This is a genomic window from Bifidobacterium santillanense, assembly GCF_018555385.1.
Taxonomy (GTDB): Bacteria; Actinomycetota; Actinomycetes; order Actinomycetales; family Bifidobacteriaceae; genus Bifidobacterium; species Bifidobacterium santillanense.
Window position 1 is genome coordinate 1 of sequence record NZ_JAFEJS010000013.1, and the last position, 81,149, is coordinate 81,149.

Annotated in this window: 78 protein-coding genes and 5 tRNA genes; 10 read left to right on the top strand and 73 right to left on the bottom strand. The window is 66.2% G+C overall.

What is annotated here, in order from left to right:
• Positions 1-207: 207 nt before the first annotated feature.
• The 3 genes from JS528_RS09915 to JS528_RS09925 all read right to left on the bottom strand — a co-directional run bounded on the left by JS528_RS09915 (position 208) and on the right by JS528_RS09925 (position 3,460).
• Positions 208-296, bottom strand: a tRNA-Ser gene (locus tag JS528_RS09915).
• A gap of 125 nt (positions 297-421) precedes the next feature.
• The gene (locus tag JS528_RS09920; protein ID WP_214358901.1) at positions 422-1,222 is read right to left on the bottom strand and encodes a transglutaminase family protein; all 801 of its coding nucleotides are present in this window, start codon (positions 1,220-1,222) and stop codon (positions 422-424) included.
• A 57-nt stretch (positions 1,223-1,279) separates the two neighbouring features.
• The gene (locus tag JS528_RS09925; RefSeq protein WP_214358902.1) at positions 1,280-3,460 is read right to left on the bottom strand and encodes a circularly permuted type 2 ATP-grasp protein; all 2,181 of its coding nucleotides are present in this window, start codon (positions 3,458-3,460) and stop codon (positions 1,280-1,282) included.
• Between the two features lie 258 nt (positions 3,461-3,718).
• On the opposite strand from JS528_RS09925, the gene truA reads away from it, so the two are divergent.
• On the top strand, positions 3,719-4,648 hold the full coding sequence (gene truA / locus JS528_RS09930) for a tRNA pseudouridine(38-40) synthase TruA (RefSeq protein ID WP_214358903.1): 930 nt from the start codon (positions 3,719-3,721) through the stop codon (positions 4,646-4,648).
• 141 nt (positions 4,649-4,789) lie between these two features.
• Here the strand turns inward: truA and rplQ are convergent, their stop codons facing one another.
• From rplQ to JS528_RS10080, 30 genes are all read right to left on the bottom strand, one after another.
• Positions 4,790-5,266: a 50S ribosomal protein L17 gene (rplQ, locus tag JS528_RS09935; protein ID WP_214358904.1), complete on the bottom strand. Its 477-nt coding sequence runs from the start codon at positions 5,264-5,266 to the stop codon at positions 4,790-4,792.
• Between the two features lie 92 nt (positions 5,267-5,358).
• A complete protein-coding gene (locus JS528_RS09940) occupies positions 5,359-6,357 on the bottom strand; it encodes a DNA-directed RNA polymerase subunit alpha (protein ID WP_043164471.1) in 999 nt (332 codons plus the stop codon).
• A gap of 79 nt (positions 6,358-6,436) precedes the next feature.
• Entirely contained in the window at positions 6,437-6,835 is a 399-nt protein-coding gene (rpsK, locus tag JS528_RS09945) for a 30S ribosomal protein S11 (RefSeq protein WP_043164473.1), read from the bottom strand.
• A gap of 90 nt (positions 6,836-6,925) precedes the next feature.
• Positions 6,926-7,303: a 30S ribosomal protein S13 gene (rpsM, locus tag JS528_RS09950; RefSeq protein ID WP_107042202.1), complete on the bottom strand. Its 378-nt coding sequence runs from the start codon at positions 7,301-7,303 to the stop codon at positions 6,926-6,928.
• 144 nt (positions 7,304-7,447) lie between these two features.
• Positions 7,448-7,561 carry a 50S ribosomal protein L36 gene (gene rpmJ, locus JS528_RS09955; RefSeq protein ID WP_043164480.1) on the bottom strand — a complete coding sequence of 38 codons (114 nt, stop codon included), beginning with the start codon at positions 7,559-7,561 and terminating at the stop codon, positions 7,448-7,450.
• A gap of 21 nt (positions 7,562-7,582) precedes the next feature.
• Positions 7,583-7,801: a translation initiation factor IF-1 gene (infA, locus tag JS528_RS09960; protein ID WP_004268611.1), complete on the bottom strand. Its 219-nt coding sequence runs from the start codon at positions 7,799-7,801 to the stop codon at positions 7,583-7,585.
• 153 nt (positions 7,802-7,954) lie between these two features.
• Positions 7,955-8,521 carry an adenylate kinase gene (locus JS528_RS09965; RefSeq protein ID WP_214358905.1) on the bottom strand — a complete coding sequence of 189 codons (567 nt, stop codon included), beginning with the start codon at positions 8,519-8,521 and terminating at the stop codon, positions 7,955-7,957.
• Between the two features lie 8 nt (positions 8,522-8,529).
• Positions 8,530-9,867, bottom strand: coding sequence for a preprotein translocase subunit SecY (gene secY, locus JS528_RS09970; RefSeq protein WP_214358906.1), 1,338 nt, complete (start codon positions 9,865-9,867; stop codon positions 8,530-8,532).
• A 371-nt stretch (positions 9,868-10,238) separates the two neighbouring features.
• Complete coding sequence (gene rplO, locus JS528_RS09975) at positions 10,239-10,691, bottom strand: 50S ribosomal protein L15 (RefSeq protein ID WP_214358907.1); 453 nt, start codon at positions 10,689-10,691, stop codon at positions 10,239-10,241.
• Between the two features lie 2 nt (positions 10,692-10,693).
• Positions 10,694-10,879, bottom strand: coding sequence for a 50S ribosomal protein L30 (rpmD, locus tag JS528_RS09980; RefSeq protein ID WP_214358960.1), 186 nt, complete (start codon positions 10,877-10,879; stop codon positions 10,694-10,696).
• A gap of 2 nt (positions 10,880-10,881) precedes the next feature.
• Positions 10,882-11,628 carry a 30S ribosomal protein S5 gene (gene rpsE / locus JS528_RS09985; protein ID WP_214358908.1) on the bottom strand — a complete coding sequence of 249 codons (747 nt, stop codon included), beginning with the start codon at positions 11,626-11,628 and terminating at the stop codon, positions 10,882-10,884.
• Entirely contained in the window at positions 11,625-11,996 is a 372-nt protein-coding gene (gene rplR, locus JS528_RS09990; protein WP_214358909.1) for a 50S ribosomal protein L18, read from the bottom strand. The genes rpsE and rplR overlap by 4 nt, the downstream gene beginning before the upstream one ends.
• A gap of 1 nt (position 11,997) precedes the next feature.
• Positions 11,998-12,537, bottom strand: a complete 540-nt coding sequence (rplF, locus tag JS528_RS09995) for a 50S ribosomal protein L6 (protein WP_214358910.1) — start codon at positions 12,535-12,537, stop codon at positions 11,998-12,000.
• Positions 12,538-12,554: 17 nt separating this feature from the next.
• Positions 12,555-12,953, bottom strand: coding sequence for a 30S ribosomal protein S8 (gene rpsH / locus JS528_RS10000; RefSeq protein WP_169080628.1), 399 nt, complete (start codon positions 12,951-12,953; stop codon positions 12,555-12,557).
• A gap of 82 nt (positions 12,954-13,035) precedes the next feature.
• Positions 13,036-13,221, bottom strand: coding sequence for a type Z 30S ribosomal protein S14 (locus tag JS528_RS10005; RefSeq protein ID WP_003814530.1), 186 nt, complete (start codon positions 13,219-13,221; stop codon positions 13,036-13,038).
• Between the two features lies 1 nt (position 13,222).
• The gene (gene rplE / locus JS528_RS10010; RefSeq protein ID WP_214358911.1) at positions 13,223-13,798 is read right to left on the bottom strand and encodes a 50S ribosomal protein L5; all 576 of its coding nucleotides are present in this window, start codon (positions 13,796-13,798) and stop codon (positions 13,223-13,225) included.
• Positions 13,795-14,130 (bottom strand): 50S ribosomal protein L24, encoded by a 336-nt coding sequence (gene rplX / locus JS528_RS10015; RefSeq protein WP_214358912.1) that lies wholly within the window; start codon positions 14,128-14,130, stop codon positions 13,795-13,797. The genes rplE and rplX overlap by 4 nt, the downstream gene beginning before the upstream one ends.
• A gap of 2 nt (positions 14,131-14,132) precedes the next feature.
• Entirely contained in the window at positions 14,133-14,501 is a 369-nt protein-coding gene (rplN, locus tag JS528_RS10020; RefSeq protein WP_003827280.1) for a 50S ribosomal protein L14, read from the bottom strand.
• A 114-nt stretch (positions 14,502-14,615) separates the two neighbouring features.
• Positions 14,616-14,876: a 30S ribosomal protein S17 gene (gene rpsQ, locus JS528_RS10025; RefSeq protein WP_214358913.1), complete on the bottom strand. Its 261-nt coding sequence runs from the start codon at positions 14,874-14,876 to the stop codon at positions 14,616-14,618.
• 2 nt (positions 14,877-14,878) lie between these two features.
• A complete protein-coding gene (rpmC, locus tag JS528_RS10030) occupies positions 14,879-15,133 on the bottom strand; it encodes a 50S ribosomal protein L29 (RefSeq protein WP_214358914.1) in 255 nt (84 codons plus the stop codon).
• Position 15,134: 1 nt separating this feature from the next.
• A complete protein-coding gene (gene rplP, locus JS528_RS10035) occupies positions 15,135-15,554 on the bottom strand; it encodes a 50S ribosomal protein L16 (RefSeq protein ID WP_214358915.1) in 420 nt (139 codons plus the stop codon).
• A gap of 6 nt (positions 15,555-15,560) precedes the next feature.
• Positions 15,561-16,364 carry a 30S ribosomal protein S3 gene (gene rpsC, locus JS528_RS10040; protein ID WP_214358916.1) on the bottom strand — a complete coding sequence of 268 codons (804 nt, stop codon included), beginning with the start codon at positions 16,362-16,364 and terminating at the stop codon, positions 15,561-15,563.
• Between the two features lie 2 nt (positions 16,365-16,366).
• Positions 16,367-16,726 (bottom strand): 50S ribosomal protein L22, encoded by a 360-nt coding sequence (gene rplV, locus JS528_RS10045; protein ID WP_107043735.1) that lies wholly within the window; start codon positions 16,724-16,726, stop codon positions 16,367-16,369.
• Between the two features lie 15 nt (positions 16,727-16,741).
• Complete coding sequence (rpsS, locus tag JS528_RS10050; RefSeq protein ID WP_003814508.1) at positions 16,742-17,020, bottom strand: 30S ribosomal protein S19; 279 nt, start codon at positions 17,018-17,020, stop codon at positions 16,742-16,744.
• A gap of 15 nt (positions 17,021-17,035) precedes the next feature.
• The gene (rplB, locus tag JS528_RS10055) at positions 17,036-17,866 is read right to left on the bottom strand and encodes a 50S ribosomal protein L2 (RefSeq protein ID WP_214358917.1); all 831 of its coding nucleotides are present in this window, start codon (positions 17,864-17,866) and stop codon (positions 17,036-17,038) included.
• A gap of 36 nt (positions 17,867-17,902) precedes the next feature.
• Positions 17,903-18,199 (bottom strand): 50S ribosomal protein L23, encoded by a 297-nt coding sequence (rplW, locus tag JS528_RS10060; RefSeq protein ID WP_214358918.1) that lies wholly within the window; start codon positions 18,197-18,199, stop codon positions 17,903-17,905.
• Between the two features lie 5 nt (positions 18,200-18,204).
• The gene (rplD, locus tag JS528_RS10065; RefSeq protein ID WP_214358919.1) at positions 18,205-18,864 is read right to left on the bottom strand and encodes a 50S ribosomal protein L4; all 660 of its coding nucleotides are present in this window, start codon (positions 18,862-18,864) and stop codon (positions 18,205-18,207) included.
• 6 nt (positions 18,865-18,870) lie between these two features.
• Positions 18,871-19,521: a 50S ribosomal protein L3 gene (rplC, locus tag JS528_RS10070; RefSeq protein ID WP_214358920.1), complete on the bottom strand. Its 651-nt coding sequence runs from the start codon at positions 19,519-19,521 to the stop codon at positions 18,871-18,873.
• 17 nt (positions 19,522-19,538) lie between these two features.
• Positions 19,539-19,847 (bottom strand): 30S ribosomal protein S10, encoded by a 309-nt coding sequence (gene rpsJ, locus JS528_RS10075; protein ID WP_003827292.1) that lies wholly within the window; start codon positions 19,845-19,847, stop codon positions 19,539-19,541.
• Positions 19,848-20,113: 266 nt separating this feature from the next.
• The gene (locus JS528_RS10080; protein ID WP_240541451.1) at positions 20,114-21,679 is read right to left on the bottom strand and encodes an MDR family MFS transporter; all 1,566 of its coding nucleotides are present in this window, start codon (positions 21,677-21,679) and stop codon (positions 20,114-20,116) included.
• Positions 21,680-21,944: 265 nt separating this feature from the next.
• Between JS528_RS10080 and budA the strand changes: the two genes are divergently transcribed.
• The gene (gene budA / locus JS528_RS10085; protein ID WP_420838213.1) at positions 21,945-22,655 is read left to right on the top strand and encodes an acetolactate decarboxylase; all 711 of its coding nucleotides are present in this window, start codon (positions 21,945-21,947) and stop codon (positions 22,653-22,655) included.
• Between the two features lie 37 nt (positions 22,656-22,692).
• Here the strand turns inward: budA and JS528_RS10090 are convergent, their stop codons facing one another.
• On the bottom strand, positions 22,693-23,589 hold the full coding sequence (locus JS528_RS10090; RefSeq protein WP_240541452.1) for a YwiC-like family protein: 897 nt from the start codon (positions 23,587-23,589) through the stop codon (positions 22,693-22,695).
• Between the two features lie 134 nt (positions 23,590-23,723).
• Complete coding sequence (gene adhE, locus JS528_RS10095) at positions 23,724-26,456, bottom strand: bifunctional acetaldehyde-CoA/alcohol dehydrogenase (RefSeq protein WP_214358923.1); 2,733 nt, start codon at positions 26,454-26,456, stop codon at positions 23,724-23,726.
• Between the two features lie 464 nt (positions 26,457-26,920).
• Between adhE and JS528_RS10100 the strand changes: the two genes are divergently transcribed.
• Complete coding sequence (locus JS528_RS10100) at positions 26,921-28,051, top strand: ROK family transcriptional regulator (RefSeq protein WP_214358924.1); 1,131 nt, start codon at positions 26,921-26,923, stop codon at positions 28,049-28,051.
• Between the two features lie 158 nt (positions 28,052-28,209).
• Here the strand turns inward: JS528_RS10100 and JS528_RS10105 are convergent, their stop codons facing one another.
• Positions 28,210-28,611, bottom strand: coding sequence for a VOC family protein (locus JS528_RS10105; protein ID WP_214358925.1), 402 nt, complete (start codon positions 28,609-28,611; stop codon positions 28,210-28,212).
• A gap of 202 nt (positions 28,612-28,813) precedes the next feature.
• On the opposite strand from JS528_RS10105, the gene glgX reads away from it, so the two are divergent.
• A complete protein-coding gene (gene glgX, locus JS528_RS10110; RefSeq protein ID WP_214358926.1) occupies positions 28,814-31,480 on the top strand; it encodes a glycogen debranching protein GlgX in 2,667 nt (888 codons plus the stop codon).
• Positions 31,481-31,615: 135 nt separating this feature from the next.
• Here the strand turns inward: glgX and rpsI are convergent, their stop codons facing one another.
• The 6 genes from rpsI to JS528_RS10140 all read right to left on the bottom strand — a co-directional run bounded on the left by rpsI (position 31,616) and on the right by JS528_RS10140 (position 37,733).
• A complete protein-coding gene (rpsI, locus tag JS528_RS10115) occupies positions 31,616-32,107 on the bottom strand; it encodes a 30S ribosomal protein S9 (protein WP_214358927.1) in 492 nt (163 codons plus the stop codon).
• 20 nt (positions 32,108-32,127) lie between these two features.
• A complete protein-coding gene (rplM, locus tag JS528_RS10120) occupies positions 32,128-32,577 on the bottom strand; it encodes a 50S ribosomal protein L13 (protein ID WP_214358928.1) in 450 nt (149 codons plus the stop codon).
• A gap of 565 nt (positions 32,578-33,142) precedes the next feature.
• Positions 33,143-35,308, bottom strand: coding sequence for a 4-alpha-glucanotransferase (gene malQ, locus JS528_RS10125; protein ID WP_214358929.1), 2,166 nt, complete (start codon positions 35,306-35,308; stop codon positions 33,143-33,145).
• Between the two features lie 81 nt (positions 35,309-35,389).
• Positions 35,390-35,992 (bottom strand): AbrB family transcriptional regulator, encoded by a 603-nt coding sequence (locus JS528_RS10130; RefSeq protein ID WP_214358930.1) that lies wholly within the window; start codon positions 35,990-35,992, stop codon positions 35,390-35,392.
• 10 nt (positions 35,993-36,002) lie between these two features.
• Positions 36,003-36,644, bottom strand: coding sequence for an IMPACT family protein (locus tag JS528_RS10135; protein WP_214358931.1), 642 nt, complete (start codon positions 36,642-36,644; stop codon positions 36,003-36,005).
• 21 nt (positions 36,645-36,665) lie between these two features.
• Positions 36,666-37,733 (bottom strand): D-2-hydroxyacid dehydrogenase family protein, encoded by a 1,068-nt coding sequence (locus tag JS528_RS10140; protein ID WP_214358932.1) that lies wholly within the window; start codon positions 37,731-37,733, stop codon positions 36,666-36,668.
• Between the two features lie 396 nt (positions 37,734-38,129).
• Here JS528_RS10140 and JS528_RS10145 point away from each other — a divergent pair.
• Positions 38,130-38,216, top strand: a tRNA-Ser gene (locus tag JS528_RS10145).
• A 51-nt stretch (positions 38,217-38,267) separates the two neighbouring features.
• On the opposite strand, the gene JS528_RS10150 is transcribed toward JS528_RS10145, so the two are convergent.
• Entirely contained in the window at positions 38,268-39,215 is a 948-nt protein-coding gene (locus JS528_RS10150; RefSeq protein ID WP_214358933.1) for an EamA family transporter, read from the bottom strand.
• A gap of 103 nt (positions 39,216-39,318) precedes the next feature.
• On the opposite strand from JS528_RS10150, the gene dinB reads away from it, so the two are divergent.
• Positions 39,319-40,611, top strand: coding sequence for a DNA polymerase IV (dinB, locus tag JS528_RS10155; protein ID WP_214358934.1), 1,293 nt, complete (start codon positions 39,319-39,321; stop codon positions 40,609-40,611).
• 79 nt (positions 40,612-40,690) lie between these two features.
• Here the strand turns inward: dinB and dapC are convergent, their stop codons facing one another.
• The 13 genes from dapC to JS528_RS10220 form a co-directional block, all read right to left on the bottom strand.
• Entirely contained in the window at positions 40,691-41,872 is a 1,182-nt protein-coding gene (gene dapC / locus JS528_RS10160) for a succinyldiaminopimelate transaminase (RefSeq protein ID WP_214358935.1), read from the bottom strand.
• A 187-nt stretch (positions 41,873-42,059) separates the two neighbouring features.
• Entirely contained in the window at positions 42,060-42,383 is a 324-nt protein-coding gene (fdxA, locus tag JS528_RS10165; RefSeq protein ID WP_043164583.1) for a ferredoxin, read from the bottom strand.
• 234 nt (positions 42,384-42,617) lie between these two features.
• A complete protein-coding gene (locus tag JS528_RS10170; RefSeq protein ID WP_214358936.1) occupies positions 42,618-44,144 on the bottom strand; it encodes an amino acid permease in 1,527 nt (508 codons plus the stop codon).
• A gap of 158 nt (positions 44,145-44,302) precedes the next feature.
• Positions 44,303-45,559, bottom strand: coding sequence for a UDP-N-acetylmuramate dehydrogenase (locus tag JS528_RS10175; RefSeq protein ID WP_214358937.1), 1,257 nt, complete (start codon positions 45,557-45,559; stop codon positions 44,303-44,305).
• Positions 45,560-45,935: 376 nt separating this feature from the next.
• Entirely contained in the window at positions 45,936-46,103 is a 168-nt protein-coding gene (gene rpmG, locus JS528_RS10180; RefSeq protein WP_007053013.1) for a 50S ribosomal protein L33, read from the bottom strand.
• 56 nt (positions 46,104-46,159) lie between these two features.
• Positions 46,160-46,233 (bottom strand) — tRNA-Met (locus tag JS528_RS10185).
• A 4-nt stretch (positions 46,234-46,237) separates the two neighbouring features.
• Positions 46,238-46,309: transfer RNA gene (locus JS528_RS10190), tRNA-Thr, on the bottom strand.
• A 1-nt stretch (position 46,310) separates the two neighbouring features.
• A tRNA-Tyr gene (locus tag JS528_RS10195) sits at positions 46,311-46,392 on the bottom strand.
• A gap of 258 nt (positions 46,393-46,650) precedes the next feature.
• The gene (locus JS528_RS10200; RefSeq protein WP_214358938.1) at positions 46,651-50,961 is read right to left on the bottom strand and encodes a transglutaminaseTgpA domain-containing protein; all 4,311 of its coding nucleotides are present in this window, start codon (positions 50,959-50,961) and stop codon (positions 46,651-46,653) included.
• A 14-nt stretch (positions 50,962-50,975) separates the two neighbouring features.
• Positions 50,976-51,989: an AAA family ATPase gene (locus JS528_RS10205; RefSeq protein WP_214358939.1), complete on the bottom strand. Its 1,014-nt coding sequence runs from the start codon at positions 51,987-51,989 to the stop codon at positions 50,976-50,978.
• Positions 51,990-52,119: 130 nt separating this feature from the next.
• Positions 52,120-52,413 carry a co-chaperone GroES gene (groES, locus tag JS528_RS10210; protein WP_094666829.1) on the bottom strand — a complete coding sequence of 98 codons (294 nt, stop codon included), beginning with the start codon at positions 52,411-52,413 and terminating at the stop codon, positions 52,120-52,122.
• A 243-nt stretch (positions 52,414-52,656) separates the two neighbouring features.
• Entirely contained in the window at positions 52,657-54,138 is a 1,482-nt protein-coding gene (locus JS528_RS10215; RefSeq protein WP_214358940.1) for a hypothetical protein, read from the bottom strand.
• Between the two features lie 160 nt (positions 54,139-54,298).
• Positions 54,299-54,973, bottom strand: coding sequence for a GNAT family N-acetyltransferase (locus JS528_RS10220; protein WP_214358941.1), 675 nt, complete (start codon positions 54,971-54,973; stop codon positions 54,299-54,301).
• A 71-nt stretch (positions 54,974-55,044) separates the two neighbouring features.
• On the opposite strand from JS528_RS10220, the gene JS528_RS10225 reads away from it, so the two are divergent.
• The 3 genes from JS528_RS10225 to JS528_RS10235 all read left to right on the top strand — a co-directional run bounded on the left by JS528_RS10225 (position 55,045) and on the right by JS528_RS10235 (position 56,742).
• Positions 55,045-55,665 carry a 5-formyltetrahydrofolate cyclo-ligase gene (locus tag JS528_RS10225; protein WP_240541453.1) on the top strand — a complete coding sequence of 207 codons (621 nt, stop codon included), beginning with the start codon at positions 55,045-55,047 and terminating at the stop codon, positions 55,663-55,665.
• Positions 55,666-55,808: 143 nt separating this feature from the next.
• Positions 55,809-55,994: an FmdB family zinc ribbon protein gene (locus JS528_RS10230; protein WP_214358943.1), complete on the top strand. Its 186-nt coding sequence runs from the start codon at positions 55,809-55,811 to the stop codon at positions 55,992-55,994.
• 82 nt (positions 55,995-56,076) lie between these two features.
• Positions 56,077-56,742 carry an SAF domain-containing protein gene (locus tag JS528_RS10235; RefSeq protein WP_214358944.1) on the top strand — a complete coding sequence of 222 codons (666 nt, stop codon included), beginning with the start codon at positions 56,077-56,079 and terminating at the stop codon, positions 56,740-56,742.
• Between the two features lie 21 nt (positions 56,743-56,763).
• Here JS528_RS10235 and JS528_RS10240 read toward each other — a convergent pair whose 3' ends face one another.
• The 6 genes from JS528_RS10240 to JS528_RS10265 all read right to left on the bottom strand — a co-directional run bounded on the left by JS528_RS10240 (position 56,764) and on the right by JS528_RS10265 (position 64,678).
• Positions 56,764-56,964, bottom strand: a complete 201-nt coding sequence (locus JS528_RS10240; RefSeq protein WP_214358945.1) for a hypothetical protein — start codon at positions 56,962-56,964, stop codon at positions 56,764-56,766.
• The gene (locus tag JS528_RS10245) at positions 56,964-60,563 is read right to left on the bottom strand and encodes a helicase (RefSeq protein ID WP_214358946.1); all 3,600 of its coding nucleotides are present in this window, start codon (positions 60,561-60,563) and stop codon (positions 56,964-56,966) included. The genes JS528_RS10240 and JS528_RS10245 overlap by 1 nt, the downstream gene beginning before the upstream one ends.
• 7 nt (positions 60,564-60,570) lie before the next feature.
• Positions 60,571-62,037, bottom strand: coding sequence for an FHA domain-containing protein (locus JS528_RS10250; protein WP_338069786.1), 1,467 nt, complete (start codon positions 62,035-62,037; stop codon positions 60,571-60,573).
• A 208-nt stretch (positions 62,038-62,245) separates the two neighbouring features.
• A complete protein-coding gene (rplL, locus tag JS528_RS10255; RefSeq protein WP_214313971.1) occupies positions 62,246-62,626 on the bottom strand; it encodes a 50S ribosomal protein L7/L12 in 381 nt (126 codons plus the stop codon).
• Between the two features lie 124 nt (positions 62,627-62,750).
• Positions 62,751-63,272 (bottom strand): 50S ribosomal protein L10, encoded by a 522-nt coding sequence (gene rplJ, locus JS528_RS10260; protein WP_043164609.1) that lies wholly within the window; start codon positions 63,270-63,272, stop codon positions 62,751-62,753.
• Between the two features lie 485 nt (positions 63,273-63,757).
• Positions 63,758-64,678 carry a hypothetical protein gene (locus JS528_RS10265; protein ID WP_214358948.1) on the bottom strand — a complete coding sequence of 307 codons (921 nt, stop codon included), beginning with the start codon at positions 64,676-64,678 and terminating at the stop codon, positions 63,758-63,760.
• 294 nt (positions 64,679-64,972) lie between these two features.
• Here JS528_RS10265 and JS528_RS10270 point away from each other — a divergent pair, with 294 nt between their 5' ends.
• The gene (locus JS528_RS10270) at positions 64,973-66,367 is read left to right on the top strand and encodes an NCS2 family permease (RefSeq protein ID WP_214358949.1); all 1,395 of its coding nucleotides are present in this window, start codon (positions 64,973-64,975) and stop codon (positions 66,365-66,367) included.
• A 731-nt stretch (positions 66,368-67,098) separates the two neighbouring features.
• Here JS528_RS10270 and pstB read toward each other — a convergent pair.
• The 11 genes from pstB to JS528_RS10325 form a co-directional block, all read right to left on the bottom strand.
• Complete coding sequence (gene pstB / locus JS528_RS10275) at positions 67,099-67,878, bottom strand: phosphate ABC transporter ATP-binding protein PstB (RefSeq protein ID WP_214358950.1); 780 nt, start codon at positions 67,876-67,878, stop codon at positions 67,099-67,101.
• 51 nt (positions 67,879-67,929) lie between these two features.
• Positions 67,930-68,922 carry a phosphate ABC transporter permease PstA gene (pstA, locus tag JS528_RS10280; RefSeq protein WP_214358951.1) on the bottom strand — a complete coding sequence of 331 codons (993 nt, stop codon included), beginning with the start codon at positions 68,920-68,922 and terminating at the stop codon, positions 67,930-67,932.
• Positions 68,922-69,851 (bottom strand): phosphate ABC transporter permease subunit PstC, encoded by a 930-nt coding sequence (pstC, locus tag JS528_RS10285; protein ID WP_214358962.1) that lies wholly within the window; start codon positions 69,849-69,851, stop codon positions 68,922-68,924. Before pstC ends, pstA begins: the two co-directional genes overlap by 1 nt.
• Positions 69,852-70,026: 175 nt before the next feature.
• Positions 70,027-71,160, bottom strand: coding sequence for a phosphate ABC transporter substrate-binding protein PstS (locus JS528_RS10290; RefSeq protein WP_214358952.1), 1,134 nt, complete (start codon positions 71,158-71,160; stop codon positions 70,027-70,029).
• Positions 71,161-71,452: 292 nt separating this feature from the next.
• Positions 71,453-72,163: a response regulator transcription factor gene (locus tag JS528_RS10295; protein WP_214358953.1), complete on the bottom strand. Its 711-nt coding sequence runs from the start codon at positions 72,161-72,163 to the stop codon at positions 71,453-71,455.
• 232 nt (positions 72,164-72,395) lie between these two features.
• Positions 72,396-73,694, bottom strand: coding sequence for a sensor histidine kinase (locus JS528_RS10300; RefSeq protein WP_214358954.1), 1,299 nt, complete (start codon positions 73,692-73,694; stop codon positions 72,396-72,398).
• A gap of 177 nt (positions 73,695-73,871) precedes the next feature.
• Positions 73,872-74,582: a 5'-methylthioadenosine/S-adenosylhomocysteine nucleosidase gene (gene mtnN / locus JS528_RS10305; RefSeq protein ID WP_214358955.1), complete on the bottom strand. Its 711-nt coding sequence runs from the start codon at positions 74,580-74,582 to the stop codon at positions 73,872-73,874.
• A gap of 361 nt (positions 74,583-74,943) precedes the next feature.
• A complete protein-coding gene (locus JS528_RS10310; RefSeq protein ID WP_214358956.1) occupies positions 74,944-76,263 on the bottom strand; it encodes an MFS transporter in 1,320 nt (439 codons plus the stop codon).
• A 273-nt stretch (positions 76,264-76,536) separates the two neighbouring features.
• Positions 76,537-77,730: a 3-deoxy-7-phosphoheptulonate synthase gene (locus tag JS528_RS10315; RefSeq protein WP_214358957.1), complete on the bottom strand. Its 1,194-nt coding sequence runs from the start codon at positions 77,728-77,730 to the stop codon at positions 76,537-76,539.
• 212 nt (positions 77,731-77,942) lie between these two features.
• The gene (locus tag JS528_RS10320) at positions 77,943-79,073 is read right to left on the bottom strand and encodes a 3-deoxy-7-phosphoheptulonate synthase (protein WP_214358958.1); all 1,131 of its coding nucleotides are present in this window, start codon (positions 79,071-79,073) and stop codon (positions 77,943-77,945) included.
• A gap of 305 nt (positions 79,074-79,378) precedes the next feature.
• The gene (locus tag JS528_RS10325) at positions 79,379-80,713 is read right to left on the bottom strand and encodes a C1 family peptidase (RefSeq protein WP_214358959.1); all 1,335 of its coding nucleotides are present in this window, start codon (positions 80,711-80,713) and stop codon (positions 79,379-79,381) included.
• Positions 80,714-81,149: the final 436 nt, after the last annotated feature.

Below are 81,149 nucleotides of genomic sequence, written 5' to 3' on the forward strand. Positions count from 1 at the left end.
CATGCACGAGACGTTCGGCATCCCCATGAGATACGGCACCGGCATCGACTGGAACGACTTCCACACCCGCGTCGAATGGCCATCAAACGACTAAACCCTCAGACACACATTTTGGCCTATAACCCCCATCAAACGACTAAACCCTCAGACACACATTTTGGCCTATAACCCCAAAAGGGGTTCCAGTCAGCTGACTGGAACCCCTGATGGCGGATGAAGCGAGATTCGAACTCGCGGAGGGGGTTGCCCTCACACGCTTTCGAGGCGTGCTCCTTAGACCGCTCGGACATTCATCCATGCGCTGCGTGAAAACGCAACCTGTTCATTATAAGCCTATGTTCGCCGCGTGCAAGTCGGGCGCGTCGCGGGAGGGCAAGCTCCGGCGTCGGCCGCCGACGAGGGCCCGTCGCGGGGGTCTCCCCTACAGCGCCTGCTCGTGGACGGAGGCGTTGACCCACTGGTGCTGTTCGACGTTGTATCCGGAGAAGATGCCGATGTCGAGCATGCAGTCGCGGTAGTCGCGCCCGTGGGCGATGGTGATGTAGTTGTCGTCGACCATGCGGTTGTGCGTGGGATCGAGACCGATCCAGCGGTGCCCCTGATAGATCTCCACCCACGCGTGCGTGGCGCCTTCCCCGCCCAGAAGGCCGGCGATGTAGCGGGCGATCAGACCGCAGTGGCGGCACACCGACAGCATCACGTGCGCGTAGTCCTGGCACACGCCCTTGCGCTGGGCGAGCGCCTGCTCGGCGGTGGTGCGGATGGTGGTGGAGCCCGGCGTGTAGACGAACGCCTTGTACACCTCGTCCATGATCTCGCGCGCCTTGTCGATCGGCGTGGCGTCCTCGGGCAGCCTGTCGAGGCGCCGACGGCAGATGTCGGTCAGCGCCTCCACGGCCGGCCCCGGGATCGTCAGGGCCGAATCGAAGCGGTACAGCGGCTTGTAGATCTCCGTCTTGATGTGTTCGTTGTCGACGAACGCGATGCCGGTGACCTTGTAGTTGAACACATCGTGCGGCTCGGGGATGAAACCGGTCTTCACCACCGAATCGAAGGAGTCGATGGTGGTCTCCAGCTCGACGTCCGGCTCGATGTCGATCTCGACGTCGACGACCTGCTGACGCGGGCCGGTGGCCGGGATGCACCGCAGCTGGAAACGGTGGTCGGTGACGGGCGAGCTGAAGCTGAGCTTCATCTCGTAGTCAAACACCAGTTTTTTCATGAATCAGGCTCCGTAAGATGTGACTTAAACCTCATTCCACCTTACCAGCTTGACCAGTCACGGCCGGCGGGCGTCCATGTTCATCGCGCTGAACGATCCCGGGTCCTTGCGGTCGCCGGTGATCGAACGTCTGCCGAAGTCGTCGAGGAACTCCTGCAGACGTGCCGTCAACTCCGGGTAGCCGCGCTGCGGCAGCTGGCCCAGCAGCCAGCCGATGCCCTCGGCGAAGCACTGCGGCAGCGGCATGCCGTCCAGCGCGTGCGAATAGGAGCTGAGCTTCCTGAACGGCGCATCCATCTCCTCGACGGGCATGCCGAATCTGGTGTACAGGTCGAGGCGCTCGATGTACTTGCCGATGAAGATGAACGCCTTGAGCGTCATGTCCGTGGCGGAGTTCTCGATGCCGCCCCAGAAGGCGAGCATGTCGTCGGCGATGTCGCGCTGGGCGTAGATGTCGGACGAATCGGCGGACGCCTCGGCGGCGCTGGTGATGTTCGTCACCGCCAGCTCGACGTACTGCAGCAGACGCGACGACAGCTCCGGGCGCAGGACCACCGCGTTGTTGAACGCGGAGACGATGGCGGAGCGCACCGAATCGGGGTTGGTGCTGTCGTAGAGGAATGAGTGGATGAACGTGTCGAAGTCCTCGAAGTCCTCCGGCAGGTCGAGCGCGCGGGCGAACGGGCGGAAGGCGTCCGGGTTGTCGTCCATCACGCGGTCGTAGAACGGGTAGAACTGGACCAGCGTGGTGAACGCGCGCTCGGTGTAGCGGCCCAGCCAGTACAGGTTGTCGGCCTTGGAGGCGGTGACCAGCTGCAGCGAGTGCTTGCGCGCGTGCGGCATGAGGTTGACCGACTCGATCTCCTCGCCGTGGTTCGGGATCACCCGGTCCTTGGGCGCGAGCACCCACGTGTCCTTGAAGCCGCCGCCCTGGGAGGAGTTGACGATCATCTGGCCGGGCACCGACGAGTAGCGGGTCAGGCCCGAATACCACACGTGCGTGTTCTGGCCGGTGACGACGAAGGCGCGCAGGTCGGCCTTGCGCGGGCTGCGTTCGCCGGTGTCGGGGTCGACCACGTCGATGTCGCGGAACTGGATGATCTCCTGCGCGATGAAGCGGCGGGGATCGGTCTTGATGCGGTCGGCGAGCTCCTCGCGCTTGTCCCTGTCGAGGTCGCGGCCGAACACCACGCCGTAGCCGCCGGCCTCGGCCACATCCTTGATGACGAGCTCGTCCATGCGGCTCAGGACCTCCTTGCGGTCCTGTTCGAACATCGGCATGTAGGTGGGCGCGTTATGCAGGATCGGCTCCTCGCCCAGATAGTACTTGATCATCTGGGGTACGAAGTAGTAGATCGCCTTGTCGTCGGCGGCGCCGTTGCCCGGCGCGTTGACGATGGCCACGTTGCCGGCGCGGTACGCGGACAGCAGTCCGGGCACGCCGATCACGGAGTCGGGGTTGAAGGCGAACGGATCGAGGTAGTCGTCGGCGAGACGGCGGTAGACGACGCCCACGCGATGGCGGTTGCCGGCGTAGTCGAGGAAGAACAGCTTGTTCTCGACGACCTCGAGGTCCTCCGGGAAGGCGAGCGTCGCACCGGTCTTCTCGGCGAGGTACGCGTGTTCGAAGAACGCGGAGTTGTAGCGTCCCGGAGTCAGCACCACGGCGATGCCCTCGGTGGAGACGAAGTCCATGGCCTTGCGCAGCAGACGCGGATAGTCGCGGTTGTCGCGCACGCGCACCTCGCGGAACAGTCGCGGGTTGGTGCGGCGCTCGATGTCGCGGGCGAACAGCGGGTAGCTGGCGCCGGACGGGATGCGCAGGTTGTCCTCGAGCACCCACCAGCGTCCGTCCTCGCCCTGGACGAGATCCTCGCCGGCGATGTGCGCGAACACGCCGGCCGGGGGCGTGACGCCGTTGACCTGCGGATAGTAGCCGGCGGACGTGTAGACGAACTCCTCGGGCACGACGCCGTCATGGATGATGTTCTTCTCCGAGTAGATGTCCTTCAGATAGGCGTTCAGCGCGTTGACGCGCTGCTTCAGTCCGGCCTCGAGACGATCGAACTCGTCGGACTCGATGATGCGCGGGATCGGATCGTAGGGAAACAGCCGATCGTGGTATTCGCCGTTCTTGTACACGCCGAAGCGCACGCCGTTGCGGCTCAGTTCGCGGTTGATGCCCTCACGCCGCTCCACCAATTCCGCCGCCAGTCTTTGCGCCGCCGATTCGATCATCGCGTCACTTCCTTGATGTATCCACCCGCGCCCGGCCCGCCTGGCCGGCACGGCCCGGGACGTTGCGTTCCGGGATGCCTACACGTCAATACGTCGTATAAACGTATGCGGGACCCGTTTCGGCAAATGCGCGGGAATGTTACGAACGCGTCACCGCCGCCGCGTGTCGGTTTCGTGCGGTCGCGGCCGACGGCACGGCGCGAGGGTAGTACCGGCCCCACGCCGCGTGATCGCCCTGCCCGTATACTCTCGATGGCTATGACGGCTATGACACGACTACGTATCGACCTGGCATACGACGGCGGCGCCTTCTACGGCTGGGCGACGCAACCCGATATCCGCACCGTGCAGGGCACCATCGAGGCGGCGCTGCACAGGCTGCTGCGCGTGGACGAGCACGATCCGGACGAGCCGCTGCGCCTCGTCGTCGCCGGGCGGACCGACACGGGCGTCCATGCCAGCCATCAGGTCTGTCACCTCGACGTGACGGCGTCGACGTTGGAACGCGCCGTCGGGCATATGCGGGTGCCGGCGGTCACCGCGCTCGAGCATCGTCTGCAGCGACTGCTGCCGACGGACATCACCATCCACCGCGTATCGGTCGCGCCGGATGGCTTCGACGCCCGATTCTCCGCGCTGGAGCGCACGTACGTCTACCGGATCGCGGACCGGTCGAGCGAGGTCGACCCGAGGCTGCGCGGCTGCGTGCTGCACATCGACGATACGCTCGATCTCGACGCGATGAACCGGGCGGCGGCGATGACGCTCGGTCTGCACGACTTCGGCTCGTTCGCGACGCCGAATCCGGGAGGCACGACGATCCGCGAGGTCAAGCGCGCATTCTGGACGCGTGTGCCCGCACGGCCGTTGACGCCCACCGGCGGCGCCGACGCCCCGGACTCCGGCTACGTCACGCCGACGTTGGAGTCCGGTCTCGTCTGCTTCACGATCGTGGCCGACGCGTTCGCGCGCAACATGGTGCGCTCGCTCGTCAATGCGTGCGTCGCGGTCGGCATCGGCAAGCGGGATCTCGACTGGTTCGCCGGGAAGATGGCCGTGCCGAAGCGCGAGGGCTCGACCGGGCCGATCGCCCCTCAGGGGCTCACGCTCGAGCACGTCGCCTATCCGCCGGACGGTGAGCTCGCCGCGCGCGCCGAGGCGATCCGCGCCGTGCGCACCCTGCCGTGAGGCGCCCGTAGGCCGGCCGCACCACGGGAGCAACGGCGCGGGGCATACGCGCATACGCGCATACGAAAAGGACCGAAATCCGTATGACGCGGATTTCGGTCCTTTTTCAGCGCGTTGTCGGCTGTGAAGTCAGCGAGTGACTCACTCGGCCTGCTCGGCGGCGGTCTCCTCGGCCGGAGCCTCGGTGGCCGGAGCCTCCTCGACCGGAGCCTCGACCTTGGTCGCGGCCTCGGCTTCCTTCACGACGGCCTTCTTGGCCACCGGCTCGGTGACGAGCTCGATGATGGCGGCCGGAGCGGAATCGCCCTTGCGCGGGGCGATCTTCACGATGCGGGTGTAGCCACCCTCACGCTGCTCCATCTGCTCGGCGATCTGGGTGAACAGCACGTGCACGACGGACTTGTTGCGGATGACGCGCATCACGCGACGGCGGGAGTGCAGATCACCGCGCTTGGCGAAGGTGATCAGGCGCTCGGCCAGCGGACGAAGGCGCTTGGCCTTCGGCAGCGTGGTGACGATGCGGCCGTTCTGGAACAGGCTGGTGGCCATGTTCGCGAGCATCAGACGCTCGTGCGCCGGGCTGGAGGCCAGACGCGGGCCCTTCTTGGGTGTGGGCATAGTAACTCCTTTTGCTAGGGCCGGTTCAGGTGGGCAGAGGCCCGAACGTCCGAACCGGTCCTGCGGTTGGTCGAACTGCGGCTAACGGGTTCTCACTCGTCTTCAGGCGAGAAGAAGGTGCCGCCTTCGAGATTGTTGGTGTCGAAGCCACCGAGCGGGGAAGCCTTGAGAGACATGCCCAGAGACTGGAGCTTCTCCTTGACCTCGTCAATGGACTTCATACCGAAATTGCGGATATCGAGCAGATCCTGCTCAGTGTGGGAGACCAGCTCGCCGATGGTGTGGATGCCCTCGCGCTTGAGGCAGTTGTAGCTGCGCTGCGTGAGGTTCAGGTCCTCGATCGGCACGGCGAGTTCGGGGTTGGACTCCTCCACCACGGGGGCGGGGCCGACCTCGACGCCTTCGGCCTGGGTGTTGAGCTCACGGCACAGGCCGAAGAGCTCCACCAGGGTGGAACCGGCGGAAGCCACCGCGTCGCGCGGGGAGATGGCCGGCTTGGTCTCCACGTCCAGGATGAGCTTGTCGAAGTCGGTGCGCTGTTCGACGCGCGTCGCCTCGACCTTGTAGCTCACCTTGAGCACAGGGGAATAGATGGAATCGACCGGGATGCGGCCGATCTCATCGGTGTCCTGCTTGTTCATCGCCGCCGGCACGTAGCCACGGCCGCGCTCGACGGTGAACTCGATCTCGAGTTCGCCGTCCTCGGCGAGGGTGGCGATGTGCATGTCCGGATTGGCGATGGTCACGCCGGCGGGCGGGGTGATGTCACCAGCGGTGACCTCGCCCTTACCGCTCTTGCGCAGGTACATCACGACAGGTTCGTCGTACTCGCTGGTGAGCACGATGCCCTTGACGTTGAGCAGAATCTCGGTGACGTCCTCCTGGACGCCCGGCAGAGTGGTGAACTCATGCAGGGCACCGGAGATACGCACCGACGTCACAGCGGCACCCGGGATCGAGCTCAGCAGGGTTCGACGCAGCGAGTTGCCAAGCGTGTAGCCGAAGCCCGGTTCGAGCGGCTCGATGGTGAAGCGAGAACGCTGAGGGGTCAGCGATTCCTCGGTAAGAGTCGGACGCTGTGCAATAAGCACTGTGGTATCCTTTCAGCTTCTGACCGGTGGTGCACTCACCGGGCCATAAGCGGGTTGGATGAATATTGTCTAGTAGTGCTCAGACGCGACGACGCTTCGGGGGACGAACGCCGTTATGCGCTTGCGGGGTGACGTCGGTGATGGAACCGACTTCGAGGCCGGCGGACTGCAGGGAGCGGATGGCGGTCTCACGACCGGAACCCGGGCCCTTCACGAAAACGTCAACCTTCTTCAGGCCGTGCTCCATCGCCTTGCGAGCGGCGGACTCGGCGGCCATGCCAGCGGCGTACGGCGTGGACTTACGGGAGCCCTTGAAACCGACATCGCCACCGGAGGCCCAGGACACCACGGCGCCGGACGGATCGGTGATCGAGATGATCGTGTTGTTGAAAGTGGACTTGATGTGAGCCTGGCCGACCGGGATCGACTTGCGATCACGACGACGGGGCTTACGAGCGGCTTGCTTAGGCGCTGCCATTGACCCTCGTTTCCTTGTAACGAACTTATTGTTGTGAAATGGTGATTCGGGCGATGGGTGCGACCCCGTGGCCCGAATCGGAGCCACCTACTACTTGGTGGCCTTCTTCTTTCCGGCGACCGTGCGCTTCGGGCCCTTGCGGGTACGGGCGTTGGTCTTGGTGCGCTGACCGCGCACGGGAAGTCCCTTACGGTGACGCAGGCCTTGGTAGCAGTTGATCTGAATCTTGCGACGGATGTCCGCGTCGATTTCACGGCGCAGGTCGCCCTCGATCTTGTAGTTGGCCTCGAGGTAGTCACGCAGCGTGATCAGCTGCTCGTCGGTAAGATCCTTGACGCGGATGTCCGGGTTGATACCGGTCGCGGCAAGCGTTTCCTTGGCACGAGTGCGACCCACACCGAAAATGTAGGTGAGGGCGATCTCGATGCGCTTCTCATTGGGGATGTCGACTCCGGCAAGACGTGCCATTGCGATTCCTTCTTGTTGACGTAGGTCTTGCACCCACTCGTCCGGTTCCCCGGCACGGGCCTACGTACCCGTGGTTCAGCGTCGTTCCCTTGCGGGAAGCGCTGTGAATGAGTGCCTGATGATATGCCGCTGGAGAATCTTCTCTCAGCCCTGACGCTGCTTGTGGCGCGGGTTGGAGCAGATCACCATGACGCGGCCGTGACGACGGATCACGCGGCAGTTCTCGCAGATCCTCTTCACACTAGGGCTGACCTTCATGGTTTTCCTTTGCTTGTACCTTTACTTGTAGCGGTACGTAATACGACCGCGGTTGAGATCGTACGGGCTCATTTCGAGCACCACGCGATCCTGGGGAAGGATGCGGATGTAGTTCTTCCGCATCTTGCCGGAGATGGTGGCGAGCACGATGTGCTTGTTCTCGAGTTCAACGCGGAACATCGCGTTCGGCAGCGCTTCGACAACCCTACCTTCGACTTCAATCACACCGTCTTTTGCCATTACTCCCGCTTCCACTCCTCGGTTGCATTACATGTGTGTATCCGAAGACACACCAAGTTACTAGGATACACAAGAACCGGACGTACGACGCATTGGCGTGTCGTACGTCCGGTTCCCGAAAGCGACGTGCTAGCGGCCCATCCGCCTTATGGCTCAGCGGGCGTCCAGCGCGGCCACGATGTTGGCCTGGATCGCGTCGATGTCGCCGACGCCGTCGATGGCGACCAGCTGGCCGCGGGACTTGTAGGTGTCCAGCAGCGGGGCGGTCTCCTTGGCGTAGGTGTCCAGACGCTTGGCGATGGCCTCCGGCGTGTCGTCGGTGCGGCCCTGCTCGACGGCGCGCTTGGCGATGCGCTCCATCAGCACGTCGTGGTCGGCGTCGAGGGCCACCACGGCGTCGAGCGGGGTGCCGAGCTCCTCGAGCATGGCGTCGAGCGCCTCGACCTGGGAGGCGTTGCGCGGGTAGCCGTCGAGGATCCAGCCGTTCTTGGCGTCCGCCTGGCCAAGACGGTCCTTGACGATGGAGTTGGTGAGCTCGTCCGGGACCAGCTCGCCCTTGTCCGTGTAGGCGATGACCTTGAGACCGAGCTCGGTCTTGCCCTTGATGTTGGCGCGGAAGATGTCGCCGGTGGAGATCGCCGGGATGCCGTAGTGCTCGGCGAGCAGCGCGGCCTGGGTGCCCTTGCCCACTCCCTGCGGGCCCATGATGAGAAGACGCATGTTATGTCTCACTTTCCTTCGACGTGGTCGGTGTTTTCAAACAGGAATCCGGCGTACTGGAACTGCTCGGTCTGGGCCTTGGCCTGACGCAGGGTGTCGAGGCCGACGCCCGCGATGATCAGGATCGTGGTGCCGCCGAACGGCAGCTGGGTGTTGAGGCCGAGAGCCATGATCAGGACGGTCGGGATGAGGGCCACGAACAGCAGGTAGACGGCGCCCACGGTGTTCAGGCGGTTCATGACGTAGCTCAGGTAGCGGCTGGTGGCGTTGCCCGCGCGGATGCCCGGGATGAAGCCGCCGTACTGCTTCATGTTGTCCGCGGTCTCATCCGGGTTGAACGTGATCTCGGTGTAGAAGAAGCAGAAGAACACGATCATCAGCGCGTACAGCGCGATGTACCAGATGCTGGTGGTGTTCGCCAGGTTGGAGTTGATCCACTTGACCCAGCTCTGGTCGGACTTGCCGAACTGCGCGATCAGGGTCGGGATGGCCAGAATGGAGGACGCGAAGATCGGCGGGATGACGCCGGACATGTTGATCTTCAGCGGCAGGTAGGTGGAGGAGCCGCCGTACATCTTGCGGCCGATCATGCGGCGGGTGTACTGCACCGGGATGCGGCGCTGGCACAGCTCGACGAAGTCGACGAAGATGAGGATGACGACGAGGACGGAGACGACGATGGCGAACTTGCCCCAGTCGCCGTCGGTGCCGTTGGTGCCCCAGCCGATCTCCCACAGCTGCGGCAGGAAGCCGGAGCAGATGGACATGAAGATCAGGACGGACATGCCCTGGCCGATGCCCTTGTCGGTGATGAGCTCGGCCATCCACATGATCAGGCCGGTGCCGCCGGTCATGATCAGGACCATGACGACGAGGTTCCACACGGAGCCGTCGGGGATGACCTGGGAGCAGGCGTAGTTGAACAGCGCGCCGGAGCGGGCGGTCACCAGGATGGTGGTGGACTGCAGCACCGCGAGGCCGATGGTCAGGTAACGGGTGTACTGGGTGAGCTTGGCCTCACCGGACTGGCCCTCCTTGTGCAGGGCCTCGAAGCGCGGGATGACCACGCGCAGGAGCTGGACGACGATGGATGCCGTGATGTACGGCATCACGCCCAGCGCGAAGATGGACAGCTGCAGCATGGCGCCGCCGGAGAAGAGGTTCACCAGTCCGATGAAGTTCTCCTGGCTGCCCTGCAGGGTCGCCACACACTTTTGCACGACGGTGTAGTCCACGCCCGGGGTGGGGATGAACGAACCGATGCGGTAGATAATGATGATGAACAGAACGAAGAGGATTTTCTTCCTCAGTTCCTTCGTCTTCAAGGCCTGGATTAACGTCCTCACCTGAAATCCTCCCATACCGCGCCCCATGGCGCGTACACACATACAAGCACGTTTTGAACGCTAGCGCACCAGCATAGCCTACCGTGCCTACTAAGCACCAGCCTCCGTCCCGCACTCCCCCATATCCTGAGACGGGGAACGACGCGGTTCCCCCGATCGCGGCGTCCGGAAACGGTGCGGACGACGGTTCCGCGTCGTCCGTCGGCGTCGATGCCGATGCGGCGTGCCGGCCCGAGCCGGCGGATGAACGAATCGATCGCGTGATCGCGCGGCCGTACGGGCCGCGTGGCCGGACATGAGATGACCCCCTTGCCCGGAATCAGGCAAGGGGGTCATTGCTCACATCAGATGTTCCGTGGAACCGAAGTCAATCAGTCCTCGGACACGCTGCCGCCGGCGGCCTCGATCTTGGCCTTGGCGGAAGCGGAGGCCTTCACGCCCTTGAGCGTGAACTTGGCGGTGGTCTCGCCATCGCCGAGGACCTTCACCGGCTGGTTGGCGCGCACGGCGCCCTTAGCCACGAGGTCGGCCACGGTCACCTCGCCGCCCTCCGGGAAGATCTCGGCGAGCTTGGCGATGTTGATGACCTGGAACTCCGTCTTGAACGGGTTCTTGAAGCCACGGAGCTTCGGGAGGCGCATGTACAGCGGCAGCTGGCCACCCTCGAAGCCCGGACGCACGTGCGTGCGCTTGGTCTGGCCCTTGAAGCCGCGACCAGAGGTCTTACCCTTGGAGCCTTCACCACGACCGACACGGATGCGGTCCTTCTTGGCGCCCGGGGCAGGCTTCAGATTGTGCATCTGCAGGATTTCGTTGTCTGCCATAATCAGTCGACCTCCTCGACAGTGACCAGGTGACGCAGAACGTTCACCATGCCACGCACGGCCGGGGTGTCCTCACGGACGACCGTCTGACCGATCTTGCGCAGGCCCAGGGTCTGGGCGGTCGCGCGCTGGTTCGGCTTACGGTTCACGAGACCGTGATGCAGCGTAATCTTCAGGTTCTTGGCCATACTCACTCACCGTCCTTCGCTTCGGCGGCCTTGGCGGCCTGAGCCTCCTCGCGAGCCTTGCGGGCCTCGGCGATGCCGAGAGCGCGGGCACGGAGCAGGGCGTCCGGGGCGACTTCCTCGAGGGACAGGCCACGGCGGGCGGCGATCTCCTCCGGCTCCTCAAGCTGCTTGAGGGCGTCGACGGTCGCACGCACCATGTTGATCGCGGTCGGCGAGCCCATGGACTTGGTCAGCACGTCGGTGATGCCGGCGCACTCCATGACGGCGCGGACCGGGCCACCGGCGATAACGCCGGTACCGGGGGCGGCCGGGCGCAGCAGGACGGTGCCCGCGGCGTCGTGACCGATCACCGGGTGGACGACGGTGCCACGCACGCGCGGCACGCTGAACATGTGCTTCTTGGCGTCCAGCTGGCCCTTGGCGATGGCCGCCGGGACCTCACGGGACTTGCCGTAGCCGACACCCACGGTGCCGTTGCCGTCGCCGACCACCACGAGGGCGGCGAAGCTGAACGTACGGCCACCCTTGTGGGTCTTGGACACGCGGTTGATCGTCACGACGCGATCGAGGAGCTCATCGCCCTTGTTCTCTTCGCGACGGTTGCGACGCTCACCACGGCGGCCCTCGCCGCGACGGCTGCCACGACGGCCGCCACGACGATCGTCGTTGGCGTTGTTCTCTTCAGCCGGAGCAGCCTGAGTGTTCTGAGTCTCTTCAGCCACTTGGGTTTCCTTCATTTCTTCGCTCACAGTGCCAGACCTCCCTCACGGGCGCCCTCGGCGACGGCGGCGACACGACCGGTGTACTTGTTGCCACCGCGGTCGAACACGACGGCCTCGATACCAGCGGCCTTGGCCTTCTCGGCGATCAGCTCGCCGACCTTCTTGGCGGCCTCGACCTTGGTGCCCTCGAAACCGGCGAACTCGGCGGTCAGGGTCGAAGCGGACACGAGGGTCTTGCCCTGGGTGTCGTCGACGATCTGGGCGACCATGTGACGGTTGGAGCGGGTGACCACCAGACGCGGACGCTCGGCGGTACCGGTGATGTGCTTACGGATGCGGGCGTGGCGACGCAGACGCGCGACCTTCTTACCCTTGCCGAAAATCGTGACGGTCATATCACTTACCAGCCTTTCCAGCCTTGCGCAGAATATGCTCGTCGGCGTACTTCACACCCTTGCCCTTGTAGGGCTCCGGGGCGCGCAGCTTGCGGATGTTCGCGGCGACCTGGCCAACCTGCTGCTTGTCGGTGCCCTCGACGACCACGTGGGTCGGGTCGGTCACCTTGAGGGTGATGCCCTCCGGCGGGTTGACGGTGATGGTGTGGGAGTAGCCGAGGAAGAACTCGATGCCCTGGCCCTTGGCGACGGCGCGGTAACCGGTGCCGACGATCTCAAGGGTCTTGGAGTAGCCATCGTGCACACCCTTGACCATGCCGGCCATGATGGAGCGGGCCAGACCGTGCTTGGCACGGGTCGGGCGCAGGTCGTCAGCGGCGGTAACGATGATCTCGTTGCCCTCGACGGCAGCGGTGATGCCCTCCGGCAGGACGTAGGAGTCGGAACCCTTGGCGCCCTTGGCCGCAAAGTTCTGACCGTCGATAGTGACCTCAACGCCAGCGGGGATGGCGATGGGGAGCTTACCAATATGCGATGCCATGTGTCAGCTCTCCTTTCTCACCACACGTAGGCGACGATCTCGCCGCCGATGCCTCGATCGAGGCATTCCTTCTGGGTCAGCAGTCCCGACGAGGTCGAGATGATGGCGATGCCGAGGCCGCCGAGCGGCATCGGCAGGGAGTCGGACTTGGCGTAGCGACGCAGGCCCGGCTTGGAGATGCGCTTGATGCCCTGGATGGAGCGTTCGCCGTTGGGGCCGTACTTGAGGGTGACCTCGAGGGTCTGACCGACCTTGGCCTCCTTCGCGGTGAAGTCCTTGATAAAGCCTTCGCGCTTGAGGATCTCGGCGATGTTCGCCTTGAACTTCGAGTACGGCATGTCCACGGTCTCGTGCTTCGCCGCGCTCGCATTACGCAGACGCGTAAGCATGTCTGCGATCGGATCTGTCATTGTCATGTGGGCTAGTGCCCTTTCTCGCCGTGGTTTCCGCCGCCCGCTCCCCGAGGGAGCTAAGGCCGCGGACCTTCAGCGTCGATGTTTACCAACTGGACTTCGTAACGCCGGGGAGCTCGCCGCGGTGGGCCTTCTCGCGAAGGCAGATGCGGCACAGGCCGAACTTACGGTAGACGGAGTGGGGACGGCCGCAGACCTGGCAACGCGTGTAGGCACGCACCTTGAACTTCGGCTTGCCGGCCGCCTTGTTCTTAAGAGCGGTTTTTGCCATATCAGTTCTCCTTGAAGGGGAAGCCGAGGTGCTTGAGCAGCGCGTAGGCTTCCTTGTCGTCCTTGGTGCTGGTCACCACGGTGATGTCCATACCGCGCTGGTGATCGATGGAATCGGGATCGATCTCGTGGAACATGGACTGCTCGGTGAGGCCGAAGTTGTAGTTGCCCTGACCATCGAACTGGTGGCCGTTGATACCGCGGAAGTCGCGGATACGCGGCAGAGCCAGCGTCAGCAGACGATCGAGGAACTCCCACATGCGATCGCCACGCAGGGTGACGTACGCACCGATGGCCTGGCCCTCACGCAGGTGGAACTGCGCGACGGACTTCTTGGCCTTCGTGATCTTCGGCTTCTGGCCGGTGATCAGGGTGAGGTCCTTGACGGCGCCTTCGATGAGCTTGGAGTCACGCGCGGCGGCGCCGACGCCCATGGAGACGACGACCTTCTGCACGCGAGCGACCTGCATCGGGTTGGAGTACTTGAACTCCTTCTCGAGCTCGGGGATGATCTGCTCGTTGTACTGCACCTTCAAGCGCGGGGTGGCCGGCGCTTCGACGGTAGTGGTGTCGGTCATGCCAGCTCCTTTCCGGACTTCTTGGCGACGCGCACGCGCACGGTCTTGACCTTGCCGTCACGCGCCTCTTCCTTCACGACGATGCCCACGCGGGTCGGCTGCTTGGTCTCCGGGTCGATGACCATCACGTTGGAGCGATGGATCGGAGCCTCGGTGGAGACGATGCCGGACTGCTGGCCCTGCTGGGTCGCGCGAACGTGCTTCTTGACGATCTGAACGCCTTCGACGATCAGGCGGTCGTTGGGCAGCACGCGCTTGACGGTGCCTTCCTTGCCGCGGTCCTTACCGCGGATGACCTTCACCTGGTCGCCAGCCTTGATCTTGGCTGCCATTGTCAGATCACCTCCGGGGCGAGGGACACGATGCGCATGAAGCGCTTGTCGCGCAGCTCACGAGCGATCGGTCCGAAAATACGAGTGCCCTTCGGTTCACGGCCGGAGCCGAGAATGACGGCGGCGTTCTCGTCGAACTTGATGTAGGAGCCGTCCGCACGGCGGTGCTCCTTGACGGTACGGACGACGACGGCCTTGACCACGTCGCCCTTCTTGACCGATCCGCCAGGGATCGCGTCCTTGACCGAGGCGACGATGACGTCGCCCAGGCCGGCATAGCGTCGCTTCGAACCACCGAGCACGCGGATGGCAAGGAGTTCCTTGGCACCCGTGTTGTCGGCGACATGAAGCCGCGTTTCCTGCTGAATCATTGATTCTCCTTAGCCGAGCTGGTTCTCCCCGCACACCGGGCGCGGTAGAGGAATAAGCACAGAATACCTATTCATACCGCGCCCGGTGGACGGCGAGCCTTGCCGAACTTGTTTTTACTTGGCGCGCTCGATGATGGATTCGAGACGCCAACGCTTGGTCTTGCTCAGAGGACGAGTCTCCATGATACTCACGAGGTCGCCAATTTTCGCCTCGTTGTGTTCATCATGGGCCTTGACCTTCTTGGTGGTGCGGACGACCTTGCCGTACAGCGGGTGGGTCGAACGCTTCTCGAGCTCGACGGTGATCGTCTTGTCCATCGCATCGGACACGACGTAACCGCGACGAACCTTGCGGAAGTTACGCTCTTCAGCCATGATCACTTCTCCTTAGCGGTTTCAGTGGCGGCCGGCTCGGCGGTGATGCCGAGCTGACGCTCGCGCAGCACGGTGTACATGCGGGCGATGTCGCGCTTGACGGCCTTGAGGCGGGCGGTGTTCTCGAGCTGACCGGTCGCGTGCTGGAAGCGCAGGTTGAACAGCTCTTCCTTGGACTTCTTCAGGAAGCCCTCGATCTCCGCGTTGGTCTTCTCATTGAGGTTCTTGATGGAGTACTCTTCGGTTCCGACTGCCATATCAGATGTCACCGCCTTCACGAGCAATCACACGGCACTTCATGGGGAGCTTATCGATGGCGCGGCGAAGAGCCTCGCGAGCGACATCCTCGGACACACCGCCGATCTCGAACATGACGCGACCGGGGTGGATGTTGGCGATCCAGAACTCAGGCGTACCCTTACCGGAACCCATTCGGGCGCCGAGGGCGTGCTTGGTCAGCGGGCGATCCGGGAAGATCGTGATCCACACGCGGCCACCACGCTTGATGTAGCGGGTCATGGCGATACGCGCGGCCTCGATCTGGCGGTTGGTCACGTAGGCCGGGGCCAGCGCCTGGATGCCGAAATCACCGAAGTTGATCTCGTTGCCGCCCTTGGACATGCCAGAGCGGACAGGACGATGCTGCTTGCGGTACTTAGTCCTCTTTGGGATAAGCATTCTTGCTCACTCCTTCGTTTCCGTGGCGGCGGGAGCCTCGGCGGCCTCGGCCTTCGGGGCCTCGGACTGCTGACGGCCGGCACCGGCGTTGCGGTTGCCACGGCGCGGACGGCGATCGCCGCGACGGCCGGGGCGGTTGTTCTGCTGGGCCTGCTGCTCCTCGAACTCACGTTCGGTCATGTCGCCCTTGTAGATCCACACCTTGACGCCGATGCGGCCGTAGGTGGTCTTGGCCTCGAAGAAGCCGTAGTCGATCAGGGCGCGGAGGGTCTGCAGCGGGACGCGACCCTCGCGGTAGAACTCGGAACGGCTCATTTCCGCACCGCCGAGGCGGCCGGAGAGCTTGATGCGGATACCCTTGGCACCGGCGCGCATGGCGTCCTGCTGGGCCTTGCGCATGGCGCGACGGAAGGTGACGCGGTTGGTCAGCTGCTCGGCGATGCCCTGAGCGACGAGCTGGGCGTCCAGCGCGGCGTTCTTGACCTCGAAGATGTTGAGCTGGACCTGCTTGCCGGTCATCTTCTCGAGCTTGGCGCGGACCTTCTCGGCCTCGGCGCCGCGGCGACCGATCACGATGCCCGGACGGGCGGTGTGGATGTCGACGCGGACGCGGTCGCGGGTGCGCTCGATGACGATCTTGCTCACACCGGCGCGCTCGAGATCCTTGTTCATCTCCTTGCGGATCTTGTCGTCCTCAAGCACGAAGTCGGAGTAACGCTCGCCGGCCTTGTTGGAGTCGGAGAACCACTTGGAGCGGTGGTTCTCAGTGATGCCAAGACGGTAGCCAAACGGATTGATCTTCTGACCCATCTTTAGCGGGCTCCTTCCTTGTTGGCGACGACGACCGTGATGTGGCTCGTGCGCTTGTTGATGCGAGCGGCACGGCCCTGGGCGCGGGCGCGGAAACGCTTGAGCGTCACGCCTTCGTCCACGTAGGTCTCCTTGATGTACAGGTCGTTCTCGCGGAACGGCTCGCCGGCCTTATCGGCCTGGAAACGAGCGTTGGCGATCGCGCTCTCGAGGACCTTGCGAACCGGCAGGGACGCGTCCTGAGGGGCGAACTTCAGAATGGTGACGGCTTCGGTCGCCTGCTTGCCTCGGATGAGGTTGACCATGCGACGAGCCTTGCGCGGCGTCACGCGGACGTGACGAGCGATTGCTTTAGCTTCCATAAGTCATGCTCTCCTTTAGCGGCGGGCCTTCTTGTCGTCCTTCACGTGACCCTTGAAGGTCTTCGTGGGGGCGAACTCACCGAGCTTGTGGCCGACCATCGCCTCGGTGACGAACACCGGGACGTGCTTGCGACCATCGTGAACAGCGAACGTGTGGCCGATGAAATCGGGGGTGATCATCGAGCGACGGGACCACGTCTTGATGACGTTCTTGGTGCCCTTCTCGTTCTGCTCGTCGACCTTCTTCTGCAAGTGGGCGTCGACGAAGGGGCCCTTCTTGATGCTACGAGTCATCTCTTCGAATCTTCCTTACTTGCGGTTCTTGCCATTCGGACGGCGACGAACAATCATCTTGTTCGAAGCCTTCTTCGGACGACGGGTACGAACCTCGCCCTTGCCCCACGGGGAAACCGGCGGCTTGCCACCGCGGGTACGACCGCCGTGCGGGTGGTCGACCGGGTTCATGGACTCACCACGGGTGATCGGGCGCTTGCCCATCCAACGGGCGCGACCGGCCTTGCCGAGCTGCACGTTGGCGTGGTCCTCGTTGCCGACCTCGCCGACGGTGGCGCGGCAGCGCGCGTCGACGTTGCGGATCTCGCCGGACGGCATACGCAGCTGGGCGTAGGCGCCATCCTTGGCGACGAGCTGGACGGAGGCACCGGCGGAGCGGGCGATCTTGGCGCCGCCGAGCGGGCGGAGCTCGATCGCGTGCACGATGGTACCGGTCGGGATGTTCTTCAGCGGCAGGTTGTTGCCCGGCTTGATATCGGCCTGGGCGCCGGTCTCGATGAGATCGCCCTGCTTGATGCCCTTCGGGGCGATGATGTAGCGCTTCTCGCCGTCCGCGTAGTGCAGGAGGGCGATGTTGGCGGTACGGTTCGGGTCGTACTCAATGTGAGCGACCTTGGCGGGCACGCCGTCCTTGTCCCAACGACGGAAGTCGATGAGACGGTACTGGCGCTTGTGGCCGCCGCCGCGGTGGCGGGAGGTCATACGACCGTAGGAGTTGCGACCGCCGGTCTTGGACAGCTTGCGAACCAGCGACTTCTCAGGCGTGGAGCGCGTGATCTCGGAGAAGTCCGAGACGGACGCGTTGCGGCGGCCTGCGGTCGTCGGCTTATAAACGCGGATAGCCATAATGTAGTTCTTCCTTTAACTTTTCTCGGCTAGCCTTCAGTTACCGAAGATGTCGATCGTCTGGCCCTCGGCGACGGTCACGATCGCGCGCTTCTCGTTGACGCGGCGGCCGAAACCGGTGCGGGTGCGCTGCTTCTTGCCAGCGCGGTTGAGGGTGTTGACGTTCGTCACCTTGACATTGAAGATCTCTTCGATAGCCTGCTTGATCTGCACCTTGTTCGCGGACGGGGCCACCACGAAGGTGTACTGACCGCGATCGGAGTTGGCGTAGCTCTTCTCGGAGACGACGGGCTTAAGGATCACGTCGTGTGCCGGCTTGTGAATAGCGACCATGAAAATCAGGCCTCCTTCGGCTCGGTCTTCGCCGCGACGAAGGCCTCGAGGGCCTCCTTGGTGAAGACGACGTACTGCGCGGTGACCACGTCGTACGTGTTGAGCTGATCGACGAAAATCGGATGAACGGTCGGGATGTTGCGCACGGACAGCCACTCGTTCACGTTGTCGCGGGTGAACACGACGGTGGTGAACTTGTTGTTGGTGACCGGAGCCAGAGCGGCGACGGCGGCCTTGGTGGACGGGGTCTCACCGATGCCGAAGTCGACCACGGCGATGCGACCGGCGTTGGCGCGGTCGGACAGCACGTAGCGCAGAGCGGCGGCCTTCATCTTCTTGGGGGTGCGCTGGGCGTAGTTGCGCGGCTGCGGGCCGAACACGACGCCGCCGTGGTACCACTGCGGAGCGCGGGTGGAACCCTGGCGAGCACGACCGGTGCCCTTCTGCTTCCACGGCTTCTTGCCGCCGCCGGAAACGTTGGCGCGGGTCTTGGTGGCGTGGGTGCCCTGACGGGCGGCGGCCAGCTGGGCCACGACGACCTGGTGGATCAGCGGGACGTGGGCCTGCACGTCCTCGGCGGAGATGCCGAACAGCTCGGCCGGGGCCTCGACGGTGCCCGCGTTCTGGCCGGCGTTGTCAGTGACGTTCAGAGTAACGTTTGCCATGGTTTATCAGGCTCCCTTCACCGCAGAACGGACGAGAACGATGCCGCCCTTCGGGCCCGGGATGGCGCCCTTGATGGCGAGGATGCCGTTCTCGACATCAGCGGAGACGACGGTGAGGTTCTGCGCGGTGGCGGTCACATGACCCATGCGGCCGGCCATACGCTTGCCCTTGAGGATGCGGCTCGGAGTGGCGCACGCGCCGACGGAACCGGGGCGACGCTCGTTCTTGTGGGAGCCGTGGGAACGGCGGTAGGACTTGAAGCCCCAACGCTTGATGGTGCCAGCGAAGCCCTTGCCCTTGGTGGTGCCGGTCACATCGACCTCGGCGCCCTCGGCGAAGAGCTCGGCGGTCAGTTCCTGACCGACCGTGTACTCGGTGGCGTTGTCCTCGCGCACCTCGACGAGGTGACGACGGGGGGTGACACCGGCCTTGGCGAAGTGGCCGGCGAGCGGCTTGGTCACCTTGGTCGGGTCGATCTGGCCGTAGCCGATCTGGACCGCGGTGTAGCCGTCGGTCTCATCGGTCTTGATGGCCGTGACCACGTTGGTGGAAACGTCCACCAGCGTGACGGGCACGAAGAAACCGTTCTCGTCCCAGACCTGAGACATGCCGAGCTTCTTGCCCAGCAGAGCCTTGCAATCGTTCCTTTGCGACATAGTGGTTCCCTCCTCCCTTACAGCTTGATCTCGATGTTGACGTCCGCAGGCAGATCGATGTGCATCAGGGAATCCACGGCCTTCGGGGTCGGGTCCACGATGTCGATGAGACGCTTGTGCGTGCGCATCTCGAAGTGCTCGCGAGAATCCTTGTACTTATGAGGAGAACGGATAACACAGAAAACGTTCTTCTCGGTCGGCAGCGGAACGGGGCCAACAACAGTTGCGCCCGCGTTCGTCACCGTTTCGACGATCTTCTTCGCCGATTGGTCGATGACCTCGTGGTCATAGGACTTAAGCCTGATGCGGATTTTCTGTCCCGCCATTGCCGTCCGCCCTTTCTAGCGATTCGTGTACTGTTTACCAGCCTGCTTCTTAAGGGCACCGGCGCGCATGGCCTCCCTTGGACATACGTCCTCTGGCGGTCATCCGACATCAGTGCGCGGCCCACCGTGAACCACGTGGATGGTTCCGGCCCCGCGCTCGCTTTGTTATTTCCAATTTGCGAGCCCAAATCAGGCAACTTGTTTATCTAAACACTGAGGGCGGACTAAATTCCGCCCCCGCATCCCCCGGCGTGTCGCGTATCGCGCTACTTGCGCAGACGGGCGAGGGCGCGACGGGTGACGTCGTGGGCGGAGCCGGCGCCGTTGCCGCGCACGCCGCATGCCACGAGGAACACCATGATCAGGCACAGGGCGGCGGAGATGCGCAGCGCCCATTGGATGCCGAAGATGTTGGCGGCGATCAGGTCGACGCCGGAGGCGTGACGCACGGCGGTGAACGTCTCCATCAGGATGACGAGGATGGGGGCGCCCATCGCGCCGGCCACCTGACGGGCCGTGTTGGTCACGGCCGACCCGGCGGAGATCTCCTCCGGCTCGAGGCAGTTGAGCGACCAGGTGGTGATCGGCATCAGCAGCGATCCCATGCCGATCTGACGGACGAACTGGCAGATCGACACCCACCAGATCCACGTGTCCGAGGAGATCAGGCTCATGCCGATGGTGCCGACGGTGAGCACGATGGCGCCGAACAGTGCGACCGGGCGCGCGCCGAAGCGGTCGAGCGCCTTGCCTCCGAAGAGCTGCGAGATGCACTGGCCGATCGCGCCGGGCAGCATGATCAGGCCGCTCATCGTGGCGGAGAAGCCGCGGTCGTTCTGGATGTACAGCGGCATGATGACCAGAATCGAGCTGAACGCGAAGAACGCGAGCGATGCGGTGAGCGTGCCGACGGTGAACGAACGGTTCCTCAGCACCCCGAGGTCGAGCAGCGGAGGCTCGGGCGCCGCGCCGGCCGCGGACGTGGCCGTTCCGGCGACCGACTCCTTATATATATGCGCGCGATGCACCTGACGGACCACGAACCACACGATGCCGACCAGCCCCACAAGCATCGAGGCCCAGACCATCGGGTTGGAGAACGGGTAGTTCTCGATGTTGGTGAAGCCGAACATCAGTCCACCGAATCCGAGGATCGACAGCGCCACGGAGAAGAAATCGGCACGGGCGGTCGCATCGTGCTCGCCGAAGTTGTGCAGCCACAGGCAGGCGGCCACGAGCGAGACGGCGCCGATGACGGTCAGGGTCAGGAAGATGGAGCGCCATCCGTTGGCGTCGGTCTGCAGCCCTCCGAGCGTGGGGCCGATGGCCGGGGCGACGCTCATCGCGATGCCGACCATGCCCATCGCGGCGCCGCGGCGGGACAGCGGAAAGATGGAGAACACGGTGATCTGCAGCACCGGCCACATGACGCCCGTGCCGATCGCCTCGAGCACGCGCCCGAACAGCAGCATCAGGAACGAGGGGGCGAGCCATGCGCATACGGAGCCGAGCGTGAACACCGCCATCGAGACGATGACGATCTGGCGCGTGGAGAAGCGGCGTGTGAGGAACGCGGTGAGCGGGACCATCACGCCCATCACCAGCTGGAAGACGGAGGTGAGCCATTGTCCGGTGGTGACGTTGATGCCGAACTCGTCGACGATGGACGGCAGCGCGGCGCTCAGCTGCAGCTGCGTGAAGTTGCCGACGAACGTGATGAACGTGAGGATCGCCAGCGAGACGAACGCGGTGTGCGTGAGTTTGCCGTCGACGTACGACTCCTCGCGGGTGAGGGCCGTACCGAGATTCCGACGCTGTGCCGTTCCTGCCATGTGACGCATACTTCTTCCCGTGCCGGTCGAGGGCGACCACGCATCACGCCGCTGCGATGCCGTACCGCCCGAAAGCACGCGAATACGCTATACCCACCTCTGTCCAACACTCGATGCGCCCGTCGCGCCTGTTCGCTGTGAGGGAAGTCACGTCCGCGCCGCGGCCCGGAACCTTGCCCGAGGGCGGCGCCGCTCCTTATATTGTCGAATCGTGAGCGAACTGAAGGGCAAGGCGATCGAGCCGATCCACGAACACAAGGCGAACGTGCTCTACCAGCACGGCACGCTGGCGCTGCTGGTGCCGGGCCTGCTGGAGGGCACCACCACGATGGGCGAACTGCTCACCCACGGCGACACCGGCATCGGCACCGGCGAGGGACTCGACGGCGAGATCATCGTGCTCGACGGACACGCATGGAAGGTCGGCCGCACCGGAGTGGTCGAGGCGGTGCCCGACGATCTGACGCTGCCGTTCGCCAACATCCACCGCGCGGCGTTCCAATACCAGTGCGAGCGGCGCGACATCGGCCTCGAGGAGCTCAACCGACGCATCGTCGAGGCGAACGGGCGCGCGAACACGTTCTTCTCGGTCATCGTGCGCGGCACGTTCAGCTTCATCAAGACGCGCGCGGTCATCAAGCAGCAGGCCCCCTACCCCACGCTGGAGGAGGTGGCCGACCGTCAGGCGATCTTCCTCGGGCACGATGTAAGGGGCACGATGCTCGGCTACTTCTCGCCGGTGATGTTCCACGGCGCGGCGGTGGCGGGATTCCACGAGCACTTCCTCGCCGACGACCATTCGATCGGCGGGCACGTGCTCGACGCGGTGCTCGAGCGCGGCGAGATCCTCAGCCAAGTGTTCGACACGCTGGTCACGCATCTGCCGGTGGACAATCCCGACTACCGCAACCACGACTTCAGCCGCGACAACATCGCCGAGGCGATCACCAACGCGGAGGGCGATACGGCGAAATAGCCCGAGACGACCGGGACCGGATCGGACGGATCACGGATCACAGCGCGCCGAGCGTCAATCCCAGACTGCCGGCGAACGCGACGATGCTGGACACGCCCTCGACCGCGCCGGTCACGAGCGGACGGATCGCACGGAACCGTGCGAGCAACGGCAGGACGACGGCGCGGGCCAGCAGCAGCGCGGCCACGATGACGAGCCATGGTCCGGCGTGGGACGCCAGCGGGGAATCAAGGCCGAGGCCACGCCCCGGCCCGGACGCGATGACGGACCATGCGACGAACGCGGCGTGCCAGATCCACGATGCGGCGAGATAGGCGCGGTTGCCGCGTTCCCGGATCATCGTCTTGACGAAGAGGACCGAGCCGAACTGCGTGACGACGAAATAGAGGAACAGCGCCAATCCCACGACGGTCGGCTGCGGAATCGATGCCATGACGTTCGTGCCCCGGCCGGTGCCCGCGCCGAGCGTGCCGTAGGCGAACGTGAGCGACGGCATCAGGCTGGAGGCGACGACGGCCACGCCGTTCGACCACAGGGAGCGTTCGCGGCGTTTCCACGCGGCGACGAACGACGCCACGGCGAGGGCGGCGAACGCCGGCGCCCAGGCGAGCACGCCGGGGTGCAGGACGACGAACGGGACGCCCACGGCCGCCAGCGCGGCGCAGTAGACAAGCGCCGGCCCGCGGTAGCGACGCGCGAGGCCGGACTTGAGCCAGCGGGCGACGGAGAACTGCACGCAGTAGCACAGGATCCAGCACGCCAGCAGCCAGAACGCGGCGATGGTGGGTCTGCCGTATTCGGTGCCGGCGACGAGGCCGGCGAGGGCCGGCGCCGTGGCCATCACCCATGCGCCGGGTTGGTCGGGGACCCATCGGCGTATGGTGGATCTGACGGTGGCGCGCATGCCGCGCCTTCTGCTTCTGGTGTTGCTCATGGTCCCCCACCATACGGGAAGTCGGCGGGGATCGCGGTCATGGCGCGCTCCGGATACGGAAGGACCCCGGCTCCCACGTGGGAACCGGGGTCACACTCCCCTTGACTCAGCCTGACTCAGCGGGTCGGAGGATGTCAGACGCGCTCGGAGGCCTCCTCGGTGGCCTCGACGCCCTCGCGCTCGACGCGGATCTTGTGACCCTCCGCCTGGGAGACGCCGTAGTAGGCGGCGATGGCGATGTCCTTCATGTCCTCGATGAGCGGGATGCGCGGGTTGGCCGGGGTGCACTGGTCCTCGTAGGCGCGCATGCCGATCTGGTCGAGCACGCTCCAGAAGTAGTCTTCGTCCACGCCGCACTCCTGGAAGCTCTTGTTCATGCCGAGCTTGTTGTCGCGGTAGTCCTCGACGGCCTTCGCCAGGTTCTCGACGGCCTCGGCCGGGGTCTTGCCGGTGTCGATGCCGAGGTTGCGGGCGATGTCGCGGTAGCGCTCGTCGGCCACATACTTGTTGTACTTCGGCCAGCTGGTCGGCTCCTCGGGCACCTGGCCGTTGTAGCGGATCACGTACGGCAGCAGGATGGAGTTGGTGCGGCCGTGGGCGATGTGGCACAGGGCGCCGATGGTGTGGGCCATGCCGTGGCACATGCCCAGGAACGCGGAGCCGAAGGCCATGCCGGCCATCGTGGCGGCGTTGTGCATCTTCTCCTGGGCGACCGTCTTCTCCAGACCCGGCTCGCCGTTGACGGACTCGGCCAGGTTGTCCCAGATCAGCTTGGCCGCGTGCAGGGCCATGCCGTCGGTGAAGTCGTTCGCGTACACGGACACGTACGCCTCGAAGGAGTGGGTCAGGGCGTCGAAGCCGGCGTCGGAAGCCAGACGGCGCGGCTGGGTGCGGGCCAGGACCGGGTCGACGATCGCGACGGACGGGGTGAGCGCGTAGTCGGTGATCGGGTACTTGTAGCCGGTCTTGTGGTCGGTGATGACCGCGAACGGCGTGACCTCGGAACCGGTGCCGGAGGAGGTCGGGATGCACACGAGCTTGGCCTTCTTGCCCAGCGGCGGGATCTTGAAGGCGCGCTTGCGGATGTCGAAGAACTTCTCGCGCACGTCGCCGAAGGAGATCTCCGGGTGCTCGTAGAGCAGCCACATGATCTTGGCCGCATCCATCGGGGAGCCGCCGCCGACCGCGATGATCGTGTCGGGCTCGAACTCCTCGCGCATCATCTCGGCGCCCTTCTCGACGGTCTCGACCGAGGGCTCCGGCTCGACGTAGTCGATGATGCGGAAGGTGACGTTGTTGGCGCGGGCGCGCAGCTGGTCGATGATCTTGTCGACGATGCCGAGCTGCTCCATGACCTTGTCGCACACGATGACGGCCTTCTCGATGCCGAACATGTCGCGCAGGTACTTGACCGCGTTCGGCTCGAAGTACGTCTTCGGCGGGATCTTGAACCACTGCATGTTGTTGTTCCTCCGGGCGATGCGCTTGATGTTGAGCAGGTTCACGGCCTGCACGTTGCCGGACACCGAGTTGCCGCCGTAGGAGCCGCAGCCCAGGGTCAGCGACGGGGCGATGGCGTTGTAGATGTCGCCGATGCCGCCGAGGGAGGACGGCTGGTTCCAGATGATGCGGCAGGCGTGCATGCGCAGGCCGTACTCGCGCACCAGATCCTGGTTGTTGGTGTGGATGGCGGCGGTGTGGCCGGCACCCAGCTTGAGCATCTTCTCGCACATCTCGAAGGCCTCCTCCTTGCCGGAGGACTTGAGGATGGCCTGGACCGGAGCGAGCTTCTCGTGGGTCAGCGGCTCGTCGTCGGAGACCTCCTTGCACTCGGCGACGAGGATCGTCGCGTCGGACGGGATCTCGAAGCCGGCGGCCTTGGCGATGTACTGCGGGGACTTGCCCGGCACCACGGAGTTGAGCTTCGGCTTCTCGCCAGAGCCGGCGACGCAGCCGAACATGTACTGCTCGAGCTTGGCCTTCTCGTCGGCGTTCACGAAGTAGGCCTTGCGGCGCTTGAGCTCCTTGACCAGCGGGGCGTAGACGTCCTTGTCGGCGATGATGGCCTGCTCGGTGGCGCAGATCATGCCGTAGTCGAAGTGCTTGGAGAGCACGAGGTCGTTCGCGGCGCGCACGATGTCCACGTCCTTGTCGACGTAGGCCGGGGCGTTGCCGGCGCCGACGCCGAGGGCCGGCTTGCCGGAGGAGTACGCGGCCTTGACCATGCCCGGACCGCCGGTGGCGAGGATCGTGGCGATGCCGGGGTGCTTCATCAGGGCGCCGGTCGCCTCAATGGACGGGTGCTCGATCCACTGCACGCAGTTCTCGGGAGCGCCGGCCTCGATGGCGGCGTCGCGCACGATCCTCGCGGCTTCGACGGAGCACTTCTGGGCGCCCGGGTGGAAGCCGAAGATGATCGGGCAACGGGTCTTCAGGGCCAGCAGGGACTTGAAGATGGCGGTGGAGGTCGGGTTGGTGACCGGGGTGACGCCGGCGACCACGCCGACCGGCTCGGCGACCTCGTCGATGCCCATGACGTCGTCCTCGCGGATGATGCCGACGGTCTTCTGACCGGCCATGTAGTTGGTGACGTGCTCACAGGCGAAGATGTTCTTCGTGGCCTTGTCTTCGACCAGACCGCGGCCGGTCTCCTCGACGGCCATCTTCGCGAGCACGAGGTGCTTGTTCAGCGCGGCGACCGACGCCTTGGCGACGATGCGGTCGACCTGCTTCTGATCCAGCTTCTCGAACTCATCCAGAGCCTTGAGGCCCTTCTGCACCAGCGCGTCGACCTCGGCCTCGGCCGCGGCCTGCTTCTCCTCCGGGGTCGGCTTGGTGGGGGTCTCGGCCTGCGTTGCCTCTGCCATGAATCCTCCTTGATCGGTGTTCTGCAATGTTGGTTTCCGTTCCACCGCGCGGTCGTCAACTGCCGTTCCGATGCCCGCGTGTGGCCTAGGTCACAATATAACGAAGGGTTATGGCACGCGCATGCGCACAAAAGTGCCGGCGTTTCATGTGTGTTATCGAGTGATTTTTGTGCTTATTTGAGCTTTTTATCTTACAAAACATCACAAATAGCGTGTTTTTGGTGTCTTTTGTTCGCTTTTTACGCAAAAACACATCACCATGCACGACCGCCGGCGTCAAGTTATGTAAAAAGTCTTTTCAAAACGAGAACGGAACACTTGATTTCTGTAAACACTTTTCATTAAAGTCGTTATACGAATGACGTTTTACTCCTAAAAAATAGATACGTCATACAAATAATCCGCAATCCGCATCGGGATCTCCGATACACTGGCTCATGACATCGGACTCGATGGAGGTTCCCATGAAGGCAATGCCGCCGAAGGCGGTCAGGACGCACAACCGCATCATCCTGGCCCGCCACCTGTACCATCACCGCCGCTCCACCAAGCAGGACATCGAGCGCGCGCTCGGCATGAGCCTGCCCACCATCACGCAGAACCTGCGCGATCTCGAGGCCGAGGGCGTCGTGCGTCGGGGCCCCATGCGCGAGTCCACGGGAGGCCGCAAGGCGGTCTCCTACGAGATCGACCCCGATCAGCGCATCGCCATCGGCGTGGCCATGAACGCCAACGAGGTCCGGGTGCGGGCGGTGAACCTCTACGGCGAGGTGGTGGGGTCGATCAACCGCACCACGCAGTACCGCAACGCGAACGTCTACTATCAGCGCGTCGGAGCCATCGTCAACACGCTCATGACCGACATCGAACAACGATACGGACGCGTGCTGGGCGTGTCGTTCTGCGTGCGCGGCGTCGTCGCCCCCGACGGGCGGTCCATCGTGTTCGATGAGACGACGGGAGGCGCCGGAGCGACGCTGGAGACCATCGCCCAATCCGTGCATCGCCCGTGCATGCTGGTCCGCACCTGCGACGCCGCGGCGATGGCGGAGCTCTGGGCCGACCGGTCCATCGACGATGCGGTATGCGTCTATCTGGGGCGGCGCCCCGGCGGCGCGCTGATCGTGGGCGGACGGCTGCATCAGGGAGCGAACCGCTGCAACGGGGCGATCGAGCACATGACGCTCGTGCCGAACGGCAGACCCTGCCGATGCGGCGGACGGGGATGCATGGAGGCCTACTGCTCGCTCGAGACGCTGCCGGAGGACTACGAGAGCATCCCCGGATTCTTCAGCGTGCTCGAGCAGGGCGAGCGCCACCATCGCGAGCGGATGGACGAATGGCTGGACTACGTCGCGCAGGCGATCGCCAACGCGCGCACGGTGGTCGCCGGGGATGTGATCGTCGGAGGCGAGGCAGCGCTGTATCTCGAGGACGACGACATCGAGGACCTGAGACGACGGGTCGCCGCACGAAGCCCGTTCGGCGTCGAACGGTTCACCCTGCGTCGCAGCCTGTCCACGGAGGATCAGGACATTGTCGGAGCGGCATTGCTGCTCGTCGAACGGCATCTCGCCGAGCTGTTCGGGGAATGACCCGGCGGGAATGACCCGGCGGGAATGACCCGGCGGGACGTGGCACTCGACGGGCATGACGATGGGCGTTACGACGAAACGAGGCGGCCGGCACCGGAAAATGGTGTCGGCCGCCTCGTGGTTGCTCTGATTGCCTTGATGCCCCTATATCGATCGGATCACTTGACGATCTGGCAGAACTCGATGGTCTCGCGGTTCGGGCCGAAGACGTTGAAGTAGCGGATGCCCTTGTCCCAGAAGGTCGGGATGGAGGCGATCTCATCCTCGCGGGTCTCGAGACCCAGCTCCTTGGCGTTGGCCCAAGCGGCCTCGATGTCCGGGGTGTCGAACGCCCAGTGGTTGATGGCGCCGGCCTGCAGCGGGGCCTCCTCGCCCTCCCAGGTCTCGATGGTCAGGTGGCCGTAGCGCAGGAAGGCACAGCGGTTCTCGCCGTTCGGATAGACGCCGACGAGCTCGAAGCCGAGCACCTCGGTGTAGAACTTGATGGTCTCATCCAGATCCTTGGCGATCATGCCGGAGTGCTGGAGGTCGGTGGTGAATTCAGTCATCTTCTTGGCCATATGATTCTCCTTTGAATGTGATGGTGTTGACCGGCATGACAATATTAGCCCGTCATCCCCCTTGCGACAGGCGCACATGCCGGACACGCCGAGGAAAAATCGAAAAAATCGCACGGCCGACGGAAAATGACGGAAAATGCCGCGATCCGGTACCGCGGTGCGGCTCGGTACAGAGGTAACCCGACACGTCTACAATGAGTATATGAGAAATCCATCGCTGCATCGCTTCGCCACGCGCCCCGGCTTCTACTTCACCGAGGACGGGGGCGCCGATGTCATCGTCCGTTCCGAGACCGCCGATCAGGTGTGGCTGAGCGTCATCGAGTCGTTGGATGACCCCACCGCCTTCTATCAGGACGCGATCCGTCTGTTCGACACCCCGGGCGTCTCGTTCGTCGATCAGATCCACGAGTTCCCGGTCTGCATGCGTCTGCGCGAGGACCTGTACGTGCGCGAGACGCTGTTCCGCATGGAGGGGCCGAACTACGGCCTGTGGTACGTGCACCTGCCCAAGGCGTGGAGCGGCATGCGCTACGGATTCCGCGTCGACGGCGCGTGGGATCCGCGCCACGGCGTGCGATTCAATCCGTACAAGCTGCTGCTCGACCCGTACGCCAAGGGCATCGACGGGAAGATGGAGCTCTCCCCCGCGGCGTTCTCCTATGAATGCGAGATCAAGGACAACCGCGTCAACGGTTCGGCGTTCGGCGCGATGAGCACCGTCGACTCGCTCGGGCACATGCCGATCTCCGTGGCCATCGACGACCGCGACGAGCGCAAGCACGACGATGATCCCGAGCACCCGCACATCCCGTGGAGCAAGACCGTCATCTACGAGCTGCACGTCAAGGGATTCACCGCGCAGGCGCCGTGGCTGCCCGAGGAGCTGCGCGGCACCTACGCGGGCCTCGCCCACCCGACCACGCTGGCCTATCTGCAGGGGCTCGGCGTCACCTCGATCGAACTGCTGCCGATCCAGGCCAAGCAGAACGAGGTCTTCCTCCAGGAGCGCGGACGCGTCAACTACTGGGGGTACAACACGCTCGGCTTCTTCGCGCCGGAACCCTCGTACGCGACGAAGGCCGCGCAGGAGCAGGGCGCCGAGGCGGTGCGCGACGAGGTCATCCACATGGTGCGCGCGCTGCACGAGGCCGGCTTCGAGGTCATCATGGACGTCGTCTACAACCACTCGTGCGAAGGCGGCATCGAGGGACCGACCGTCTGCTGGCGCGGTCTCGACGCACTCTCCTACTATCGCCGCCAGAAGAACAACATCGGACGGCTGGAGGACACGACCGGCTGCGGCAACACGTTCGACTTCACGAACACGCACGTCGTGACCTTCGCGATCGACTCGCTGCGCTACTGGGCCAAGCGCATCGGCATAGACGGCTTCCGCTTCGACCTCGGCGTCTCGCTCGCACGCCTCAACGGCGAGTTCACGCAGCATCACCCGTTCCTGTACGCGCTGCGCGCCGACCTGCTGCTCGGCAATCTGAAGCTCATCATGGAGCCGTGGGACCTCGGCAACCTCGGCTGGCGCACCGGACAGTTCTCGCTGCCGTTCGCCGAGTGGAACGACCGGTTCCGCGACACCGCGCGCCAGTTCTGGCTCACCGACGTGGCGGGCGGCGGACGCATCGGCCGCATCGGCATGCAGGAGATGGCGACCCGCCTGTGCGGATCGGCCGACCTGTTCGCCACCGACCCGGGACGCGGCGCGGCGTCGTCGATCAACTTCGTCTCCTGCCACGACGGCTTCACGCTCACCGATCTGACGCGCTACCAGAACAAGCACAACGAGGCGAACGGCGAGAACAACAACGACGGATCGAACGTCAACAACTCCGCCAACTTCGGAGTGGAGGGACGCACCGACGACATGACGATCATCGCCCGGCGCGAGCGCGCCGCGATGAACATGCTCGGCACGCTGCTGCTGAGTCTGGGCACGCCGATGATGCTCGCCGGCGACGAATACGGCAATTCGCAGTCCGGCAACAACAACGCGTACTGCCAGGACAGCCCGATCAGCTACCTGAAATGGGATTGGCTGTACTCGTCGGAGAAGACCTGGCACATGCACCGTCTAGAGACGGTGTCGAAGCTGATCGCACTGCGCAAGTCGTTGGATCTGTACCACCAGGAGGGCTTCTTCACCCGGCTCACGCAGCTGGGTCTGCTCAAGCCGTCGAGCCGCATCCAGTGGTTCCTGCCGAACGGCACGACGCCGATGGAACGCGACTGGTTCGATCTGGGCCAGCGCAGCTTCGTGATGCAGCTGCTCGACGCGAGCGAGACCGACGTGCTCATCGTCATCAACGGCGTGCCCGAGGACAAGCAGTTCCGTCTGCCGGCGGACAACGCGTGGACGCCGGCCTGGTGCTCGGCGGAGAGCACCGGGCATCTGCCGGGGCATGGCCTGAAGGTGCGGGACATCCGTCTCGGCGGCCAGCAGTCGATCTGGACGCACAGCCTGCCGGAGGACAGCCCGATCCACGAGCTGGTCGAGCGGATGCAGTCCGAGCCGTCCACGAAGCGGACCCATGACCTCATCGACGCCTTCGACGCGGACATGCGCGCATTGGCCAAGGCGGAGGCCGAGGCTCAGGCGCGACAGCGTGCCGAGGCCGAGGCCGCGGCCGACACCGACGCACAGCGGAACGCGGATACCGAAGCCGCCACCGCGGACGGGGTCGAGGGCGTGGAGGATGAGCTGGATACCGATCCGGTCGTCCTTCCCCTGACGGACGACGAGAACGGTTCGGATGCCGATGCCGCCGCGCAGGAGTCCGCGCCCGAACCGCCGGATGAGAACGTGTGGACGTTCCCGGCGCTCAGCATCTCGCTGATGAAGCAGCTGAGCTGACAGCCGAGCTGAGTCGAGTCGACGCGTTCCGTGGGCGGTTCTCCCGAACCGGCCCACGGAACGCGGAAACCCCGCCACCGAACGAACGGTGACGGGGTTTCTCGTATCGCTGTCGCAGACGACAAGCGCGAAAAATCAACGCTTGGAGAACTGCGGGGCGCGACGGGCCTTGTGCAGACCGGCCTTCTTGCGCTCGACGACGCGGGAATCGCGGGTCAGCATGCCGGCCTTCTTCAGCGCGGCGCGGTTGGCGTCGCGGTCGATGGCGTTCAGGGCGCGGGCCACGCCGAGACGGATGGCGCCGGCCTGACCGGTGGTGCCGCCGCCGTCGACGAGGACGATAGCGTCGAACTTGCCCTCGAGCTTGAGGAGCACGATCGGGGAGTTGACCTCACGCTGCAGCAGCTTGGAGGGGAAGTACTCCTCCAAGGTGCGACCGTTGATGGTCCACTTGCCGGAGCCCGGAACCAGACGGACACGGGCGACGGCCTCCTTGCGACGACCGGTGCCGTAGCCCGGCTCGATCGCGGAGGTACCGGTGCCAGCGCCGGCGTTGGTCTCGGTGGTGTAGCTGGTGAGCTCCTCTTCGGTTTCCTGAACCGCGGAGTTGTTGGTGTTTTCAGCCATGTTCTCTATCTCCCTTCGGTTCACTTAGCCTGCTGAGAAACCTGCTGGATCTCGAAGACCTGCGGCTTCTGCGGGGTGTGCGGATGCTCGGCGCCGGCGAAGACGCGAAGACGGCCGAGCTGGACCTTGGCCAGACGGTTCTTCGGCAGCATGCCCTTGACGGCGGAGGTGATGATGCGCTCCGGCTTGTTGGCGAGGAGCTGGGCGTAGGTGTCGCGACGCAGACCACCGGGACGACCGGAGTGCGCGTAGAGTTCCTTGCCCATCTTGTTGCCGGTCAGAGCGATCTTGTCGGCGTTGATCACGATAACGTGGTTACCGGAATCGGCGTGCGGAGCGTAGGTCGGCTTGTTCTTGCCGCGCAGCAGGATGGCGACCTGGGAGGCGAGACGGCCGAGCACCACGTCGGTGGCGTCGACGATGTACCAGTCATGAGTCAGATCAGCTGGCTTCGGAGTGAAAGTCTTCACTGTTTCTACCTTTTCTATATTGTGTTCCGGGCTTCGGCTGCTCGGCGTGCGTGTAGGAGACGCGCTGTCCGAGAGGCCTCAGACCTCTTCATCCGTGGGCTCCCTGAAAGTCCTCGATGGCGAGTGGGAAAGCGCTTTGAAGGACCCCTTAGGGAAACACAACAATCCACTAGTATATCGCCGGGCCTGACATTGGGCGAGGCGTGTCGAGCCGCCCCACTTTCCCGTCCGATCCGGCAGTATCGGACGCACGGACCGGCCTCTTTCCCTCTTCCTCTCGTCCGATCCTATAGGATCGCGCGCAAACACGACCTCGCACCCGCGGGGAAACGTCCGATCCTACAGGATCGGATGAAAAGCGTTCCTCCAAAGCGCAGCAAACGTCCGACACTATAGGATCGGGCGCAAAATGTGCCCCGAAAGCACGGGAAACGTCCGATTCTATAGGATCGGGCGAATGGTCGGCCCTACGAACGCGAAAAAACGTCCGATCCTATAGGATCGAGCCTCTATAGGCTCACGGGATATAGGATCGGACGTTTCGAAGTGGCGGGCGGGACGGGCGTCAGCCGCGCATGATGTCGGCGATGCGCTGGACGGACTCGCGGGCGAACAGGCCCTCGACCGGGACCACGTTGCCGTCGGCGTCGGCCAGCGGGATGCGCCAGTTCGGGTACTCGTTGTTGGTGCCCGGCTGGTTCTGCGCGCGCTTCTCCCCCACCGCGTCGGTGATGGACGCGGCGAGCAGCTTGCACGGCGAACCCTTGAGCGCGCGGTACTGCGCCTCGATGATCGCCGCCTCGTTGGCCCTCACGTCCTCGGCAAGGCTGTCCTGAAGGTAGCCCTGCTCGATGAGCATGCGCAGCATCGCGTCCTGCTCGGCGCGTGCGGAGCGCTCGAACTCCTCCTTCGGACCGGTCAGCAGACCGAGGCGCTCGCGCAGCTCGACGTGCTCGAGCTCGAGATAGCCGGCCGCCGGCGGCAGATCGTGCGTGTTGACCGAGGCGAGCGCGTAGGGACGCCAATCGGACGGCGCGCGGAACGTGCCGTTGAACTGCTCGAACCATTCGACCGCGCAACCGAGCAGACCGTGCTTCTTGAGGGAGTCGGCCACGTAGCTCGGCACGACGCCCAGATCCTCGCCGACGACCACGCCGTCGGCACGGGACGCCTCGAGCGCGAGGATGCCGAGCATGATGTCGGAGTCGTAGTAGACGTACGCGCCGTCGACCGGCTTCTTGTCGGCCGGGACCCACCACAGGCGGAACAGGCCGAGGATGTGGTCGATGCGCACGACGCCGGCGTGGGCGAACATGTTGTGCACCAGGCTGCGGTAGGCGGCGAAGCCTGTGTTCTCCAGCACGATCGGGTTGAGCGGCGGCTGGCTCCAATCCTGACCCTGCTGGTTGAACATGTCCGGCGGGGCGCCGACGGTCGCCCCCTTGGCGAAGCTCTCCGGGTTCCACCACACCTCGGAGCCGAGCGGGTGGACGCCGACGGCCATGTCGGCCATGATGCCGATGCGCATGCCGCTCCTGCGGGCGCGGCCCTGGGCGCGGTCGAGCTGCTCGGAGGCGATCCACTCGAGCCAGCGGTAGAAGTTGAGGGTGTCGGGGAACTGGCGCTTGAGCGCCTCGACCTCGGCGGAGTCCTTGCCGAGACGCTGCTCCCAGTTGCTGGACTCGCGGCTGGGCGCGCCCCACTTGTCGTAGCACAGGCACCACGTGGCGTAGCCCTCGAGATAGTCGCCGCTCTCGCGCACGAAGTCGTCGAAGCGCTGCTGGCGCTCGGCGCTGCGGCCCACCTTGAAGATGATCCACAGGGCGTGCATCTTGGCGCGCCACATCGCGTCGCGGTCGATCAGCTGGGCGTCTCCGTTGAGCGGCTCGACGGAGGCGTGCAGCTGCTCGACCTGATCGAGGCTCTCCTTGCCGAGGAGCTTGTACTCCTCGATGGCCTCGGGGCGGATGTAGGTGAAGTTGACGAGACCACGGGAGATCGGCAGGTACGGCGACGGGGTGAGCGGGGAGACCGGCTCGGCGGCGTGCACCGGGTTGATGAGCATGAAGTCGCTGCCGGTGTGCTTCTTGGCGCCCACGAGCAGGTTGGACAGATCCTCGAAATCACCCACGCCCCACGAATCCGCGGAACGGATCGAGTAGAGCTGCGCCATCCAGCCCCACAGATGGCCGTTCTTCATCTCGTCGAGCAGCTCGACGCGCGCGGGGGCGCTGATCAGCGTGGCGTCCTGCTTGCGTCCGGCCACGGTGACGTGCAGCGTGTGGTAGCCGGCGGGCAGATCGGCCGGGATGATGATCGCGGCCGTGGTGATGAACTTGTCGTTGAGCACGTACGCCTTGGAGCCGTCGCCGGGGCCATACGTGACCTTGCCCTCGTAGCGCTGGCCGTTCTCCAGCGTGATGCGGGCGGAGGGAATGTCGAACACGCCGACGTTCACCGGCACGCGGGTCTCCTCGCCCACCGTGTGCAGCACGGTCGGCGCGACCAGACGGGTGCGACGGGCGTCACGGATGCGCTTGCTGGACTGCCTGATCGCCTCGTCGTTGGAGGCGTCCACGCCGAGGGCCGCGAGCACCGCCACGAGGACGTCGTCGTCGATCTCGTGATAGTCGTTGCTCATGCCGACATAGCTGGTGCCGATGCCCACGAGCTTGGCCAGCCTGATCAGGGGGCGCTCGAGGCGCTCTTCACTTTCCGTTCTCTCAGTCATGGTCACCAGTGTAGCGCCGGCGTGGAAAAAACGCCGTTACATCGGGGGGTGACGCGACACGTCGCCGAAGGCCGGCAAGCCCTACTGCCGACGGCGTTTGGCGACCGCGTGACGCACCTCGGCGGAGGGGTCGTCGGCGAGTTTGTCAAGCGTGGCGGCAGTGGTGTTCGGGTTGAGCGCGACCGCACGGCGCACCATCGAGGAGAGCACGGCCGGCGCCCCCTCCTCGATCTCGGTGCCGAGCGTGGCGAGGAAGTCGAGCGTGGCGGCGTCGACCTCGGGGTTCTGCGCGCCCTCGAGACGCATCTTCCACGACGTCTTCCTGTTGCGCAGTGCCGTGTCGCGCACCTCGGGCACCGGGTCCTTGGTCAGCCGCCCGACCAGCCAGTTCTTGTCGTCGGTGTTGGCGGCCACGGCCTGGCGCACGCTCGCCTCCGGATCGCGCGCGAGCTTGACCAGCACGTTCGGGAACGGCATCGTGCGCGCGAGGAACTCGCGGTCCTCGACCGGCGTGTTGGGATTGCCGCCGACGGCCTCGAGCAATGCGGTGGCGCGGGAGAACGCAGCCTGATCGGAGCGGTCCGGCAGCTCGCGGCGCGCGAACTCGGACAGTTCGGCGGCGTCGGTGGAGTGGCGCAGGTGCTCGTAGGTCACGGTCAGCGGTTCGAAAGCGGAGTCGGTCATGGAGTCCAGCTTAGTCGAGGGCGATGGCGCGGTTCACCACATCCATCGGTTCGGGGACGACGGTCGCGTTGAACGTCTCGGTGACGAGCGATTCGAATCGTCCGGCGTTGTCGACCGGCATCGCGGCGACGAGCGTGACGTCGGCGGCGTACGTCTCGTCGGACTGCTCGCCGTCGACCGCGGCGAGAATCTGCTGGAAGCGCTTGAGCTGCGGGTACTCGAGCGCGACGAGATAGCGACGGCACGGCACGATCGCGGCCTTGCGCGCGGCCTTGACGGCGATCGACGCGCCGGTCGAATACGCGCGGATGAGACCGCCCGAACCGAGCAGGATGCCGCCGAAGTATCGGGTGACGGCCACGACGCAGTCGGTCAGGTCGTTGGCGCGCAGCACGTCGAGGATCGGTTTGCCGGCGGTGCCGGACGGTTCGCCGTCGTCGCTCATGCGCTCCGCCACGCGCCCGTCGGCCCCGCCGGTGACGGCGGCGTAGGCGACGTGGCGCGACTTGGGGTGCCGTTCGCGGATCGACTCGACGAAGGCGAGCGCCTCGTCGAGCGTGTCGACGTGGGCCGCGTCGCCGATGAACTCGGACTTCTTCTCGACGAACGCGTCGTGCGCGGGGTCGTCTGCGGGATTGAGGATCGTCTGCATGGGCGTCGCTCCCGTCCCGGATCAGTCGCGCGATGCGCCGCGGACGGCGTCATGCTCGGAGACGACGACGTTCACCTCGCCGCCGGTGAGGAACGCGCGTACGTCCTCGACCATCTGCCGGGTCAGTTCGGCGAACGCGCCGTCGGTGCGCCAGGCGACGTGCGGGGTCAGGACGATGCCGGGGATCGCGCGCAGCGGATCGTCGGCGGGCAGCGGCTCGCGTTCGTACACGTCGAGCGCGGCGGGGATGTCACCCTTGGCCAGTCGCGCGGTGAGGGCGCCGGGCTCGATGACCTCGGCGCGGGCGGTGTTGACGAACATCGTGCCGGGCTTCAGGTGCGCGAGGTTGTCGGCGGTGATCAGTCCGCGCGTGGCACCGTCGATGAGCGGCATGTGCACGGAGACGACGTCCGCTCCGGCGATGAGCTCGTTCATGTCGTCGACCGGCTCGACGCCGAGCTCGACGAAGCGAGAGACGGGCGTATGGCCGCTGTTCCATGCGGCGACCCGCATGCCGAACGCCGTCGCGATGCGCGCGACGGTCGACCCGATGCCGCCCAGTCCGATGATCGCGAGCCTGCGGCCGGCGAGCTGGAGGCCGTCGGCGTACGGTCCGGACCATCCGCCGGACTTCATGCGGCGGTCGAGCTCGCCCGTATGGCGCAGGAGCTCGAACATCAGCGCGAACGTGTGCTCGGCCACGGCGGCGTCGCCGTAGTGCTCGGCGTTGCACACGCGCACGCCGAGCTCGCGGGCGAGCGCGAGGTCGATGTAGCTGGCGACGCCGGTGCCGGAGAAGACGATGCACCGCACGTGCCCGCCCTCGCCGCCGCGCACCCCGCCCGAGATGCGGCGCAGCAGGTCGTCGGAGATGTGGGGGCCGCCGTTGATCATCACGTCGGCGTCGGCCACCCGCTCGGCGATGAGGTCGGGGTCCTCGGTGAACTCCTCGTACAGGCGCACCCGGGCGACGTCGGCGAGCGCGGGCAGATGCGCCTTGAGCGGCGCGACCATCGAGGCGAACGACGCGGGCATGACGACCAGCGGCAGGTCGGCGCGGTCGGGTTGCGTTTCGAAGATTTCGGTCATGGCTTCACCTTAGCGCGTGTTCCCGGCGGCGAGGTTCCATACGCACGCGACTCGGCCGGCGCATTCCGGATCCTGCGACACGCCCGGGATCGTCTCATGCGCGGCAATCGTCCGACTCCACGCATGTGTGACATATCACGCGAAATCGTCAATTGTTTAGACGATCGCCACGCGACTGGCGGGGTGTCGCCAACCGCGTTGGGACTAGAATGGTTCGCGGAGACGGACGGACAATGGCGTACCTCCGGCTCCGCCTACATATCAACGGGTACGGGGCGGTGCCGGAGATCATTTTTCATGTATATCGCATCTATCGGCGGGTCATATCCCGATGATGGTGTATAGTTACATGCTGTTGTGCTTCGAGCTCATGGTTCATGCGCTCATGTGCGATGTGGAGTGATGCCTGAGTGGCCGAAAGGGGCACCCTGCTAAGGTGTTAGTCGCATTAGCGGCTCGGGGGTTCGAATCCCCCTCACTCCGCCGGTAAGGGATTCACGGTTCGCCGTGAATCCCTTTTTCGTTGTTTCCGCACTATCTGCCCGGGGCGGGCGCGGCGTCGCCGGAGAAGGTGATGATCACGGCGACGATGACCAACGCGACGCCGATCATCTCGCCGACGCCCGGAATCTCACCCAGCGTCAGTCCGACACCGATCGCGACGGCAGGGTTGATGGACTGCATCACGGAGAACGCCGCCGGGGTGACGCGGCGCATCGTCACCTGCTCGACGACGTACGGGAAGAACGAGGCGAGCAGGGAGACGACGAACAGCAGTCCGAGCAGCTTCAGCGGACCGCCGGGTTCCAGTGCCCACGTCGCGTCCGCCTTGGGATGGATCAGATGCGCGACCGCCGGCGCGCCGAGGAACAGCGACTGGACGGCCCATCCGATCGCGACGGCGACGCACAGATTGTCGAGCGAGTTGCCGCCGGCGGCGATGTGGCGGCCGGTCACGATGTACACGCCCCACATCGATCCGCCGATGAAGATCGCCGCGAGGCCGACGAGGAAGCTGCCGTCGCCATCCGGATTCGCCAGCGAGATGCCGGCGAGCAGGACGACGCCGACCGCCGCGACGGCGATGCCGATCCGCTCGCGCCAGCCGTGTCCGGAGATCACCGCGACCGACAGCGGGCCGATGAACTCGATGGCGACGGCGATGCCCATGTCCATGTTGCCGATCGCGACGTAGAACATCGTGTTCATGAGCACCAGCGAGACGCCGAGCAGCAGCACCCATCCCCAGCTCCGCGCGTCGCGCCGGAACAGCCGGCCCCGCTTGGCCGCCGACCACGGACGACGCCACAGGAGCAGCAGCACGGCCATGAACCCCACGCGGTACCACACGGCGTAGAGCGGGTCGAGCTGCGCGAATGCGAGCTTGGCGATCGCCGTCGCCGAATAGATGACGATCGACTCGCACACCACGATGACGACGACCGGCACACGGTTCAGCATCTCGACCACTGCTCTCTTCATGTCGTCCACGCTACACGCGCGGCGACGGCATCCCTAATCGCCGGCTTCCGCGCGATACGCGATCACCATGTGAACGCGCATACGGACAACTACAATCGAAGTCATGAGCACCGCACCGAGACTGGCCGCCGCCAAACGCGATTGGGGGCACGACGAGACCGGATGCACGGTGCTGCACATCGACATGGATGCGTTCTACGCCTCGCTCGAGGTGGCGCGACACCCGGAGCTCACAGGACGCCCGGTCATCATCGGCACCGGCCCCCGCTCGGTGGTGTCGGCGGCGAGCTACGAGGCACGCCGGTACGGCATCAATTCGGCGATGCCGTCGGCGCGCGCCCGCCAGCTGTGCCCGGACGGCGTGTTCCTGCCGGTGGACATGCGCTACTACCGCGAGATCTCGCACACGATCATGACCGAGGTGTTCCATGCTGTGACCGACCGGGTCGAGCAGGTGTCGGTCGACGAGGGGTACATGGACGTCTCCGGGGCGCTGCTGGCCTGGGAGCGGCCGACCGCGATCGGCGCGTGGATCCGAGAGCAGGTGGAACGCCGATTCCATGTGACCTGTTCGGTGGGCGTCGCGGCGAACAAGCTCGTCGCGAAGATGGCGTCGACGAACGCGAAGCCGAACGGCATGCTGCTGATCCCGGCCGCACGATCGGCCGAGTTCGTGCAGATGATGCCGTTGCGCGGCATCCCGGGGATCGGCCCGTCTCTGGAGCGACGGCTCAATGCGTGGGGCGTCGATTCGGTGGCCGATCTGGCCGCGATGAGTCCGGAGGCGCTGGAACGGGCGACCGGATCGCGCGCCGCCGCCCGCGGATTGTGGATGGCGTCGCGCGGGTTGGACGATCGCGTGGTGACGCCGGTGCGCGTGGAGAAGTCGATCGGCTCGGAGGAGACGCTGCTCGAGGACACCACGGATCAGCGCACGGTGCGTCGGCTGCTGCGCGAGGCCTGCGACGAGGTGGCGAGCTCGCTGCGGCGCAGGGGGTTCGTGGCGCGCACGGTCACGGTGAAGCTCAGATTCGCGGACCTGAGCTACCGGACGCGCTCCCATACGCTGGAACGGCCGACGGACGCCGCCGGCGTGCTGTACCCGGAGTGCGTGCGGCTGCTGCACGGCATGCTGGGGATGAACGGCGAGACAGCCGGACGCGACGACGTCTCCCCCGACGCTCCCCTGCCCAAGCTGATCCGGCTCGCGGGGATGAGCGCGAGCGGACTCGCGCCGGCCGAGGCGACGGCGGTGCAGCCGTCGCTGGACGACATGCTCGAGGAGACGGACAGCACGGATTCACGCACGGCGGGCGAGCGTCGGCGCAGGGCCGAAGCCGCGTTGGACGCGGTGCGCGAACGGTTCGGCAACAGGGCCGTGCGGTTCGGGGCGTAGCGGCCCCGGGGCTCTCCAGCCCGGTCCGCGGACGGCTCTCCCTTGCGCAGATGCCGACCCGACCGCGATCGGCCCGCGATCAGGCGGACAGCCGGGCGCAGGCGTCCTCGATCGCCTCGTCGGTGGCGGTGGCGGAGAAGCGCAGGTACGCGGGCGCGCCGTAGAATTCGCCGGGGCTGGGGATGACGCCGATCCGGGCGAGCTCGGCCATGTCGGCCCAGCAGTCGCCGGACTTGGCCCTGACCCATACGTAGAGCGCGCCGGACGGCATCGCGGCGTCGTAGCCGTACGCGCGCAGCGCCTCGACGAGGCGTCCCAGACGGGCGCGGTACCGCCCCCACTGCACGCGCACGGATTCGACGTCGCGCAGTCCCGCGGCCATCGCGGCCTGGACCGGCCCGGGGATGATCTGGCCGATCTGCTTGCGGTATTCGGCCATCTCGGTGACGAGGCGGTAGTCGCCGGCGATGAGCGCGGTGCGGTAGCCGGCCATGTTGCTCTGCTTGGAGAGCGAGTACAGGACGAGCACGCCGTCGGCGCTGCCCTCGCACACCTGCGGGTTGAGCGCGCAGGGCGTCGCGGACAGGCTGAACGCGTCGGCCGTCTCGCTTTCGTTCGTCTCCGAGACGGGGGCGACGGATTTGGAGGAGCGCCAGTCCATCAGCGCATAGCATTCGTCGGACAGCACCACCGCGCCGATGCGCCGGGCCGCGGCGACGATGCCGGCGAGCCAGTCGGCACCGAGCACGTCGCCGGTGGGGTTGCACGGCGAGTTGACCCAGACGGCCTTCACGCCCGGCACATCGCACCAGGAGTCCACGTCGGCGACGTCGTCGACCTTGAGGACGTCGGCCCCGGCCAGCTGGGTGCCGATCTCGTACGTCGGGTAGGAGACCTTCGGCTGGACGACCACGTCGCCGGGACCGAGGTGCAGCAGGGACGCCATCAGCGCGACGGCTTCCTTGGAGCCGACCGTGGGCACGGCGGCGGCGTTGACCGACTTCAGGTCCACGCCGCGCATATGGCGGAACCACCAGTCGATCGCGTCCTTCAGATCGGCGGTGCCGGCGGTGACGGGGTATCCGTGCGCGTTCGACGCGTCGGCGCCCGCGGCGAGCGCCGCCTGGACCGAGGCGGGGACCGGGTCGACGGGTGAGCCGACGGACAGGTCGATCATGCCGCCGTCGACGGCCTTGGCGGTCTGCTTGTATCCGGCGATGCGGGACCAGTCATACGGCGAGGAATACGCGTGGAAACCCATGGTCGGGCCTTTCTTCTTCTCTTCCGCGGTGCTCCGCGACGACCGCGGGGCGCGTCGGGAGGCGGATCGTCATGAACGTCTGTGAACAGGATAGACCGGATACGAAAAATCCTCCCCGCGAAGGGGAGGATTTCGATACGCGCGTCGGGCGCCGGTCGTCGGCGCGGACGGGTGCGGCAGCCCGGACTCAGTCCTGGTTCTGCGGGGGCAGGGCCGCGACCTGCTCGGGGTCCTTGCCGATCGGGCCGTGCGCGGAGGCGCCGCCGAAGTCGCCGACCTCGGCGAAGAAGTTGGCGGCCGCGTCCTTGTACCAAGCCCACTCGTCCGGCAGGTCATCCTCGTAGAAGATGGCCTCGGTGGGGCACACCGGCTCGCATGCGCCGCAGTCGACGCACTCGTTCGGGTTGATGTACAGCGAGCGGGAGCCCTCGTAGATGCAGTCGACCGGGCACTCGTCCACGCAGGCCTTGTCCTTGACGTCGACACAGGGCTGAGCGACAACGTATGGCATGGGATCCTCCTTAAATCAAGCTGATACAAGGATAGTCTCGCGGTCGGACCCGCCCTCGCAGCGACCGATCCTACCGGATCGGACGTCACGGCCGCTTCCGACGCCGCATTTGCGTCCGATCCTGTAGGAACAGACGCAAAACGGCCCTCCAAACCGCCTGTTGCGACGGATCCTATAGGATCGGACGCAACAGGACGGGACGGAGGGCCGAGGTCAGAGGCGAACGGACGCGACTCAGCCGTTGACGGCCTTATCGGTCTCGGCGGAGAGCTTCTCGGTCAGGTCGCCGGTGCCGAGACGGGCGTGGCGGTAGCCGTAGCCGAAGTAGAGCGCGAAGCCGACGACGAGCCAGACCACGAAGCGGATCCAGGTCAGGACGGTGAGGTTGAGCATCAGCCACAGGTTGGCCAAGCCGATGAGGATCGGGACCCACGGGTTGCCGGGCATCTTGAAGGCGCGCGGCAGGTCGGGGCGCTTGGCGCGCATGATCGGGATGGAGATCGCGACCAGCGTGAACGCGGACAGGGTGCCGATGTTGACCATGTCGGAGAGCACGCCGATGTCGAAGCAGGCGGCGACGAGCGCGACGACGATGCCGACGACGATCTGCAGGCCGGCCGGGGTGCCGTGCTTGCCGGTCTTGGACAGACCGCGGGGCAGCAGGCCGTCGCGGCTCATCGCGAAGACGATGCGGGTCAGGCCCAGCAGCAGGACCATGACCACGGTGGCCAGGCCCAGCACGATGCCGAAGCTGATGATCTTGGCGGCCCAGTTGGCGCCGACGAGCTCGAACGCGGTCGCCAGCGACGGGCTGTCCTGCTTGGCGAGGTCCTTGTAGGAGACCATGCCGGTGGTGACGATGGCGACGAGCATGTACATGACGATGATCAGGGCCATGCCCACGCCGATGCCGAGCGGCACGTTCTTGTGCGGGTTCTTGGTCTCCTCGGAGGCGGTGGCCACGACGTCGAAGCCGATGAACGCGAAGAACACGAGCGCCGCGCCGGACAGGATGCCGGGCACGCCGTAGACGGACGGCACCATGCCGGTGGCCCACTGCCACAGCGGCTGGCCCATCACTCCCGAGACGGCCGAGGAGCTCTGCACGGCCGAGGCCGGCTCGCTCGGCGGGATGAACGGGGTGAAGTTGGAGGCCTTGACGTAGAAGAAGCCGACGATCACGACGAAGAACACGATCGCGATCTTGAGCACGGTCATCGCGCCGTCGACGCGGGCGCCGATCTTGGTGCCGAACACGAGCAGCGTCGTGAAGAACGCGACGATGATGATCGGGGCGATGTCGAGGTTGAAGGAGCCGATGGCGATGTTCGTGTTGAAGCCCCAGCCCATAAGGCGCATGAAGTCGTTGAGGTAGACGCCCCAGTACTTGGAGATCACGGAACCGGCCATGAGCATCTCCAGGATGAGGTCCCAGCCGATGACCCACGCCATGATCTCGCCGACCGTGGTGTACGTGAAGGTGTAGGCGGAGCCCGCCACCGGGATCATCGAGGCGAACTCGGCGTAGCACATGACGGCGGCGCCGCACACGATGCCGGCGATGAGGAAGCTGATGATGACGGCCGGGCCCGCGTGGAACGCGGCGGCCTGCGCACCCACCGAGAAGATGCCGGCGCCGACTGCGACGGCGACGCCCATGATGGACAGATCCCACCAGGTGAGGTTGCGCTTGAGCGTGCGACCTTCCTCGCCGGTTTCGGCGATGGTCTGCTCGACGGATTTGGTTCGGAATAGTTGCATGTTGGTATGGCCTTCTGCTCTCCGGTTCTTGTTCAACGAGAGAGTATAGGCCGAATACCGCTCTTTCCGGAAGGCTATGTTACGCGAATGTGTCAAGCCTTCCGGATGCTGGGACGGGCGCCGCTTTTGTGAGCGTTCACGGCGCGTTCAGGCGGCGTTCACGGGCGCAGGTCGATGCCGACGCACACCGGCTCTGGCACAAGGGCCACGCCGAAGCGCTCCCTGACGCCGGCCTGCACCGCCTTGGCGAGCGCGACCAGATCGTCCGACGAGGCGTCGCCACGGTTGGTCAGGGCGAGCGTGTGCAGCGTGGACAGCGAGGCGCGCGCCGACGACGCGTCCCCGCCGTCGAGCGCGAAGCCCTTGTGGAATCCGGCATGGTCGATGAGCCAAGCGGCCGAGGTCTTGACGCCCGGCGTGCCGTCGGGCAGTTCGGCCGGGAACCGGGGGGCGTCCTCGGGCAGCGTCGCGGCCTGGTCGGCGGGAAGGATCGGGTTCATGAAGAACGAGCCGCAGCTGTGGCGGTTGTGGTCGGCCGCCGGCAGTCCGGCGTGGCCGGCGGGGGCCTTGGGAGCCGCCGCCCGCTCCTCCTCGATGCGGGCGAGACGCTTGAGGTCGGCGATGACGTTCTCCTCGCGCTTCGTGCCGATCATGGCCGTCTCCACGTAGCGCGTCGGATCCTCGAGCATGCCCTTGGACGCGCGCACGGCGAGCACGGCGTCACGGATCGCGGTCGTCGCCATGCGGTCGCCCACCTCGACGCCGAGTGCCTTGGCGAGCTGGCCGAAGCCGACCGTGCCGGTCGCCGAATGACGCAGCGCGAACGTGACCGACAGGACCACGTAGCGCGGCGTCGGGAAGAATCGCTCCGCCGGCGTGGCCGGGGCGACGTACATGCTCGACTTCAGCGCGGAGGAGCGGTAGCCGAACGCAAGGTCGGCGGGAGCCAGATCGCGCGTGGTCTTCGTCTCGCGGTCCCACACCTCGACCGATTCGACCGACGTCGCGACCTCCTGGCCATACGCGCCGATGTTCTGCACGACCGATGCGCCGACGGTGCCCGGAATGCCGGACAGACCCTCGACGCCCTCCAGCCCGAGCCCCACGGTGAACGCGACGAAATCGTCCCAGTTGGCGCCGGCCTCGGCGTTGACGTGGACGGTGCGGTCGTTGCCCTCGACGGGCGCGGCCTCGTCCGGCACGGTGATGCGGCGGCGCGCGTCGCGCACGACGACGCCCTCGAAGGGCTCGTCGGACACGAGCATGTTGGAGCCGCCGCCGATGACGCATAGGGGCAGGCCCTTCTCGTCGGCCTCCTCGACTGCCTCGATGACGCCGACGCGCGTGGTCGGCTCGAGGAACCGGGCGATGTGCCCGCCCACACCGATCGTGGTGATATCTGCAAAGCTGGTCATAACTGCCTATCGTACTGTCTACGTACCGGATTTGGGACAGTGCCGGACGCGGACGGGTGTCGTGACGCATATCTCGACACGCTCCGGGCCGCTCGGCCAAGTCCTACGGTCGCGACATGCGTCACGACACCCGTCCGCTCACTTGCGTACGAACACCCCCTACGCACCATCACAGCGCAACAGAGTGGGGAGTCGGCGTTCTCCGTTGAGGACCGTAGGACTTGGCCGAGCGGCCCGGAGCGTGTCCGCAATGGAGAACGCCGACTCCCCACGGCAACGTACGGAACCGCATCAAACCACGCGGACCGAAGCGAGTCCGGATATGCGAAAACCCGGCCTTGTGGGCCGGGTTTTCGCGAAAGCTCTCAGCGCGGGATCAACGGGTCTCGCGGTGCACGGTCTGCTTGCCGCAGCGCGGGCAGAACTTCTTCAGCTCGAGGCGATCGGGCGTGTTGCGACGGTTCTTCGTCGTGATGTAGTTACGCTCCTTGCACTCGGTGCATGCCAGCGTGATGCCGGGACGGATGTCGGCGGACTTAGCCATGGTTCATTCACCTCTGTAGTCTAAAACGAGCGCCCGTCGGCGGACGGGCGCATTTGTAGCGAGGAAGAGGCTCGAACTCTTGACCTTACGATTATGAGTCGTACGCTCTAGCCAGCTGAGCTACCCCGCCAGAGAGCCCCGAGTGAGAATTGGACTCACGACCTCTTCCTTACCAAGGAAGTGCTCTACCACTGAGCTATCGGGGCGTGGCGGATAGTGGATTCGAACCACTGAAGCACGAAGCGGCTGATTTACAGTCAGCTCCCTTTGACCGCTTGGGAAATCCGCCAGTCTGTTTCCGTTCGTGATCAGGCCGTTTGGCTTGACCCCGTCAGGCAACTCGAATATCATGGCACGCCTTTGCGTATCGCGCAAGTCGATGGCGACGCACAAGCCTCGAAACCGAAGGCGACAGACCTCATAATCGTTGGAATTCCAACGAAAAAAGTTTTTCATCCCAAACGGCTCCATCGGCGTGTCGCGGGGTCGGAAACGGGGTTTTCACCTCCCGAAACCGTCCTTGCGGAGGCCGGGGACGGCTCGGAAATCATCGTCCGCCGGCGTGTCGCGGAGCCCGGAACAGGCGCCGGAGCTCGTGCGGGAGTCGTCCGACGGGCTCGGGAACGCCTCCGAAGGCGGCGGCGGAGGCGTTGCGGAGCACCCGGGCGATGGCCTTCGGCGTGTCGGCGCCCGACTTCTTCCCCCCGGCGCCCGTTGCGGCCGCATAGGAGTCGACGATGCGCGCGGCGATCGCGGCGTCGGTGTCCGCGTCGGACCAGCGCACGCCACGCCGACGCCCCTCGCGTCTGATCTGCTCCCAGGCCAGACGCCACGCGCGGGCGCGCAGGCCGACGTCATCGGGGGCGGCGGCGGATGCCTGCGCCACGCCGATGCAGCGACGGCGACGCCACCAGCGCACGCCGCGGGGCGCGAACACGAGCAGCGCGACCAGCAGGAGTCCTCCGCCCGCGCAGACGACGGCGCGACCCCATACGGGCAGCGCGGCGAACCATGCGGCCGCCGCGCCCCATACGGAGGCGTCGGCCGCCGAGGAGCCGGCCTTGCCCGTCCTCGAGGATGTCTTGGTCTTCGCGTCGTCGGTCCTGGCGTCCGCGGCGTCGGAGGACGAATCGGACGACGAGGGGGAATCGGTCGTCTGGCCCTGCGCGGACTGCGTGTCGGTCGCGGAGGACGAGTCGGAGGACGAGGACGACGACGTCGAGGAGGAGGCCGTCTCGTCGCCGAGCGTGCCGTTCTCCTCGCTGGCGGGCGTCACGTCGAACGGCACCCAGCCGACGCCGTCGAGATACGCCTCGACCCAGGCGTGCAGCTGCCGGGACCTGACCGAACGGTAGCCGTCGGACGTCCTGTCGTCGTCGGCGCCGGCGTTGTAGCCGAGCACGATGCGGGTGGACACGCCCATCGCACGGGCGAGCACGGCCAGCGCGGAGGCGTAGTGCTGGCAGTAGCCGGCGTGGCCGGTGTCAGGATCGAGGAAGTCGTTGATGACCTCCATGTTGGAACGGCCGTCGCCGTCCGGCGCGTCGAACGAGTACGTGAACCCGTTGCCCTTGGACGTGAAGTAGTCGACGAGCCAGCGCATGACGCGCACCTGATCGTCGTATCCGGAGCCCTTGATGGGGACTCCGGCGGACTGCGCCTGCTTGATGACGGCCTTCACGTTGGCGGGCAGGGTCTTGGGCAGCGCGGTGTAGCGGGAGGCGTGGGCGCGGCGGTCCGACGCCTTGACGGCGCTGGTGATCCAGTCGAGCATCGAGTTCGCGCCGGCGTCCGACGACGAGGCACCCTGGAAGCCGGCCATGCCCATCGTCGACACCAGCGCGTTGCCGGCCATGCTGATCCAGGCGCTCACGCCGTCGATGCTGGTGTACGTGGAGCCGTCGGATCCCTTCCACTCGCGCCCGGCGGCAGAGGTCACGTCGACGAGCGGCATCGCGATGACCGCGGACGTGCCGTCGGACGAGAATCCGTACACGACGGCGTCCTTGCCGGCACCCAGCTGCTCGGTGACGGTGCTGTTGAAGGTGATCTCGCTGGGGACGGGGCCGGAAGCCGACGTCGATCCGCCGCCCAGGACCATCCCGTTGTCCTGGATGGCGGGGCTCGACGGATCGGACAGATCCATCCGGTACATGCTCACCTTGCCGAGCGCCCAACCGTCGGGGCCGGTCACCTCGCCGTCGGAGCCGACGGTGGCGTGGATGTAGACCGTGTCGTCGACGATCTGCCCCAACCCGGAGACGGCGAGCGCCTCGCGTTCCTTGAGCCATTGCTCGAGCTGCGTCTCGCTGACGCCGTTCTGCTGCTTCAGGTCGGCGATCGTGTTCTCGATGGCGGTGAGTTCGCTGAAGCCGGAGGACGAGGTGATCGGGTCGAGGTAGACGCCGGATGCGGTGTAGGAGGTGTCCTCCGAGGTGGAGCCGGAGCGGTTGTAGATGCTGCCGTCCCGATAGCTGAGCCAGTCGGAGCCGACGCCGTTCGCATCGGTGTAGATGCCGGGCATCGGCAGGAAGCGCGACTTGAGCGTCGCGATGCGCACCTTGGCGTACCCCATGTACTGCTCGAGCGTGTTCTGGTTGACGTTGGCGACGTCGTAGCCGTAGTAGCCGAGCATGCGCATGTATGCGGACAGCGGGTTGTCGATGCGCCGCTGTGATTCGGACAGCTCGTCGGACGCGTTGCGGCCGAGCTGGATGCCGGCGCCGTAGAGCCCGGCGTCGAGGGCGAGGCTCTTGTCGTACCCCCACGTGTCGCCGTCGAACTGGTCGAGCGTGGTCATGCGCAGGTACATGCGCCTGTAGGAGCGGTAGTCGAGCACGACGGTGTCGGAGCCGTTGGCGATGTTGCGTTTCAGGTCGATCATCGGGCTGACGGTGTTCGACGAGAACATGCCGCCGCCCTCGCCGATCGACAGGGGCACGTTGTAGGCGAGGGTCTCGGCGCTCGGCGTGCCGGCGACGGTGACGGCCGCGACGACGAGGGCCGCGACGAGGGCCGCCGGCGGCCTGAGACGGCGGGGTCTGACGGCCCAGACGCCCATCGGGAAGGCGACGGCGAGCGCGATGATCGCCCACCATGGCGCGGTGTGGCCGACGATCGAATAGTCGGCGGCGAGCGCGGCGACCGCGAGGATCGCCATGCCGGGGCCGGCGGCCCTCGCGATCAGCAGGCAGCGGATGACGATGGCCGCGGCCGCGACGACGAGGATGAGGAAGACGTCGCCGGTCACGGTGACCTTGAGCGGCGGCAGCTGAAGGTTGAGCGAGTCGAAGCCGCCGGTCACCGCGAATCTGACGATGTTCCATGCGCCGCCGCGCTGGTCCCTGGAGAACAACCAGCCGCCGGTGAGGTCGCGCAGACGCACGACGAGCAGGATCGCCGTGGCGAGCACGGTCAGGAGCGCGTAGGCGCCCACGCGGACGAGCGCGAGGCGGATGCGGGGCATCCGACGACCGGTTCCGCCCGTGGAGCCGCGCTCCGGGGACGTTCCACGCCGGACGAGGTCGCGCCACGGCACATTGGATTCGATCACGGCGACGCCCAGCAGCGCCGCCGCGAACCACATCCAGGCGCCGTTCGTCGAGACGAGACCGCCCAACCCCTTGAGCGCGACGCCGAACATGACGAGCAGCGACGCCGAGGAGACCGCGGCGGGCAGCATGACGGGCGACGCGGCGGCGACGCGGATCCGGGGCCGGGCCCGATCGGAGCGCGTCGACGTTCCGGAGCCCCGGTTCGGGACGGCGCCCGGCGCCGGCGCGCCACCCGCGGACGCCGACGTTCCGGGCGAGGCGACCGTCGTCCGGACGTACCGCTCCGGCGCCCGTCGCGTCGGCGTCAGCACGCGCAGGTGCCCGGACGCCGGAGAGGCCTCGAGGGCCCGCCGGAATCCCCGGGAGCCGCCGGCGTCGCACACCAGCACCGCGACGGGGCCGCTCCGCCCCCGCACGAATCGGCTCACAGCCGCCGCTCGGGCGGCATCGGAAGGCACGTCGCCGTCGGCCGCGGACGCGCCGTCGTCGCGCACGGCGGCGAGGAACCGGCGCGCGGACGACCCGCCCTCATGGAACGAGACGCCGTCGGTGACGACGACGCGCGGCCCCGCTTCCCCGTGCCCGACGGCGTCGAGGAACGGCAGGATCGTCGCGACCTGCCGGTCCATGCGCCCGCCGTCCGCTCCGTCGCCGCAGCGCGAGTTCAGCGCCAGCACGAGCACGGCACGCTCGTCCCGTCCCGTCTCGCGCGTCATCAGCGTGCCGCGTCGGGCGGTGTGCTTCCAGGAGATGAGTTTGATCGGGTCGCCGGGCGCGTAGCCACGCACGCTGCCCATCTGTTCGGCCTGCGCCGTACCGGCCACGCGTTTGCCCGCCGCGCGCGCCGCGTCGACGGACGCCCGGTCGTCGCCTTCGGGCAGCACCAGCGTCTCCCCGGGCCGATCCTCCACCCGGCTCGCCGCGAACAGGCCGAATGGCGATCGCCATCCGACGACCACGCCGTGGAGCCGGTACAGGCCGCGCCGATCCGGCGGATCGCCGACGATGCGATCCACGACCGCGCCGTGCTGGTCGAGACGTTCGTATTGCGGGGTCATGGTGCGTTCGGTGGCGGGGACGCCGCGGAACCACTGCAGCAGCAGGGTCGCGAACGATACGACGATCATGGCGGCGAGCGCGACGGTCGCGGCCATCAGCGTGCGCTCGTCGAGCAGCAGTCCCATGTAGCAGACGACGGCGCCGACCGCGACCAGCAGCAGGCATGGCAGGGTCGGTCGTATCAGCCCGCGTCTGCGGAAACGGACGGGTCCGCGACGCCGCGGCCGCGTGTTTCTCCATCGCATCGCCGACGCCCGCCCTAGGCCCGCGGCACGGGAACGGCGCGCACGACGTCGGCGACGATCGCGCGGGCCGCGGCCAGCGATTCGCCGCCGTATCCGGCGTCGTCGAGCACGAGACGGTGCGCGAACACGGGTACGGCGAGCTGCTGCACGTCCTCCGGCAGCACGTAGGAGCGTCCGTCGAACATCGCGCGGGCGCGGGCCATCGCGGCCAGATACAGGCTGGCGCGCGGCGAGGCGCCGTACCGTACGCCGTCACGGTCGCGCGTGGCCCGGGACAGGGCGACGATGTAGTCGGCCACCGGATCGGCGATGGTCACGCGGCGGGCGGCGGCGCGGATGCGCACGGCGGCGGCGGGATCGCACACCCGGCGCACACGGCCCAGCGGATGCGACCAGTCGTCGGCGGTGATCATGCGGGATTCGGATGCGGCGTCCGGGTAGCCGAAGCTCGTGCAGGCCATGAAGCGGTCGAGCTGGGCCTCCGGCAGCGGATACGTGCCCTCGAGCTCGATCGGGTTCTGCGTGGCGACGACGAAATACGGGTCGGGCAGGGTGTGCGAGACGCCGTCGACGCTGATCTGCCCCTCGCTCATCGCCTCGAGCATGGCGGACTGGGTCTTGGGGTTCGCGCGGTTGATCTCGTCGGCGATGACGATGTTGGCGAACAGCGGGCCTCGGTGGAAAACGAACCCGCCCTCGCCCTGGGACCAGATGTTCACGCCGGTCAGATCGCTGGGCAGCATGTCCGGGGTGAACTGGACGCGGTGCACCTCGCCGCCGATCGCCTGGGCGAGGGCGCGGGCGAGCGTGGTCTTGCCGACGCCGGGCACGTCCTCGAGCAGCAGGTGGCCGCCGGCGGCGAACGTGGTGACGGCGAGGTCGATGACCTCGCGCGAGCAGGACATCGCCCGTTCCAGTTCCTCGGCGATGAGGGCCGGAATCCTCGACGTCTCCCCGTCGGGCACGGCGGCGCCATCGACTCCCGCGGCCGTGACGGATTCGGGAATGGACTGGGATACGCTCGCCATGATGCCTCGCTTCGTCGGGTGTTGTTCAGGGCTCCCCTACGCGCACAGTCTAGCCGAACAAACCAAGAAACCCCGTACGCCCAAGGCGTACGGGGTTTCATCCGCGCGGATGCGGTCGTCCGGTCTCGTCTCAGCCGAGGATGGCGAGCACGTCGCGGGCGCCGATGATGAGGTAGTCCTCACCCTCGTAGTGCACCTCGGTGCCGCCGTACTTGGAGTACAGGACCTTGTCGCCGACCTTGACGTCCATCGGGATGCGCTCGCCCTTGTCGTCGCGACGGCCCGGGCCGACGGCCAGGACCTCGCCCTGCTGCGGCTTCTCCTTGGCGTTGTCCGGGATGTACAGACCGGACGCGGTCTGGGTCTCGGCCTCGGCCTGCTTGACGATGATCTTGTCTTCCAGCGGTGTGAGCTTGATCGACACTGTGGGTCACCTCGTATTTCTCGTAGTTCGATGTGTCCGCGCCAGGACTGCCCAAGAGGCTGACGATCACTTGCGCGATCCCAAGCACTGGTTCACATGGTAGCGCGCTTTTTAGCACTCTGCCAACTCGAGTGCTAACGCTGTGAGAGAAACGGGCCGCGGGACGTCGCCGGAGACGAGCGAGGGGAGCGCCCGCAGGCGGCTCCCCTCGTGCGATGTCATGCGAACGACGGCTCGGCGACCTCACGCGCCACGGCGGGCGAGGATCTCGGCGAGGTTGTTGCCCAGCGAATCGGAGGTGGCGGCGGGCACGGCGACCTTCGCCTGCTCCTCGGCCTCGTGGAAGGCCTCGACGTCGCTCATGCCGGCCTTCTGCACCGGACGGGATTCCTCCTCGGCGCGGGACGCCTCCTCCACGGCCTCGACGACGGACTCGTCGGCGACGTCCTCGGCGGTCTTGGCGGCGGACTCGGACGACTCGTCCTTGCCCGCGTGCGACGACGCCGGTTCGGTTTCGATCTTCGCCTCCTCGGCCAGCTCGCGTTCGCGCTGCGCGTCCACGGGCTCGGCCTTGGCGACCTGACGCATCGACTTGATCTCTCGGCTCTCCGGGGCCTTGGGCTCGTCGGCCTCGACGTTGCGGGCCTCGCCCAGCGAGAAGGAGATGAGGTCCTGCGAGGTGGCCATGTCGTAGGCGTCGAGCGCGCGGGCGGGGTGCACCTCGGCGAGCTCGGTGGTGTGGTCGGACGCGGCGTCGACCGGGGCGGAGGCCTCCGCCTTCGGCTTCGTCTGCGCGACGACCGGGGCGCCGGTCGCGCCGGAGACGGCCTGCTGCGGGGCGACCATGACGGGCGCGCCCGTGGACTGGGGCTGGTTCTGGACCGGCGCCTGAGCCTGCGGCGCGACCGCCGCATCGGCGGATGCGGACTGCTGCGCGGTCTGCTGGGCCGCGGCGGCTGCAGCCTGACGTGCGGCCTCGGCGGCGGCCTGGGCACGCGCCTGGGCCTCGGCCTGCGCCTGCGCGGCGGCCAGACGGGCCTGCGCCTCGGCGATCTTGCGGGCGCGTTCGGCGAGCGCCTTCTTCTGTTCGAGTTGTGCCTGACGCAGCGCCCTGCGGATCTCGATGCCGGTCATCTCGTCGGTGGGGGCGTTGTCCTCACCCGCGGCACGCGCCGGCGCAGCACCCGGACGCTGCTCGACCTGCGCCTTCCTGGCCTTCATGCGCGCGGCGCGGGACCGGCGTTCGCGGGCCTTCGCCTCGGCGACCTTGCGTTCCCACTCGCGGGCCTGACTTGCGGCGTGCGCGCCCAGCGCCAGCACGACGGCGGTCAGGGCGGCGGGGATCAATGCGTACAACGTGCTGAAATGCAGCGTGACGGCGAGCACCAGAACGACGACGGTGATCACCAGCAACGCCGCGACGATCATCTGGCGACGGCGGACGGCAGCATGGCGCAGGCGCCGCACCTCGGATATACGTTCCGGGGTGAGCGTGTTCGCGCGCCTCTCACTCGGCTGCATCTGTACCCCTTTCGCAAAGGCCGTCTCGTCGCTGAAGCGGGTCCCGCTGTGCTCGTCGACCAGATGCAGCGACGTGGAATACCGGTCCTCCCGGTGTTCCTCGACGTGCCGCATGCTGTTGGATGTGCGAATGGGCAGCCAGACCACGACTCCTATGAGTACGATGATCAGCACGATGACGGTGCTTAACTGCTCGTAACCCATATGCACATAGAATAGGAGACGGTCGTCACATTCACCGCATTGCCTCAGGGCGTGTCGAGACGCCTCGAGACCGCGGCGCGCATGGGATCGGCTTTTCTCCGGCGAGAGGGCTCACACCATCGAATTCTCACCAAATCCACCCAAGATGTCCGCTATGTGACTACCGTGCGACATCGAGCCGGGACCGGGCGATCAGGCGCGCGGTGAATCCCTCGCCCAGATCCTCCGCCAGCAGACAGAACGTCTCGTGCGAGCGCCATTGCCCGGCGACGTACATGTAGTTCGGACGCAGCCCCTCGTACCGGGCGCCGACCTTGCGCACGACTGCGAGGGAGCGGGCGTTGTCCGGCAGGATCGCGATCTCCAGACGGTGCAGCCGGGGCCCGGTGGGGTCGGCGAGCGCCCAGTCGGCGATCATGGCGAGCGCGGTGGGCGCGATGCCCCGGCCGGCGTGGTCGTGCGCAACCCAGTACCCGACGACACCGGTGCGCATCGCGCCGTAGTTGATCGCGCCGAGCGAGATCTGGCCGACGATGCTCATGTGCTGCTCGATCAGGAAGATGACGCCCGTGCCGCGCTGCTCGTTGCGCCGCTGCCCGGCGAGCCACTGGTTGAAGGTGATGCCGGGGCCGTGCATCGGGTCGCCGGACTCCCATGGACGGAGCCATTCGTCGTTGCTCCACCGCACGGCGTTCCAGGCGTCCTCGTCGTCCGGCTCCATCGTGCGCAGCGTGATCGGCACGGCGCCGACCGGCGCGGTGAGGATGATCGGCACGTGGATGGCGTTCGGGTCCGCCGGGGCGAAGACGTCGCGGAGCGTTTGGAAAACTGACACGCGTCCATTGTGCCACCGTCGGCGCGGACGTGCGGGGCGTTGCTTAACGCGGGACGCGTATGCTGTGCGGCATGATCGAAGAGACGACGACACCGACGAAACGGACGCTGCGCCACGAGGCGATCTCGCGGCGCAAGCAGGTCGACCCCGCCGAGCGCGCGCGGGCCGGGGCGAGGCTCGCCGGGCTGATGGACGGTCTGCCGCTGCCGGACGCGCGCGCGACGGTGGCCGCGTACGTGTCGATGGGGTCGGAGATCGAGACCCGGCCGCTGCTGGACGCGCTGCTCGCGGCCGGCTACCGCGTGCTCGTGCCGAGGCTCGGCGCGGGGCTCGACGTGGGGTGGGGCGAGCTCGACGCCACCGGACTGCTCAGGGACATGGACGATCCCGGCTCCCCCACGCACCATCGCCCCGACGAGCCGGAGGGCGAGACGCTGCCTCCCGAATCGCTCGCCCAGGCCGCGCTGATCCTGGTCCCGGCGCTGGCCGTGGACCGTTCCGGCACGCGGCTCGGCCGGGGAGGCGGCTGGTACGACCGCGCGCTCGCGCACCGCTCCCCCGCCTGCCCGGTGCTCGCGGTGTGCTGGGACTGGGAGGTGCTCGGCGCGGACGAGGATCCGTTGCCGCGCGAGACGCACGACCTGCCGGTCGACGGCGCGCTCACGCCGGGCGGGATCGTCCTCTTCGGCTGACCGGCCGCGGGACCGGCCGCTTCACACCCCGTGAAACCGCGGCCCCCGCGTGTCGGGCCGGCGATTAGGATATGTACGGTCGCGCGTTCGTACGAGAACGCTGCATGTCACGTATGTCATCAGGTTTCATCAGGAGGATCACGTTGCCTACCTATCATTACCGCTGCAAGAACTGCGGATACGATTTCACCGAGCACCAGTCGTTCGACGACGCCCCGATCACCGTGTGCCCCGAGTGCCACGAGGAGCAGGTGCGCAAGATCTTCTCCGCCGTGCCGATCGAGTTCAAGGGCAGCGGCTTCTACCGCACCGACTCCGGCAAGAAGTGAGTTTGTGAAGATTCGCGAGGGCTTCGTCCACATCGTCCGGGCGGGTTGACTTCAGGTCGATCCGACCCGGACGATGGCGTTTATGACGAAGAACACCACCCCACCCTGGGCGCGGGTCATGCGCCCCACTCTGTCCGGACGGCGCATCCGCGCGCGTCTGGTGCGGCTTGCCGCGGCGCTCATCGCCGGGCTGGCCGTGTTCGTCACGTTGTCCTCGATCGGCGCGATGACCGCCACCACGTCGGTGGTGGTGGCGTCCCGCGACATCGCACGGGGCAGCGTCATCCGCCGCAGGGACGTGACGATGGTCGAGGTGCCCGCCTCGGCCGCCACCGAGACGGCCCTGACCGCAATCGACGACGTGGTCGGTTCGGTCGCCCAGATCGACATCGGCGAGCATCAGCCGATGTATCCGTCGCTGACGCGCGATGCGCCGGTCATCCCGCCGGGACGCAGCGCGCTCGAGCTGAAGGTGTCGAACGACGTGTCCGACCTGCTGCCCGGCGACGTCATCTCGCTGGTATCCGCGGTGGGCTGCGCGCCCGCCGAGACGGCCGAGCATCTGGGCGAGGTCGGCGGCGAGGAGAAGGAGGGGCTGTGCACGCTGACGAATCAGGCGCTGGTGATGGGCCGCCCCGCGACCTCGGATTCCGGCGTCGTGACGATCGAGGTCGCGGTGGAGCCGGACGCGGCGCTGCGCGTGATGAACTCCGCCGACGTGGGCGCGGTCGTCGCCGTGCAGCAGTAGCGCCGCTCCCCCGCTTCTCTATTACTCCTTCTCGCTGAACACCGCCCAGTGCGGCGGCAGCTCGTTCAGGATGCGCTTGTCGTCGTCGGCCGCCCGCTGCCGGTCGGTCATCATGTCCGACGGCTCGAGCTTGACGCCGTCGGCGTCGAATCGTTCGGTGCCCTGCCGCACGACGCGCTTGTGCTTGCGCGGCGTGCGGCGCTGCGCGGAGTACTCGCCCATCACTTGATCTCCCGGTAGATCTCGCCCAGCTTGGCGACGATGCGGTCGACTTCCTTCTCCGGATTGACGAACGCGCCGACGCTCCACACGGTCGCGACCGACCAGCCGAGGGTCATCAGGTCCGCCGCAAGCATGCGGTGGCGCTCCCTCGTGGACTGGATGGACATGTACCCGGCGTCGTCGGTGAGGACCGCAAGCGCGAACGGCTTGTCCTTGAGGCCCACGACCATCGGGATCTTCAGTCCCTTGTCGAAGCCGTAGTCGATGGCGACCTTGAGCCCGCGCGAGCGGATGCGGTCGGCCAGATCGTTGAACAGGGTGTTGTTGCCGGAGGCGGTCTCCGCGGGACGCACGGTGTCGTCGTTGAGCTGCTCGGCCCACCTGAGCATGGTCTTGAGCAGCTGCGGTCCGGCCGAGTGGATGCGCTCGTCGAGCATCTCGTCGGAGGAGAACGAGGAGACGATGTCGAGGTTGCGGTCGGCGAGGGCGAGGGCGTCGAGCAGGAGGTTGCGCCCGCCCGGCTCCTCGATGGCGCCGAACTGCTGCAGCAGCTTGCCGTACGCGGTCTTCGCGTAGCACATCGAGAAGATCACGTCGGTGGCCTGGGCGCCGGCGACCTCGCGGATGCTCACGATGCGCACATGGCGCAGGAAGCTGCCCATCGACTTGTCCCTGCCGGCCAGCGCCTTGAGCTCGGCGCCGAGTCGGACGCGGAATCCGTCGGTCATCGTCACGACGGTGAGCATGTACCCGGCCGGGACGATCGTGAAGCTGGAGGCGCGTTCGGTGATCAGGCGCACGACCTCGTCGATCTCCGTCTGGCTGGACTCGACCAGGCCGCTGGCGAAGACCGGCGTGCCGCTGGCCTCGATCTTGTGGTAGGCGACGCGGCCGACCGATCCCTCGGTGGTGACGTCGTAGCGCACGGCGCCGTACCCCTCGGTCTCGAGGAACGCGGTGAGTCTCGGCGCGCGGCGGACCGGATGCGACTTGACCTCGACGCCCGGCAGCATGTCGATGAGCTGTTTGAGGCTCGGGCAGGTGACGGTGCCGCGGTGCGCGATCACGACGACCTGCTTGACGCGCACGAGTACGCTGAGCAGCTGGATCGCCGGGATGTGCGCGCAGGCGTCGACGATCGCGACGTCGGCGAGCTCGTGCGGCTGCGTGAGCGAGGCGAGCGTGTCCGGCGTGGCCATGAGGATCGGCTTGGCGGCCGCCAGGATCGCCGGATGGTCGCGGCGGATGTGGTCGAGCGTGACGTGGCCGCGGCCGGCGAGCTGCGTGTGCAGCAGGTTCGCCTCCTGCGTGCGCGCGAACAGCATGTCGCACAGCCTGCGCATCGACTCCTGGGCGACCATCGGGCCGACGGAGCGCACGTGCTCCACGTCCACCTGCTCGAAGCGCTCGGTGGCGTTGGCCAGCACGGAACCGTCCTGGTTCGAGATGATCGGCGAGGAGCGCACGATGTCCTCGAACACCGTGGTCCACCACGCCAGCTTGAGCTCGTCGCCGACGACGTTGCCCGGCACGTGGCGGTTGGTGAAGTCGGCGACCAGATCGTTGAGGCCCGCGGCCTGGAACTCGTTCTCGAGGCGGCAGCGCTCGGGCAGCGAGTCGAGGGCCTTGCGGTCGTCGAGCAGGGCCTTGAGGCGCTGTTCGACGTCGTTGAAGTCGCGCGTCTCCAGCTCGCCGCCGAGCGGCGTGGTGCTCAGCACGGCGTCGAGCGCGACCATGTCCTGCGACATGGTCTCCTGCGCGGCGATCATCTGGTCGAGCTTGGGCGGCAGCACCGGCCATCCGCCGTGCGGCACCAGCGAATGCCACTGCTCGGCCTGCTTCTTGACGACGACGAGCGCGGCGTGCATGTCCTCGACCTGGGCGCCGACGCGCAGCAGGGACTTGGCCTCGCGTGCGTGGCGGCGACGCTCCCAGAAGCCCATCGTCGTGCCTTCGGCCTTGCGGTCGGTCTTCGACTTGGTGGCCTCGATCATCGAGTCGACGTCGCGTTCGAAGATCTCCGGCTGGAACACGTCGAGCACGCGGCGCAGGTTCTTCAGGACGATGATCTGGCGGGCCCAGTCGCGCGCGGTGGCGGGCACCGGGAAACCGCAGGTCTGCACGGTGGAGGCGACGTGCTCACGCACGGCCGGCAGCACCTTCTGCAGCAGGTCCATGACGCGCTGGTAGGTGGTCACGGCGTCCTTCTCGCTGGTGATCGACGCCTTGTACCATGCGGTGTCGTTCGGGCCGATCGTGTACTCGCCGACCTCGCCGGCGCGTTCGAGCTTGCGGGTCCATTCGTCCAGATGGCCGCCGATCTGGCGCGCGGACGCCTCGGTCAGGCGCACGCGCGTGGCCGGATGCGTCGGGGCGATGGAGATCGCGGCGAGGTTCTGGATGGTCTGGTAGGCGGAGACGCCCCACTTGTCGCTCACGCCGTGCAGATCGCCCAGATAGCGGGTCAGACGGGAGCGCACGCCGACCAGTTCGTCGGCCAGCTGATCGAAGTGCTGGGTGGCGACGCCCTCCTGGAAGCCGACGGCGGTGATGAGCTGGCGGTCGATGTCCGCGTTCGCGTTCTCGTCGGCGATGTCGAGCAGCATGCCCTGCATCTCGTTGGCGCGGATCACCTGCGTGAAGCGGCGCTTCTGTTCGGCCACGCCCGGCACGTACAGCACGGAGCGGCCGTTCATCACGCATCGGGAGGCGATGGCCGCTGCCTGCTCGGCGGTGTCGCGGCCGAGCGCGCCGTCCACGCTGACCGAATGCCCGGAGGCGGCCAGCTGCGCGGCGTAGCGCACGGTGTTGTCGACGTCGCCGACCTCGTATTCGGTGTGCGGATCGGCGTCGAACGGGCTGTAGTCCGGGATCGAGGCGTTGCGCAGCGAGTTCGCGGCGTCCTCGTCGCCGGCGATCGCGTCGAGCAGCGTGTTGCCGCTGGGGCCGTCGCCGAGCTCGTCGATGATGTGCTGGGTCTCGGTGAGGATCTGCGCGGCGGGCTCCATGAAGCAGCCGAGGATGATGTGGCGTTCGATGGAGAAGTCGGCGATGCGCGCCTTGATCTGGTTGGTGATCGCGGCGAAGACGGCGGACGTCTCGGGCGTGCCGGAGGCGTAGTGGGAGCCGTCGAACAGGTAGTTCTCGTCCAGATCGACGCCGATCGAGTGCATGACGGAGACGAACGAGGCGTTGAGCGCGACGTTGCCGGTGAAGGTGATCGACGAATGGCCGGGGGTGGCGTCGGCCTCGGCGGAGACCGGGTAGAGCAGCACGGGCAGGGCGTTGCCCTTCCACGTGGCCACGCCCACGACGAGCGAGAGCTCGGCGACGCCGGACACGCGCTTCTTGGCGCTGCGGTCGTCGAGCACGCGGCCGAGGCGACGTTCGGCGGCGCGCAGCATGCCGTTGTCGCGGAAGAGCGATTCGAGCGTGACGTGCCCGGAGGCGAACAACTGCGCGATGCCGGAGGGATGCGCGTGGGTCAGATCGAGCTGCGCCGCGAGCTGGTTGATGTTCTCCAGCGGCGACGGCACCAGGGAGGCACGGTATCTGTCGTGCCATTCCTGCAGACGGTCAAGCGTCAGTTGCGTGCTCATCGTGCACTCACTTTCCTACCGCTTCACGGTAATCCTGGTAGCCCGCGTTGTGCGCGAGCGCCTCGTCGATGTCGTGGTTGCCCTGCGCGGCGAGCCAGGCGTACAGGTCGTCGTAGAGCGCGGGGTTCATCGCGAGGAACGGCAGCAGCTCGCGGTGACGGGCCATCTCGAACTGCCTGGTCATGTCGGTGGTGTGACGGGCGTCCTCGGAGGTGTATCCGTCGACCTCGATGATCTGCGGAGGACGCTCGAAGTCTCCGTTCGAGACCTTCTCGAACACGGAGCCGGGTTCCGGATCGAAGGCGGGGCCCGCGGCGCGGGCGGCGAGCGCCTGATCCACGACGGTCTCGACCGGCTGCGGCTGGTTCTGGGCCGGCTGGTTCTCCATCGGCACGGTGTTGTCCTGGACGGCGAAGGCCGAGACGACTCCGGTGGTCGTGGGCGCGACGGTCCGGGAGACGCGGACGTCGGCGCCGGCGCCGGCGATTCCGGCGGCCGGGGCGGCCTCGGCGTCCTCGGGTTCGGACGCATCGCCGGCATCGTCCGGCACGCCGTTCATCGCATCGGCGAAGAGGTCGCGCGGCGCGGGCTTCGCGTTCGGATCGTCCACGCGCAGCGGCATCGAATCGGGATGATGATCGTCGCCGGCGTTCCGGACGGGCTGTTCGACCGGCTGAACGGGCTGATGGATCGGGGCCGGCTCGAAGTCCTGCGGCGCGTCCTGCACGACGGGCCGCTCCTCGGGCGCGGTGTGCGCCTCGGCCACGGGCGCGGAGACGCCGGGCACCGCCAGCGAATCGGACGTCTCGGAGATCTCCGACTCCGCCTCCGCGGCGGCGCTCACGGGATCGACGGACGGGAAGTCCACCTCCACATGGAAATCGGACTGGGGCTCGTCGTCCGAGTCCGGCGACGGCTCGGTGCCGGCCAGGGACCTGACGGGCGCGGCCGAGGTCGCGTTGAAGACCGCGGTCGGCTCGCCGGCACGCAGGTCGAGGATGTCGTCGACGGACATGTCGGCGGCCTCCGGCTCCTGACGGACGGTGGTCGGCGACGAATAGTCGAACAGGTTCGGCACGTGGGGCGTAAACGGCTTGACCGCAGGCTCGGGCTGGTCGACGCGCATGAAGTCGATCGGCACATCGCCGAACTGCAGACGGATCGGGGAGGTCGGCAGAGGGAAGTCGCGGCCGGCGGGCAGACGCATGAGTTCGCCGTCCGAGTTGACCACGTAGGATCCGTTGGTGGAATTGAGATCGCGCAGCAGCGCATCGCCGTCCTCGGTGACGGTGAGCAGCGCATGGCGCTTCGACATCGATTTGGCGGAATCCTCGACCTCCAGTCGAGCGACGCCGTCGTCGGGCAGCGGACGCAACGGCTTGCGGCCGATTTCGAGGCTCTCGCCCGGACGCACGCCGACCTGGTTGCCGCCATTGACCTTCACCCGCCACTGGCTCGTCGTATGGTCACTCACCGTGTCGGCCTTCCTTTCCTTCGCATCCTCATGCCGAGAGCGTGTTCGCATCCACACACTATTGCTTATTCTGTCATGCCGCACCGGCATTTTCGGCATTTGCCGTATTATCCACCCACGAATTGACGAAACCCCGCACCGGCACGAAGCGGATGCGGGGTTTCACGCGCTAAGTTGAGCGATGATGTGCGGCCTCAGGCCGCGACAATCACTTGAGCTCGACGGTGGCGCCAGCCTCTTCCAGCTGGGACTTCGCCTTCTCGGCGTCTTCCTTCTTGGCCTTCTCGAGGATGGTGGTCGGAGCGCCGTCAACCATGCCCTTGGCATCGGCCAGGCCGGCGCCGGTGATGGCCTTGACAGCCTTGATGACCTGGATCTTCTTGTCGCCAACGGCGGAGAGGACGACGTCGAACTCGGTCTTCTCCTCTTCCTCGGCGGCAGCGGCCGGGGCGGCGGCAACGGCGACGGCGGCCGGAGCGGCAGCCTCGACGTCGAACTTCTCCTCGAAGGCCTTCACGAACTCGGAGAGCTCGACGAGGGTCATTTCACCGAAGGCTTCCAGCAGCTCATCCTGGGTGAACTTAGCCATAATGGCTTCCTTTCAATCATGGCGACGGGTTGGGGTTGAAGAGGTTGCCCGTCACCTAAAATTCTATTTCTTTTTCGGGTCCGACTGGACGATCACGCGGCGGCCGCTAGGGCCTGCCAGATGATCAGGCAGCCTTCTCCTGCTTCTCGCGCAGCGCATCGATCGTACGCACGGCCTTGGTCGGCAGGGCGTTGAACAGGTACGCGGCCTTGGACATCGTAGCCTTGATGTCGCCGGCGAACTCGGCGAGCAGCTGCGGGCGGGACTTGAGATCCGCCAGCTTGGTCGCACCTTCGGCGTCGTAGACGGTGCCGTCGGCGTAACCGCCCTTGATGACAAGGGCCTTGTTGGTCTTGGCGAAGTCACGGATGGTCTTCGCAGCCTCGATGAAGTCGCCCTTCACGAAGGTGATGGCGGTCGGGCCGGAAAGGATCTCGTCGAGACCCTCGATGCCCGCTTCCTTGGCGGCGATACGTGCCAGCGTGTTCTTTGCCACGGTGTAGGAAGTATCGCGGCCTAGCTTTTCGCGCAGATCACTGACCTGCGGAACGGTAAGCCCGCGGTACTCGGTGAGGTAGATCGCGTCAGCAGCACGGAACTGAGCCGTAAGCTGGGCAACCACCGCTTCCTTTTCGGGCCTCTTCATGGCGTTCCTTCCTAGATCGGCCGTTGATCCTTTTCGATCCGGCGCGCCATGCGGGCAATAAAAAAGCCCTGCACGCAGGCAGAGCAACATAAGGCCGTTTCCGGCTGCCCGTAACGGGCTTACATCTCTCAACCTGCGCTGGCTTGGCGAACCAAACTTCGGGAGCGCATGCGCGCCCCAACCAACGGTCTGTGGTTTACGAGTGGATAAGTTACGGTCCGGTGCGGACAAGGATGGGTCTCGGCGTGTCGCGCTTGTTGTCGCGGATGTTGTCGCGTACGCGACCGGGGCGGGGCCCGATGCGCATCGCCGGACACACTCAAGGCCGTTCGGCCAAGCCTACGGTCCGGCGATGCGCATCGGGCCCCGCCCCTCGGTTCGTCATTACGTCACTTTCGATTCCTCGCCGTCATGTGAACATGACCGGGATGGGGTCAGCTGTCGTCTCCCCTGCGGCCTACGCGGACAGCCCACCGGACTGTCCGTCATAAAGTCGCGGCGTATTGGGCGACAGAGGCGGCGACCTCCTTGAGGTAGTCGAGGGAGCGGCGCCAGTGGCCGGGGACCTCGATCGAGTGGTTCGCGTCCGGGTACTCGTGCACGTGCGGGGTCAGGGCGTTGGCGCGGGCGCGGTCGTAGAACGGGTCTGCGGTGCCGGCGCACACCAGCGGCGCGGGGCCCGGGTAGCGCGAGATGCGCCAGCGCTCCAGCTCGGCCTCGCCGCCCGCAAGCGCGGCGGCGTCGTCCCCGGCGACCGCCCTCGCGACGTCGACGGACGGGGCGTCGGACTCGGCCATGATGTCGTCGCCGACACGCGGGACCGGGATCACCCGGGCGGACGGATCGAAGTCGGCGTGGTGCAGCACCGGGGTCAGCAGCACGAACGGCAGACCGTAGCTCGTGGCGACGTGCGGATAGGTCATCGTCGTCAACGACTTGCCGATCAGCAGCAGTCGGGGCGCACGGGGCGGCAGGACGTCCGATCCTACGGAACCGGACGCAACGCGCCCCTTCTCGGCCTCCGTCGCGTCCGACCCTATAGGATCGGACGAAAATCGGGGCTTTTCGGGGGCGGGAACGTCCGATTCCGCAGGATCGGACGCAGCGGCGGCAGGAGCGGCGGCAGGAGCGGCGGACGCGGAGGCGCGCGCGGAGGCTACCCAGCCGTCGATCGCCCTGTTGATGACGGGGATCACGGCGGACAGGTCGTCGGAGGCGTGCGCGACGTTCATGCGGTCGATGCGCCATCCGTTCTCGACCAGCGCCTGCGCCGACCAATACAGGAGCGGGCGGTCGCAGTTGTAGCCGGTGCCGGGCATGAGCAGCACGCGCCCCCGCTCGGCGCCCGGCTTCACCGCATTCTTCTTCCATGCTCGGATCGACACCTCGACGGGCTGCTTGGCCATGTTCTCTTCCCCTCTCGTCCTGCTCGCATCGCCTCCGGCGGCCCTCCGGCATCGAACCGATTCGCGGCCGCGGCGTTTCCAGCACACAGTCTAGCCACGGCCGGGCGAAGCGGCGCAATACGCCCGCGATATAATCGGCGACGGTTCCGGCCGACCATGCGCGTGCGCGCACGCACGACGACACGGGCCGGGGCGAGTCGCAATCCTCGCCGGGACATCCCCGCCGCGACAGCGCGAACGCGACCGCGGCGAACGAGGTCCCGTACAACCCAAGGAACAAGGAAAGAAGAGATAATGGAGCAGTTCTTCCATTTGAAGGAGAGCGGAACGACGGTCTCGACCGAGATCCTGGCCGGTCTGACCACGTTCTTCGCGATGGCGTACATCATCGTCGTCAACCCGCAGATCCTGTCCCAGACCGGCATGCCGTGGGGCGGCGTCTTCCTCGCCACGATCATCGCGGCGATCATCGGCACGCTCATCATGGGCCTGTTCGCCAACGTGCCGTACGCCCAGGCCGCCGGCATGGGCCTCAACGCGTTCTTCACCTACACCGTCTGCTTCGGCCTCGGCTTCACCTGGCAGGAGACGATGTGCATGGTGTTCCTGTGCGGCCTGATCAACATCCTGATCACCGTCACCAAGATCCGCAAGATGATCATCATGGCCATCCCGGAGCAGCTGCAGCAGGCGATCGGCGGCGGCATCGGCCTGTTCGTCGCGTACGTCGGCATGCTCAACGTCGGTCTCATCACCTTCACCCCGAAGGACGCGAAGGCCGCCGGCAAGGGCCTCGCCACCGCCGCCACGCCGGGCCTGGCCACGTTCAACGACCCGGTGCTGTGGGTGTTCCTCATCGGCCTGCTGCTGGCCATCGTGTTCACCGTGATGAAGGTCAAGGGCGGCATGCTGCTGGCCATCGCCATCACCACCGTCATCGGCATCCCGTTCGGCGTGACCAACTTCGGCTCCTCGCAGTCCCTGTCCCAGACGTTCTCCGAGCTGCCGACCACCCTCGGCGCGATCTTCACGCCCGCCGGCTTCCCGGCGCTGTTCTCCGATCCGGGCAGGCTCCCGCTCGTGATCGTCACGATCTTCGCGTTCTCGATGTCCGACACGTTCGACACGCTCGGCACGTTCCTCGGCACCGGACGCCGCACCGGCATCTTCTCCCTCGAGGACGAGAAGGCCCTCGAGAACGGCTCCGGCTTCTCCTCCAAGATGGACCGCGCCCTGTTCGCCGACTCGATCGCCACCTCCATCGGCGCGATCTTCGGCACCTCGAACACCACGACGTACGTCGAGTCCTCCGCGGGCATCGCGGCGGGCGGCCGCACCGGCCTGACCTCCGTGGTCGTCTCCATCTGCTTCGCGCTGTCCATCTTCTTCGCGCCGATCATCTCCGCCGTGCCGTCCGCCGCGACCGCCGGCGTGCTGGTGATCGTCGGCTGCATGATGGCCGCGTCCCTCAAGGAGATCGATTGGACCGACGTCTCCGCGGCGATCCCGGCGTTCTTCGCCACCGCGTTCATGGCGTTCTCCTACTCCATCTCCTACGGCATCGCCGGCGGTTTCATCATGTACTGCATCGTGAAGACCTGCAAGGGCAAGGCCAAGGAGGTCCACCCGATCATCTGGATCGTGTCCGCGCTGTTCATCATCGACTTCGTGTGCATGGCGATCCTGTGACGCCCCGTCGATGCGGCCCCACGGCCGCGTGACCACCCGATCCCCGCATCCGGCCTTCCCGGTGCGGGGATCCTTCGTATCCGGGCACTCCGGGACGGCTCCGTCGGCCCCTCACGGGCCCGGACCCATGCCTCCCCTTCCCCGGCTAGGGGTCCATGCCCTTCCCGTCGCGCCTCACGGCATCCGTAGGGCCCCGACATGCCGCCGCAACCTCCCGGCCGAGAGTTTTCTGCCGGTTGGTGGCACGCATCTCCCGCGGAGAACCACCGTGGCGAGAGATTCTCGACACACGGTGGCATGCATCTCTCGCGGAGGACCGTCCTGGCGAGAGATATGCGCCACACGATGGAGGAAATCTCTCGCCAAGAAGCCCTAGCGAGAGATATGTGCCATAGGGCGGCGGCAAAATCTCGCCGAGAGCCGTGCAGGCGAGAGATGCACGCCATATCGTGGCGGAAATCTCTCGCCGAGCGTGGCCGGATGGGCGCGAGGGAGTTGCAGACGGGTAGTGCGGGAACGCCATAAGCTTCCAGGCCGGATAATCATCACACGCGGTGCAAGGCCCTTGGGCATCTGGGAGCGGGCGCGAGCGGCTTCGATCTCGCGGCGCTGCGAGAGCAAGGCCCTTGGGCGTCTGAGCGGGCCCGAGGGACCCGGATATACGGGAAAAGCCCCGTCCGGATGAACCGGAACGGGGCTTTCCAGGGATGACGGCGATATCCGTCGCGCGATCAGCCGAAGCGGCCGGAGATGTAGCGCTCGGCCTCGGCGTTCTGCGGGTTGTTGAACATCGTGGTGGTGTCCGCGAAGTACTCGAGGTGGCCCGGCTGTCCGACGGCCTTCAGGTTGAAGAAGGCGGTGTAGTCGGCGATACGGGCGGCCTGCTGCATGTTGTGCGTGACGATCACGATGGTGTAGTCGCTCTTGAGCTCGTTGATCAGATCCTCGACGGCGAGCGTGGAGATCGGGTCGAGGGCGGAGCACGGCTCGTCCATCAGGACGACCTGCGGGTGCACGGCGACGGCGCGCGCGATGCACAGACGCTGCTGCTGGCCGCCGGACAGGCCGATGCCCGGGTTGTCGAGACGATCCTTGACCTCGTTCCAGAGGTTGGCGCCGCGAAGCGCCCACTCGACGAGGTCGTCGGCGTCGGACTTGCTGATGTGCTTGTTGTTCAGGCGCACGCCGGCGAGCACGTTCTCGCGGATGGACATGGTCGGGAACGGGTTCGGGCGCTGGAAGACCATGCCGACGTCGCGGCGGACGGAGACCGGGTCCACGTCCTTGTCGTACAGGTTCTTGCCCTCGAGCAGGACCTCGCCCTCGACGTGGGCGCCGGGGATGAGTTCGTGCATGCGGTCGAGCGTGCGCAGCACGGTGGACTTGCCGCAGCCGGACGGGCCGATGAAGGCGGTGACCTTGTTCGCCTCGATGTTGATGTTCACATCCTCCACGGCGAGGAAGTCGCCGTAGTAGATGTTCTCGTGGTTGACGTCAATACGTTGTCCCATGATGTTTCCTTTATTTCCTTGACATTCCTAAGAATAGCGGGTGGAGGCCGGTCAGCGCTCGGTCTTGACCGCGAAGACCTTGGCGACCACGCGGCCGATCAGGTTGAGCAGCAGGACGATGATGATCAGCACGAGCGCAGCGGCCCAGGAGCGTTCCATCGGGATGGTCGGCACGCAGGAGGCGTCGGCGTTGACCGGGCAGTTCGCGTTGAGCTTGGAGTACTCCTGGTAGACGTAGACCGGCAGGGTCGTCATCTGGCCGGAGAACAGGTTCACGTTCGTGGAGGCGATGTAGCCGGCGGTCATGAGCAGAGGCGCGGTCTCGCCGATCACTCGCGCGATGGCGAGGATGCAGCCGGAGACGATGCCCGGCAGGGCGGTGCGCAGCACGATCTTGGTGATCGTGCGCTGCTTGGTGACGCCCAGAGCCAGCGAGGCCTCGCGCAGGTCGTTGGGGACGATCTTGAGCATCTCCTCGCAGGACTTGACGACGGTCGGCAGCATCAGCAGGGACAGTGCCACGGAGCCCTCGAAGCCGTTGATCGTACCGGGGCCGAACACGATGGTGAACATCGAGAAGGCGAACAGGCCGGCGACGATGGACGGGATGCCGCTCATCACGTCGACGAGCAGGGAGATCGTCATCGCGAGCTTGCCGCCGTGGGCGTACTCGACGAGGTACACGGCGCACATGATGCCGATCGGGATGGAGATCAGCATGGCGCCGCCGGTGATCTCCAGCGTGCCGATGATGGCGTGCAGGACGCCGCCGTAGCCGCCGGACGGGGTCGGGTTGCCGCCGACCACACCGGTCATGTTGTAGGACAGGAAGTTGAGGTTCAGACGCTTGAAGCCGTTGACGAGGGTCGTCCACAGGACGGAGATCAGCGGGATGCAGGCGATCACGAAGGACAGACCGATCAGGCCGGTCATGAAGTAGTCCTTGCGCTTGCGGGCGTTCTCGGAGGAGCGGGTCGGACGGAACTTGTCGAAGTCGATGACGGGAGCGCCGTCGAGGTTCTTCTTCTTTGCTGCTTCAGCCATCAGACGCTCGCTTTCTCGGTGATCTTACGCGCGGCGAAGTTGACCACGAAGGTGATGAGGAACAGGATCAGACCGGTGCCGATCAGGGCGGAGACGCCGAGGTCGTTGGCCTCCGGGTACTGCGCGGCGATGTTGGCGGCGATGGTCTGGTTCTGGGAGGCCTGCAGCAGCTTGATGGAGTAGGTCAGGCCCGGCGACAGGATCATCAACACGGCCATCGTCTCGCCGAGCGCGCGGCCGAGGGCCAGCATGGAGGCGGACACGATGCCGGACTTGCCGAACGGGATCACCGCGAGCTTGATCATCTCCCACTTGGTGGCGCCCAGACCGTAGGCGGCCTCCTGCTGGAGGGTCGGGGTCTGGAGGAAGATGTCGCGCGACATCGAGGTGATGATCGGCAGGATCATGACGGCGAGGACCACCGCGACGGTGCCGACGGTGCGCTGCGGGTTGGCGGCCGGGCCGGCGAACAGCGGGATCCAGCCAAGGTAGGTGGACACCCAGTTCCAGAACGGGTAGATGGCCGGGACCAGGATCAGGCCGCCCCACAGACCGTAGATGACGGAGGGGATGGCGGCGAGCAGATCGACCACGTAGCTCAGGGCGGTGGCGATGTTCTTCGGCGCGTAGTGGGAGATGAACAGGGCGATGCCGATCGAGATGAAGAACGCGATCAGCAGGGCGAGGATGGACACGAGCACGGTGCCGAACAGCAGCGGGAGCACGTAGCCCCAGAAGTTGTTCGTGGCGCCGCCGGTGAAGCTGGAAATGGTGTCACTGTTCGCCTTCTGGTCACCGCCGATGAGCGGCCACGCACGGAAGAACAGGAAGAGGAACACGGCGGCGAGCACGACGAGGATCAGGATGCCGCAGGCGTACGCCACGCCCCTGAAGACCTTGTCGGCGGTCTTGCCGCCAGCCGGCTGCATGACCGACTTGTCTTGCTGCGAACTCACGAATTCTCCTTAAGGAATTCCTGACGGATGGGATTCGGGGTGTGATGCGTTTCGACCTTCGACCGGCCCGAGCCGCAGCCGTCGAAACGACTGCGGCTCGGGGTTGGTTGCTATCCGACTGGATGTCCGGTCTTCGGTCGGACCGTCATCACTTGGTCTTGATGGCCTCGATGGACTTGGTGACCTTGGAGGTCAGGCTGGACGGCAGCGGCGCGGAGCCGGCGGCGTCCTGAGCGGTCTTCTGGCCCTCGTCGGAGGTGACGTAGGTGAGCCAGGACTTGACGAACTCGGCGGTCTTGGTGTCCTTGTAGGCCGGGCAGGCGATCATGTAGGACACGAGGACGATCGGGTAGGCGCCCTTGGCGGTGGTCTCGTGGTTGATCTTGACGACCACGCGGTTGTCGCCGGTGGCGGACTCGTCGAGCTTGGAGTCCTCGATGACCTTGGAGCCGCCCTCGGCGGAGATCTCGTTGTAGGAGTCGCCGACCTTCACGGCCACGGTGCCCAGCTTGCCGACCTGGGAGAAGTCGGCGTAGCCGATGGTGCCGTCGGCCTGCTGGACGGTGGAGATCACGCCCGAGGTGCCCTTGGCGCCCTGGCCGACGGAGTTCGGCCAGTTCTCGGACAGGTCGTAGGACCAGTCGTTCGGGGCAGCGTCCTTGAAGTAGGACACGAAGTTCTGGGTGGTGCCGGACTTATCGGAGCGGTGCACGACGGTGATCGCGGTGTCCGGGAGCTTGAGGTCCTTGTTCTGGTCGGCGATGGCCGGATCGTTCCACTTGGTGATCTTGCCGTCGAAGATCTTGGCGATGGTGGAGGCGTCCATGTTGATGTGCTTGCCGGCGTCGGAGATGCCCTTGAGGTTGAAGACCACGGCGATCGGGGAGATGTAGACCGGGACGTCGAAGGCCGCGCCGGAGGCGCACACGGCCTCGGACTTGGAGACCTCGTCGGAGGCGAGGGCCTTGTCGGAGCCGGCCCACGCGGTGGCACCGGTCAGGAAGGTGGTCACGCCGGCGCCGGAACCGGTCGGGTTGTAGGCGATCTTGGCGTCCGGGTTGGTGCCCTGGAAGCCGGCGACCCAAGCCTCGACGGCGGCCTGCTGGGAGGAGGCGCCGGCGCCCTGGAAGTTGCCGGAGATCGGCTCGGACTTGGTGGTATCGGAAGAAGAGCCGTTGCTGGAAGTGGTGGAGGCGGTGTTGTCGCCGCAGGCGGCAAGGCCGGCCAGCATGACGATGCCGGAGATCGCGGCGATGGAGCGCACGAAGATGTTCTTACGCATTTCTTTCCCTCATTCAACTAACTCGGCGACGTCGTTGATGCTGCTGGGCGCCGCCCGTCATTTCTTGACATCTACAAGCGTATTGGCGTTGCCGCGGGGGAAAGACCGAAACCGGTGAACGGAGGATGAACAATCCGAGATATATGGCTACGTCGTTTTCGGCCGGTTCGGCGTAGTTTGTTCGCACATATCCGCGCATACGACTCGGCTCCCCTCACGGAGGGGAACCGGAACGACGTCGGCCCGCGGATGTCGGTCCGCGGGATCCCGCGGGGACGATCGCACGGACGTCTCAGGCCGTGGGCTGGTCGATCTTGTAGCCGAGGCCGCGCACGGTGGTCAGGTACTTCGGATGGCTCGGATCCTCCTCGATCTTGGCGCGCACGCGCTTGACGTGCACGTCGAGGGTCTTGGTGTCACCGACGTAATCGGATCCCCAGATGCGGTCGATGAGCTGGTGGCGGGTCATGACGCGGCCCTTGTTCTGCAGGAGGTACTCGAGCAGCTCGAACTCCTTGAGCGGGAAGAACACGTTCTGCCCGCGCACGGTGACCTGGTGCTGGCCGACCTGCATCGAGATGTCGCCGCACGTGAGCGGGATGTCGTCGCCGGCGCTGGAGCCGTCGGCCGCGCCGGCCGGCTGCTGGTTGCGGCGCATGACCGCGCGGATGCGGGCGAGCAGCTCGCGGAACGAGTACGGCTTGGTCACGTAGTCGTCGGCGCCGATCTCGAGGCCGACGACCTTGTCGATCTCCGCGCTCTTGGCGGTGAGCATGATGATCGGCACGCGGCTCTGCTCGCGGATGCGCCGGCACAGCGCGGTGCCGTCGATGCCGGGGAGCATCAGGTCGAGCAGGACGAAGTCGATGCCGCCCTTGGTGAACAGCTCGAGCCCCTCCTCGCCGGTGGCCGCGGCGGACACGTCATACCCCTCGCGTGTGAGCTGGTAGACCAGCGGTTCCCTGTAGGATTCCTCGTCTTCCACGATGAGAATGCGCGTCATGATCGCCTTTCCTGTTCGACTGTTCGGTTCGAGACCAAGTTCGAGTTCATGTGAAAATCCTGTGAGCTACCCGCACCATCCTAGCCGTTCGCCGCCTGTTCATTCGAGGTTCGACCAAGCTACGTAACGGCATACGGGGGTCGAAAATCGTTTGACCCGTTGGCCTGCGCCGGAGATTCGTTCGCCCGTGGGGTGGATGGGAAGTGGACACTACGTTATTCGCTCACGGCCGTCATTTGACGGTGGGCAGCTCGATGGTGAAGGTGGAGCCCTCGCCCTCGTGCGACCACACGGAGACCGTGCCGCCGCAGTCGGCGACGCAGTGCTTGGTGATCGCGAGTCCCAGACCGGTGCCGCCGGTCTGGCGCGAGCGGGCGGGATCGACGCGGTAGAAGCGTTCGAAGATGCGGTCGATCGACTCGGGCGGGATGCCGATGCCCTGATCGATCACGCGGATCGCGACCTTGCTCCCGTCATCCTTCGTCGCCACGGCGATGCGCACCGTCGTATGCTCGGGCGAATAGTGGATCGCGTTCTCGATGAGGTTCTTCACGGCCGTGGTGATCGCCTCCTCGTCGCACGAGACGTGCACGTCCGGCGAGTCGGTGTCCGTTCCCGCGCTTTCCTCGGCACCGTCGGCCTCGGGAGCGACGGTCGGGACCGGCTTCCCCTCGAACGAGAGATCGAGCTCGATGTGCCGGCCGTCGGCCTGCACCTGGTTCTCGGCGATCGCGTTGCGCGCGACGGCCAGCACGGACAGACGCTTCGCGTCGAGCACGCCGGTCGCGTCCTGCGCCTTCTGCAGGTCGATCAGGCGGTGGACCAGTTCGGTGAGCCTCGTCGACTCCTTCGACACGCGTCCGGCGAAGTAGCGCACGGCGTCCGGATCGTCCGCGGCGTCGCCGATCGTCTCGGCGAGCAGGGAGATCGCGCCGGCGGGCGTCTTGAGTTCGTGCGAGACGTTCGTCATGAAGTCGCGGCGCATCGCCTCGAACCGGCGCTGCTCGCTCATGTCGCCGATGAACATCGCGTACCGGTCGTCGCCGATCGCGCTGATGCGCACCTTCAGATAGCGGGTGTTGGACGGCATCCGCTCCCCCGCCTGCACGCCATGCCCGGAATTGCCGGGGATGACCGGCGTTCCGGCGTGGTCGGGGTCGATCGGCAGCTCGAGTTCGCGTTCGCGCGACTTGCCGTCGGCGACGACGCGCGCGAGGATGCCGCTCGCGTCCTCGTCGACGAGCCGGCCCGACGCGACGAGGCCGAGGTCGGCGGCGCGATCGCCTACGTAGACGACCGTGCCCTCGCCGTCGACCAGCACGACGGCCTCCGGCATCGCGCGCACGAACGACTCCTCGGCGGCGCGCACGGTCGGCTCCGTGCCGAACAGCACCTCGTCCTCGGACAGCTCGGTCTCCGCGTGCGGCCGCGTCTCACGGCCGAGACGCTCGCCGCGCTCGAGCCCGTTGTAGTATCCGATCGCCATCGTGACGACGGCGAAGAAGATCCCCGCCATGATCTGCCATACCATGTCGCACTGTCACCTCCCGAACGTGCCGGTTCCGTTTCCCGGTTTCGACCATCCACGATAGCCGGCCGCGACGTTGCGGCACGATGCTCACTACGTAAGTTCAGCAGATGTTCATCTTGGGAGACGTCCTTCCGCCGCGGGGCGCGATGGGCGCGGACGCGCGGCGGAACGGCCGTACTACAGGCGCCTGACGATGTCGACGGCGAGACGCGCGGCGGTGTCGGCGTACTCGCTGATGTCGAACTCCCTGAAGACCTCGTAGTCGGTGTCCGCGTTGTCGGACAGGGCGCGGATGACGAGCGCGGGCACGTCGTTGCGCGCGGCGACCTGCGCGACGGCGGCGCCCTCCATCTCGACCGCGTCGGCGCCGGTGTCGTGGACGACCTTGCGCACCTGCGCGTCGGTGTCGACGAAGTAGTTGCCGGACGCGATGATGCCGGTGATGTGCGTGATGCCGGCGGCCGTCAGGGCCTCGTCGGCGAGCGCGAGCAGGTGCTCGTCGGAGTGGAACTCCTCGACCGGATGCTCGGCGGTGCCGGGCTTCCACTGGCCCACGAGGCGCATGTCGGTGTCGAGGTAGCGCAGCGTGCCGCCGAGGACGACGTCGTTGATGTGCAGGTGCGTGTTGAGGTTGCCGGCGATGCCGGAGAAGACCACGGCGTCGGGCTTGTACGTGCCGATCAGATGCTGGGTGGTGGCGGCCGCGTTGACCAGTCCCATGCCGCCGACGGTGGCGACGACGGTCACGCTCTCGCCGGCGTTCGTGACGACGGTGCCGCGGGCCACGTCGAGGCTCGCCGCCCGGTCGTGCTCGACGCCGTCGAGCGCCTTGGCGATGAGCGCCACCTCCTCGTCCAACGCCCCGATGATCGCAATCGTCCTGGCCATGTCCGTTCTCCTTACGCTCGATTTCGCTTGTGTTCCATTCCCGAGCGTAGCTGAGTTTGGCGGGACTGTCACGTCTGCGCTGACGGCCGTGAGGTGGTGGCATCCGCTGTTCGCGACACGCTCAAGGCCGCTCGGCCAAGCCTACGGTCGCGAACAGCGGATGCCACCACCTCACTCACCTACGTCAAAAAACGGAACGTTTCGCACGAACAGAGGTAACGACGCACCCATCGTCGCTCCCCGCAAAAACGGAGCGGAGGGCCGCGATATCCTGTTCCCGACCGTAGGCTTGGCCGAGCGGCCTTGAGCGTGTCGGGAACAGGATATCGCGGCCCTCCGCGGACCAGATGTATTTACAACCTCAGGCTTCGTAGTCCTTGTCCTTGCTCTCCTTGATGAGGAAGAGCGCGATCAGGGCGAGGGCGGCCATGATGGCCATGTACCAGCCGACGGACACCACGGAGCCGGTCGCCTGGACCAGTGCGGTGGCGATGGTCGGGGCGAACGCGCCGCCGAGGATGGCGGCGAGGTTGTAGCTGAGTCCCGCGCCGGAGTAGCGCACGTTGGTCGGGAACAGCTCGGGCAGGTAGGCGCCGCACGGTCCGAACAGGCAGCCCATCAGGGCGAAGCCGACGCACAGGAAGATCATCACGGTGACGACGTTGTGGTGCAGGAGGTTCATCGCGAACAGCGAGAACACGAGCGTCAGGGCGGTCGTGGTGATGAGCACCTTCTTGCGGCCGATGCGGTCGGAGTAGATGCAGGAGATGAGGATGAAGATCGCGAAGAAGACCACGGAGGTCATCTGCATCGCGAGGTACTCGTTCTGCGTGAAGGCCGGCTGCATGACCTTGACGCCGTAGCTCAGGGACCAGGTGCCGAGCACGTAGAACAGGGTGTAGGTGATGCCCATCGCGAAGGTGCCGAGGAGGACTTCCTTCCAGTACGGCACGAGGGCGCGCAGCGGGTGCTTGACGACGCGGTCGTTGGCGACGGCCTTGCGGAAGATCGGGGTCTCGGTCATGCGCAGACGCACGTACAGGCCGATGATGACGAGGACGGCGGAGCACAGGAACGGGATGCGCCAGCCCCAGGCCTGCATCTTGTCGGGGCCGAGGGTGGTGTCGAGCAGCAGGTTCAGGCCGTAGGCGCAGAAGAAGCCGATCGGGGCGCCGAGGTTCGGGAAGGAGCCGTACAGGGCGCGCTTGTGGGCCGGGGCGTTCTCGGTGGCGACGAGCGCGGCGCCGGACCACTCACCGGCCAGACCGACGCCCTGGCAGGCGCGGCAGAGGCACAGGATGATGATGGCGTAGATGCCGAACTGGTCGTAGCCGGGCAGGCAGCCGACGAGGAACGTCGAGATGCCCATCGTCATCAGAGCGACGACGAGGGTGGTCTTGCGGCCGATCTTGTCGCCGAAGTGACCGAACAGCATCGAGCCGAACGGACGGGCGAGGAACGACACGGCGAACGTCAGGAACGCGAGCATCGTGCCGATGGCCGGGTTGGCCTTGGTGGCGGCCGGGAAGAAGATCGCGCCGAAGTAGCTGGCGGACGCGATGGAGTAGCAGTAGTTGTCGTAGAACTCGATGGCGGTGCCGACCATCGACGCGGCGATGATCTCCGGCACCGAGTCCTTTTTCACCTTGGTGGAGTCGGACGCGACTGCGGTAGCGGACATGATTGATATACCCCTCTATATCCCGACGACCATGCGCCGGGTCTCTCAGATAGATGGTCGCATGCGGACCCGGTCCCGAAGTTGCCGGGAGGCTCCGCCGCATGCGATTCGCGGGGTGTGCGGACGTATGCCGACTGTCGGCTTGTGGCTGCAGCGGCGTCCGCACACCGCTGTGCTGGTGTCTAGGTCTACCCCAATAACGGAGGCAACGGTAAGAGAGCTCACATAGTGGACGCGTCTCAGTCCACGATGCAACCCGTGTCGCGGCGGGGCTCAGTTCCAGCGGCGCGTGGCGACGGCCTCGGCGAGGGTGCGCAGCAGGCGCTCCGTCTCGGGCCAGCTGATGCACTTGTCGGTGATCGACTTGCCGTAGACGAGCTGGCCCAGCGGCGCGGCGGGCTGGTTGCCGCCCTCGATGAAGCTCTCCATCATCACGCCGGTGATGCCGCGCTCCCCCGCGGCGATGCGTGCGGCGATCTCGCGCACGACCTCGGCCTGACGGTGCTCGTCCTTGCCGGAGTTGCCGTGCGAGCAGTCGACGATCAGGCCGTGCGCGGCGGCGGAGTCGGCCGGCATGCGCTTGCGGATCGTCTCGAGCGCGGCGGCGACGTCCTCGCGGCCGTAGTTCGGGCCGGAGCTCGAGCCGCGCAGGACGACGTGGCAATCGGGGTTGCCGAGCGTCTTGACGACGGCGGCGCGGCCCATGTGGTCGATGCCGAAGAACGTGTGCTGCTGGGCGGCGGCGAAGCAGGAGTCGGACGCGGCCTTGACCGAGCCGTCGGTCGCGTTCTTGAAGCCGATCGGCATCGACAGGCCGCTGGCCAGCTGGCGATGGACCTGGCTTTCGGTGTTGCGCGCGCCGATCGCCCCCCAGCTGACGGCGTCGGCAATGAACTGCGGGCTGGTCGGCTCGAGGAACTCGGTCGCGGCGGCGAGCCCCTCCCCCAGCACGCCGAGCAGGGTGCGGCGGGCGAGCAGCAGGCCCTTCTTGATGTTGCACGAGCCGTCGATGTCCGGATCGTTGATCAGGCCCTTCCAGCCGACGGTGGTGCGGGGCTTCTCGAAGTAGACGCGCATGACGATGAGCAGATGCTCGTCGAGCTCGTCCTTGAGCTTGGCGAGACGGCGCGCGTAATCGAGCGCGGCGGCCGGATCGTGCACCGAGCACGGGCCGACGATGACGAGCAGACGGTCGTCCTGCCCGTACAGGCAGGCGCGGATCTCGTCGCGCGAGTAGGCGACGATCTCCTGCGCCTCGCTCGTGAGCGGCAGGTCGGCGAGGACCTGCGCCGGGGTGGGCAGCACCTCGAACTCGAGGACGCGGCGGTTGACGATGCGGCTGATGCCGACCTGATCCTCCCAGCGCGGCACATCCGTGGCGACGAGCGGGTTCTTGCCCGCGTCCATCGCGTCCTGAATCGCCTTGAGGTCCTCCGGCTTGTTGAGCGGCTGCTGCTGCATGGTCATCGTCTCCCTTTGCGTACTATCCGACCTCCAGCATAGCGGCTCGGCTTGCAGAGAATCGTTCTCAATAGCATCCGTGTGTACGCATCGCACATTCCCGCACAAACGAACATCGCCCGAAACGGCTTGAAACGGCCGATTCGGGCGATATCACGTGCGATCGACGGAACGTCAAGGCTCACACGGATGCTATTGAGAACGATTCTCTGCGCAGGTCAGAGGGCGCGACGGGCGCTGACGGCGTCGGCGAGCGTGCGCAGCAGCTCCTCCGTGCGGTCCCACGGGACGCACGAGTCGGTGACGGACTGGCCGTAGACCAGCTGGTCGAGCGGGGCGGGCTTCTGATGGCCGGCGACGAGGAAGCTCTCCATCATCACGCCGAGGATGCCCTGTTCGCCCTGGGCGACGCGCTCGGCGATCTCCTCGACGACCTCGGCCTCGCGCACCTCGTCCTTGCCGCAGTTGCCGTGCGCGGCGTCGATGATGAGGCCGTGCTCGCTCGGGCCGGACGCCTTCGACTTCTTGAGGTCCGCGAGCGCCTGGGCGACGGACTCGCGGTCGTAGTTCGGACCGTGGTTCGAGCCGCGCAGGACCAGATGGCAGTCGGGGTTGCCCTTGGTCTCGGCGGAGATGACGCGGCCGTCGAGGTTGATGGACAGGAAGTGGTGCTCGAACGCGGCGGCGTAGCAGGAGTCGGCGGCCGGCTTGATCGAGCCGTCGGTCGCGTTCTTGAAGCCGACCGGCATCGACAGGCCGGACGCGAGCTCGCGATGGACCTGGCTTTCGGTGTTGCGCGCGCCGATCGCACCCCAGCTGATCAGATCGCAGATGTACTGCGGGGTGATCGGGTCGAGCCATTCGGTCGCGGTGGGCAGGCCGAGGTTGAGCACGTCGGTCAGGACCTTGCGGGCCAGCCACATGCCCTTGCGGATGTTGAAGCGGCCGTCGAGATCCGGATCGTTGATCAGGCCCTTCCAGCCGATCGTGGTGCGCGGCTTCTCGAAGTAGACGCGCATGACGACGAGCAGACGGTCGTCGAGCTCCTTGGCGACGGCGGCGAGCTTGGTCGCGTACTCGTGCGCGGCCTTCGGATCGTGGATCGAGCAGGGGCCGACGATGACGAGCAGACGGTCGTCGCGGCCGTGCAGGATGTCGCGGATCTCCTGGCGGGAGGTGAGGACCAGATCGCTCATCTGCCTGGTGAGCGGAAGCTCCTTGAGGAACGCGCGGGGCGCGGGGATCGGGTCGAGCTGACGGATGTTGACGTCGACGGTCTCGGGAAAGACGGCGTGCTCCCCCAAACGCTGTACGTCCTCGGAACTATCCGGGCCACGAAGTGCTGCCATGCCGACTCTCCTTTCTCGTATATGCGCGGGGATTCCGCGCGCTGTACGTCATGCATGTGGTGCGCTTATGCGACAAAGCCACCACTGTAGTGAGGATACGCCGGAAAACGAAACGACCGACCGTCCTGTGGAACGATCGGCCGGATTCGGCGGGTTTATGGCCGCGGGCCATGCCTACGGGCAGCCCGGCGGGCTGTTTGCCTTACGGCATGCATGTTGACCGGACTGTCGTCCGGGGAGCCGGGAAAACAGCCCACCGGGCTGTTTTCTGTTTCCGGCTCCTAGCTCTCGCATGAAGCGGAGCTTCAGGCGAGAGCTCCCATCGGATCCCACGCCGGCAGGGAGATGGCGTCCTCTTCGAGGGCCTTGAGGTACTCCTCGGGCAGGAGGGCCTTCGGGACGGCGACCTCGTAGACGTACTCGGTGAACCAGTCGTCGCTCATCGTGAAGTAGCCCTTGTCGGCGATCTGGGTGCCCCAGGAGTTCTCGACGCGCCAGCGGCGGGTGGAGCCGTCCTCGGCGACGTCGACGCCGGCGAAGGCCATCGCGTGGTTCATCGCGGAGTCGGCGAAGCGGACGCGCGCCTCCTTGTCGAGGTCGAAGTCGAAGTCGTAGATCGAGCCGTACTCGAACAGGTCGGTCGCCCACGCGCCGGACTCGCGGTCCATGAACGGGTGGCAGTCGGCGCCGAACCACACCGGGATGCCCTGCTCGACGAGGATCTGCTTGACGCAGTCCTTCATGAACTGGTTCGGGACGTTGAGGTACTCGGTGGCGTCGCCGCCGGCCACGTTGCCCAGGTGCTCGATGGCGATCTTCTTGCCCTTCGGGTGCTCCTGACGCGGGTCGTCGACGAGGCAGACGTAGCTTTCGAGATCGGCGGAGCCGACGTACTTCTTCCAGAACTCCTGCGGCGTGATCTCGCCGTCGCGGTGGAACTCGCCGTCCTTGTCGGTCCACTCCCAGTCGAAGGAGACCGGCGGCTCGCCCAGGTGGATCGTCAGGATGCGGTGGCCGGCGGAACGGGCCTCGGCGATCGTCTCGTCGATCGAGGACTGGTCGGCGTACATGTGCGCGACGGCGGTGTGCAGCATGTGGCGCAGCTGCGTGTTCATCTCGCCGGTGTTCTTCGAGGAGGCGGTCTCCGGGTAGAGGTCCTTCGGGACGGCGCCGTACTTCTTGTAGACGTTCATCGCCATCGTCCACTGACCGCCGTCGCCCATCACGTCGGCGAGCAGGTGCTGGATCAGACGGGAGTCGGCGGGCTCGCCGGCGCGCACGAGGGCGGCGACGTCCTGCAGGAAGTAGTTGATGCGCTCGAGCTTGTCGTAGTACATCGCGTAGTTCTGGGAGAACTCGAACTCCTTGAGGCCGAGGTTCTTCTTGGCGACGAAGCGGGCGACGTTCAGGGAGCTGAACAGCCAGCAGCGGCCGGAGCGGTCCTGATGGGTGGCCTCGCCGTTGTCGACGACGGTGGAGAATCGGCGCTGCAGCAGGCGGGCGCGATCGTAGTTCTTGGCGACGGTGTTGATGCCGGCGGCGGTGACCGCGTTCATCGCCATGCGGTTGGTGCCGTCCGCGTCGAACTCGTCGCGCAGGGCGGACAGCGCGTCGTTGCTCAACGGCTGCAGAGTGGTCATATCTGGTTCTCCTTTTGTTGACCTTGTGGGTTGTTGCCGGGGACCACCTTACTATTGAGCGACGATTGAGTCCCGTGCCGGGGTTGGCAGGTCACGGCTGTGGGTACGAGCGTGGATACGACCGTTGGAGTCCGGCAAGTCACGCGCGTGGGAGTCCGGCCGATATGGACGATGCGCGACACGCTCCAGGCCGCTCGGCCAAGCCTACGGTCGCGCATCGTCCATATCGGCCGGACTCGGGAAACGTTGGTATGTCGCGTGTTCCGGACTCGGGAAGCGCGGGTATGTTACGCATTCCGGACTTGGGAACGCGGGAGCATGCGCGTTTGCGGCCAATACGCGAAGTGCCCTTCCACCTCACAATGGAAGGGCACGTACGCCGTGACGACTAGACGACTATTCGGCGGGCGTCACTTGGCTTCGGACTGCTCGGCGG

Excerpts from the sequence above, each read along its gene's own strand:
- JS528_RS09920 (WP_214358901.1), bottom strand. The coding sequence starts at position 1,222 with ATGAAAAAACTGGTGTTTGACTACGAGATGAAGCTCAGCTTCAGCTCG.
- JS528_RS09925 (WP_214358902.1), bottom strand. The coding sequence starts at position 3,460 with ATGATCGAATCGGCGGCGCAAAGACTGGCGGCGGAATTGGTGGAGCGG.
- truA (WP_214358903.1), top strand. The coding sequence starts at position 3,719 with ATGACGGCTATGACACGACTACGTATCGACCTGGCATACGACGGCGGC.
- rplQ (WP_214358904.1), bottom strand. The coding sequence starts at position 5,266 with ATGCCCACACCCAAGAAGGGCCCGCGTCTGGCCTCCAGCCCGGCGCAC.
- rpsK (WP_043164473.1), bottom strand. The coding sequence starts at position 6,835 with ATGGCAGCGCCTAAGCAAGCCGCTCGTAAGCCCCGTCGTCGTGATCGC.
- rpsM (WP_107042202.1), bottom strand. The coding sequence starts at position 7,303 with ATGGCACGTCTTGCCGGAGTCGACATCCCCAATGAGAAGCGCATCGAG.
- rpmJ (WP_043164480.1), bottom strand. The coding sequence starts at position 7,561 with ATGAAGGTCAGCCCTAGTGTGAAGAGGATCTGCGAGAACTGCCGCGTG.
- infA (WP_004268611.1), bottom strand. The coding sequence starts at position 7,801 with ATGGCAAAAGACGGTGTGATTGAAGTCGAAGGTAGGGTTGTCGAAGCG.
- JS528_RS09965 (WP_214358905.1), bottom strand. The coding sequence starts at position 8,521 with ATGCGTCTTCTCATCATGGGCCCGCAGGGAGTGGGCAAGGGCACCCAG.
- rplO (WP_214358907.1), bottom strand. The coding sequence starts at position 10,691 with ATGGCAGACAACGAAATCCTGCAGATGCACAATCTGAAGCCTGCCCCG.
- rpmD (WP_214358960.1), bottom strand. The coding sequence starts at position 10,879 with ATGGCCAAGAACCTGAAGATTACGCTGCATCACGGTCTCGTGAACCGT.
- rplR (WP_214358909.1), bottom strand. The coding sequence starts at position 11,996 with ATGACCGTCACGATTTTCGGCAAGGGTAAGAAGGTCGCGCGTCTGCGT.
- rplF (WP_214358910.1), bottom strand. The coding sequence starts at position 12,537 with ATGGCATCGCATATTGGTAAGCTCCCCATCGCCATCCCCGCTGGCGTT.
- rpsH (WP_169080628.1), bottom strand. The coding sequence starts at position 12,953 with ATGACAATGACAGATCCGATCGCAGACATGCTTACGCGTCTGCGTAAT.
- JS528_RS10005 (WP_003814530.1), bottom strand. The coding sequence starts at position 13,221 with ATGGCAAAAACCGCTCTTAAGAACAAGGCGGCCGGCAAGCCGAAGTTC.
- rplE (WP_214358911.1), bottom strand. The coding sequence starts at position 13,798 with ATGACCGACACCACTACCGTCGAAGCGCCGGCCACCCCGCGCTTGAAG.
- rplX (WP_214358912.1), bottom strand. The coding sequence starts at position 14,130 with ATGGCAGCCAAGATCAAGGCTGGCGACCAGGTGAAGGTCATCCGCGGT.
- rplN (WP_003827280.1), bottom strand. The coding sequence starts at position 14,501 with ATGATTCAGCAGGAAACGCGGCTTCATGTCGCCGACAACACGGGTGCC.
- rpsQ (WP_214358913.1), bottom strand. The coding sequence starts at position 14,876 with ATGGCTGAAGAGCGTAACTTCCGCAAGGTTCGTCGCGGTTACGTCGTG.
- rpmC (WP_214358914.1), bottom strand. The coding sequence starts at position 15,133 with ATGGCAGTCGGAACCGAAGAGTACTCCATCAAGAACCTCAATGAGAAG.
- rplP (WP_214358915.1), bottom strand. The coding sequence starts at position 15,554 with ATGCTTATCCCAAAGAGGACTAAGTACCGCAAGCAGCATCGTCCTGTC.
- rpsC (WP_214358916.1), bottom strand. The coding sequence starts at position 16,364 with ATGGGTCAGAAGATCAATCCGTTTGGCTACCGTCTTGGCATCACTGAG.
- rplV (WP_107043735.1), bottom strand. The coding sequence starts at position 16,726 with ATGGAAGCTAAAGCAATCGCTCGTCACGTCCGCGTGACGCCGCGCAAG.
- rpsS (WP_003814508.1), bottom strand. The coding sequence starts at position 17,020 with ATGACTCGTAGCATCAAGAAGGGCCCCTTCGTCGACGCCCACTTGCAG.
- rplB (WP_214358917.1), bottom strand. The coding sequence starts at position 17,866 with ATGGCTATCCGCGTTTATAAGCCGACGACCGCAGGCCGCCGCAACGCG.
- rplW (WP_214358918.1), bottom strand. The coding sequence starts at position 18,199 with ATGGTCGCTATTCACAAGCCGGCACACGACGTGATCCTTAAGCCCGTC.
- rplD (WP_214358919.1), bottom strand. The coding sequence starts at position 18,864 with ATGGCAAACGTTACTCTGAACGTCACTGACAACGCCGGCCAGAACGCG.
- rplC (WP_214358920.1), bottom strand. The coding sequence starts at position 19,521 with ATGTCGCAAAGGAACGATTGCAAGGCTCTGCTGGGCAAGAAGCTCGGC.
- rpsJ (WP_003827292.1), bottom strand. The coding sequence starts at position 19,847 with ATGGCGGGACAGAAAATCCGCATCAGGCTTAAGTCCTATGACCACGAG.
- JS528_RS10080 (WP_240541451.1), bottom strand. The coding sequence starts at position 21,679 with ATGGCAGGAACGGCACAGCGTCGGAATCTCGGTACGGCCCTCACCCGC.
- JS528_RS10090 (WP_240541452.1), bottom strand. The coding sequence starts at position 23,589 with ATGAGCAACACCAGAAGCAGAAGGCGCGGCATGCGCGCCACCGTCAGA.
- adhE (WP_214358923.1), bottom strand. The coding sequence starts at position 26,456 with ATGGCAGAGGCAACGCAGGCCGAGACCCCCACCAAGCCGACCCCGGAG.
- JS528_RS10100 (WP_214358924.1), top strand. The coding sequence starts at position 26,921 with ATGAAGGCAATGCCGCCGAAGGCGGTCAGGACGCACAACCGCATCATC.
- JS528_RS10105 (WP_214358925.1), bottom strand. The coding sequence starts at position 28,611 with ATGGCCAAGAAGATGACTGAATTCACCACCGACCTCCAGCACTCCGGC.
- glgX (WP_214358926.1), top strand. The coding sequence starts at position 28,814 with ATGAGAAATCCATCGCTGCATCGCTTCGCCACGCGCCCCGGCTTCTAC.
- rpsI (WP_214358927.1), bottom strand. The coding sequence starts at position 32,107 with ATGGCTGAAAACACCAACAACTCCGCGGTTCAGGAAACCGAAGAGGAG.
- malQ (WP_214358929.1), bottom strand. The coding sequence starts at position 35,308 with ATGACTGAGAGAACGGAAAGTGAAGAGCGCCTCGAGCGCCCCCTGATC.
- JS528_RS10130 (WP_214358930.1), bottom strand. The coding sequence starts at position 35,992 with ATGACCGACTCCGCTTTCGAACCGCTGACCGTGACCTACGAGCACCTG.
- JS528_RS10135 (WP_214358931.1), bottom strand. The coding sequence starts at position 36,644 with ATGCAGACGATCCTCAATCCCGCAGACGACCCCGCGCACGACGCGTTC.
- JS528_RS10140 (WP_214358932.1), bottom strand. The coding sequence starts at position 37,733 with ATGACCGAAATCTTCGAAACGCAACCCGACCGCGCCGACCTGCCGCTG.
- JS528_RS10150 (WP_214358933.1), bottom strand. The coding sequence starts at position 39,215 with ATGAAGAGAGCAGTGGTCGAGATGCTGAACCGTGTGCCGGTCGTCGTC.
- dinB (WP_214358934.1), top strand. The coding sequence starts at position 39,319 with ATGAGCACCGCACCGAGACTGGCCGCCGCCAAACGCGATTGGGGGCAC.
- dapC (WP_214358935.1), bottom strand. The coding sequence starts at position 41,872 with ATGGGTTTCCACGCGTATTCCTCGCCGTATGACTGGTCCCGCATCGCC.
- fdxA (WP_043164583.1), bottom strand. The coding sequence starts at position 42,383 with ATGCCATACGTTGTCGCTCAGCCCTGTGTCGACGTCAAGGACAAGGCC.
- JS528_RS10170 (WP_214358936.1), bottom strand. The coding sequence starts at position 44,144 with ATGCAACTATTCCGAACCAAATCCGTCGAGCAGACCATCGCCGAAACC.
- JS528_RS10175 (WP_214358937.1), bottom strand. The coding sequence starts at position 45,559 with ATGACCAGCTTTGCAGATATCACCACGATCGGTGTGGGCGGGCACATC.
- rpmG (WP_007053013.1), bottom strand. The coding sequence starts at position 46,103 with ATGGCTAAGTCCGCCGACATCCGTCCCGGCATCACGCTGGCATGCACC.
- JS528_RS10200 (WP_214358938.1), bottom strand. The coding sequence starts at position 50,961 with ATGCGATGGAGAAACACGCGGCCGCGGCGTCGCGGACCCGTCCGTTTC.
- JS528_RS10205 (WP_214358939.1), bottom strand. The coding sequence starts at position 51,989 with ATGGCGAGCGTATCCCAGTCCATTCCCGAATCCGTCACGGCCGCGGGA.
- JS528_RS10215 (WP_214358940.1), bottom strand. The coding sequence starts at position 54,138 with ATGGGTTACGAGCAGTTAAGCACCGTCATCGTGCTGATCATCGTACTC.
- JS528_RS10225 (WP_240541453.1), top strand. The coding sequence starts at position 55,045 with ATGATCGAAGAGACGACGACACCGACGAAACGGACGCTGCGCCACGAG.
- JS528_RS10235 (WP_214358944.1), top strand. The coding sequence starts at position 56,077 with ATGACGAAGAACACCACCCCACCCTGGGCGCGGGTCATGCGCCCCACT.
- JS528_RS10240 (WP_214358945.1), bottom strand. The coding sequence starts at position 56,964 with ATGGGCGAGTACTCCGCGCAGCGCCGCACGCCGCGCAAGCACAAGCGC.
- JS528_RS10245 (WP_214358946.1), bottom strand. The coding sequence starts at position 60,563 with ATGAGCACGCAACTGACGCTTGACCGTCTGCAGGAATGGCACGACAGA.
- rplL (WP_214313971.1), bottom strand. The coding sequence starts at position 62,626 with ATGGCTAAGTTCACCCAGGATGAGCTGCTGGAAGCCTTCGGTGAAATG.
- rplJ (WP_043164609.1), bottom strand. The coding sequence starts at position 63,272 with ATGAAGAGGCCCGAAAAGGAAGCGGTGGTTGCCCAGCTTACGGCTCAG.
- JS528_RS10265 (WP_214358948.1), bottom strand. The coding sequence starts at position 64,678 with ATGGCCAAGCAGCCCGTCGAGGTGTCGATCCGAGCATGGAAGAAGAAT.
- JS528_RS10270 (WP_214358949.1), top strand. The coding sequence starts at position 64,973 with ATGGAGCAGTTCTTCCATTTGAAGGAGAGCGGAACGACGGTCTCGACC.
- pstB (WP_214358950.1), bottom strand. The coding sequence starts at position 67,878 with ATGGGACAACGTATTGACGTCAACCACGAGAACATCTACTACGGCGAC.
- pstA (WP_214358951.1), bottom strand. The coding sequence starts at position 68,922 with ATGGCTGAAGCAGCAAAGAAGAAGAACCTCGACGGCGCTCCCGTCATC.
- pstC (WP_214358962.1), bottom strand. The coding sequence starts at position 69,851 with ATGCAGCCGGCTGGCGGCAAGACCGCCGACAAGGTCTTCAGGGGCGTG.
- JS528_RS10290 (WP_214358952.1), bottom strand. The coding sequence starts at position 71,160 with ATGCGTAAGAACATCTTCGTGCGCTCCATCGCCGCGATCTCCGGCATC.
- JS528_RS10295 (WP_214358953.1), bottom strand. The coding sequence starts at position 72,163 with ATGACGCGCATTCTCATCGTGGAAGACGAGGAATCCTACAGGGAACCG.
- JS528_RS10300 (WP_214358954.1), bottom strand. The coding sequence starts at position 73,694 with ATGGTATGGCAGATCATGGCGGGGATCTTCTTCGCCGTCGTCACGATG.
- mtnN (WP_214358955.1), bottom strand. The coding sequence starts at position 74,582 with ATGGCCAGGACGATTGCGATCATCGGGGCGTTGGACGAGGAGGTGGCG.
- JS528_RS10310 (WP_214358956.1), bottom strand. The coding sequence starts at position 76,263 with ATGTCCGCTACCGCAGTCGCGTCCGACTCCACCAAGGTGAAAAAGGAC.
- JS528_RS10315 (WP_214358957.1), bottom strand. The coding sequence starts at position 77,730 with ATGACCATGCAGCAGCAGCCGCTCAACAAGCCGGAGGACCTCAAGGCG.
- JS528_RS10320 (WP_214358958.1), bottom strand. The coding sequence starts at position 79,073 with ATGGCAGCACTTCGTGGCCCGGATAGTTCCGAGGACGTACAGCGTTTG.
- JS528_RS10325 (WP_214358959.1), bottom strand. The coding sequence starts at position 80,713 with ATGACCACTCTGCAGCCGTTGAGCAACGACGCGCTGTCCGCCCTGCGC.